97 protein-coding genes and 8 tRNA genes (1 of these 105 only partly in view) are annotated in these 101,011 nt (G+C 64.7%); 49 read left to right on the forward strand and 56 right to left on the reverse strand.

Going from position 1 to position 101,011, the window contains the following annotated elements; genetic code table 11:
• A protein-coding gene (locus KW843_RS23155) for a thioesterase family protein (protein WP_218297502.1) crosses the window boundary here: on the reverse strand, positions 1–482 show its 5' portion. Its footprint begins 4 nt before the window's first position; the window shows 482 of its 486 coding nt (coding positions 1–482); its start codon is at positions 480–482; the stop codon falls past the left edge of the window.
• Entirely contained in the window at positions 479–1,423 is a 945-nt protein-coding gene (locus KW843_RS23160; RefSeq protein WP_218297503.1) for a histone deacetylase, read from the reverse strand. Before KW843_RS23160 ends, KW843_RS23155 begins: the two co-directional genes overlap by 4 nt.
• A 199-nt stretch (positions 1,424–1,622) precedes the next feature.
• Between KW843_RS23160 and KW843_RS23165 the strand changes: the two genes are divergently transcribed.
• From KW843_RS23165 to KW843_RS23175, 3 genes are all read left to right on the forward strand, one after another.
• Positions 1,623–2,171: a phasin family protein gene (locus KW843_RS23165; protein ID WP_094290910.1), complete on the forward strand. Its 549-nt coding sequence runs from the start codon at positions 1,623–1,625 to the stop codon at positions 2,169–2,171.
• A 317-nt stretch (positions 2,172–2,488) separates the two neighbouring features.
• Positions 2,489–3,541: an extracellular solute-binding protein gene (locus KW843_RS23170; RefSeq protein WP_218297504.1), complete on the forward strand. Its 1,053-nt coding sequence runs from the start codon at positions 2,489–2,491 to the stop codon at positions 3,539–3,541.
• Between the two features lie 132 nt (positions 3,542–3,673).
• Positions 3,674–4,432, forward strand: a complete 759-nt coding sequence (locus KW843_RS23175; protein WP_218297505.1) for a 3-hydroxyacyl-CoA dehydrogenase — start codon at positions 3,674–3,676, stop codon at positions 4,430–4,432.
• Positions 4,433–4,597: 165 nt separating this feature from the next.
• Here the strand turns inward: KW843_RS23175 and KW843_RS23180 are convergent, their stop codons facing one another.
• A complete protein-coding gene (locus tag KW843_RS23180) occupies positions 4,598–5,257 on the reverse strand; it encodes a GNAT family N-acetyltransferase (RefSeq protein WP_218297506.1) in 660 nt (219 codons plus the stop codon).
• 75 nt (positions 5,258–5,332) lie between these two features.
• Between KW843_RS23180 and KW843_RS23185 the strand changes: the two genes are divergently transcribed.
• The gene (locus KW843_RS23185) at positions 5,333–6,211 is read left to right on the forward strand and encodes a LysR family transcriptional regulator (RefSeq protein ID WP_218297507.1); all 879 of its coding nucleotides are present in this window, start codon (positions 5,333–5,335) and stop codon (positions 6,209–6,211) included.
• Positions 6,212–6,416: 205 nt separating this feature from the next.
• Here KW843_RS23185 and KW843_RS23190 read toward each other — a convergent pair.
• The 11 genes from KW843_RS23190 to folC form a co-directional block, all read right to left on the reverse strand.
• Positions 6,417–6,493: transfer RNA gene (locus KW843_RS23190), tRNA-Asp, on the reverse strand.
• Positions 6,494–6,545: 52 nt separating this feature from the next.
• Positions 6,546–6,621 (reverse strand) — tRNA-Glu (locus KW843_RS23195).
• 30 nt (positions 6,622–6,651) lie between these two features.
• A tRNA-Ala gene (locus KW843_RS23200) sits at positions 6,652–6,727 on the reverse strand.
• Between the two features lie 64 nt (positions 6,728–6,791).
• Positions 6,792–6,868, reverse strand: a tRNA-Asp gene (locus KW843_RS23205).
• 52 nt (positions 6,869–6,920) lie between these two features.
• A tRNA-Glu gene (locus KW843_RS23210) sits at positions 6,921–6,996 on the reverse strand.
• 30 nt (positions 6,997–7,026) lie between these two features.
• Positions 7,027–7,102: transfer RNA gene (locus tag KW843_RS23215), tRNA-Ala, on the reverse strand.
• Between the two features lie 65 nt (positions 7,103–7,167).
• Positions 7,168–8,595: a glutamate--tRNA ligase gene (gene gltX, locus KW843_RS23220; protein ID WP_218297508.1), complete on the reverse strand. Its 1,428-nt coding sequence runs from the start codon at positions 8,593–8,595 to the stop codon at positions 7,168–7,170.
• A 128-nt stretch (positions 8,596–8,723) separates the two neighbouring features.
• On the reverse strand, positions 8,724–10,229 hold the full coding sequence (gene purF, locus KW843_RS23225) for an amidophosphoribosyltransferase (protein ID WP_218297509.1): 1,506 nt from the start codon (positions 10,227–10,229) through the stop codon (positions 8,724–8,726).
• 78 nt (positions 10,230–10,307) lie between these two features.
• Positions 10,308–10,796 (reverse strand): CvpA family protein, encoded by a 489-nt coding sequence (locus KW843_RS23230; RefSeq protein ID WP_218297510.1) that lies wholly within the window; start codon positions 10,794–10,796, stop codon positions 10,308–10,310.
• 24 nt (positions 10,797–10,820) lie between these two features.
• A complete protein-coding gene (locus KW843_RS23235; RefSeq protein WP_218297511.1) occupies positions 10,821–11,648 on the reverse strand; it encodes an SPOR domain-containing protein in 828 nt (275 codons plus the stop codon).
• 22 nt (positions 11,649–11,670) lie between these two features.
• Complete coding sequence (gene folC, locus KW843_RS23240) at positions 11,671–12,996, reverse strand: bifunctional tetrahydrofolate synthase/dihydrofolate synthase (protein WP_218297512.1); 1,326 nt, start codon at positions 12,994–12,996, stop codon at positions 11,671–11,673.
• Between the two features lie 48 nt (positions 12,997–13,044).
• Between folC and KW843_RS23245 the strand changes: the two genes are divergently transcribed.
• The 4 genes from KW843_RS23245 (at position 13,045) to argG (ending at position 16,065) form a co-directional block, all read left to right on the forward strand.
• Complete coding sequence (locus tag KW843_RS23245) at positions 13,045–13,431, forward strand: arsenate reductase (RefSeq protein WP_218297513.1); 387 nt, start codon at positions 13,045–13,047, stop codon at positions 13,429–13,431.
• A gap of 134 nt (positions 13,432–13,565) precedes the next feature.
• Positions 13,566–14,219, forward strand: coding sequence for a glycine zipper 2TM domain-containing protein (locus KW843_RS23250; RefSeq protein WP_218297514.1), 654 nt, complete (start codon positions 13,566–13,568; stop codon positions 14,217–14,219).
• A 151-nt stretch (positions 14,220–14,370) separates the two neighbouring features.
• Positions 14,371–14,688: a pyrimidine/purine nucleoside phosphorylase gene (locus KW843_RS23255; RefSeq protein ID WP_218297515.1), complete on the forward strand. Its 318-nt coding sequence runs from the start codon at positions 14,371–14,373 to the stop codon at positions 14,686–14,688.
• Positions 14,689–14,727: 39 nt separating this feature from the next.
• Positions 14,728–16,065 (forward strand): argininosuccinate synthase, encoded by a 1,338-nt coding sequence (gene argG / locus KW843_RS23260; protein ID WP_218297516.1) that lies wholly within the window; start codon positions 14,728–14,730, stop codon positions 16,063–16,065.
• A gap of 196 nt (positions 16,066–16,261) precedes the next feature.
• Here the strand turns inward: argG and murB are convergent, their stop codons facing one another.
• On the reverse strand, positions 16,262–17,335 hold the full coding sequence (murB, locus tag KW843_RS23265) for a UDP-N-acetylmuramate dehydrogenase (RefSeq protein ID WP_218297517.1): 1,074 nt from the start codon (positions 17,333–17,335) through the stop codon (positions 16,262–16,264).
• Between the two features lie 73 nt (positions 17,336–17,408).
• Between murB and KW843_RS23270 the strand changes: the two genes are divergently transcribed.
• The 3 genes from KW843_RS23270 (at position 17,409) to KW843_RS23280 (ending at position 19,723) form a co-directional block, all read left to right on the forward strand.
• Complete coding sequence (locus KW843_RS23270; RefSeq protein ID WP_218297518.1) at positions 17,409–17,894, forward strand: YajQ family cyclic di-GMP-binding protein; 486 nt, start codon at positions 17,409–17,411, stop codon at positions 17,892–17,894.
• A 142-nt stretch (positions 17,895–18,036) separates the two neighbouring features.
• A complete protein-coding gene (locus KW843_RS23275) occupies positions 18,037–18,684 on the forward strand; it encodes a TIGR02281 family clan AA aspartic protease (protein ID WP_218297519.1) in 648 nt (215 codons plus the stop codon).
• 19 nt (positions 18,685–18,703) lie between these two features.
• Positions 18,704–19,723 (forward strand): HD-GYP domain-containing protein, encoded by a 1,020-nt coding sequence (locus KW843_RS23280; RefSeq protein WP_218297520.1) that lies wholly within the window; start codon positions 18,704–18,706, stop codon positions 19,721–19,723.
• Between the two features lie 88 nt (positions 19,724–19,811).
• Here KW843_RS23280 and plsY read toward each other — a convergent pair whose 3' ends face one another.
• From plsY to KW843_RS23295, 3 genes are all read right to left on the reverse strand, one after another.
• Entirely contained in the window at positions 19,812–20,474 is a 663-nt protein-coding gene (gene plsY / locus KW843_RS23285; protein ID WP_218297521.1) for a glycerol-3-phosphate 1-O-acyltransferase PlsY, read from the reverse strand.
• A gap of 78 nt (positions 20,475–20,552) precedes the next feature.
• Positions 20,553–21,044, reverse strand: coding sequence for an aminoacyl-tRNA deacylase (locus KW843_RS23290; protein ID WP_218297522.1), 492 nt, complete (start codon positions 21,042–21,044; stop codon positions 20,553–20,555).
• A gap of 54 nt (positions 21,045–21,098) precedes the next feature.
• Positions 21,099–22,058, reverse strand: coding sequence for a LysR family transcriptional regulator (locus KW843_RS23295; protein ID WP_218297523.1), 960 nt, complete (start codon positions 22,056–22,058; stop codon positions 21,099–21,101).
• 178 nt (positions 22,059–22,236) lie between these two features.
• On the opposite strand from KW843_RS23295, the gene KW843_RS23300 reads away from it, so the two are divergent.
• Together KW843_RS23300 and KW843_RS23305 are read left to right on the forward strand one after the other, a co-directional pair.
• Entirely contained in the window at positions 22,237–23,223 is a 987-nt protein-coding gene (locus tag KW843_RS23300) for a tripartite tricarboxylate transporter substrate binding protein (protein ID WP_218297524.1), read from the forward strand.
• Positions 23,224–23,244: 21 nt separating this feature from the next.
• Positions 23,245–24,675, forward strand: a complete 1,431-nt coding sequence (locus KW843_RS23305; RefSeq protein WP_218297525.1) for a M20 family metallopeptidase — start codon at positions 23,245–23,247, stop codon at positions 24,673–24,675.
• Between the two features lie 141 nt (positions 24,676–24,816).
• Here the strand turns inward: KW843_RS23305 and KW843_RS23310 are convergent, their stop codons facing one another.
• Entirely contained in the window at positions 24,817–25,878 is a 1,062-nt protein-coding gene (locus tag KW843_RS23310; protein WP_218297526.1) for an aldo/keto reductase, read from the reverse strand.
• 340 nt (positions 25,879–26,218) lie between these two features.
• Between KW843_RS23310 and KW843_RS23315 the strand changes: the two genes are divergently transcribed.
• The 6 genes from KW843_RS23315 to KW843_RS23340 all read left to right on the forward strand — a co-directional run bounded on the left by KW843_RS23315 (position 26,219) and on the right by KW843_RS23340 (position 32,952).
• Entirely contained in the window at positions 26,219–27,127 is a 909-nt protein-coding gene (locus KW843_RS23315; protein ID WP_218297527.1) for an alpha/beta fold hydrolase, read from the forward strand.
• A gap of 202 nt (positions 27,128–27,329) precedes the next feature.
• A protein-coding gene (prfB, locus tag KW843_RS23320) for a peptide chain release factor 2 (RefSeq protein ID WP_218297528.1) occupies positions 27,330–28,434 on the forward strand; the annotation gives its coding sequence in 2 pieces (ribosomal slippage) (positions 27,330–27,410 and positions 27,412–28,434; 1,104 coding nt in all).
• On the forward strand, positions 28,434–29,108 hold the full coding sequence (locus KW843_RS23325; RefSeq protein WP_218297529.1) for an HAD family phosphatase: 675 nt from the start codon (positions 28,434–28,436) through the stop codon (positions 29,106–29,108). Before prfB ends, KW843_RS23325 begins: the two co-directional genes overlap by 1 nt.
• Entirely contained in the window at positions 29,092–31,833 is a 2,742-nt protein-coding gene (gene pepN, locus KW843_RS23330) for an aminopeptidase N (RefSeq protein WP_218297530.1), read from the forward strand. The genes KW843_RS23325 and pepN overlap by 17 nt, the downstream gene beginning before the upstream one ends.
• Positions 31,834–31,856: 23 nt before the next feature.
• Positions 31,857–32,864: a class 1 fructose-bisphosphatase gene (locus tag KW843_RS23335; protein ID WP_218297531.1), complete on the forward strand. Its 1,008-nt coding sequence runs from the start codon at positions 31,857–31,859 to the stop codon at positions 32,862–32,864.
• A gap of 12 nt (positions 32,865–32,876) precedes the next feature.
• Positions 32,877–32,952, forward strand: a tRNA-Thr gene (locus KW843_RS23340).
• Positions 32,953–33,053: 101 nt separating this feature from the next.
• Here the strand turns inward: KW843_RS23340 and KW843_RS23345 are convergent.
• From KW843_RS23345 to nirB, 5 genes are all read right to left on the reverse strand, one after another.
• Positions 33,054–34,808, reverse strand: coding sequence for a bifunctional protein-serine/threonine kinase/phosphatase (locus KW843_RS23345; protein ID WP_218297532.1), 1,755 nt, complete (start codon positions 34,806–34,808; stop codon positions 33,054–33,056).
• A gap of 144 nt (positions 34,809–34,952) precedes the next feature.
• Positions 34,953–35,765: a formate/nitrite transporter family protein gene (locus KW843_RS23350; protein ID WP_218297533.1), complete on the reverse strand. Its 813-nt coding sequence runs from the start codon at positions 35,763–35,765 to the stop codon at positions 34,953–34,955.
• Between the two features lie 390 nt (positions 35,766–36,155).
• Entirely contained in the window at positions 36,156–37,466 is a 1,311-nt protein-coding gene (locus KW843_RS23355) for a nitrate regulatory protein (RefSeq protein ID WP_218297534.1), read from the reverse strand.
• A 165-nt stretch (positions 37,467–37,631) separates the two neighbouring features.
• The gene (gene nirD / locus KW843_RS23360; protein WP_218297535.1) at positions 37,632–37,991 is read right to left on the reverse strand and encodes a nitrite reductase small subunit NirD; all 360 of its coding nucleotides are present in this window, start codon (positions 37,989–37,991) and stop codon (positions 37,632–37,634) included.
• A 20-nt stretch (positions 37,992–38,011) separates the two neighbouring features.
• Complete coding sequence (nirB, locus tag KW843_RS23365; protein ID WP_218297536.1) at positions 38,012–40,546, reverse strand: nitrite reductase large subunit NirB; 2,535 nt, start codon at positions 40,544–40,546, stop codon at positions 38,012–38,014.
• Between the two features lie 620 nt (positions 40,547–41,166).
• Between nirB and KW843_RS23370 the strand changes: the two genes are divergently transcribed.
• Positions 41,167–41,370, forward strand: a complete 204-nt coding sequence (locus KW843_RS23370) for a hypothetical protein (RefSeq protein WP_218297537.1) — start codon at positions 41,167–41,169, stop codon at positions 41,368–41,370.
• A 180-nt stretch (positions 41,371–41,550) separates the two neighbouring features.
• Here KW843_RS23370 and KW843_RS23375 read toward each other — a convergent pair whose 3' ends face one another.
• The 10 genes from KW843_RS23375 to thrS all read right to left on the reverse strand — a co-directional run bounded on the left by KW843_RS23375 (position 41,551) and on the right by thrS (position 50,195).
• Positions 41,551–41,850: a single-stranded DNA-binding protein gene (locus tag KW843_RS23375; protein ID WP_218297538.1), complete on the reverse strand. Its 300-nt coding sequence runs from the start codon at positions 41,848–41,850 to the stop codon at positions 41,551–41,553.
• A 245-nt stretch (positions 41,851–42,095) separates the two neighbouring features.
• Positions 42,096–42,172 (reverse strand) — tRNA-Pro (locus KW843_RS23380).
• 30 nt (positions 42,173–42,202) lie between these two features.
• Positions 42,203–42,637 (reverse strand): MerR family transcriptional regulator, encoded by a 435-nt coding sequence (locus tag KW843_RS23385; protein WP_218297539.1) that lies wholly within the window; start codon positions 42,635–42,637, stop codon positions 42,203–42,205.
• Between the two features lie 97 nt (positions 42,638–42,734).
• Positions 42,735–43,061, reverse strand: coding sequence for an integration host factor subunit alpha (locus KW843_RS23390; protein WP_218297540.1), 327 nt, complete (start codon positions 43,059–43,061; stop codon positions 42,735–42,737).
• Between the two features lie 23 nt (positions 43,062–43,084).
• Positions 43,085–45,532, reverse strand: coding sequence for a phenylalanine--tRNA ligase subunit beta (pheT, locus tag KW843_RS23395; RefSeq protein ID WP_218297541.1), 2,448 nt, complete (start codon positions 45,530–45,532; stop codon positions 43,085–43,087).
• A 128-nt stretch (positions 45,533–45,660) separates the two neighbouring features.
• A complete protein-coding gene (pheS, locus tag KW843_RS23400) occupies positions 45,661–46,713 on the reverse strand; it encodes a phenylalanine--tRNA ligase subunit alpha (RefSeq protein WP_218297542.1) in 1,053 nt (350 codons plus the stop codon).
• Between the two features lie 101 nt (positions 46,714–46,814).
• Positions 46,815–47,174, reverse strand: a complete 360-nt coding sequence (rplT, locus tag KW843_RS23405) for a 50S ribosomal protein L20 (RefSeq protein WP_005795139.1) — start codon at positions 47,172–47,174, stop codon at positions 46,815–46,817.
• 24 nt (positions 47,175–47,198) lie between these two features.
• A complete protein-coding gene (gene rpmI, locus KW843_RS23410) occupies positions 47,199–47,402 on the reverse strand; it encodes a 50S ribosomal protein L35 (protein ID WP_056645539.1) in 204 nt (67 codons plus the stop codon).
• A 184-nt stretch (positions 47,403–47,586) separates the two neighbouring features.
• A complete protein-coding gene (gene infC / locus KW843_RS23415) occupies positions 47,587–48,195 on the reverse strand; it encodes a translation initiation factor IF-3 (protein WP_370627732.1) in 609 nt (202 codons plus the stop codon).
• 80 nt (positions 48,196–48,275) lie between these two features.
• Complete coding sequence (gene thrS / locus KW843_RS23420; RefSeq protein WP_218297543.1) at positions 48,276–50,195, reverse strand: threonine--tRNA ligase; 1,920 nt, start codon at positions 50,193–50,195, stop codon at positions 48,276–48,278.
• 579 nt (positions 50,196–50,774) lie between these two features.
• Here thrS and KW843_RS23425 point away from each other — a divergent pair.
• The 3 genes from KW843_RS23425 (at position 50,775) to KW843_RS23435 (ending at position 52,731) form a co-directional block, all read left to right on the forward strand.
• Positions 50,775–51,710: a glycosyltransferase family 2 protein gene (locus tag KW843_RS23425; protein ID WP_218297544.1), complete on the forward strand. Its 936-nt coding sequence runs from the start codon at positions 50,775–50,777 to the stop codon at positions 51,708–51,710.
• Between the two features lie 167 nt (positions 51,711–51,877).
• Entirely contained in the window at positions 51,878–52,270 is a 393-nt protein-coding gene (locus KW843_RS23430) for a GtrA family protein (RefSeq protein WP_218297545.1), read from the forward strand.
• Between the two features lie 38 nt (positions 52,271–52,308).
• Positions 52,309–52,731: a hypothetical protein gene (locus tag KW843_RS23435; RefSeq protein ID WP_218297546.1), complete on the forward strand. Its 423-nt coding sequence runs from the start codon at positions 52,309–52,311 to the stop codon at positions 52,729–52,731.
• Between the two features lie 183 nt (positions 52,732–52,914).
• Here KW843_RS23435 and aceA read toward each other — a convergent pair whose 3' ends face one another.
• A complete protein-coding gene (gene aceA, locus KW843_RS23440) occupies positions 52,915–54,246 on the reverse strand; it encodes an isocitrate lyase (RefSeq protein ID WP_055402695.1) in 1,332 nt (443 codons plus the stop codon).
• On the opposite strand from aceA, the gene KW843_RS23445 reads away from it, so the two are divergent.
• Positions 54,245–54,502 carry a hypothetical protein gene (locus tag KW843_RS23445; RefSeq protein ID WP_218297547.1) on the forward strand — a complete coding sequence of 86 codons (258 nt, stop codon included), beginning with the start codon at positions 54,245–54,247 and terminating at the stop codon, positions 54,500–54,502. The two genes, aceA and KW843_RS23445, sit on opposite strands and share 2 nt — an antisense overlap.
• Here KW843_RS23445 and KW843_RS23450 read toward each other — a convergent pair whose 3' ends face one another.
• Positions 54,503–54,925: a gamma-glutamylcyclotransferase gene (locus KW843_RS23450; protein WP_218297548.1), complete on the reverse strand. Its 423-nt coding sequence runs from the start codon at positions 54,923–54,925 to the stop codon at positions 54,503–54,505.
• Positions 54,926–54,962: 37 nt separating this feature from the next.
• Between KW843_RS23450 and KW843_RS23455 the strand changes: the two genes are divergently transcribed.
• Positions 54,963–55,916, forward strand: a complete 954-nt coding sequence (locus tag KW843_RS23455; RefSeq protein ID WP_218297549.1) for a DMT family transporter — start codon at positions 54,963–54,965, stop codon at positions 55,914–55,916.
• Positions 55,917–55,948: 32 nt separating this feature from the next.
• Here the strand turns inward: KW843_RS23455 and rraA are convergent, their stop codons facing one another.
• Positions 55,949–56,464 (reverse strand): ribonuclease E activity regulator RraA, encoded by a 516-nt coding sequence (gene rraA, locus KW843_RS23460; RefSeq protein ID WP_218297550.1) that lies wholly within the window; start codon positions 56,462–56,464, stop codon positions 55,949–55,951.
• A 368-nt stretch (positions 56,465–56,832) separates the two neighbouring features.
• On the opposite strand from rraA, the gene KW843_RS23465 reads away from it, so the two are divergent.
• The 9 genes from KW843_RS23465 to hemP all read left to right on the forward strand — a co-directional run bounded on the left by KW843_RS23465 (position 56,833) and on the right by hemP (position 64,769).
• A complete protein-coding gene (locus KW843_RS23465; protein ID WP_055402700.1) occupies positions 56,833–57,153 on the forward strand; it encodes an SWIB/MDM2 domain-containing protein in 321 nt (106 codons plus the stop codon).
• Positions 57,154–57,474: 321 nt separating this feature from the next.
• A complete protein-coding gene (locus tag KW843_RS23470; RefSeq protein ID WP_255594913.1) occupies positions 57,475–59,625 on the forward strand; it encodes a TonB-dependent siderophore receptor in 2,151 nt (716 codons plus the stop codon).
• A 105-nt stretch (positions 59,626–59,730) separates the two neighbouring features.
• The gene (locus tag KW843_RS23475; RefSeq protein ID WP_218297551.1) at positions 59,731–60,423 is read left to right on the forward strand and encodes a Fe2+-dependent dioxygenase; all 693 of its coding nucleotides are present in this window, start codon (positions 59,731–59,733) and stop codon (positions 60,421–60,423) included.
• A gap of 75 nt (positions 60,424–60,498) precedes the next feature.
• Entirely contained in the window at positions 60,499–61,626 is a 1,128-nt protein-coding gene (locus KW843_RS23480; RefSeq protein ID WP_218297552.1) for an alpha-hydroxy acid oxidase, read from the forward strand.
• A gap of 114 nt (positions 61,627–61,740) precedes the next feature.
• Complete coding sequence (locus KW843_RS23485; RefSeq protein WP_218297553.1) at positions 61,741–62,013, forward strand: bacterioferritin-associated ferredoxin; 273 nt, start codon at positions 61,741–61,743, stop codon at positions 62,011–62,013.
• A gap of 98 nt (positions 62,014–62,111) precedes the next feature.
• Positions 62,112–62,801: an energy transducer TonB gene (locus KW843_RS23490; protein ID WP_218297554.1), complete on the forward strand. Its 690-nt coding sequence runs from the start codon at positions 62,112–62,114 to the stop codon at positions 62,799–62,801.
• Between the two features lie 39 nt (positions 62,802–62,840).
• On the forward strand, positions 62,841–63,560 hold the full coding sequence (locus tag KW843_RS23495; protein WP_218297555.1) for a MotA/TolQ/ExbB proton channel family protein: 720 nt from the start codon (positions 62,841–62,843) through the stop codon (positions 63,558–63,560).
• Between the two features lie 3 nt (positions 63,561–63,563).
• Positions 63,564–63,974, forward strand: a complete 411-nt coding sequence (locus KW843_RS23500) for a biopolymer transporter ExbD (protein ID WP_218297556.1) — start codon at positions 63,564–63,566, stop codon at positions 63,972–63,974.
• Between the two features lie 567 nt (positions 63,975–64,541).
• Positions 64,542–64,769: a hemin uptake protein HemP gene (gene hemP, locus KW843_RS23505; RefSeq protein WP_218297557.1), complete on the forward strand. Its 228-nt coding sequence runs from the start codon at positions 64,542–64,544 to the stop codon at positions 64,767–64,769.
• A 251-nt stretch (positions 64,770–65,020) separates the two neighbouring features.
• On the opposite strand, the gene KW843_RS23510 is transcribed toward hemP, so the two are convergent.
• A complete protein-coding gene (locus KW843_RS23510) occupies positions 65,021–65,428 on the reverse strand; it encodes a heme-binding protein (RefSeq protein ID WP_218297558.1) in 408 nt (135 codons plus the stop codon).
• 223 nt (positions 65,429–65,651) lie between these two features.
• Between KW843_RS23510 and KW843_RS23515 the strand changes: the two genes are divergently transcribed.
• Positions 65,652–66,347, forward strand: a complete 696-nt coding sequence (locus KW843_RS23515; RefSeq protein ID WP_010458089.1) for a Bax inhibitor-1/YccA family protein — start codon at positions 65,652–65,654, stop codon at positions 66,345–66,347.
• 120 nt (positions 66,348–66,467) lie between these two features.
• Positions 66,468–66,845 carry a hypothetical protein gene (locus tag KW843_RS23520; protein WP_218297559.1) on the forward strand — a complete coding sequence of 126 codons (378 nt, stop codon included), beginning with the start codon at positions 66,468–66,470 and terminating at the stop codon, positions 66,843–66,845.
• Positions 66,846–66,916: 71 nt separating this feature from the next.
• Here the strand turns inward: KW843_RS23520 and rlmD are convergent, their stop codons facing one another.
• The 3 genes from rlmD to KW843_RS23535 all read right to left on the reverse strand — a co-directional run bounded on the left by rlmD (position 66,917) and on the right by KW843_RS23535 (position 69,359).
• Positions 66,917–68,380, reverse strand: a complete 1,464-nt coding sequence (gene rlmD, locus KW843_RS23525; RefSeq protein ID WP_218297560.1) for a 23S rRNA (uracil(1939)-C(5))-methyltransferase RlmD — start codon at positions 68,378–68,380, stop codon at positions 66,917–66,919.
• 68 nt (positions 68,381–68,448) lie between these two features.
• A complete protein-coding gene (locus KW843_RS23530; protein ID WP_218297561.1) occupies positions 68,449–68,769 on the reverse strand; it encodes a hypothetical protein in 321 nt (106 codons plus the stop codon).
• Positions 68,770–68,885: 116 nt separating this feature from the next.
• The gene (locus tag KW843_RS23535) at positions 68,886–69,359 is read right to left on the reverse strand and encodes an Lrp/AsnC ligand binding domain-containing protein (RefSeq protein ID WP_218297562.1); all 474 of its coding nucleotides are present in this window, start codon (positions 69,357–69,359) and stop codon (positions 68,886–68,888) included.
• 144 nt (positions 69,360–69,503) lie between these two features.
• On the opposite strand from KW843_RS23535, the gene putA reads away from it, so the two are divergent.
• On the forward strand, positions 69,504–73,268 hold the full coding sequence (putA, locus tag KW843_RS23540; protein WP_218297563.1) for a trifunctional transcriptional regulator/proline dehydrogenase/L-glutamate gamma-semialdehyde dehydrogenase: 3,765 nt from the start codon (positions 69,504–69,506) through the stop codon (positions 73,266–73,268).
• Between the two features lie 61 nt (positions 73,269–73,329).
• On the opposite strand, the gene KW843_RS23545 is transcribed toward putA, so the two are convergent.
• The gene (locus KW843_RS23545; protein WP_255594900.1) at positions 73,330–74,052 is read right to left on the reverse strand and encodes a 2'-5' RNA ligase family protein; all 723 of its coding nucleotides are present in this window, start codon (positions 74,050–74,052) and stop codon (positions 73,330–73,332) included.
• Between the two features lie 235 nt (positions 74,053–74,287).
• On the opposite strand from KW843_RS23545, the gene KW843_RS23550 reads away from it, so the two are divergent.
• The 6 genes from KW843_RS23550 to KW843_RS23575 all read left to right on the forward strand — a co-directional run bounded on the left by KW843_RS23550 (position 74,288) and on the right by KW843_RS23575 (position 79,234).
• Positions 74,288–75,175: a hypothetical protein gene (locus tag KW843_RS23550; protein ID WP_218297564.1), complete on the forward strand. Its 888-nt coding sequence runs from the start codon at positions 74,288–74,290 to the stop codon at positions 75,173–75,175.
• Positions 75,176–75,676: 501 nt separating this feature from the next.
• Positions 75,677–75,955: a hypothetical protein gene (locus KW843_RS23555; protein ID WP_218297565.1), complete on the forward strand. Its 279-nt coding sequence runs from the start codon at positions 75,677–75,679 to the stop codon at positions 75,953–75,955.
• Positions 75,956–76,422: 467 nt separating this feature from the next.
• Positions 76,423–76,599 (forward strand): hypothetical protein, encoded by a 177-nt coding sequence (locus tag KW843_RS23560; protein ID WP_218297566.1) that lies wholly within the window; start codon positions 76,423–76,425, stop codon positions 76,597–76,599.
• 103 nt (positions 76,600–76,702) lie between these two features.
• A complete protein-coding gene (gene aztA, locus KW843_RS23565) occupies positions 76,703–77,449 on the forward strand; it encodes a zinc ABC transporter ATP-binding protein AztA (protein WP_218297567.1) in 747 nt (248 codons plus the stop codon).
• The gene (locus KW843_RS23570) at positions 77,446–78,318 is read left to right on the forward strand and encodes a metal ABC transporter permease (protein ID WP_218297568.1); all 873 of its coding nucleotides are present in this window, start codon (positions 77,446–77,448) and stop codon (positions 78,316–78,318) included. The genes aztA and KW843_RS23570 overlap by 4 nt, the downstream gene beginning before the upstream one ends.
• Position 78,319: 1 nt before the next feature.
• On the forward strand, positions 78,320–79,234 hold the full coding sequence (locus tag KW843_RS23575; protein WP_218297569.1) for a metal ABC transporter substrate-binding protein: 915 nt from the start codon (positions 78,320–78,322) through the stop codon (positions 79,232–79,234).
• A 174-nt stretch (positions 79,235–79,408) separates the two neighbouring features.
• Here the strand turns inward: KW843_RS23575 and KW843_RS23580 are convergent, their stop codons facing one another.
• Complete coding sequence (locus tag KW843_RS23580; protein WP_218297570.1) at positions 79,409–80,311, reverse strand: LysR family transcriptional regulator; 903 nt, start codon at positions 80,309–80,311, stop codon at positions 79,409–79,411.
• Between the two features lie 130 nt (positions 80,312–80,441).
• Here KW843_RS23580 and KW843_RS23585 point away from each other — a divergent pair, with 130 nt between their 5' ends.
• Together KW843_RS23585 and KW843_RS23590 are read left to right on the forward strand one after the other, a co-directional pair.
• Positions 80,442–81,305: a pirin family protein gene (locus KW843_RS23585; protein ID WP_218297571.1), complete on the forward strand. Its 864-nt coding sequence runs from the start codon at positions 80,442–80,444 to the stop codon at positions 81,303–81,305.
• 140 nt (positions 81,306–81,445) lie between these two features.
• The gene (locus tag KW843_RS23590; RefSeq protein WP_218297572.1) at positions 81,446–82,135 is read left to right on the forward strand and encodes a hydrolase; all 690 of its coding nucleotides are present in this window, start codon (positions 81,446–81,448) and stop codon (positions 82,133–82,135) included.
• 116 nt (positions 82,136–82,251) lie between these two features.
• Here the strand turns inward: KW843_RS23590 and KW843_RS23595 are convergent, their stop codons facing one another.
• The 5 genes from KW843_RS23595 to KW843_RS23615 form a co-directional block, all read right to left on the reverse strand.
• Entirely contained in the window at positions 82,252–83,016 is a 765-nt protein-coding gene (locus tag KW843_RS23595) for an SDR family oxidoreductase (protein ID WP_218297601.1), read from the reverse strand.
• A 385-nt stretch (positions 83,017–83,401) separates the two neighbouring features.
• Positions 83,402–83,773 (reverse strand): hypothetical protein, encoded by a 372-nt coding sequence (locus KW843_RS23600; RefSeq protein WP_218297573.1) that lies wholly within the window; start codon positions 83,771–83,773, stop codon positions 83,402–83,404.
• 136 nt (positions 83,774–83,909) lie between these two features.
• Positions 83,910–84,353, reverse strand: a complete 444-nt coding sequence (locus KW843_RS23605; RefSeq protein ID WP_218297574.1) for a DNA-binding transcriptional regulator — start codon at positions 84,351–84,353, stop codon at positions 83,910–83,912.
• A 314-nt stretch (positions 84,354–84,667) separates the two neighbouring features.
• The gene (locus tag KW843_RS23610) at positions 84,668–85,870 is read right to left on the reverse strand and encodes a serine hydrolase (RefSeq protein WP_218297575.1); all 1,203 of its coding nucleotides are present in this window, start codon (positions 85,868–85,870) and stop codon (positions 84,668–84,670) included.
• On the reverse strand, positions 85,867–86,913 hold the full coding sequence (locus KW843_RS23615; RefSeq protein WP_218297576.1) for a dienelactone hydrolase family protein: 1,047 nt from the start codon (positions 86,911–86,913) through the stop codon (positions 85,867–85,869). The genes KW843_RS23610 and KW843_RS23615 overlap by 4 nt, the downstream gene beginning before the upstream one ends.
• Before the next feature lie 89 nt (positions 86,914–87,002).
• On the opposite strand from KW843_RS23615, the gene KW843_RS23620 reads away from it, so the two are divergent.
• Positions 87,003–87,377, forward strand: coding sequence for a helix-turn-helix domain-containing protein (locus KW843_RS23620; protein ID WP_218297577.1), 375 nt, complete (start codon positions 87,003–87,005; stop codon positions 87,375–87,377).
• Here KW843_RS23620 and KW843_RS23625 read toward each other — a convergent pair.
• The 4 genes from KW843_RS23625 to KW843_RS23640 form a co-directional block, all read right to left on the reverse strand.
• Positions 87,374–87,853, reverse strand: a complete 480-nt coding sequence (locus KW843_RS23625) for a hypothetical protein (protein ID WP_255594901.1) — start codon at positions 87,851–87,853, stop codon at positions 87,374–87,376. The genes KW843_RS23620 and KW843_RS23625 overlap by 4 nt on opposite strands.
• Positions 87,850–88,605: a hypothetical protein gene (locus KW843_RS23630; RefSeq protein WP_255594902.1), complete on the reverse strand. Its 756-nt coding sequence runs from the start codon at positions 88,603–88,605 to the stop codon at positions 87,850–87,852. The genes KW843_RS23625 and KW843_RS23630 overlap by 4 nt, the downstream gene beginning before the upstream one ends.
• A gap of 1 nt (position 88,606) precedes the next feature.
• On the reverse strand, positions 88,607–88,996 hold the full coding sequence (locus tag KW843_RS23635) for a type I restriction endonuclease subunit M (protein WP_255594903.1): 390 nt from the start codon (positions 88,994–88,996) through the stop codon (positions 88,607–88,609).
• A gap of 156 nt (positions 88,997–89,152) precedes the next feature.
• Positions 89,153–89,839 carry a hypothetical protein gene (locus tag KW843_RS23640; protein ID WP_218297578.1) on the reverse strand — a complete coding sequence of 229 codons (687 nt, stop codon included), beginning with the start codon at positions 89,837–89,839 and terminating at the stop codon, positions 89,153–89,155.
• A gap of 504 nt (positions 89,840–90,343) precedes the next feature.
• Here KW843_RS23640 and KW843_RS23645 point away from each other — a divergent pair.
• Positions 90,344–92,107: an AAA family ATPase gene (locus tag KW843_RS23645; RefSeq protein WP_218297579.1), complete on the forward strand. Its 1,764-nt coding sequence runs from the start codon at positions 90,344–90,346 to the stop codon at positions 92,105–92,107.
• Here KW843_RS23645 and KW843_RS23650 read toward each other — a convergent pair.
• Both KW843_RS23650 and KW843_RS23655 read right to left on the reverse strand, forming a co-directional pair.
• Positions 92,097–93,593, reverse strand: coding sequence for an McrC family protein (locus KW843_RS23650; RefSeq protein ID WP_218297580.1), 1,497 nt, complete (start codon positions 93,591–93,593; stop codon positions 92,097–92,099). The genes KW843_RS23645 and KW843_RS23650 overlap by 11 nt on opposite strands.
• Positions 93,590–94,690, reverse strand: coding sequence for a DNA methyltransferase (locus tag KW843_RS23655; RefSeq protein ID WP_218297581.1), 1,101 nt, complete (start codon positions 94,688–94,690; stop codon positions 93,590–93,592). Before KW843_RS23655 ends, KW843_RS23650 begins: the two co-directional genes overlap by 4 nt.
• A gap of 855 nt (positions 94,691–95,545) precedes the next feature.
• Between KW843_RS23655 and KW843_RS23660 the strand changes: the two genes are divergently transcribed.
• Positions 95,546–96,547, forward strand: coding sequence for a site-specific integrase (locus tag KW843_RS23660; protein WP_218297582.1), 1,002 nt, complete (start codon positions 95,546–95,548; stop codon positions 96,545–96,547).
• Between the two features lie 302 nt (positions 96,548–96,849).
• A complete protein-coding gene (locus KW843_RS23665; protein WP_218297583.1) occupies positions 96,850–99,807 on the forward strand; it encodes an NACHT domain-containing NTPase in 2,958 nt (985 codons plus the stop codon).
• 281 nt (positions 99,808–100,088) lie between these two features.
• Here the strand turns inward: KW843_RS23665 and KW843_RS23670 are convergent, their stop codons facing one another.
• Both KW843_RS23670 and KW843_RS27035 read right to left on the reverse strand, forming a co-directional pair.
• A complete protein-coding gene (locus tag KW843_RS23670) occupies positions 100,089–100,832 on the reverse strand; it encodes a hypothetical protein (RefSeq protein ID WP_218297584.1) in 744 nt (247 codons plus the stop codon).
• A gap of 70 nt (positions 100,833–100,902) precedes the next feature.
• A partial coding sequence (locus KW843_RS27035; RefSeq protein ID WP_370628535.1) for an IS3 family transposase occupies positions 100,903–101,011 on the reverse strand: 109 nt, incomplete at its 5' end.

Here is a 101,011-nt window from a genome sequence, read left to right on the forward strand (position 1 = left end):
CCGGCCACCACCAGCTCTTGCAGGACCTTGCGCAGGGCCTCTGGCACCGGCACGGGCCGGCGGGTCTCGCGGTCCACATACACATGGATGAAATGGCCGGCCGCAGCGGTCAACGGCTCGCCCTGCGCAAACAGGCCCACCTCATACCGCACGCTGGAGCCGCCCAGCCGTGCCACGCGAATGCCGGCCTCGATCGTCTGCGGGAAGGCCAGTGGCGCGAAGTAGTTGCACTGGGTTTCAATGACCAGGCCTATGGTCTCGCCCGCATGGATATCGAGCACGCCTTGGTCGATCAGGTGGGCATTCACCGCCGTGTCGAACCAGCTGTAGTACACGACGTTGTTCACATGGCCGTACACGTCGTTGTCCGCCCAGCGCGTGGTGATGGGGCGAAAGGCCCGGTAGGCGCTGCGCGGCTGCGGGGACGGGCGGGCGGCCGGCGCGGGCGCAGCGGCAGGGGTGGTGCTGGCGGCAGAAGTCATGGCCGCACATTCTGCCAGCGCTGGTGGTACTGCCAGGCCACGCGCCAGGTGTTCAGCTGCGCCAGCACCGTGTCTTCCAGATTGCGGCCATAGCCCCCCGCCATCGCGAAAGCCAGGGGAATGCGGCGCTGCCACGCCCAGTCGAACACGCGCCGGTCGCGCGCCTCCAGGCCATCGTGCGTCACGGCCAGCCGCCCCAGGCGGTCTCCTTCATGCGGATCGGCACCGGCCAGATAGAAAACGAGCTGGGGCGCGAACCGCTGCTCCAGGGTCTCGAGCGCCTGCTCCAGGGCTTGCAGGTAGTCGGGGTCGGCGCAGCCGTCGGGCAGCTCGACATCCAGGTCGCCGGGCTCCTTGCGGAACGGAAAATTGCGCGCCCCGTGCAGTGACAGCGTGAACACGCTGTGGTCGCCCCGGAAGATGTGCGCCGTGCCGTTGCCCTGGTGCACGTCGAGGTCGATCACCGCCACCCGCAGCGGGCGGGCCACACGCCCCGCACCCTCCGTGCGCGCCCATTCCACCTGCATGAGCCGCGCGGCCACCGCCACGTCATTGAACACGCAAAAGCCGCTGCCCTTGTCCGCATATGCATGGTGCGTGCCCCCTGCGAGGTTGCCCGCAATGCCCTCGCGCAGCGCCACGCGGGCGGCGGCCACCGTCGCGCCCACGGACCGCCGTGCGCGCTCGGCCATGGCCTCGCTCCAGGGGAAGCCGATCTCGCGCTGGGCGGGAGGTGCCAGCGTGCCGTCGGCAATCGCATCGACGTACTCCGGCGTGTGGGCCAGCGCGAGCTCGCTGTCCGACGCGGGCATGGCCACCTGCAGCGACACGCCGGGCAGGTGCTGCGTGATGCGGTCGCGCAGCAGCCGGTACTTGGCCATCGGGAACCGGTGGCCCTCGGGAAGCGGCAGCACGAAATGGTCTGCGTAATAGGCATGCATGACGCGATTGTGGCAAGCGGCGGATTTCTGGGGCGCCGTCCCTAATTTGCTGCAGCGCAACAAAAACCCCTTGCAATACCACGCCAAGTGCCTAAAATTCATCCCATGCTGCACTGCAACATGACTCACCAGGTCAGGGCCAGCGCAGATGTCCGCGAACCACCTTGGCCCCCGGGCCCCATTTTTTAGGAGATATGACATGACGCTGACCGCTGAACAAATCCTGGCCTCGCACAAAGCCAACATCGAAACCCTGTTCGGTCTGACCACCAAGGCCTTCGAAGGCGTGGAAAAGCTGGTCGAACTGAACGTGACCGCTTCGCGCGCTGCCCTGTCGGAAGCCGCCAACCACACCCAGGCCGTCCTGGGCGTGAAGGACGCGCAAGAGCTGCTGGCCCTGCAAGCCGGCCTGTTCCAGCCACTGGCTGAGAAGACCGCCGCCTACAGCCGCCACCTGTACGACATCGCTTCGGGCACCGGCGCTGAATTCGGCAAGGCTTTCGAGAGCCAGGCCACCGACGCGCAAAAGGCATTCACCAACCTGGTGGACAGCGCCGCCAAGAACGCTCCCGCCGGTTCCGAAACCGCCGTGGCCGTGATGAAGAGCGCCGTCTCTGCCGCCAACAACGCTTTTGAATCGGTGCAGAAGGCCGTCAAGCAAGCGTCCGACGTGGCCGAAGCCAACTTCAACGCCGTGGCCAGCACCGCTGCCAACGCCGCCAAGACCGCTGCACCCCGCAAGCGCTAATGAGCCATCTGCGGTCTGGAGTGCAACCTCTAGGCCGCGTTCAGGGAATACCCTGATAATTCAACCACGCGCTGCGGAAGCCCTCCACGGCGCACCAGTTGTCTCCTTGGATCCTCTCGAAACCCCCGTTTCAGGGATCCTTTTAAAGCCCGGTTCATGACCGGGCTTTTTTTTGCCTGTGTCCTGGCGACACCCTTCCGGCGCTTGCGCTGCGTCAGGAATCCCCTCTGAATTCCTTGGCGCGCCCCAGACATTTATTAAGAATAATTCGCGTTTGTTTTATCATCGCCAGAGTTACAACCTTGAAAGACGCATCCATGTCGAAGACTGTGAAAGCCTTGTTGAGCGCGTGCACGCTGGCCGTTGCCGCCGGCGCCGTTTCCGCCCAGGACCAGGTGGTGAATCTCTACTCGGCCCGCCACTACTCCACCGACGAAGCGCTGTACAGCGGATTCACCAAGGCCACGGGCATCAAGATCAACCGCGTGGATGCGGACGACGCCGGCATCCTGGCACGCCTGAAGGCCGAAGGCACGGCATCGCCGGCGGACGTGATCCTGCTGGTGGATGCCGCCCGCCTCTACAAGGGAGAAGTCGACGGCCTGTTCCAGCCCATCCAGTCCAAGGTGCTCAGCGACGCCATTCCCGCCAATCTGCGCAGCGCGCCAGCGGCAGACGGGGGCATTTCCTGGTTCGGACTGTCCACGCGCGCACGCGTGATCGTCTACAGCAAGATCAAGGTGCAGAAGTCGGACGTCGACACCTATGAGGAGCTCGGCGACCCCAAGAACAAGGGCAAGCTGTGCATCCGCTCCGGCTCGCATCCCTACAACCTGAGCCTCTTCGGCGCCGTGACCGAACATCTGGGCGAACAGAAGGCGGAGGCCTGGCTCAAGGGCATGGTGGCCAACTTGGCGCGCCCTCCCAAGGGCGGGGACACCGACCAGATCAAGGCCGTGGCCGCGGGCGAATGCGATATCGCCGTCACCAACAGCTACTACCTCGCGCGCATGATGCGCTCGACCAAGCCCGAGGACGTGGCCGTGGTCAACAAGGTCGGCGTGGTGTTCCCCAACCAGGATTCCTGGGGCACGCACCTGAACATTGCTGGCGGCGCGGTGGCCAAGCACTCCAAGAACCAGGCCAACGCCATCAAGTTCCTCGAGTACCTTGTCAGCCCTGAAGCGCAGAACTACTTTGCCAACGGCAACAACGAATGGCCCGCCGCCAAGGGCGTCAGCATCGACAACCCCGCGCTCAAGGCCATGACCGGCGGTGCGCCCTTCAAGAGCGAGACCATTCCGATCAGCGCGGTGGGCGCCAACACGACCAAGGTGCAGCAGATGCTGGACCGCGTGGGCTTCCAGTAACCCGCCCGTGCGGCCCCGCGGCGCGGGGTTTGCGCCAGGCCCGGCCTCGCCGGGCTTTTTTTCGCCTGTCGGAAACCAGGCGGATGCGCCATAATTGACGTTTACGTTAACGTCACTCACTGGAGACAGAACATGGACATCAAAGGCAAGGTTTTCATCGTGACCGGCGGCGCGTCCGGCCTGGGCGAAGGCACGGCGCGCATGCTGGCCGCCCAGGGCGGCAAGGTGGTCATTGCCGACATGCAGGCGGAAAAAGGCGAGGCCGTGGCCAAGGACATTGGCGGTGCCTTCGTGAAGTGCGATGTGAGCAGCGAGGCCGACGGCCAGGCCGTGGTGGCGAAGGCCGTTTCGATGGGCAAGCTGATGGGCCTGGTGAACTGCGCGGGCATCGCACCCGCGGAAAAGACGGTCGGCAAGAACGGTGCGCACGCGCTGGCCGTCTTCAGCAAGACCGTCACCGTGAACCTGATCGGCAGCTTCAACATGATCCGCCTGGCCGCCGAGGCGATGTGCAAGAACGACCCCGAGCCCACGGGCGAGCGCGGCGCGCTGATCTCCACCGCCAGCGTGGCCGCCTACGACGGCCAGATCGGCCAGGCGGCCTATTCGGCCTCCAAGGGCGGCGTGGTTGGCATGACCCTGCCCATCGCGCGCGACCTGGCCCGCAACGGCATCCGCAACATGACGATTGCGCCCGGCATCTTCGGCACGCCCATGCTCTTTGGCATGCCCCAGGAGGTGCAGGATGCGCTCGCGGCCGGAGTGCCCTTCCCCAGCCGCCTGGGAACGCCGCAGGACTATGCCAAGCTCGTGCAGCACATTTTCGAAAACGACATGCTCAACGGCGAAGTGATCCGCCTGGACGGCGCGATCCGGCTCGCACCCCGCTGATGCTATTCAATTTATAGCATCCAGCGCTTATTGTGAAAGCGCTGGGGCCATTTTTCCCATAACTCCTGAGCCCTGGGCTTGTCCGGGGCTGTTTCATGGAAGAACCAGGGCGGAGGCCGGGCGCTTCCCCCAGGCGCCATGGGGCGCGGCGGTGCGTCCGCCAGCCTAGGCCGCGTGCCGCTGCGGCGCCGGGCGCGGCGGCTGCGCGGCGGGCAGCACCGAATCCCCTGCACCCAGCGGCCGCTGCATCAAAACGGTGTCCAGCCAGCGGCCTTTCTTGAAGCCCACGGAGCGCAGTGCGCCAATGCGCTCGAACCCCATGCGGGCATGCAATGCCATCGAGCCGGCGTTGTCATCGCCCTGCCCCACCACCGCGAGCATCTGGCGCCACGGCCCCGCCTCGCAATGCCGGATGAGTTCGCCCAGCAGCGCAGCCCCGAGGCCTCTCCCTGAAAGATCGGGCGCCACGTACACCGAGTCCTCCACCGTGTGGCGGTAGGCCACCCGGGCCCGGTGCGGCACGGCGTAGGCAAACCCGGCCACCATGCCGTCCAGTTCCGCCACCAGATAGGGCAGGCCGGCAGCCACCACGGCAGCGCGCCGTGCGCGCAGTTCATCAACCGTCGGAGGTATTTCCTCGAAAGAAGCCAGCCCGTGCAGCACGTGGTGGGCGTACAGCGCCTGGATGGCGGGCAGGTCGTTCTCGCTGGCGCCGCGCACCACGGGTGCGGAGCGCCCGGCGGCGGCTGCTGCGCGAGTCCGGTTCGGTGGCGCTGGCGGGGTGGATTTCAAGATGGGCAGGGGAATGGTCGTCGAGGTGTGCATGACCGACAGTGTGGCAAGCTTCCATGCATAAAAGAAGCTTTCTCAAGTTATGCAAAGTATGAGAAATTCTTTGCCATGGAACGCATCAATCTCGACCAGCTTCACGGCTTTGCCACCGCCCTTGAACTCGGCAGCTTCTCTGCCGCGGCGCAGCGCCTGGACCTCACCCAACCGGCCGTGAGCCTGCAGGTGCGCCAGCTCGAAAAGCGCCTGGGCACGCCTTTGATCGAGCGCGTCGGCCGGGTGCTGCGCCCCACGGCGGCGGGTGCCGAGTTGCTGGCCCATGTGGGCCGCATCGATGCGGTGGTGGCCGAGGCCCTGGAGGCCGTCTCCCGCCATGCCGACAGTGCCACCGGTCGCGTACGCCTGGGCACCGGCGCGACGGCCTGCATCTACCTGCTGCCACCGGTGCTGCGGTCGCTGCGGCAGTGCTTTCCCGGCCTCGACATCACCGTGCGCACCGGCAACACGGCCGACATTGTCCAGGCGGTGGAGGACAACACGCTGGACCTGGGACTGGTCACGCTGCCCGCCAGCGGGCGCATGCTGGAGGTGTCACCCCTGCTGGACGACTCGTTCGTCGCGATCGCCCCGCGAGGCACCGCGCTGCCGGCGCGGATTGGCGCCAAGGAACTGGCGCGGCATCCCGTGCTGCTGTACGAGCCCGGCGGCCACACCCGCCGGATCGCCGATGCCTGGTTCGCCCGGGCGGGGGTGGCACTGCAGCCGGCCATGTCGCTGGGCAGCGTGGAGGCGATCAAGGAGCTGGTCGCGGCCGGCCTGGGCTGCGCCGTGCTGCCGGGCATGGCCGTACGGGACGGGCACCAGGGCAGCCTCGAAGTACGGCCGCTGTCGCCACCCCTGCGCCGCACATTGGCCGTCGTCATGCGCCGGGACAAGCGCCTGCACCGGGGCCTGCGCGAAACCGTGGCGGCCCTGCAGTCACTGGGATGAGGGAAAAGCAGGAGCCCGCCGCCATGCCGTCAATGCAGAAGTCGGCGGCGGTGATTTCCTGCCGCCGGAGCACAAGACCGATATCCGCCATGAAACCCACAAAGCAAATGGAAATGGGCAAAGAAAAACGGACTGCAGCAATCAATACTGCAGTCCGTTTATTTGGACCACGGCACAACCAGCGACGGGCTGTGCCATGTGAATCTGGCGGAGTGGACGGGACTCGAACCCGCGACCCCCGGCGTGACAGGCCGGTATTCTAACCAACTGAACTACCACTCCTGGCAGGCAGCTTTCGCTTGCATTTCATCAACACAAGCCAAGCGCTACAACTTGGCGACCCTACGGGGATTCGAACCCCGGTACTCACCGTGAAAGGGTGATGTCCTAGGCCTCTAGACGATAGGGTCAAAACCTTGGAACTAACCGACAACAAACCTTGGTGGAGGTAAACGGGATCGAACCGATGACCTCTTGCATGCCATGCAAGCGCTCTCCCAGCTGAGCTATACCCCCACGATTCTCTGGATGACACCAAAGAAAAACCCTTGCATATCAAAGACCTGCAAGGGTTTTTGACTGGCGGAGTGGACGGGACTCGAACCCGCGACCCCCGGCGTGACAGGCCGGTATTCTAACCAACTGAACTACCACTCCTGGCAGGCAGCTTTTCGCTTGCATCTCTCAATACAAGCCAAGCGCTACAACTTGGCGACCCTACGGGGATTCGAACCCCGGTACTCACCGTGAAAGGGTGATGTCCTAGGCCTCTAGACGATAGGGTCAAAACCTTGGAACTAACCGACAACAAACTTTGGTGGAGGTAAACGGGATCGAACCGATGACCTCTTGCATGCCATGCAAGCGCTCTCCCAGCTGAGCTATACCCCCACTGAATGACTCGAAACACACTGTGTTTGTTGTCATCATCTGAGCCTTGAATTATAGACAGATTTTTAGCGGTTTCGCAAACGCGCTACAACTTTTTCACGTCCGACCAATTCCAGCACGGCATCGACCGACGGGGTGTGGGCCGTGCCCACGGTCAGAACCCGCGCAGGCATGGCCAGTTGCGGCATTTTCAGTCCCTGGCTGGCAAGCACCTGCTTGAATGCAGCGCTGATGGAAGCCTTGTCCCATTCGCAGGCGGCCAGCGCATCGGCCAGCGCATCGAGCGCCGGGGCAATGGCTTCGGTGACGTGCTGTGCGCGCTCGGCATCCACCGGGGTCACGTCACCGTAAAACACCTGGGCCCAGTTGGCGAGCGCCACCGTCGTGTCGCACCGGTCCTTGAACAGCGCGCAGATCCGCGCGAGCCGGCCGTCGGCCAGTGCCTGGGCCGCAATACCGCGCTGCTGCAACTGCGGCGCCACCAGCGCGGCCAGCGCATCGTCGGCCATGGCCTTCAGGTGCTGGGCGTTCACCCAGCGCAGCTTGGCCTCGTCGAACTGGGCTGCGCTGCGGCCCAGGTGGTCCAGGTTGAACCATTCCAGGAACTGCGCGCGGCTGAATATCTCGTCGTCGCCGTGGCTCCAGCCCAGGCGCGCCAGGTAGTTGACCATGGCGTCGGGCAGGTAGCCCTCATCGCGGTACTGCGTGACGGGCTTGGCGCCATTGCGCTTGCTCATCTTCTCGCCCTGCTCGTTCAGCACGGTGGGCAGGTGGGCATACACCGGCGGTTCCTTGCCCAGGGCGCGGAAGATGTTGATCTGGCGCGGCGTGTTGTTCACATGGTCGTCGCCACGGATCACGTGGGTGATCTCCATGTCGATATCGTCCACCACGACGCAGAAGTTATAGGTAGGCGTGCCGTCGGGGCGCGCAATCACCAGGTCGTCGAGCTCGTCGTTGCTGATCTCGATGCGGCCCTTGACCTTGTCGTCCCATGCCACCACGCCGCCTTGCGGGTTCTTGAAGCGCAGCACGGGCTGGACGCCTTGCGGCACGGGCGGCAGGGTCTTGCCGGCCTCGGGGCGCCAGGTGCCGTCATACCGGGGTTTTTCCTTGGCGGCCATCTGCTTCTCGCGCAAGGCATCCAGCTCGGCCACGCTCATGTAGCAGGAGTACACATGGCCCGCCGCCTGCAGGTCGGCCAGCACCGCCTTGTAGCGGTCCATGCGCTGCATCTGATAGAACGGCCCCTCGTCGTGGTCCAGGCCCAGCCAGCGCATGCCCTCGATGATCACATCCACGGCGGCCTGGCTGGAACGCTCGAGGTCGGTGTCTTCAATGCGCAGGATGAAATCCCCGCCCGTCGCCCGCGCGAAGGCCCAGGGATAAAGGGCCGAACGGATGTTGCCCAGGTGGATGAAGCCCGTCGGTGACGGGGCGAAGCGGGTGCGCACGCGGGCCGTGCTGGAAGCAATGGTGGATGTTTCAGTCATGTCAATAAGTTCTGGCCCCTCTCGGGGCCAGTATCAAGATTCAGTCCGTCCGAAGGCAGGGGCGCCAGGCCGCGCCCCTGCCTCGGTACCCGGCAATTCAGGGCAGGGCACGAGGCGCCCTCCCCCCGTCACGCCTCCTGCGCGTTCGGAAGCGCCAGGCGGGAAGTATCCTCCTCGCCCTCTTCCGTGCCCACGCGCCCCTCGTTCAGGCGGGCGATGTCGGCGGCGGTGATATCCCCCGTGACGTACACGCCGTCAAAGCACGATGCATCAAACCCCACGATGGACGCATTGAGCGAGCCCACGGCCTTCTTCATGCCATCCACATCCTGGTAGATCAGCGCATCGCAGCCGATGGCCTGGCGGATCTCTTCGACCGTGCGGCCGTGTGCCACGAGCTCGCTGCTGGTGGGCATGTCGATGCCGTACACGTTCGGGTAGCGCACCGGCGGGGCGGCGCTGGCCAGGTACACCTTGCGGGCGCCAGCGTCGCGCGCCATCTGCACGATTTCGCGGCTGGTGGTGCCGCGCACGATGGAATCATCCACCAGCAGCACATTGCGGCCCTTGAACTCGCTGGCGATCACATTGAGCTTCTGGCGCACGGACTTCTTGCGCACGCCCTGCCCCGGCATGATGAAGGTGCGGCCGACGTAGCGGTTCTTGACGAAACCTTCACGGTACGGAATACCCAAAAGGTGCGCCAGCTGTGTGGCGCTCGGACGGCTCGACTCGGGGATCGGGATGATCACGTCGATCTCATTGGGCGGCACGGTGGACACCACGCGCTTGGCCAGCGCTTCGCCGAGGTTCAGGCGGGCCTGGTAGACCGAAATCCCGTCGAGCACCGAGTCGGGACGCGCGAGGTACACGAACTCGAAGATGCACGGATTGAGCTGCGGGTTTTCCGCGCACTGGCTGGCATGCACCTTGCCATCGAGCGTGATGAAGATCGCCTCGCCAGGATCGATGTTGCGCTCGAACACATGCGAGGTGCCCTCCAGCGCCACCGACTCGCTGCCCACCATCACGGTGCCATCCTGGCTGCGCCCCATGGCCAGCGGGCGGATGCCATGCGGGTCACGAAAGGCCAGCAGGCCATGGCCGGCGATCAGCGCGATCACGGCGTAGGAGCCCTTGATGCGCTTGTGCACGGCTCGCACCGCCGTGAAGACGTCCTCGGGCTGCAGCGGCACGCCGCGGGTCGACCGCTCCAGCTCATGCGCGAACACGTTCAGCAGGACCTCGGAGTCGCTTTCGGTGTTCGTGTGCCGGTGGTCGGTCAGGAACAGTTCCGTGCGCAGCTCGCGGGCATTGGTCAGGTTGCCGTTGTGCACCAGCACGATGCCAAAGGGGGCGTTGACGTAGAACGGCTGGGCTTCTTCCTCGCTGTAGGCGTTGCCTGCGGTCGGATAGCGCACCTGGCCCAGGCCCACATTGCCCGGCAGCGCCCGCATGTTGCGGGTGCGAAACACATCGCGCACCATGCCCTTGGCCTTGTGCATGAAGAATTTGCGGCCCTGCTGGGTCACGATGCCCGCTGCGTCCTGGCCGCGGTGCTGCAGGAGCAGCAATGCGTCATAGATCAGCTGATTGACGGGCGCTGGACTGACGACGCCGACGATTCCACACATAGTTGTATTCCATCCGTTTGCGGGAACAGCCCCGCGGCAACCTCGCAGCAGCAGCTTCTGGCCACTGCCGCATCGATATCAAGAAGGCAGATGCCTTCCAAATTCTTCCGGCAACGCCGGTTTCAAGCCCTTGAGCACTTCGGCAAGCAACGGTGCCCCCTGCGACTCCTGCCACCACGGCGCTTCTCGCAGGGGCGTGAGTCCGGCCACCACGGCCACCGCCAGCAGCAGCATCGCCCCCCGCAGCACTCCGAAAACGGCCCCCAGCGTGCGATCCGCCGGACGCAGGCCGATGGAGTCCACCAGCTTCTTGATCAGCCAGGTCACGAACCCGCAGGCAAATACCGACGCGACAAACACCACCACGAAACCCGCCGCATAGCGCAGGGAGCCCGCCGATTCGCCCATGGGCAGCACCGCCGCCATGTCCTCGGCAAACCACTGCGCCACGAAGAACGACACCACCCACCCCAGCAGGGACAGCACCTCGAACACCAGACCGCGCCAGGCGCCAATCAGCATCGATACCAGCAGCACCACCACGAAAATCCAGTCCAGGGCAGCCACGGATACGCTCAGCCTGGGCGCGCCTTACAGCGACAGCACGGACGCGGACAGGTCCAGCGCCTTGATCCGGGCTGCCGCCTTGTCGGCTTCGGCACGGTCGGCGAACGGCCCCACGCGAACCCGCGTGCGTTTTCCGTCCTTGGTATCCACCACCTGGGTATAGGTTTTCATGCCGGCGCGCTCCACCTTGGTGCGCGCTTCGCGGGCCTTGTCCGCGTCCGCGAAGGCACCGACCTGCACGATGAACCGGTTTTCATCGGCCTTGGCGGCAGCATCCGCGGATTCCGCCGGGCGGCCTTCCAGCAAGGCACGGGCGCGCGCAGCGTCGTCCGGACGCGGTACTGCGGGCTTGTGTTCAGGCACGGGTTTGGGCTCAGGCCTGGGTTCGGGCTTTGCTTCCGGCTTGGCAGGCGTGACCGCCGCGGCCGGCCTGGATGCCGCGGGGCGCGACCCCTGCACCAGTTCCTCGCCCTCCGTCAGGCCATTGCCGGCCACGTTGCCACGTGCGGGGGGGGCCGGACGCTGGGCAGGCGCCTCCGCAGCCGTGGGTGTCGCAGGCCTGGGCGCTGGCGCTTCGGCCACGGGCCCGGGCACCACCAGGGGAGCGACCTTGTTGCGGTCCGGAATTTCGATGGGAATGTCCACCGGAATCGGGCGGGGCTGCGTGTCGAACAGCATCGGAAATCCGATCACCCCGATCAGCACCAGGACGGCCGCGCCGATCAGCCGGTGGCGGGCACGCCGGCGCATCACTTCGATGCTCTCGGCCTGCGGGGTGCGCGGACGCTTGGACGGCTTTTCGGCCTGAGGTTGCTCACTGTGACCGGGCCACCGAAACTTGAAAAATGCCATGGAGTAACGACTCGTGCGGACCTTATGCGCCCAGATGTTTGGCGTGCAGGCGAGGTGTTCCATTGATCAGCACACCGCCCACCGTGTAAAACGAGCCAAAGACCACGATTCTATCAGCGGGGTCCGCCGCGGCGACTGCCGCCTGCAGGGCATCCATGGGGTCCGGGTGCAAGGTCGAGGTGACGTCGCGGCGCCCGCCCGCCACCATCTGCACGGCATTCCATTTCTGCTGCAGCACGGCGGCCGTCTCGGCCCGGGGCGTGGGCAGATTGGTGAAGTACCAGCGGTCGATCAGCGGCCCTACCTTGGCCAGCATGGGGGCCAGGTCCTTGTCGGCCATGGCCCCGAAGACCGCGTGGGTCGTGGGAAAGAAGCCCATGGCGTCCAGATTGGCCGTGAGCGCGGCCACGGAGTGCGGGTTGTGCGCCACGTCCAGCACCAGCGTGGGCTGGCCAGGCACGATCTGGAACCGTCCCGGCAACTCCACCATGGCCAGGCCATTGCGCACCGCCTGGGCCGTCACCGGCAGGCGTTCGCGCAGGGCTTCCAGCGCGGCCAGCACGCCCGATGCATTGATCAGCTGGTTCGCGCCACGCAGCGATGGATAGGCCAGCCCCGCGTAGCGGCGGCCCCGGCCGGCCCAGTTCCACTGCAGCTTGTCACCCGAGAAATTGAAATCCTTGCCGAACCGCCACAGATCAGCCCCGATTTCGAGGGCGTGGTCGGCGATGCTCTGCGGCGCCATCGGGTCGCTCACGATCACCGGGCGCCCCGTGCGCATGATGCCGGCCTTTTCCCGGCCGATGCTCTCGCGGTCCGGCCCCAGGAACTCGGTGTGGTCGATGTCGATGCTGGTGATGACGGCGCAGTCGGCATCAATGATGTTGGTGGCATCCAGCCGCCCCCCGAGGCCCACTTCGAGGATGGCCACATCCAGCCGGGAATGGCTCATCAGGCGCAGGATGGCCAGCGTGGTGAACTCGAAGTAAGTAAGGGAGACTTCATCGCCATTTTGGGTCCTGGCGCTTTCCACAGCTTCGAAATGTGCTATCAGGTCCGAAGCAGGAATGATCTCGCCATGCACACGGCACCGCTCCTCGAAATGCACGAGGTGGGGCGATGTGTACACCCCCGTGCGGTAGCCCGCCTGCAGGGCCACGGCTTCCAGCATGGCGCAGGTGGAGCCTTTTCCATTGGTGCCCGCCACGGTGACCACGGGGCAGTCGAACCGCAAGGCCATCCGGCGCGCCACTTCACGGACGCGGTCCAGGCCCATCTCGATATTGCGGGGGTGAAGCTGTTCGCAGTGGCGAAGCCAGCCTTCCAGGGTGTGGATTTTGGTATGCATACAGGGCGGGATTGTCGCCCAGGCCGCAATTGGCGGATGATGCGCGGCATGACAACCTCACACATCACCGTCTACGGCATTCCCAACTGCGACACCGTCAAGAAATCCCGCGCCTGGTTCACGGAACAGGGGCTGGACTACGCGTTCCATGATTTCAAGAAACAGGGCGTTCCCGCCGCCCGCCTCCCCGGCTGGATGTTGGCCGTCGGCTGGGAGAAGCTGGTCAATCGCCAGGGAACCACCTGGCGCAAGCTGGACTCGAACGTCCAGGCAGCCGTGCAAGGCGAAGACAGCGCCAGTGCCCTGATGCAGGCCCAGCCTAGCGTGATCAAGCGCCCGGTGGTCGAGTGGCAGCAGGGCGGCAAGACCCACATCTCGGTGGGTTTTGCCCCCGATCAGTGGCAAACCTGGATGGAACGGCCTGCGGCCGCGTGAATCAAGCGCACAGACCGGGGAAATTGCACAAATCTTTACGCAGATTTACGGCGACCAGGCCCTGGATTGACCTTGCCGGCCTAAACTTTTCCACAGTCTGGTGCGTTATGTACCGACCCGAAAGGAGTTTCTCCATGAAAAAGATCGTCATTTTTTCCGCCATGGCGGCCATCGCCACCATGGCCAGCGCGCAGGAGCAGGGCCGCGTGCTCTCCGCCACCCCCGTCGTGCAGCAGGTCGCCACGCCGCAGCAGGTGTGCGGCAATGAAACGGTGTACAGCGGCAACCGCACCAGCGGCGCTGGCGCCGTGATGGGCGCCATTGCCGGTGGCGCCGCCGGCAATGCCATAGGCAAAGGCAGCGGCCGTGCCGCCGCCACCGCCATCGGCGTGCTGGGCGGTGCCGTGCTGGGCAACCAGATCGAAGGCGGACAGCCCCAGTACCAGAACGTGCAGCGTTGCACCACCGAGACGTACTACGAAAATCGCACGGTCGGCTACGACGTGGTCTATGAGTACGCCGGGCGCCAGTACACCACCCGCACCCAGACGGATCCGGGCCGCTGGATTCCCTTGAGCGTGCAGCCCGCGGGCCAGACCTACTCCACGCAGCCCGACCCGTACGCTTCGCAAGGCGTGTACAGCCAGCCTGGCGTGGTGACCTCCACCTATCCCGCGCAACCGGTGTACCAGCAGCCCACCTATGTGACGCCGCCCGTCACCGTGATCGAATACGGCTACGACAGCCGCCCGTACTACCCGCACCACCGCAATCCCTACTGGCGCTGAGCCCCTGGCGCCAGCCATCGCAAAGAGCCCTTCGGGGCTCTTTTGCTTGGGCGATCTGCGGGCGGAGGGTTTTTAGTGGGGCCCCGCCGGCCAGGCCGCCGCCCCCCTGCCCTAAAATCGGGGGTTTCCTCCAACCTTATCCAGCGCACCCATGACCACCGAAAAAATCGACGGCGTGTCCGTCACCACCCAGGCCAATGTGTACTTTGACGGCAAGTGCGTGAGCCACGGCATCACCTTCCCCGATGGCACGAAGAAGTCGGTGGGCGTGGTGCTGCCCGCGACACTCACCTTCAACACCGGCGCGCCGGAAATCATGGAATGCGTGGCGGGCTCGTGCGAGTACAAGCTGGCGGGCACCGACAACTGGGTGAAGTCCTCCGCTGGCGAGAAGTTCAGCGTGCCAGGCAACTCCAAGTTCGACATCCGCGTGACCGAGGCCTACCACTACATCTGCCATTTCGGCTGAACCGGCATTTCCATCGACAAGAACAACGGACGACCGCACATGGCCACCATTCTCCAAAACCTGCCCCTGGGGCAAAAAGTCGGCATCGCCTTCTCGGGCGGCCTGGACACCAGCGCAGCCCTGCACTGGATGAAGCTCAAGGGCGCCGTGCCCTACGCCTACACCGCCAACCTGGGCCAGCCCGACGAACCCGACTACGACGCCATCCCCCGCAAGGCGATGGAGTACGGCGCCGAGAAGGCCCGCCTGGTCGACTGCCGCACGCAGCTGGCCCACGAAGGCATCGCCGCGCTGCAGGCCGGCGCCTTCCACATCTCCACCGGTGGCCTGACCTACTTCAACACCACGCCGCTGGGCCGTGCCGTGACTGGCACCATGCTCGTGGCGGCGATGAAGGAAGACGACGTCAACATCTGGGGCGACGGCTCGACCTTCAAGGGCAACGACATCGAGCGCTTCTACCGCTACGGCCTGCTCACCAACCCCTCGCTCAAGATCTACAAGCCCTGGCTGGACCAGCTGTTCATCGACGAGCTGGGCGGCCGCGCCGAGATGTCGGCGTTCATGACCCAGGCCGGATTCGGCTACAAGATGAGCGCCGAGAAGGCCTACAGCACCGACAGCAACATGCTGGGCGCCACGCACGAGGCCAAGGACCTGGAGTTCCTGTCCAGCGGCATCCGCATCGTGAACCCCATCATGGGTGTGGCGTTCTGGAAGGACGAAGTGACCGTCAAAGCCGAGGAAGTCTCGGTGCGCTTTGAAGAAGGCCAGCCCGTGGCCCTCAACGGCGTGGAGTTCAACGACCCGGTGGAACTGATCCTCGAAGCCAACCGCATCGGCGGGCGCCACGGCCTGGGCATGAGCGACCAGATCGAGAACCGCATCATCGAAGCCAAGAGCCGCGGCATCTACGAGGCCCCGGGCCTGGCGCTGCTGCACATCGCCTACGAGCGCCTGGTGACCGGCATCCACAACGAAGACACCATCGAGCAGTACCGCATGAACGGCCTGAAGCTGGGCCGCCTGCTGTACCAGGGCCGCTGGTTCGACCCGCAGGCCATCATGCTGCGCGAGACCGCCCAGCGCTGGGTGGCGCGCGCCGTGACCGGCACCGTGACGCTGGAGCTGCGCCGTGGCAACGACTATTCGCTGCTCAACACCGAATCGCCCAACCTGACCTACGCACCCGAGCGCCTGTCGATGGAAAAGGTGGAAGACGCGCCGTTCAGCCCGCTGGACCGCATCGGCCAGCTGACCATGCGCAACCTGGACATCTCGGACACCCGCGACAAGCTGGGCGTGTACTCGCGCGCCGGCCTGCTGTCGCTGGGTGGCAATGCGGCACTGGCGCAGCTGGAAAACGACCGCAAGTGATGCTGGCAAGGGCGCGGGCGGCCGGGAGCACGCCCGCCTCCGCGCCCTGCCAAACAGGCACAAAAACATGCCCTGCCGCTGGACAGGCAAGCGCGAGATGCTATAAAATAAATAGCAAAACCACCGATCAGGTGGCTTTTTTTATGCGGCTCCGGCTGCCGGTGTTCTGGCGGGCTCCGGGTGCCTGTGCAGAAGGCTATACCACCACGGGCTCGGGCTCCAGCCGGATGCCGAAGCGCTCATACACGCTGGTCTGGATGGCCTTGGCCAGGGTCATCACCTCGCCGCCGGTCACGCTGTCGGCACCCCGTCCCCGGTTGACCAGCACGAGGGCCTGCTTTTCATACACGCCGGCCTTGCCGATGGACTTGCCCTTCCAGCCGCAGGCATCGATCAGCCAGCCCGCGGCCAGCTTGATGCTGCCGTCGGGCATGGGGTAGTGCACGATGCGCGGCTCGCGCGCGATGATGTCGGCGCACTGGTCCGGCGACACCGTGGGGTTCTTGAAGAAACTGCCCGCATTGCCCACCACGGCCGGATCGGGCAGCTTGGCGCGGCGGATGTCGCAGACCCAGCCGAAGATCTGCCGCGCCGTGGGATGCTCCACGCCCTCTTCCATGCGGCGGCGCTCCAGGTCGAGGTAGCCCAGCACCGGTTTCCAGGGCTTGGGCAGGCGAAACCGCACATGGGTGATCACTGCCCGGCCCTCCAGGCCCATGCCGCGCGGCAACCCGCCCGCATACAGCGCCTCCGACGGCGCATGCTTGAACACCGAATCCCGGTAGCCAAAGCCGCACTGGGCGGCGTCCAGCGTGAACGACCGGCCCGTGGCCAGGTCCATCGCGTCCAGCGACTCGAAGCGGTCCTGCAGTTCCACGCCATACGCGCCGATGTTCTGCACGGGTGCAGCCCCCACGGTGCCCGGGATCAGCGCCAGATTCTCCAGGCCCGCATAGCCCTGCTCCAGCGTCCAGGCCACGCAGTCGTGCCAGACCTCGCCCGCGCCCGCCTCCACGATCCAGGCCTTGGGCGTGTTCTCCACCAGGCGCAGGCCCTTGATCTCCATCTTGAGCACGACGGGTTTCACATCGCCCGTCAGGATGATGTTGCTGCCGCCGCCCAGGACGAATTTGGGCGCCGCGGCCAGATCGGAATCGTTCAGCACGGCCAGCACATCGGCCGCCGAGCGCACGCGCACCAGGGTTTGGGCACGCGCAGCGATGCCAAAGGTGTTCCAGGGCTGCAAAGGGGCGTTTTTCTCGACTACCATTGGCCCGATTGTCGCACCGGGCCCTTCCGGCCCCCTGCGAATTGCACCGTTTCCCCTGAGATTGAGAGCCACCATGCCATCTTTTGACACCGTCTGCGAAGCCAACCTCGTCGAAGTGAAAAACGCGGTCGAGAACACCGCCAAGGAAATCGCCACCCGCTTCGACTTCAAGGGCACTTCGGCCAGCATCGAGATCAAGGACAAGGACATCACGCTGATCGGCGACGCCGACTTCCAGCTCACCCAGATCGAGGACGTGCTGCGCAACAAGCTCACCAAGCGCAACGTCGATGTGCGCTTTCTCGACCTGGGCGATGTCCAGAAAATGGGTGGCGACAAGGTCAAGCAGGTCATCAAGGTGCGCAACGGCATCGAAAGCGAGCTGGCCAAGAAGATCCAGAAGCTGCTCAAGGAGAGCAAGCTCAAGGTGCAGGGCGCCATCCAGGAAGACAAGGTGCGCGTGACCGGCGCCAAGCGCGACGACCTGCAGGCGGCCATGGCGCTCATCCGCAAGGACGTGACCGACGTGCCCCTGTCCTTCGACAACTTCCGCGACTGAGATGGAGCACCCCCTGAGTCGCTTCGCGCCTTCCCCCTCCAGGGGGACGACGCCCTCGCTGCGGGGCGGCCCTGGCTTGGCGTCCCTCACCTGGGCCGCGCCAGTTCCGAGGTACGGGGGAGGCGCACAGCGCCATCGACGAATGACGATCCACTCCTTTGCTCTGGCCGCGCTGGTTGCTCTGTGCTTGGCCCCGTCCTGGGCTCATGCGCAGGCGGTGGCGCTGGCGGGCATGCTGGGCAGCAAGGCCTTGCTGGTGGTGGATGCCAACCCACCCAAGGCGGTGGGTGCTGGGGATGAGTACCAGGGCGTCAAGGTCATTACCGTCACCAAAGAAGAAGCCACCATCGAAGTCAATGGCACGCGCCGCACCCTGCGGCTGGGCGAGGCCCCCGTGAGCGTGGGCAGCCGGGGAGGCAGCGGCAAGCGCATTGTGCTGATGGCCGACAGCCGCGGGCATTTCGTCAACAGCGGCACGATCAACGGCCGCGTGATGCAGTACATGGTCGACACGGGCGCCTCCACCGTGGCCATCGGGCGGCCCGACGCGGAGCGGATGGGCCTGAACTACCAGAGCGGCCAGCCCGTGCGCATGAGCACCGCCAACGGGGTGGCACAAGGGTGGCGCATGAAGCTCGACTCGGTGCGCATCGGCGACGTCGAGGTGTTCGGGGTCGAAGCCGTCATCACCTCGCAGGCCATGCCCTACGTGCTGCTGGGCAACAGCTTCCTGACCGAGTTCCAGATGACCCGCATCAACGACCAGATGGTGCTGGAAAAGCGCAACTGAGCCCCCGACGCGCACCGCCATGTCCGTCCACCATCACGCCGGCCACCACCACGCCGAAGGCGAATACGAGGACCTGCTGAGCCTGTGGGCGGACCTGGAGTCCGCGCTGTCGGTGCTGCTGTCCCGCCCGCTGCAGGTGCAGGACTTCGCCGCCAAGGTGCGCCAGTTCGATGGCTGGCTGCAAGACCTGGTGGCACACGATATCGACGCCGCGCTGTACCTGATGTTCCAGCTGGCCTCCACCTCCACCGTGGGCTACAGCGCCTCCCACGCCCTGGTGTGCGGCACGCTGTGCCACATCATGGCCCATGAGCTGGAACTGCCCGCGCGCGAGCGCGACAGCCTGGTGCGCGCGGCCTTGACCATGAACATCGGCATGACCGCCCTGCAGGACGAACTGGCCGAGCAGCGCGAGCGCCCCACCACGGCCCAGCAGGAGGCCATCAAGAGCCACCCGCTGGAAAGCCAGGCGCTGCTGGAGCGCCTGTTCATCAATGACGCGCTCTGGCTGGACGTGGTCGGGCAGCACCACGCCAGCATTGCCGACCGTGTTCCGCTGGCCCAGCAAGAGCCCGAAGACCGCCTCACCCGCGTCCTGAGCACCATTGACCGCTACGCGGCCATGATCAGCCCGCGCAAGTCGCGCGCAGGCCGCAGCGCGACCGATTCGGTGCGCGCCCTCGTGGGCCAGGAAGTGGACCAGCGCGATGAAGTGAGCTACACCCTGGTGCGCTCCATCGGGCTGTGCCCGCCAGGCACCTTCGTGAAGCTCGACAACGGCGAGACGGCCATCGTGCTGCGCCGCAGCGAAAAGGCCAACCACCCTTTGGTGGCAAGCCTGCTGGACCGCAGCGGCCACCACCACGCCCAGCCCAGCCTGTACCAGACAGCCAGTGGAAAACCCCGCATCCAGTCCGCGCTGGCCCGCTCCGCCGTGGGGCTGGAGCTCAACCACCGCACCATGGTGCGCCTGGGACTGTATGCGGCACAGCACAGCGCGGGGCTGCGGGGACTCATCACCGGGCCAGGGTCGCTCTGATCCCGATGAAAAAACCGGGTGGGGCCATGCAAAAAAAAGGCGGCTCCCGGCCGCCTTGGTGCCCGGCAGCGGCCAGCGCCGCCCGGCCTCAGCGCTTGCCGGGTGCCGCCTCGGCTCCCGGCTTGGCCTTCTTGCTGCCCAGGCGCGACTCCTTGCCTTCGATGAGCCGCTGGATGTTCTCCTTGTGGCGCCATGCCAGCAGCACGCCCATCACGACGATGGACGCGGCAATCGTGCCTTCGGCGTACCACACCACGCCATCCACCAGCAGGTAGTACACCGGAGCGAATGCCGCGGCCACCAGCGAGGCAAGCGACGAATATCGGAAGAAGAAGGCGATGATGAGCCAGGTGACGGCCGTGGCCAGCCCCAGCCAGACGCTGATGCCCAGCAGCACGCCCAGCGCCGTGGCCACGCCCTTGCCGCCCTGGAAGCGGAAGAAAACCGGCCACAGGTGGCCCAGGAAGGCGGCCAGACCCACCATGGCCACGGTGCCGTCCTCCAGCCCGTAGGGGCGGCCGAACCACATCACCAGCGCCACGGGCAGCCAGCCCTTCAGGGCGTCGAGCAGCAGCGTCACGATGGCCGCGGCCTTGCTGCCCGACCGCAGCACATTGGTCGCCCCCGGATTCTTGCTGCCATAGGTGCGCGGGTCGCTCAGTCCCATCACGCGCGTCACGATGACGGCGAAAGAGAGCGAGCCCAGCAGGTAGGCGGCCACGGCGGCGAGAACGGGATAGACGGCGGTCAAAGCAACTCCTCGGTAATCGGATGGTTCAGCCCTTGGAGGCTGTTCAATGGCTATTCATGGGCTGTTTTTCCCGGCGGCCTATTCTGCCAGCGCGCAATGCACGGGCTTCGCCCCCAGCAGCTGTACACACACCTGCGGGTCCAGCTGCACCAGAAAGCCCCTGCGCCCGCCGTTGATGGCGATGCGGGGCAAGGCGAGGATGGTCTCCTCGATGTACACCGGCATGGCGCGCCGTGTGCCGAACGGCGAAGTGCCACCCACCAGGTAGCCACTCTGGCGGTTGGCCACCTCGGGGGCACAGGGCTCCACCGACTTGGCGCCGATCTGGCGTGCGAGGTTCTTGGTGGAGACCTTGCGGTTGCCGTGCATCAGCACCAGCAGCGGCTTGGCATCCTGGTCCTGCATGACCAGCGTCTTGACCACGGTGAAGGGGTCGAGCCCCAGCACCTCGGCGCTGTGCAATGCGCCTCCGTGCTCCAGGTAGTCATAGGGGTGTTCGGTGAAAGCCACCTTGTTGGCCTTGAGCAACTGGGTGGCTTGGGTCTCGGAAACGTGTTCTTTCTTGGCCATGGTGCGGTGTGCGTAGGAAGCGAATGGTATCCAGTTGTGAACGCCCCTCGGCGGTCAGGGTGCGGCGGGCCGCATGGCCACCGCGGTCCTGCGCCGCCCCACCTTGCGCTTGCCGTACTGCTCGATGGCCGCCACCAGCGCCTGCGTGAACTGCAGCACCAGGGCCGACGGGACCCGCCCCTCGGCCGCCAGCACCTGCAGGCGCCGCTGCTGCAGCTGTGTTTCATCGAACGGCCTGGCCGCCAGCAGCCCGGCCTCCACCCAGCGCGCAGCCGTCAGATAGCTGGCCAGGGCCACGTCCTGGCCGCTGAGCAGCGGCAGCAGCGCCGAGGAAAAATTGCTCTCCACGGCAGGCACGTAGCGCAGGCCCTGCACCGCGCAGCTCAGGTCAAACAGCTGCCGCCCGGTGATGCTGCTGGCCCCCAGCAGCAGCGGGTAGCGCACCACATCGGCCACCGACACGCTGCGCTGGCGCGCGAGCGGGTGCTGCGCCGGCATGATGGCGTAGATCGGTGCAATGGCCGAGTGCAGCAGCTGCAGCCCCTTCTCGGGAGCGACGCTGTATTTCAGCGCCAGGTCGACCTCGCCGCGCAGCGCCAGGGCCGACACCTCGTGCGGCACGGCCACCTGCAACTGCAGCTGCACCTGCGGGTGCGCCTGCCGGAAGGCCGACATCACCAGGGGCATGAAGGTGGCGGCGAAGCCCTCGGTGCAGGCCACGCGCACGCGCACCGCGCCTTGGGCCGACAGCCCCCGCAACTGCGCCATGAGCTCCACGGACTGCACGTCATGGGCGTTGGCATGCGCCAGCAGGCGGGTGCCCGCCTCGGTCAAGGCCATGCCGCGCGCCTGGCGCTCGAACAGCACCACCCCCAGGCTGTCCTCCAGCTTGCCAAGCTGGCGGCTCACGGCGGACGCGGCCACATGCAGACGCTGCGCCGCCTGGTTGACGGAGCCGGTGCGCGCCACTTCCAGAAAGTAGCGCAGGGGCAGGCTGAGCAGTGAAACGGGCATGGTGGGGCAATGAACAAAAAGAGAATGGTCAATTGCCAAATCTCTATCCATGGCAATGGTAAACCGGCGCCCATCTTGCATGGTTTAAGGCTCCAATTCACCCATGGCCGTGTGCCACAGCGGTGCCGCCTTCAAGGTGGCACCGCCTGCGCCACGGGCCCCACCTTCCGGAGTCCGCATGAAACGCCTTGTTCAAGCCTCTTTGCTGTCCGCCGCCCTGTCCTGCGCCGCCAGCCTCTCCCATGCCCAGGCGGCGCCCGCCGATGCGTGGCCCCAGCGCCCGGTGCGCATGGTCGTGCCCTTTCCGCCCGGCGGCGGCACGGATGCCGTGGCCCGCGCACTGGGCCAGAAGCTGTCGGTGCGCCTGGGCAAGCCCGTGGTCATCGACAACAAGCCAGGGGCCTCCACCATCATCGGGACCGAGGCCGTGGTGCGGGCAGACCCCGACGGCTACACGCTGCTGGTGTCTGGCTCCACCAGCTACACGGTGAACCCGGCCCTGCGCAGCAAGCTGCCCTACGACCCCGCCAGGGACCTGGTGCCCGTGGCCACCGTGGCCCGCGCGCCCCTGGTGCTGGTGGTCAGCGCCACCGCGCCCTACAAGGACCTGAACGCGCTGATCGCCGCCGCCAAGGCCGCGCCCAAGGGCATTCACTACGCCACGTTCGGTTCCGGCTCGGGCCCGCACCTGGCGGGGGCGCTGCTGGAGCAGGCCGCGGGCATCAAGCTGCAGGACGTGCCCTACCGGGGCAGCAGCCAGTCGCTGATGGCCCTCATCGGCGGGGAAATCCAGCTCGGCATCGACACCGTGGCCGCCGCCGCGCCGCAGGTGAAGGCCGGCAAGCTGCGCGCGCTGGCGATTGCGGGCAAATCGCGCTCGAGCATGCTGCCCGGCGTGCCCACGGTGGAAGAACTGAAGCTGCCCGATGCGGTGTTCGACGCCTGGTATGCCATTGCCGCACCCGCCAGGACACCGGCGGCCATCATCAGGAAGCTGGTGGCTGACGTGGAGGCCGTGACCCGCGACAGCGGCATGCAGGAGCAGATGCGCGCCCAGGGCATGGAACCCGTGCACCTGGGGCCCGCGGCCACGCGCGCCGTGATCGACGACGAGATTGGCCGCTACCGTGCGCTGGCCCACCGCGCGCAGATCGTGGTGGAGTGAAGCTGACAAAAGGAGAACACGATGAACCGAGAGCAACTGATCCAGAACGTCCAGCGCTACTTCGACGACGGCCGCTTTGCCGGCGACCTGCGCCGCCGCGTGGCCTGGCGCACCGAGAGCGACACCGGCAAGGTGCCGCCTGAACTGCGCACCTACCTCACCGACGAAATGGTGCCGTGGCTTGCGCCCCTGGGCTTCGAATGCCAGGTGCTGGACAATCCCTCGCCCCTGGGCGGGCCCTTCCTCATCGCCCGGCGCGTGGAAGACCCGGCCCTGCCGACCGTGCTGACCTACGGGCACGGCGACGTGGTCAATGGCCAGGAGAGCAACTGGCGCGAAGGCCTCTCGCCCTGGGAACTGACCATCGAGGGCGAGCGCTGGTATGGCCGTGGCACCGCCGACAACAAGGGCCAGCACACGGTGAGCCTGGCGGCCCTGGCCCACGCCATCGAGGCGCGCGGCGGCCGGCTGGGCTACAACGTGACCTTGATCATGGAGATGGGCGAAGAGGCCGGCTCGCCCGGCCTGGGCGCGTTCTGCGAGCAGCACAGCGACGCGCTGAAGGCCGACCTGTTCGTCGCCAGCGACGGCCCGCGCGTGAATGCGGGCCACCCCACCCTCTTCCTGGGCTCGCGCGGCGCGATCAACTTCTCGCTCACCGTGCGCAGCCGCGACAAGGCCTATCACTCGGGCAACTGGGGTGGCGTGCTGGCCAATCCGGCCACCGTGCTCACGCACGCGCTGGCCACGCTCGTCGATGCCAAAGGCCGCATCCTCGTCAAGGGCCTGCTGCCGCCCGCGGTGCCCGGCAAGCTGCGCACCGCCCTCAAGGATGTGGTGATCGGCGCAGGCGCCGACGACCCCGCGCTCACGCCCGGCTGGGGCGAGCCGGGCCTCACGCCGGCCGAGCAGTTGGTGGGCTGGAACACGCTCGAAGTGCTGGCCCTGGGCGCGGGCTCTCCCCAGCGCCCGGTCAATGCCATTCCGTCCGGTGCGGTGGCGCACTGCCAGCTGCGCTTCGTGGTGGGCACCGACTGGCGCAACGTCGAGCGCACGCTGCGCGAACACCTGGACGCCCGTGGCTTCACCGACGTGGCCATCGGCATGGGCATGGTGTGCGGCGCCACGCGGCTGGACCTGCACAACCCCTGGGTGGACTGGACGCTGGCATCGCTGCAGGCCAGCGCGGGCCAGCGCGCCACGCTGCTGCCCAACCTGGCGGGCTCGCTGCCCAACGACATCTTCGCCGACCAGCTGGGCCTGCCCACGTTGTGGGTGCCGCATTCGTACCCGGCCTGTGCCCAGCACGCGCCCAACGAGCATCTGCTGGCCTCCGTGGCGCGCGAAGGGCTGGCGGTGATGGCGGGCTTGTTCTGGGACCTGGGCGAGGCCCAAGGCGTGCCGTGGAAAGCCGGCGCGCTGAGCACACCAGAAGCCCCGGCGACGGCGTGAGCTACTGGCCGCGACCCATTGCGCGTGGCCTGAAAAACTGGCGCGGCCCCAGGCGAGAGACACCAGGCAAGGGCCGCCCCGCAGCGAGGGTGTCGTCCCCCTTCAAGGGGGAAGGCGCCGCAGGCGACTCAGGGGGAGCCCTTACAGTGCCGGGTCGCGCACTTCCCAGCGGATCGCGTCGATCGCCTGCAGCACCTCGGGCGGCAGCTGGGTGCCCCAGGCGTTCAGGTCTTCGTCGAGCTGCGCCACCGACGTGACGCCGATGATCGTGCTGGCCACCTGCCACTTGGTGTAGCAGAACGCCAGCGCCATCTGGGTGGGCGTGAGGCCGTTGTCGCGGGCCAGCTGGTTGTATCGGCGCGCGGCGGCCAGCGCCTCGGGGCGACCCCAGCGCTGCTTGCGCACGGATTCGTACGTGGCGATGCGCGCACCCTGCGGGGCACCCGGGCCGGTGAGGCCGCTGCCGTCGTACTTGCCCGTCAGCAGGCCAAAGCCCAGGGGCGAATACGCCAGCAGCCCGACATTCAAGCGATGGCAGGTTTCATCCAGGCCGTTTTCCCAGGTCCGGTTGATCAGGCAATACGGGTTCTGCACCGTGGCCACGCGCGGCAGGCCGTGCTGCTCGGCCAGGCGCACGAACTCGTGCACGCCATAGGGTGTTTCGTTCGACAGGCCGATGTGGCGCACCTTGCCGGCCTTGACCAGGCCCGCCAGCGCGTCGAGCTGCTCGCGGATGGGGTTCTGCGACGTTTCCTTGGCCGGGTCGTAGTACAGGTTGCCAAAGGCAGGCACGTGGCGCTCGGGCCAGTGGATCTGATAGAGATCGATCACGTCGGTCTGCAGGCGGCGCAGGCTGCCCTCGCACGACGCCACGATGTCGGCGGCGGCCATGCCCTTGCCTTCGCGCACCCAGGGCATCCCGCGCGAAGGACCCGCCACCTTGGTGGCCACCACCAGCTTCTGGCGCGCGCCGGGGTTCCGGGCAAACCAGTTGCCGATGATGGTTTCGGTGGCGCCAAAGGTCTCGGCCCTGGCGGGCACCGAGTACATCTCGGCCGTGTCGATGAAGTTCACGCCACGGTCGAGCGAGCGCGCCAGGATGGCGTGCGAATCGGCTTCACCCACCTGCTCGCCAAAGGTCATGGTGCCCAGACAGATGGGAGTGACCTGCAGATCGCTGGTGCCGAGTTGGATTTTTTGCATGGGAAGAAGGAGTACGGGCAAACGAAGGACTGCGCAGAATAATGGATTTCGCCGTGCTCTGCAGGCCGCCTCGCCATGCCCGAAGGCCCCTGCCCCGCCATCCCGCGCGAGCTGGCTGCCGCCCTTGCCGGCGGGGCGATCGAGGGCTCCGACCACAACACGTCCATCGGCAAGGACCGTCCGGGTCCACCCGCAAGTCCACCGCATCGCCGCTGAGCCACCAGCCGCGCAGGCGACACCGAGGGCGGCAGGCATCCGGCCGCCCCATTACCATCCGGGGGCACCCGCAGGCCCTGGGCTTTGCGGGACTTTCCTGCCGCCCCACTTCGCGCCGCCGCCCATGTACACCCCGCTCAAGCCCTCCCGCAGCAGCACGCTGCCCCTGCGCCACCTGAACTACCACGTCCGCCACTGGGGCCCCGAGGACAGCGCGCTGCCCACCCTCGTCCTGCTGCACGGCTGGATGGACGTGAGCGCGTCCTACCAGTTCACGGTGGACGCGCTGCGGCAGGAGCGCCGCATCATCGCGCCCGACTGGCGCGGCTTCGGCCTGACCTCCGCCGCCCAGGCCGACCACTACTTCTTTGCCGACTACCTGGCCGACCTGGACCTGCTGCTGGACCACTGCGCGCCCGGCGAAGCCATCGACCTCGTGGGCCACAGCATGGGCGGCAACATCGCCATGATGTACGCGGGCGTGCGGCCCGAGCGCATCCGCCGCCTCGTCAACCTGGAGGGCTTCGGCATGCCCGCCTCGCGGCCCGAGCAGGCGCCCAGGCGCTATGCGCAGTGGATCGACGAGCTCAAGCAGTTGCGCAGCGGCGAGCTGGCCCTCAAGACCTACGACAGCCAGGACGGCGTGGCCCGCCGCCTCATGAAGACCAACCCGCGCCTGTCCGAAGACAAGGCCCGGTGGCTGGCCGGCCACTGGGCCCGGCCCAACGCGCAGGGCCAGTGGGAAATCCTGGGCGACCCGGCCCACAAGATCACCAGCGCGCAGCTCTACCGGCTGGACGAGGCGCTCGCGCTGTACGGCCGCATCTCCGCGCCCGTGCTGGCCGTGGAGGCCAGCGACGACAGCCTGGGCCAGTGGTGGAAAGGCAAGTACAGCCTGGAGGAATACCACCAGCGCCTGACCCATGTGCGCGACGTGCGCACCGCCGTCGTGCAGGACGCCGGGCACATGCTGCACCACGACCAGCCCGGGCAGGTGGCGCAGCTCATCGAGCATTTTCTCGCCCCCTCCTGAGCAGCCTTCAAGCAAAAATGGCCTCCAGCGCTTATCCATCAAGCGCTGGCAGCTATCATTTTTGAAAGACCCGGCATCCGATGGCGCCACCACGGGCCAAGGCGGCCCGGGCGGGCGGCCCGCCTGGGGGCTTTGCCGGGGCGCGGTGCCGTCCCATGAGAAAATCGCTGGTTTATTCCACAGAACACACAGGACAAGAATCATGGACGCAGAACGCATCAACCTCATCGGCACCACCCTCGGCGACCTGGCCCTGCGCACGCAAGAGTTACGGAGGTATCTTTGACTTCGATGCCAAATTCGAACGCCTGCGCACGGTAAACGCGTCGCTGGAAGACCCTTCGGTCTGGAACGATCCCAAGAAGGCCCAGGAGCTGGGCAAGGAACAGAAGTCGCTGAACTCCGTCGTGCTCACGCTCGACAAGCTCACGCGCGAGCTGGCCGACAACACCGAGCTCTATGAAATGAGCAAGGAAGAAGGCGACGAACCCGGCCTCCTGACCATCGAGGCCGAGACGGCCAAGCTGCGCCCGCTCATCGAAGAGCTGGAGTTCCGCCGCATGTTCAGCAACGAGGCCGACCCGCTCAACTGCTTTGTGGACATCCAGGCCGGCGCCGGCGGCACCGAGGCCTGCGACTGGGCCAGCATGCTGCTGCGCCAGTACCTCAAGTACGCCGAGCGCAAGGGCTTCAAGACCACCGTCGAGGAAGAAACCCCGGGCGACGTGGCGGGCATCAAGAGCGCCACGATCAAGGTCGAGGGCGAATACGCCTACGGCCTGCTGCGCACCGAAACCGGCGTGCACCGACTGGTGCGCAAGAGCCCGTTCGACTCGTCGGGCGGCCGCCACACCAGCTTCGCCAGCCTGTTCGTCTACCCCGAGATCGATGACTCGATCCAGATCGACATCAATCCGGCCGACGTGCGCACCGACACCTACCGCGCCTCCGGCGCGGGTGGGCAGCACATCAACAAGACCGACTCGGCCGTGCGCCTCACGCACATCCCCACCGGGATCGTGGTGCAGTGCCAGGACGGCCGCAGCCAGCACGGCAACCGCGACATCGCGTGGCAGCGACTGCGCTCGCGCCTGTACGACCACGAGATGCGCAAGCGCCAGGAAGAACAGCAAAAGCTCGAGGACACCAAGACCGACGTGGGCTGGGGCCACCAGATCCGCAGCTACGTGCTGGACAACAGCCGCATCAAGGACCTGCGCACCAACGTCGAGATCTCGGCCACGCAGAAGGTGCTGGACGGCGATCTGGACGCGTTCATCGAAGCCAGCCTGAAGCAGGGCGTGTGATGCACGCCGAGGCCATCATCTTCGACATGGACGGCACCATGATCGACTCCATGCCCTGGCACGCCAAGGCCTGGGTCGAATTCACCCGGCGCCGCGGCATGGACATCGACGTGCCCGATCTCATGGCGCGCACCACGGGCCGCAACGGCACCGAGTGCATCCGCGAGTTGCTGGGCCGCGATGTGCCGCAGGATGAGGCCGACGCGCTCACCCGCGAGAAGGAAGACATCTACCGCGAGCTGTTCGGGCCCCGCTTCACCGAAGTGGCGGGCTTTCGCCGCTTTGCCGCGCAGCTCGGCGAACGCGGCCTGAAAGTGGCCGTGGGCACCGCCGGCGATATCCACAACGTGCAGTTCGCGATGACACGCCTGGGCCTGGAGCCCGCGCCCCTGGCCATCGTGCGCGGCGACGAAGGCCTGCCCGGCAAACCCCAGCCCGCGATCTTCCTGGAGGCGGCGCGCCGCATCGGCGCCAGCCCCGCACACTGCATCGTCTTCGAGGATGCGCCTTTCGGCATCGAAGCCGCGCGCCGCGCGGGCATGCGCGCCGTGGCGATCTGCAGCACGCACAGCGCGCAGGAACTGGCCGGGCCCCATGTGCTGGCCGCCGTGCGCGACTACACCGAACTCATGAACACCGACTTTCTGGAGAGCCTCCATGTTGCAACTGCATAAAGCCGACGGAAGCGGAGAAGGCGCCGGCCCGGCCGTCGCCATCCGCCGCGAGGACTACACCGCGCCTGCCTACTGGATCGACAGCGTCGAGCTCACGTTCGACCTGGACCCCGCCAAGACCCGCGTGCTCAACCGCATGCTGCTGCGCCGCAACCCCGAGGTGGCCGAGCAGCCGCTCAAGCTCGACGGCGAGGACCTGAACCTGGCGCGCGTGCTGGTCAACGGCCAGGGCACCTCGTTCAAGATGGAGGGCTCGCGCCTGGTGCTGGAGAACCTGCCCACGGGCACGGACGCCTTCGCGCTCGAGATCTTCACCACCTGCTGCCCCGCCAAGAACACGCACCTGATGGGCCTGTACGTGAGCCAGGGCACGTTCTTCACGCAGTGCGAGGCCGAGGGCTTTCGCCGCATCACCTACTTCCTGGACCGCCCGGACGTGATGGCCAGCTACACCGTCACCCTGCGCGCCGACAAGGCCCAGTACCCGGTGCTGCTGTCCAACGGCAACCTGGTGGACAGCGGCGACCTGGAGGACGGCCGCCACTTCGCCAAGTGGGTGGACCCGCACAGGAAGCCCTGCTACCTGTTCGCCCTGGTGGCGGGCAAGCTGGTGGCCCGCGAGCAGAAGATCAAGAGCCGTTCGGGCACCGAGCACCTGCTGCAGGTGTACGTGCGCCCCGGCGACCTGGGCAAGACCGAACACGCCATGAATTCGCTGATGTACAGCGTGGCCTGGGACGAAGCCCGCTTCGGCCTGCCGCTGGACCTGGAGCGCTTCATGATCGTCGCCACCAGCGACTTCAACATGGGCGCCATGGAGAACAAGGGCCTGAACATCTTCAACACGAAGTACGTTCTGGCCAGCGAGGCCACGGCCACCGACACCGACTTCGCCAACATCGAAAGCGTGGTGGGCCACGAATACTTCCACAACTGGACCGGCAACCGCGTGACCTGCCGCGACTGGTTCCAGCTGAGCCTGAAGGAAGGCCTGACCGTCTTTCGCGACCAGGAATTCAGCCAGGACCTGGCGGGCAGCCCCTCGGCCCGCGCCGTCAAGCGCATCGAGGACGTGCGCGTGCTGCGCACCGCCCAGTTCCCCGAGGACGCGGGCCCCATGGCCCACCCGGTGCGCCCCGACAGCTACGTCGAGATCAACAACTTCTACACCGTCACCATCTACGAAAAGGGTGCCGAGGTGGTGCGCATGATGCACACCCTGGTGGGCCGCGACGGCTTCGCCAGGGGCATGAAGCTGTACTTCGAGCGCCACGACGGCCAGGCCGTGACCTGCGACGACTTCGCCCAGGCCATCGCCGATGCCAACCCCACGAGCGACCTGGCACGCCTGCTGCCCCAGTTCAAGCGCTGGTACAGCCAGGCAGGCACGCCGCGCGTGCGGGCCACGGGCCGCTACGACGCCGCCACGCGCTGCTATGCGCTCACGCTGACGCAAAGCTGCGCCCCCACGCCCGGCCAGCCCGCCAAGGAACCCTTCGTCATCCCCGTGGAGCTGGGCCTGCTCAGCGACAGCGGCGCCCCCCTGCCCCTTCACCTGGCGGGCGAAGGCGCCGCGCAGGCAGCCTCGCGCGTGGTGGTGCTGACCGAAGCCTCGCAGACGCTGACCTTCACGGACCTGGACAGAGAACCCGTGCCCTCGCTGCTGCGCAACTTCAGTGCGCCCGTGGTGCTGGACATCGACTACACCGATGCCCAGCTGCTCACCTTGCTGGCGCACGATGCCGACGCCTTCAACCGCTGGGAAGCGGGCCAGCGCCTGGCACTGCGCATTGCTATCAATGCAATAGCTGACAGCGCACAACAGGCAAGCGCTGGGGGCCATTTTGACCACAAGATCCTGCCGGCCGCGTTTGTGGAAGCGATGCGCGCGGTGCTGCGCAACCCCCTGCTGGATGCAGCCTTCAAGGAACTCGTGCTCACCCTGCCGTCCGAGACCTACATCGCCGAGCAGCTCGATGTGGTGGACCCGCAGCGCATCCACGCCGTGCGCGAAGCCATGCGCGAACAGCTGGCCCTGTCGCTGCAGGCGGACTGGGAGTCGGCCTGGGAGCAGAACCAGGACACCGGCGGCTACAGCCCCGATCCTGTCTCTTCGGGCCGCCGCGCGCTCAGCGGGCTGGCGCTGCACATGCTGTGCATCGCCGCCCAGAAGACGGGCGATGTGGTCTGGCCCGGCAAGGCCTACCAGCGCTTCAAGGTGGCCAGCAACATGACGGACCGCTTCAACGCACTGACCGCCCTGGTGGCCAGCGGCAGTGAACTGGCGGCCCCTGCCCTGGCACGCTTCCATGCGCTGTTCAAGGACGAACCCCTGGTCATCGACAAGTGGTTCGCGCTGCAGGCCGGCGCGCCGGACCGTGGCGGCAACGTGCTGCCCGCCGTGCGCCAGCTCATGCAGCACCCTGACTTCAGCCTGAAGAACCCGAACCGCGCGCGCAGCGTGATCTTCAGCTACTGCAGCGCCAACCCCGGCGCCTTCCACCGCGCAGACGCGGCGGGCTACGTGTTCTGGAGCGACCGCGTGATCGAGCTGGACGCCATCAATCCCCAGGTGGCCGCACGCCTGGCCCGGGCCCTGGACCGCTGGAAGAAACTCGCAGACCCCTGGCGCACCTCCGCGCGCGAAGCCATCGCCCGTGTTGCCGCCAGGCCCGCGCTGTCCAACGACGTGCGCGAGGTCGTGACCCGTGCACTCGCCGAATAAACCACGACCAAGAAAAGACTGACATGGCAAAAAGCATCAGCCTGACCCGCTACCTCGTTGAACAGCAACGGGTGGACGGCCTCATCCCCTCGCAACTGCGCCTGCTGCTGGAAGTGGTGGCCCGCGCCTGCAAGAGCATCAGCCACGCCGTGAACAAGGGCGCGCTGGGCGGCGTGCTGGGCACGGCCAGCAGCGAGAATGTGCAGGGCGAGATCCAGAAGAAGCTCGACATCATCGCCAACGAGGTGCTGATCGAGGCCAACGAATGGGGCGGCCACCTCGCGGCCATGGCCTCGGAGGAAATGGACGGCATCTACCTGGTGCCCAACCGCTATCCGCAAGGCGAATACCTGCTGCTGTTCGACCCCCTGGACGGCTCCAGCAACATCGACGTGAACGTGAGCATCGGGACCATCTTCAGCGTGCTGAAAAAGCCCGATGGCGACCGTGGCGTGGAGGAAGGCGACTTCCTGCAGCCCGGCACCCAGCAAGTGGCTGCGGGGTATTGCATCTATGGCCCGCAGACCACGCTCGTGCTCACCGTGGGCGACGGCGTCGCCATGTTCACGCTCGACCGCGAACAGGGCTCGTTCGTGCTCACCGAGGAGAACGTGCGCATTCCCGAGGACACCAAGGAATTCGCCATCAACATGAGCAACATGCGGCACTGGGACACGCCCGTGAAGCGCTACATCGACGAGTGCCTGCAGGGCAAGGACGGCCCGCGCGGCAAGGACTTCAACATGCGCTGGATCGCCAGCATGGTGGCGGATGTGCACCGCATCCTCACCCGCGGGGGCGTCTTCATGTACCCTTGGGACAAGCGCGAACCCAACAAACCCGGCAAGCTGCGCCTGATGTACGAGGCCAACCCCATGGGCTGGCTGGTGGAGCAGGCCGGCGGCGCCGCCACCAACGGCAAGCAGCGCATCCTGGACATCCAGCCCACCCAGCTGCACGAGCGCGTCAGCGTGATCCTGGGATCAAAAAATGAGGTGGAGCGCGTGACAGCCTACCATTCCACGCTATAATCTGAGGCTTACGCCGGTGTAGCTCAGTCGGTAGAGCAGCTCATTCGTAATGAGAAGGTCGGGTGTTCGATTCATCTCTCCGGCACCAAGTCAGCAAAGAAAGCCCCGCTATTGGATAAATGGCGGGGCTTTCTTTTTTGCGCATGCCGGGAGGGCCTGCTGCCCGGCAGCATCGCCCTTTCTGGCCGCTCAGCGCCCAAAAACACGCAACCCGGCCAGCAAGAGCACGGCCAGCGCCAGCACCAGCGTGGCGGTCTGCCAGAAAACGACCGGATTGCGCTCCACCAGCGGTGCCGCCCTGCGGCGCCGGAACCGCAGCCCTGGGGACTGCAGGTCGTGGATGAACTCCGACACCGCCTCCTGGCGCCTGGCCGGATCGGGGTGCAAGGCCTTCTGCAGCACGGCATCCAGCCAATCCGGCAGGTCGGCCCGCAAGTGGCGGACCGGCACGTACCGCAGCCGTTTCACATCACCCGCCGAGCGGATGCGCACCACCTGCAGGCCATACGGCAACTGCCCGGACAGCATCTGGTACGTGAGCACCGCCAGCGAGAACAGGTCGGAACGCGCGCTGCCCCCCATGCCCGCAAAATACTCCGGCGCGGTGTACTGCAAGGTGCCGGCAATGGATGAGCCCATGTCCAGGCCGTGCGCTTCCTCGGCCAGGCCAGCGACCAGCGTGGAGCCGAAGTCGATGATCCGGGCGGTTCCCGTGCGGTCAATCATCACGTTCTCCGGCCGCAGGTCCTGGTGCAGCATCTCCTTGCCATGGAAGGCCTGCAGTCCCTTCGCCACTTGCGCCACCAGGCTGCGCACCGCGTCGAGATCCGGGCGGGGATGGTCGATCATCCACTGCGCCAGGGTCTGGCCCTCCACGAATTCCATGGCCACGTAGACATGCTGGCGCGGCCGGTCGCTGGTGTGCGGCCGGAGCACATGGGGGCTATGGATACGCCGCGCCACCCACTCTTCCAGCAGGAAGCTGTTGAGATAGCCGGCGTCATCGCGCAACGCCGTCGATGGAGTCTTCAGCACCACCTGCTGCCCCGTCGCGTCGTCCACCGCGAGGTGCACGTGGCTGCGCGCGCTCGCGTGCAGTTCGCGCACCACGGTGTAGCCTTCGAAACGCATCCTGGGCGACAGCGGCGGCGCGAACGCGAGGCCTTCGCGCAGCGCATGCAGGCGGTGGGCTTCAGGATCGGGCAGCGCATCGATGCGCAGGATCTGCACGGTCATGTCGTCGTCGGCGCCGTGGGCCTGCGCACCCTCCACGATATCTTGCGCGGCCTGATCGAAGTCCCCGGGAAACCGTGCCAGCGCCGCATGCACTGCGGCTGCATCGAAATGCGTGTACGCACCGTCGGTGGCCAGCACGTAGAGGGCCCCCACATCGGCCGGCAGGCAGCAATAGTCGATCTCGACGTGGGCACTCGTGCCAAGCGCGCGGCCCAGGAACGATTCGGCCGACGACAGGTGGACACGGTGGTCCTGCGTCAGCTGCTCGAGCGACTGCCCGTGAAGGCGATAGATGCGCGCATCCCCCACATGCAGCACATGGACATCGCGGCCTTTCAGGATCAGCGCGCTGAAGGTGGTCACATAGCCGCGGTCCTTGTCGAAACGCGCGTGGCTGCGCATGGTCTGCGCATGCAGCCACGCATTGGTGGCACTCAGAACGCGCTGGGCCGAGCGGCGCACCGACCAGGCGTCGGAGGTGGCGTAGTAGTCGTCCAGGAAACTGCGCACCGAGGCCGCGCTGGCCTCCTGACTGACCGTGCTGGACCCTATGCCATCGGCCAGGGCGACGACGATCCCCTTGGAGCCGCGCAGCGGCTCGCCGGGCAACATGGCACCATGGAAGTCCTGGTTGACGCCCTTGCGCCCCGCCCGCGAGTGCTGGCCCAGCGTGACGCGCAGCCCGCCCGGATCCGTGCCGTGGCCCATCAGCGGTCCATGGCGCTGCACGCCACCGCCAGCCCACGCAACCGGCGCGGCCCACCCGCCAGCCGCCGCGCGGGGGCCGCCCCGCCGCGCTGGCGGCGTCCCCATGCCCGCAGCGCGCAGCGGCGAGGTCGCTCAGGGAGAAGCTCAGACATGGTGGCGCTTGGGCGCGGTCTTGTAGTGCGTGGAATACAGCGTGGCACCGACGAAGGTCAGGCCTCCGACCAGATTGCCGAGCACCGTGGGAAGCTCGTTCCAGATCAGATAGTCCATCAGCGTGAACTTGCCGCCCAGCATCAGGCCGGTGGGAAACAGGAACATGTTGACGATGGAATGCTCGAAACCCATGTAGAAGAAGATCATGACCGGCATCCACATGCCAATGGCCTTGCCCGAGACCGTGGTGGACATCATCGCGGCGACCACGCCGGTGGAGACCATCCAGTTGCACATCACGGCACGCACGAACAGCGTGAGCATGCCGGCAGCGCCATGGGCGGCATAGCCCACCGTGCGGCCCTCGCCGATGTGGCCGAGCTTCTCGCCGACGGCATTGGGCGCCTCGCTGAAGCCGAAGGTGAAGATGATGGCCATGAACACCGCCACCGTCAGTGCGCCCGCGAAGTTGCCCACGAACACCAGGCCCCAGTTGCGCAGCACGCCCGCCCAGGTGGCGCCTGGGCGCTTGTCGAACACCGCCAGCGGTGCGAGCGTGAACACGCCCGTCAGCAGGTCGAAACCCATCAGGTACAGCATGATGAAGCCCACGGGGAACAGCATGGCGCCGACCAGCGGGTTGCCGGTGTTGACCGTGACGGTCACGGCAAACGCGGCCGCCAGCGCCAGGATGGCGCCGGCCATGTAGGAGCGGATCAGCGTGTCGCGGGTGGACATCAGGAGCTTGGATTCACCGGAGTCGACCATCTTGGTCACGAACTCGGCAGGGGCAAGGTAGGCCATTGAATTTCCTTTGGGACGGGAGACTATTGACAGCGTCCCGGACGGCGGGCCGGCGGAACGCGCAAGGAGGAAAAAAGAAAACGGCGTCCGCTGCGCCGTCCTCCAGTCATCTGGAGGAGACGCAAGGGACGCCGTTATCCTTGGATGCGCGATTCCTTTGCCCGCGGAAGACCACGGACGGTGGGTTGGCAAGCCGCCTTTAGCCGACAACCACTTCTCTCCATGCAAGTTCCATACCCCTGATGGAATGGTGCATCGGAGCGTGGCCCGTCCCTCTCTGGCGCATGCGCGGCGACCATCGCAAGAAATGAGCCTCCACTCGGTGCGGCACCGGCACCACAGTGGGTCACCAGTGCCTGCCCGCCCCGTTGCGGGGCACCGCGACGCTATCTATGAGGACTTGGCGCCTGACAGCGCAGACTGCGCAAAGGCGAGATCGGGCAGGGACAGCGTGGCCTCCGCCACCTCGAGCAGCCGGCGGTTCTGGTCCATCGAGGTTTTCTGCAACACGCGGAAGGCGACTTCCTCGTTCATGCCCAGGCGGGCCATCAGCACCCCCTTGGCGCGCTCGATCACCTTGCGTTCGTTCAGCGTGCGGCGCGCCGCCTCCAGCTCGGCCTCCATGCTGGCCATGCGCGCCGACTGGGCCTGCAGCAGTTCCAGCAGCGAAGCCGATTCGGCCCCGTGCGTGCCGGCCGCCGCCTCCGGCACGGACGTGGGTGCAATCGCGATGTCGAAGAACCGGTCCACCGCGTGCGTGCGCTGCGGCGGGTTGTCGCGCAGGCCGCGCAGCAGGCCCCTGGAGTCCTGCAGGTCCTGCTGCGCTTCGAGGATGCGAGCCTCGCAGTCCTCGCGCAGACGCTGGACCAGTTCGACCTGCAGTTGCCACAGCGCGTTGATGCGCTCCGTGCACACGTCGAACCAGGCGTCGCTCAGGTTGCTGTCCAGGGCGGCGCCGGGGCGCACCACGCACAGCGTGCGCCGCAGCCGCTCCAGCTGGGCCATGCCGGGGGCAAGCTGCTGCTGCTCCCAGCGTCCACGCAGGGCCGGATCGGCAAACTCGGAAAACACGCGCAGGCTGCGCTCCTGCGCGTCGATGAGGTGCAGCACCCGCTGCTGGTGCGCGTCGCTGCCCTGGCCAGAGGCATAGAGCAGCGCGCCCATGGCGCGCTCCTGGCCCGCCTCTTCCTGCGCCTGCACCAGGTGCAGCAAAGCCACCAGCTGGCGCGATACGCTGGGCAGCCCCGCCGCATCGGCCACATGGAAGACCAGCTCGATCAGACCCGCGATCAGGTGGCTGAACGCAGCGATCGAGTCGTGTGCGGTCATCGCCTGCTTGTCAATCTGGCTGCGCAGCGCGGGCAGAGAATCAAGCCCCAGGAGGGCCCACGCCATGAGCGACAAGGCCTTGGCCGTCGCGCCCTGTTCGGGTTCCACATGCTGGGCAAATTCCTGGCGCAGTCGCGCCTCCAGTGGCAGCACCTCCTGGATGATCCGGCTGCGCATGTCGGCAAAACGCTGGGCATTGGACGCCAGGTAGGCGCCCGATGCGCCGCGCTCGCGCTGCAGACCTTCTATCAGCTGGCCGATCGTGTCCACCAGAACGGCCCGGCTGGCGAGGTGGCGCACCGCGTCGATCTCCAGCTGGCGCGAGCGCAGCACAAGGGTCGAAACGGTCAGGGACGCGGCCTGGTCGGGCATGCGGGAACTCCAGAAAATCGATACGAGGGAATGCTAACCCCAGAACCTGCCGCGCGCCCGCCAAGCCTCCAGGGGCCTGCGCGGAACGCGATGCAATGCACTTCCGCACAACCCGGCCCGAAGAGTTGCCGGGACACGGCCTCAAGAGACCTCAAGGGCAGGCCCTCAGGCCACTGCAATGCTGATGCGCCCACCCTCGGCGCGCACGCCGTGCGCCCGCACCGAATGCTCGGGCGCCTCCAGGCATTCGCCCGTGCGCAGGTCGAAATGGTTCTTGTACAGCGGCGAGGCGACGACGACGCGCTCGCCCAGGTTGCCGATCAGCCCGCGCGAGAGCACGCTGGCGCCCGACTTCGGGTCCACGTTGTCGATGGCGAAGAACTGGTCGCTGCCGGTGCGGAACACCGCCACATGGCGGTTGGCCACCAGGGCGCAGACGCCGGTGCTGGGCAGGATGTCGTCGACCGCGCAGATGTCGGTCCAGGCAAGGGGGTCGGTGCTGCTGTTCATGGGGAGTGCGCTCATGGTGTCCTCGTCCTTCTTCTTCAAGCGGCCTGGTGGATGGGGATGACCTTGGCGCCGCGCTCCTCCGCGCGGGCCGGGCGGATCTGGCCGCGCTCCTCGACGAAGAGCACGTTCTCGTCGGCCTTGTCGCTGTTCACGAACGAGCGGAAGCGCTTGCGCGTCTCGGGGTCGGTCACGGCGGTCTTCCATTCGCACTGGTAGGTATCGACCACGTTCTGCATCTGCGATTCGAGCTCGGCGCACAGGCCCAGGCTGTCCTTTTGCAAGACATCCTTGAGGTAGTCGAGGCCACCTTCGAGGTTCTCGCGCCAGGTGCTGGTGCGCTGCAGCCGGTCGGCCGTGCGCACGTAGAACATCAGCACCCGGTCGATCATGCGCACCAGGTCTTCCTTGGACAGGTCGGACGCGAACAGCTCGGCATGGCGCGGTTTCATGCCGCCGTTGCCGCAGATGTAGAGGTTCCAGCCCTTTTCGGTGGCGATGATGCCGATGTCCTTGCCCTGCGCCTCGGCGCATTCGCGCGTGCAGCCCGAGACGCCGAACTTGATCTTGTGCGGAGCACGCAGGCCCTTGTAGCGGTTCTCCAGCTCCACGGCCAGGCCCACGCTGTCGCCCACGCCATAGCGGCACCAGGTCGAGCCCACGCAGCTTTTGACCGTGCGCAGGGACTTGCCGTAGGCATGGCCGGACTCGAACCCGGCGGTGATCAGCTCCTCCCAGATCAGGGGCAGCTGTTCCAGGCGCGCACCGAACATATCCACCCGCGCACCGCCGGTGACCTTGGTGTACAGGCCGTACTTCTTGGCCACCTGGCCCACGGCGATCAGGCCGTCGGGCGTGACCTCGCCACCGGGCATGCGCGGCACCACCGAGTAGGTGCCGTCCTTCTGGATGTTGCCCAGGTAGTAGTCATTGCTGTCCTGCAGGCCGGCCAGCTCCTTCTTGAGCACGAACTCGTTCCAGCACGAGGCGAATACGCTGGCCGCCACGGGCTTGCAGATGTCGCAGCCCATGCCCTTGCCGTGCTGGGCCAGCAGTTCGCCGAAGCTCCTGATGTTGCCCACGCGCACCAGGTGGTAGATCTCCTGGCGCGAGTACGCGAAGTGCTCGCAGATGTGGTTGTTCACGGCCATGCCGCGGCGCGCCATCTCGGCTTTCATGACCTGGGTGACCAGGGGCACGCAGCCGCCGCAGGTGGCACCGGCCTTGGTGCAGGCCTTCATCTCTGCGATGGTGCAGGCGCCATTGCCCACGGCTTCGCAGATGCCGGCCTTGGTGACGTTGTTGCACGAGCAGATCTGTGCCGTGTCGGGCAGGGCATCCACGCCCAGGCCGGGTTTGGCCTTGCCATCGCTGGACGGGAAGATCAGGAACTCGGGGTCCTCGGGCAGCGTGATGCCGTTCAGGGCCATCTGCAGCAGCGTGCCGTATTCGGTGGCGTCGCCGATCAGCACGGCGCCCAGCAGTTGCTTGCCGTCTTCGCTGATGACGATCTTCTTGTAGACCTGGCGGCGCTCGTCCACATACTGGCAGGTGCGGCTGTGGGGCGTTTTCGCATGGGCGTCGCCGATGCTGGCCACGTCCACGCCCATGAGCTTGAGCTTGGTGCTCATGTCGGCGCCGACGAAGGCAGCGTCTGTCTCACCCGCGATGTGGCGGGCCGCCACGCGCGCCATGTCGTAGCCGGGTGCCACCAGGCCGAAGGTCTGCTCGTTCCACGAGGCGCATTCGCCGATGGCATACACGTCATGGTCACTGGTGCGGCAGGCGCTGTCGATGGCCACGCCACCGCGCGGGCCGACGGCCAGCAGGCTCTGGCGCGCCAGCTCGTCGCGCGGGCGGATGCCGGCGGAGAAGACGATCATGTCCGTCTCCAGCCAGGTCCCGTCGGCAAACACCATCCGGTGGCGCGCACGGGCGCCATTGGTGATCTCCTGAGTGTTGCGGCCGGTGTGCACCTGCACGCCCAGCTCCTCGATCTTGGCGCGCAGCACGCGGCCACCGCCCTTGTCCACCTGCACGGCCATCAGCCGGGGGGCGAACTCGACCACATGGGTTTCGAGGCCCATGTCGCGCAGCGCCTTGGCGCATTCCAGACCCAGCAGGCCGCCGCCCACGACCACGCCGGTCTTGGACTTGGCGCCCGAGGCCTGCATGGCCTCCAGGTCCTCGATGGTGCGGTAGACGAAGCAGTGGTCACGGTCGCGCCCCGGCACCTGGGGCACGAAGGGGTTGGAGCCGGTGGCCAGCACCAGCTTGTCGTAGTGCAGCACCTCGCCGTCGACCGTGGTCACGGTGCGAATGCGGCGGTCCACCGATGCGGCCCGCGCCGCCAGGCGCAGGGTGAAGCCGGTGCGCTCGAAGAAGCCGGGCTCGACCAGGGAGAGTTGCTCGGCCGTGGTGCCGCTGAAGAAGGCGGAGAGGTGCACCCGGTCGTAGGCGGGGCGTGGCTCCTCGCACAGCACGGTGACCTCGACGCCGGTCATGCCGGTCTCGGCCAGGCTTTCGAGGAACTTGTGGCCGACCATGCCGTGGCCAATGAGAACGATTTTCATGCTAGTGATCCTGCAATGGACCGGGCCGCCCGGAGGGCAAGTGCAGGGATGCTGTGCATCGGCAGCCCCGAGGGAGGCAACCAGTGCACCTCACCCTCCGCAACGGCACGGGTGTGGATTGGAACGACCCCACGAGAGGCTCATAGCCTCGCTCGTCCGGGGGTTCCGCCATCATTAGCGGAGGGTGTTGGTCGGTCCGACGGCAGCTTCACCGGCAGACATGCAACGGTAGATCGCAATATCCATGCCGCCCTTTCAGCCCCTGCGGCCACATAGCGCTCGCCAGGAGCGGGCAAGCGGGTTGGCATCAGCGACCCGGCCGGCACGGAGTCGCATCAATGCGGTGCAAACCATCACCAAATCAGGGCATCGCCTCAGGTTGGGACAAATTGCCGCAGGCAGACCGCGTCGGAATGCCCCAGGGACAGCCAGGAGTTCTGGTACCTGGAACGCGTGCCGTGTGCTGGTTTGTTGCCATTCTTTCTTTTTCAAACGTGCCCGCCTCATGCAGACTGAGACGATGCAGTCCGGCCGGTCAGGACACCTGTTCAGTGCTCCTGAAAGGATGGCCAGCCAGGGCAGGAATCCCAGAGCTTTTTTCCTATATGAGGACTACCAACATGAGCGTGGAACGCAGAGGCAGCGCGGACAGGCGCAGCGGAAAGGACCGCCGGCAAGTGGAAAAAGGGCCGCCCACCAACTATGAACGCAGGCGCACGGTCGAAGCGCGGCAACCCGAGCTGACGGAACTGCACCTGAGCGAAGAAGAACTCAAGGCACTGGGATTCGCGCAGGACCAGCCAGCACCCCAAAAACCAACCTGATCGCTGCGACCTGGCAGCAGCCACGTTTTCAATGCTGTTTCGTGCGCGGCAGGGTATCCGTCGCAAGCACCGCCCAGGCAGGCGGCCGGACTCGCCCACCCTCTCCTCTTGCACCGCCCGCTGGCACGTCACGCCGCGGCGAGCGCGAGCCGCAGAATCAGTTTTGCATCGCCTTGTTTTTTATTCGCCGTGCAGCGTGAGCAGGCGGTGCGCGACCATGTCCAGCGCGGGCCGCGTGTTTCCCTGCTTGTCCGTCCAGACTCTTGGCGTGATGCTTCCCGCCAGCGCCACAGAGTCTCCATCGCGCAGGGCGTGCATGGAGGCGCAGACCCCTGCCTCAAATGCAATCACGTTGACGAACAGCGTCTCGCCATCCGCCGTGCTTGCTCGCACCTTGGAGACGGTAAAAGGCTTCCCGGCCTTGTCAGTACGCCGCTCGGCCTCGCCATACAGCCTGCCGGCCACCAGTCCATCGATCATGAGAGTCCTTTGCGGGGCGAGCCGCTACTTTGGTTTTGGCGGGTGCAACCGCAACACGGGCTGACCACATGTCAGCACTACCTCGACAGGGAGCCTGCTGATCAGCGGGGGCTCGGTATCGCCACCATGCCTGCACAGCACGCAGCAGCAAGCCGCCTTTCATTTCACCCCAGGCCGTGTTGCATGTTTTTCCGCGACCAAGCAAAAAAGCCCAGAACCTTTCGGTTCTGGGCTTTTGCTAACAATGGTCGGCGTGGCGGGATTCGAACTCGCGACCCCTTGCACCCCATGCAAGTGCGCTACCAGGCTGCGCTACACGCCGACAAGACTTAGATTATATGCAGAAAAAAGGTCAACCCAGAGAAAGTAGCGCCCGAATTTCAAATAATTCTTTGCGCACCGCATTGGAGTCCAGCGTGATGCCCATCGCATCGATGGAAAGATCGCGTGCACTGTCCACCAGCATGCTGGGCATCTCTGAGTCAAACCCGTTCATCGCGCCATCGGCCCCTGCCTCATCGCGGGCGGGATGCGCAAGCTCCTGCAGGCGATTGCGCGCGCCACTGATGGTGAACCCCTGGTCATACAGCAGATCCCGGATGCGGCGGATCATGAGCACTTCATGATGCTGGTAGTAGCGCCGGTTGCCACGCCGCTTCATGGGGCGCAGTTGAGTGAACTCCTGCTCCCAGTAACGCAATACATGGGGCTTGACGCCACAAAGCTCCGCGACCTCACCAATCGTGAAGTAGCGCTTGGCGGGGATCGAAGGAAGGGGGGTGCCCATGGGTGGTGGATTCAAACCGGTCAGCCAGCTAGCGTACTGCAGACGCGCACAGACCGCCAGTCATCGGCAACATTCTGGTCACAAAAACGGCACAAATTCACGATCCGGCAGCCGTCTGGATCTGTTCCTTGAGTTTGCTGCTGGCGTGAAACGTCACCACGCGGCGTGCCTTGATCGGAATGGCCTCGCCCGTGCGCGGGTTGCGCCCGGGCCGTGGTGCCTTGGTGCGAATCTGGAAGTTGCCGAAACCCGACAACTTCACATCCTTGCCCTCCACCAGGCTCTGCGAGATCAGGTCGAAGAATGCGTCGATCATGTCCTTGGACTCGCGCTTGTTCAAGCCAATCTGGTCAAACAGCAGATCGGCCAGTTGTGCCTTGGTCAGCGCTGGCGTTTCCAGGCTTTCGACGGCGAATTCGATCATGGCGTCAGCTCCCTTGAACATCATCAGACACGCAGCCGTGCGCCCATGCGCTGGGCCAATTGCCCCACCACCGCTTGAACAGCGGCATCGATCTCGGCCTCGGTGAGCGTCGCCTCGTCGCTGCCCAGAGTCAGGCGCACCGCCAGGCTCTTCTCCCCGGGAGCCAGGCCACCGGCGGGTGCCTCTTCGCCCGCACGCAGCGCCTTGGGCCGGTAAACGTCGAACAGCACGGCCGAACGCAGCATTGCGCCGGGCACCGCTTGCTGGACCGCCGCCATGACCTCGGCATGGGTGACCCGCTCAGCGACCACCACCGCCAGATCACGTTCGACGGACTGGTGCTTGGCCACGGACTTGAATTGGGGCACTGCACGCTGCAATACGGCATCCAGTTCGAGTTCAAACATCACCGGCGCTTGCGGGAGCTCCCACGATTGGCGCCACTGCGGGTGCAGCTCGCCCACGAAACCCACGGCCCGCCCGTTGAGGAGCACCCGCGCGCAACGGCCGGGGTGCATCGCAGGATGGACGGCCGGCTCGAACGTGGCTTGCAGCGGCGCCAGCAAGGCCTCGAGATCGCCCTTCACATCGAAGAAGTCGATCGACTGCTCCTTGCGGCCCCACTGGAGCGCATCGTTGGGTCCATAAGCCAGACCGGCCACGCGCATGGGCTGGTGAAAGCCTTCCACCGTAGTGTCGGTGTTGGCCACGCTGGCATCCCGCAGGAACACACGGCCCAGCTCGAACACGCGCACGCGCTCGGCGCGGCGATCCAGGTTGAACTTGAGCACCTGCAGCAGAGAGCCCAGCAGGCTCGAGCGCATCACGCTCATCTGGCTGGCGATGGGGTTGAGCAGCTTGATGGGCTGCGCGTTGGCCGCCAGCTCCCGCTCCCAGCGCTCTTCCACGAAGCTGAAGTTGATGGTTTCCTGGTAGCCCAGGCCCGCCAGCGTACGGCGCACGGCGAACGGGCTGCGCGTGGCCTCGGCCGGCAGCTTGGGGGTGATGGGGGCCAGCGGCGGCGTCGTGGGCAGGTTGTTGTAACCCACCATGCGCGCAACCTCTTCGATCAAGTCTTCTTCGATGGTGATGTCGAAGCGGTAGGCCGGTGGCGCCACGGTGAGGGTGCCCTCGCCTTCCGCGAACGGCAGGCCCAGGCGCCTGAACACGTCGGCGCACTGCACCTGCGTGAGCGGCATGCCGATGACCTTGGCCGCGCGCGCCACGCGCAGCGTGACGGGCTGGGGCACGGGCAGGTTCACGCGCTGGTCGTCCATCGGGCCGCAGGCCGTCTCGGGCGTGCCGCAGATGTCGATCACCAGCTGGGTGATGCGCTCAATGTGCTCCACCGTCAGCGCAGGGTCCACGCCGCGCTCGAAGCGGTGGCCCGCATCGGTCGAGAAGTTGTAGCGGCGCGAACGCCCGGCCACTGCCTTGGGCCACCAGAAGGCAGCCTCGATGTAGATGTGCTTGGTGTCGTCCGAGACGGCGGTGGCGTCCCCGCCCATGATGCCGGCGAGCGACTCGACCTGCTGGCTGTCGGCGATCACGCCGACCTTTTCGTCGACGGTGATGGTGTTGCCGTTGAGCAGCTTGAGCGACTCGCCCGCCTTGCCCCAGCGCACATCCAGCCCGCCATGGATCTTGTCCAGGTCGAAGATGTGCGAGGGACGGCCCAGCTCGAACATCACGTAGTTGGAGATGTCCACCAGCGGCGACACTCCACGCTGGCCGCAGCGCGCCAGGCGGTCCAGCATCCACTGCGGCGTGGTGGCGCGCGTGTTCACGTTGCGCACCACGCGGCCGCTGAAACGGCCGCACAGGTCAGGGGCACTGATCTTCACGGCCAGGGTGTCCGGGACTTTGGAGGCCACTGCCGGGAAGGCCGGCTGCGAGAGGGGCACGCCGGTCAGCGCGGAGACTTCGCGGGCGATGCCGTACACGCTCAGGCAGTGCGCCAGGTTGGGCGTGAGCTTGAGCGTGAACAGCGTGTCGTCCAGGTTCAGGTGCTCGCGGATGTCCTGGCCCACGGGCGCGGAGGCATCAAGTTCGAGCAGGCCGCCGTGGTCTTCCGACAGCTTGAGCTCGCGCGCCGAGCACAGCATGCCCTGGCTTTCCACACCGCGCAGCTTGCCGACCTTGATCAGGAAGGGCTTGCCGTCGTCGCCCGGCGGCAGCTCGGCGCCCACCAGGGCGCAGGGCACCTTGATGCCCACGCGCGCATTGGGTGCGCCGCACACGATGTTGAGCAGGGCGCCCTGCCCCACGTCCACCTGGCACACGCGCAGGCGGTCGGCATCGGGATGCTGCACGGCTTCCTTGATCTCGCCCACGACGATCTTCGCGAACGGCGGCGCCACGGGGCGCAGCTCCTCCACCTCCAGGCCGGCCATGGTCAGCGTCTCGGCCAGCTCGGCGGTCGAAAGGGGTGGGTTGCAGAACTCACGCAACCAGGATTCAGGGAATTGCATAGTCGAACTCTTGTACGGGGTCGTATACGGAAATTACCCTGCGCGGTCTCTCGGGACACATGCGCCAGGGTGAAAACGGCTGGGCGGACCGCCGGGCTGCCCGAATGGCAGCCGTCCGGCCCTGCTGGTTACTGGAACTGCGACAGAAAACGGATGTCGCCGTCAAAAAACAGGCGCAGGTCGTTCACGCCATAGCGCAGCATGGTCAGGCGGTCGGGGCCCATGCCGAAGGCAAAGCCGATGTATTTTTCGGGGTCCAGACCCATGTTGCGCACCACGTTCGGGTGCACCTGGCCGGAGCCGGCCACTTCGAGCCAGCGGCCGGCGAGCGGGCCGGTCTGGAACTGGATGTCGATCTCGGCGCTGGGCTCGGTGAAGGGGAAGAAGCTCGGGCGAAAGCGCAGCACCAGGTCGTCGCTTTCAAAGAAGGTGCGGCAGAACGCGGTGAAGATGACCTTCAAGTCCTTGAAGCTCACGTTCTCACCAATCCACAGGCCTTCGCACTGGTGGAACATGGGCGAGTGCGTGGCGTCGCTGTCCACACGGTAAGTGCGGCCCGGCGCGATGACGCGGATCTCGGGCATGGGCTGGCCGGCGTCGAGCAGCGCGCGGTGCTTCTTCACATGCTGCACCGCGTGGCGGATCTGCATGGGGCTGGTGTGGGTGCGCAGCAGGTTGGGCGCCTCGGGGGTGCCGCCTTCCACGTAGAAGGTGTCGTGCATGGAACGCGCGGGGTGGTCTTCCGGCGTGTTCAGTGCGGTGAAGTTGAACCAGTCGGTCTCGATCTCGGGGCCCTGGGCCACGTCGAAACCCATGGAGCCGAAGATGCCCTCGATGCGCTCGAGCGTGAGCGACACGGGGTGCAGGCCGCCCTGCCCGCGCTGGCGCCCTGGCAGGCTTACGTCCAGGGCCTCTGCCTTGAGCTGGACCTGCAGTTCCGCATCGGCCAATGCCTGGCGGCGCGCGGTGAGCGCGGCCTCGATGGCCTGCTTGGCGACGTTGATGGCGGCGCCGCGGGACTTCTTCTCATCCACCGACAGCTGCGCCATGCCCTTCATGAGCTCGGTCACGCGACCCGACTTGCCCAGGAACTGCGCCTTGGCATTTTCCAGATCAGCAGGGGTGGCGCTTTGGGCAAACAGTTGCGTCGCGCTCTCGACCAGGGAATCCAACTCGTTCATATCGACTCTTGAAAATGAACAAGGGCTAGCGCCTTTTCAAGCCCTAGCCCTTGCTGTTATTGCGCAAGCAGCTATCAAAAAGATAGCAGCTCATCGTGAACTCAAGCAGCCAGCTTGGCCTTGACTTGCTCCACGATGCTGCCAAAGGCAGCCTTGTCGTGCACTGCGAGGTCGGCCAGCATCTTGCGGTCGATCTCGATGGATGCCTTCTTCAGGCCGTTGGCGAACTGGCTGTAGGTCAGGCCCAGTTCACGGGCAGCGGCGTTGATACGGGCGATCCACAGCTGGCGGAACACGCGCTTCTTGGTGCGGCGGTCACGGTAGGCATATTGCCCAGCCTTCATTACCGCCTGTTTGGCGATGCGGAAGACGTTACCGCGGCGACCACGGAAGCCCTTGGCGAGGGCGAGAACTTTCTTGTGACGGGCACGGGCCGTTACACCACGTTTGACGCGAGGCATGTGAGTACTCCTTGTTCGTCGTTATTAAAGGCCAGCACCGGGCAGCATTTGTGCGATAGAGCCCATGTTGGTCTCATGCACAGCAACTGCACCACGCAGGTGGCGCTTGTTCTTGGTGGTCTTCTTGGTCAAGATGTGACGCTTGAAGGCTTGACCGCGCTTGACGGTGCCACCGGGACGAACGCGGAAACGTTTTTTCGCGCTGCTCTTGGTCTTCATTTTGGGCATGTGAATGCTCCTTTTCGTTGTGCTCGTGAGGCGTTTGCAAACCGATCTGCAAACTTGTTGGCCCCGAGCCACTTTTTCAGCCGGTATTCACCGGCTGTGCGGCAGTGCCTTCGCACTGCCTATCGCCGGAAGTGTCCCTTGCGGGCCACCTCTGGCAAATCTCTGTCTCTTCTGCGCGGGCCGCTCAGGCCGCACTGCCCGAAGGCGTGCTTTCAGCGGCTGCCGGCTTGGCTGCAGCAGGCTTCTTCTTGCCCGGCGCGATCATCATGATCATCTGGCGGCCTTCCAGCTTGGGAAACTGCTCGATGATGATGGAATCGGCCAGCTCATCGCGAATGCGGTTGAGCAGCGCCAGACCCAGTTCCTGGTGGGTGATTTCACGGCCGCGGAAACGCAGCGTGATCTTGCACTTGTCACCATCGGCCAGGAAGCGGCGGATGTTGCGCATCTTGATGTTGTAGTCGCCATCGTCCGTGCCCGGACGGAATTTGACTTCCTTGATCTCGATCACCGTCTGCTTGGCCTTCGCCTCCGCAGCGCGCTTTTGCTCCTGGTACTTGAACTTGCCGTAGTCCATCAGGCGGCACACCGGTGGGTTCGCTGTGGCAGCGATTTCCACCAGATCCACATCCAGCTCGCCTGCCATGCGCAGGGCTTCCATGAGGCTGACCACGCCCAAAGGCTCATTCTCTGGCCCGGACAGACGGACTTCCGGGGCCATGATTTCACGGTTCAGGCGGTGCTTGCGCTCTTCACGGTGGCGACGATCACGAAATTCAGTAGCGATGGCTATCTTCCTTCAATCAAAATACTACAAAAAATGTAGCTACAACCGCACAGCTGGCATGCGACAAAGCACGTTTTGAATCAAACTCAGGCTTTGGTGGCGATGTCCTGGGCGATCAGCTCAGCGAACGCTTCGATGGACATCACTCCGAGGTCACGATTGCCCCGGCCGCGTACTGCAACGGCGCCTGCGGCCTTTTCCTTGTCGCCCGCGACGAGGATGTATGGCAGCTTTTGCAACGAATGCTCACGTATTTTATACGTAATCTTCTCATTGCGCAGATCGACCGCCACCCTAAGGTCTTGATTCGGCAGCGCTTTTTGCAGCTTTGCAGCAATTTCGCGACAGTAATCGGCCTGCGCATCGGTGATGTTGAGCACCGAAACCTGCACGGGCGCAAGCCACACCGGGAATGCGCCCGCATAGTGCTCGATCAGCATTCCGATGAAGCGCTCCATGCTGCCCACCGTGGCGCGGTGCAGCATCAACGGGCGCTTGCGGCTGCCGTCTTCGGCCACGTATTCCGCATCCAGGCGCTCGGGCAGGTTGGGGTCGATCTGCATCGTGCCGCACTGCCATTGCCGGCCCAGCGCGTCCTTGAGCGTGTACTCGATCTTGGGCCCATAGAACGCGCCCTCGCCTTCGGCGATCTCGAACTCGCAGCCCGAATGGCGCAGGCCATCCATCAGTGCCTTCTCGGCGCGGTCCCACGATTCATCGGTACCGATGCGCGCCTCGGGCCGTGTGGCCACCTTGTAGATGATGTCGGTGAAGCCGAAGTCCTTGTAGACCTTCTGCACCAGCGCCGTGTAGTTGGCGCACTCTTCCAGCACCTGTTCTTCGGTGCAGAAGATGTGGCCGTCGTCCTGCGTGAAGCCGCGCACGCGCATGATGCCGTGCAGGCCGCCCGTGGGCTCGTTGCGGTGGCAGGCACCGAACTCACCGTAGCGCAGCGGCAGGTCGCGGTAGCTCTTGATGCCCTGCTTGTAGATCAGGATGTGGCCGGGGCAGTTCATCGGCTTGAGCGCGTACTCGCGCTTTTCCGATTCGGTGGTGAACATGTTGTCGCGGTACTTGTCCCAGTGGCCCGTTTTCTCCCACAGGCTCTTGTCCAGGATCTGCGGCCCCTTGACCTCCTGGTAGCCGTTGTTGCGGTACACGCGGCGCATGTACTGCTCCACCTCCTGCCACAGCGCCCAGCCCTTGGGGTGCCAGAACACCGTGCCCGGCGAATGCTCGTCCATGTGGAACAGGTCCAGTTCGCGGCCAAGCTTGCGGTGGTCGCGCTTCTCGGCCTCTTCCAGCATCGTGAGGTATTGCTGCAGCTCCTCCTTGGAGGTCCAGGCCGTGCCATAGATGCGCTGCAGCATCTCGTTGCGGTGGTCGCCGCGCCAGTAGGCGCCTGCCACCTTCATGAGCTTGAAGAACTTGAGCTTGCCCGTGCTGGGCACGTGGGGGCCACGGCACAGGTCTTCGAAATTGCCTTCGCGGTACAGGCTCACATCTTCATTGCTGGGGATGCTGGCAATGATCTCGGCCTTGTAGTGCTCCCCCAGGCCCTTGAAGTAGGCCACGGCTTCGTCGCGCGGCAGCACGCGCCGCACCACGGGTTCGTCCTTGGCGGCCAGCTCGGCCATGCGCTTTTCGATGGCCACCAGGTCTTCAGGCGTGAAAGGACGCTTGTACGCGAAGTCGTAGAAGAAGCCGTTTTCGATCACCGGGCCGATGGTCACCTGCGCCTCGGGGAACAATTCCTTGACGGCATAGGCCAGCAAGTGGGCCGTGGAGTGGCGGATGACTTCCAGCCCATCGGCATCCTTGGCCGTCACGATCGCCAGCGGGCTGTCGACCGTGATCTGGTAGCTGGTGTCCACCACCTTGTCGCCAATCTTGCCGGCCAGGGCGGCTTTGGCCAGGCCAGAACCAATGGATGCGGCCACTTCGGCCACCGTGACCGGACCCGGGAATTCGCGCTGCGAGCCGTCGGGAAGCGTGATGTGAATCATGGGATAACTCTTTCTTTTCGATCAGTGCAATGGGTGCGGGCACGCGCCAGGCCCAAAAACAAAAAAGCGCGGAACGGGTCCGCGCTTTCTGGAGGAGGTGTGCAATCTCGTGCAGGCGCGAACAGCCAGCCTCAACGGCCGGTCAACATCTCCGATGTAGTTCGCGGTGTCATAACCAGATTGCCTTTCTCGCTCTTGTGCAGTGAATTTGCCTTCATTTTACCCCTGCCGCCCTGGATCCTCCATTTGTGCCGGCGTTTACCCGGGGTTCAATGGTTTTTGCGCCACACAGTTGCGTTGCAAACACACGCCACCGCTCTCGCAAACACCGCGTGATGCCTGGCGGCTCGCCAAAATGTGAGACAGTAATGCGCGCGAGCGCAGGCAGCACTCGAAACGACAGCGATACCACGCCCAGATACCTGGCGAAGATGCCCCTGTGTGTATTGGCGCGTGACTTGACTTGCCTGCAAGGGCCGCCAGTGCTCTTGCCAGGACATGACCGCGCGCTCAGCCCGTGCAACGCACGTCCGCCCTGCAGACCAGCCGCCACGGGCCCATTGGCTTATGAGAACGTTTATGCACCCAGAGATTTCCGTCGTCATCCCGGTCTACTGCGAAGAAAAGGGAATCCACGTCACGCTGCACGAAGTGGATAGATTCCTCAGCGCGACAGCATCCTCCTGGGAAATCGTGGTGGTGGATGACGGGTCTCGCGATGACACCTGGGGCCAGCTCAGCGCCATCTCCCAGAAAATTCCGCAGTTGAGGGCCCTGAAGCTGAGCCGCAACTTTGGAAAGGAGGCCGCTGTCTCCGCGGGAATGGAAGCCGCCAGGGGCAAGGCGGTTGTCATCATGGATGGAGACATGCAGCACCCCCCTTCCCTGCTGCCCCAGATGATCGAAACATGGCGCAGCGGCACGGTCGACATCGTGGAGGCCGTCAAATCGAACAGGGGCGACGAAACCCGCCTGTCTGCGGCACGCGCCAAGCTCTTCTACTTCATATTGAGGGTGTTCTCGGGCCACGACCTCAAGGGTGCCTCAGACTACAAACTGCTGGACCGGCGGGTTGTCGACGCCTATCTCACCATGAAGGAGCGCAACGTTTTCTTCAGGGGCATGGTGAGCTGGATGGGCTTCCGCTCGATCCAGATTCCCTTCGAAGTGGAACCGCGGGTCGCTGGAGACTCCGGCTGGTCCGTCTTCGGATTGATCCGCCTTGCGGCCGTGGCAGTCACCAGTTTCAGCTCCTTCCCCCTGCACCTGATCACGATTTTCGGCGCGGTATTTCTGTGTTTCTCTGTGCTCCTGGGCATGCACACCGTTTACATGAAATTGAGTGGAATGGCGGTTGACGGATTCACCACGGTCATACTGCTGCTGCTGATCATCGGCAGTTTTCTGATGATGGGCCTGGGAATCATTGGCGAATACCTGGCACGCATCTATGACGAAGTGAAGTACCGCCCGCGATACATCGTTTCCACGGAACTGCCCAAGGACGGGCCTTGACCCGATACGCACCGGTGCCGCCAGGGCGGCGCCACCGTGCCTGGCACGGGAACACCATCCATGGCATGCCAGCAGACGGCCGGTGAAAGCAAACCTTTGTGGCAACAGCCCTTCCGCCACCGCCTGCCGCAAGCCCACACTCACAATTACGGATACCCGCCACTGCCATGCCAAAGCTATCAAAGCTCCTTCGCTACGGCGTCGTGGGCGTTATCGGGGCGGTGTCGCACATGTCCACGCTCTTCCTCCTGGTGGAATTCGATTTCGCGGGCCCTGTCGTCGCCACCACCGCCGGGTTTCTGGTGGCGCTGCTGATCTCCTACGCAATGAACAGGATATGGACGTTCGGCTTCACCGGAAGCTATTGGGCATCGCTCGTCAAGTACTGCATCGTCTCGGTGATCGGACTGGGCCTGAACATCCTCATCATCAAGCTGTTCACGGACTATCTGGGCCTGTGGTACGGATGGGGAGCCTTCTTCGCCGTGGGCGCCGTCGCACTCAACAATTTTGTTCTGAACAACGCCTGGACCTTCACCCAGAAAGCCCCGTCCCGTTGATGCCACACGGCAGATAGCTGTCTGCCAAGAACATCCACATGGAAACCGAAGACATGCCGACAGCACCCCCTCCATCTGCCGACAGATCGCCGAGTCATTGGATTGCACTGCTCTTCATTGCGCTGCTGGGCGCGATCCAGATCTATTTTTACGACATCACGTTCCACGGCCCGGATCAGATCAGGGACATGGAAATTGCACGGAAGCTGATCCACAACGGCGAATGGCCCTTGCGCGGCCCTCCACTTTTTGGAGAACGCCTGAGCCTGCCCCCCGGGTTTTACTATCTGCTCGCGGCCCCCTTGCTGATCCGGGACAGCGAAGTTTCCGTATTCATCGCCTTCGGCATCCTCTTCGCGTTGTCGGTGTGGTACCTGTGGAGGAACATCAGCGCCTGTTTCGGCCCGCGGTGTGCGCTTGCCTACGCCGTGCTGGCATTCCCGGTCTGTTCATCGCTGTAGCTGCGCCGTGACAGCGGTAGTGCCCACCTTCACCCCGCAGAGCGGGCACCTCGCTGCGGGGCCCGCCAGCTTGCCATTCGAGGAGCGGTGGAAGCTGCGGCGAAACCCCATGAAAAAAGCCACCCCGCAGGGTGGCTTTCTTGTCTTGCTGTCTCCCCATCCCCCTGTGCGGGGGACGCCGGATCAGTGGAACTGCTCTTCTTCGGTCGAACCCGTCAGGGCCTTCACGGAGGACGAGCCACCCTGGATCACCGTGGTCACGTCGTCGAAGTAGCCTGCGCCCACTTCCTGCTGGTGCGACACGAAGGTGTAGCCCTTTTCGCGTGCTGCGAATTCTGGCTCTTGCACCATTTCGGTGTAGTGCTTCATGCCTTCGCCCTGGGCGTATGCATGGGCGAACTGGAAGGTGTTGAACCAGTTGATGTGGATGCCGGCCAGCGTGATGAACTGGTACTTGTAGCCCAGTGCCGACAGGTCTTCCTGGAACGAAGCGATCTGCTTGTCGTTGAGGTTCTTCTTCCAGTTGAACGATGGCGAGCAGTTGTACGACAGCAGCTTGCCGGGGCAGGCGGCGTGCACGGCCTGGGCGAATTCACGGGCGAAGCCGATGTCCGGCACGCCGGTTTCGCACCACACCAAGTCGGCGTAGGGGGCGTAGGCCACGCCACGGCTGATGGCTTGCTCCAGGCCGTTCTTGACGCGGTAGAAGCCTTCTTGCGTGCGCTCACCAGTCAGGAAAGGCTTGTCGTTGGCGTCGTGGTCGGACGTGATCAGGTTGGCGGCTTCGGCGTCGGTGCGGGCCAGCACGATGGTGGACACGCCCATCACGTCGGCCGCGAAGCGTGCGGAAATCAGCTTCTCGCAGGCTTCCTGCGTGGGCACCAGCACCTTGCCACCCATGTGGCCGCACTTCTTCACGGCCGCCAGCTGGTCTTCGAAGTGAACGCCTGCGGCGCCCGACTGGATCATGTTCTTCATGAGTTCGAAGGCATTCAGCACGCCGCCGAAACCGGCTTCCGCATCGGCCACGATGGGCAGGAAGTAGTCGATGAATTCCTTGTCGCCGGGGTTGATGCCACGGCCCCACTGGATTTCGTCGGCACGCTTGAAGGTGTTGTTGATGCGGCGGACCATGGTCGGCACCGAGTCATATGCGTACAGCGACTGGTCGGGGTACATCGTTTCGCTGGTGTTGCCGTCGGCGGCCACTTGCCAGCCCGACAGGTACACGGCTTCGAGGCCTGCCTTGGCCTGCTGCATGGCCTGGCCGGCGGAGATGGCGCCAAACGCGTTCACGTAGCCCTTCTTGGCGCCGCCGTTGATCTTGTCCCACAGCTTTTCAGCACCGCGCTTGGCCAGCGTGTGCTCGATGGGCAGCGAGCCGCGCAGGCGCACCACGTCAGCGGCGGAGTAGCCGCGCTTCACACCCTTCCAGCGGGGGTTGGTCGCCCAGTCTTTTTCCAGGGCGGCAATTTGCTGTTCGCGGCTCAGTTGTTCGTTGAGGGATTGGGGCATGAGATCACTCCAGGGGTTGGTTGAAAACGCCGGGCTGCTGCGTGCTGCCCTTGGGAACAACTTTAAGTCTTCTATAAGACTTGCGCAAGCTCTTATGTCTTATAGAAGAGATAAATTTTCTTCTTTCAAAACAACAGCTTACACACAACATTTCTCAATACAGAAATTGATTTCTCATATCGAGAAAAATTGCGGCAATGCAGCATCTATCGCATTCCAAATCATGAAATCCAATTTCCGCATTGCAAAAGATTGATCAGGAATCGGCTGGCGGCTGCAAAGCCTGCAGCCAATCCCCCCCGGCGATGCGCTGGGCGGACTCCACGTACCTCGGGTTGACCTCATAGACCAGGCAGGAAACGCTGCGTCCCTCGACCTCGACCACGATGTCGCGCTTGGCATATTCGTCGCTCGGATTGGCGCCCAGGTCCTCGATCTCGTCCAGAACGGATTCCAGCGCCGGCGCGATGGCATAGACCTCCCCGGTCACCGACCGCCCTCCACCCAGCGTCATGCCGGGATACCCCCCGAGGTGATAGAGGCTGCCCGCCATCCGGGCCATCCCGATGAACCTTGGCGCCGGCCGCAGGCGGTTGATGTCGTTGGTGCCGCCGCGTCGCAGCGTTCCATAGACAAAGACATGGCGTGCAGGGGGGGCGGGCACGGATTCGTCGGGCATGATGCGCACTCTTTTTCGTTGAACGATCACCAGTCTAGTGAACACCACGCCCAGCCGCCCCTTCGCCTACGTGTGCCTGGCCCTCAGCATGGCGCTGGTCGGCAGCTATGTGGCACTGTCCAAGCCCCTGGCGACGGCACTGCCCGTGTTCCTGCTCGCATGGCTGCGCTTTGGCATTGGCGGCGTGGCGATGCTGCACTGGCTCAGAAAGCCTGTGGAGGAACCCCCGCTCACACGGCAAACCCGGCGGCTGCTGTTTCTGCAATCGTTTCTGGGCAACTTCCTGTTCACCGTCTGCATGCTGTACGGCGTGAGCCTGACCAACGCCGTCTCGGCCGGCGTGACCCTGGCCGCGATACCCGCTGCGGTGGCCGTGATGGGCTGGGTCTTCCTGCGCGAGAAGGTCGCGCCGCGCACCTGGGCGGCCGTGGCCTGCGCAGTGGCCGGCATTGTCTTGTTTTCGCTATCAAAACAAGAGCATTCAGCGCATATTGCACAAACGCCAGATGCCCAAAACATGCAAGATCTGGCATGGCTGGGCTCCTTGCTTCTGGTGGGTGCCGTGGTGTGCGAGGCCGCCTATACGGTGATCGGAAAGAAGCTCACGGGTAGCCTCGGGCCCAAGCGCATCACCTCGCTCATCAACCTGTGGGGCTTCGTGCTGTCCACCCCCTTCGGCCTGTATGCGGCCTGGCAATTCGACTTTGCCGCCGTGGGCTGGGGCACGTGGACGCTGCTGGTGTTCTACGCGCTGGCCGCCTGCGTGTGGACGGTCTGGCTGTGGATGACCGGCCTCAAGGCCGTCCCGGCGGCGCAGGGGGGCGTTTTTTCGGTGATGCTGCCTGTCAGCGCGGCCCTCGTGGGCGTGCTGGTGCTCGGCGAATCGCTCACAGGCCTGCAATGGGCGGCATTTGCCATTGCCCTGGCCAGCGTGCTGATGGCCACCCTGCCCTCACGCGCTGCCTTGCGCGTGGGCCGGCGTGCCAGCTGACGCGCTGCCCACGGCCTGCGGCCTCCCCCCGTTCATGCAGCCAGGGGCCCCGCGCTGACCACGATGCCGTCTGCGTCGGCATACAGCCAGTCGCCCGGCCGCACCCAGACGCCCTGGATCTGCACCGCGACGTCGCGCTGCCCTTCGCCCCGCCGCTCGGTGGGCAGCGGCATCAGCGCCAATGCGCGGATGCCCACGGCGGCCGCATTGAGCTCGGCCAGATCGCGCACGCAGCCATCGACCACCAGGCCCGCCCAGCCATTGCGTGCCGCGGCGGCGGCCAGGTTGCCGCCCACCAGCGCCCGGCGCAGCGAGGCCCCGCCGTCCACCACCAGCACGCGGCCCTCTCCAGGCGACTCCACCGCGGCCTTCACGTGAGTGTTGTCCTCGTGGCACTTGACGGTGCTGACCGCGCCCGCGAACGCAGCCACACCGCCAAAGCTCTGGAAGACCGGGGGCAGCACACGAAAGGCCCCGCCCAGGTCCCCCTTGTGCACATCGCAGAAATCGCAGGTGCTGAATGTGTTGACAGGAAGTGCAGCGGTCATTTTCAAAGGCCTTTCAAGCAGGAAAAGAAGGAAAGAGACGGGACGGGGGACCTGCCGCCAGCGGTCCGTTTCCAGCTGCGGGCGGGCCACCGGCGCCGTGGTGCGTCCGGCATTGTCATACAGACCTCCCGGACGCCATCCAGGCATGCGCTGCCATAGGGAAAACGCGTGCACACGCACCGCTTTGTCAAGGCAGGAGCGCCGCGCACGCGACTTATTGGCCCGCACGCGGCGCCACGGCTACAAATCGAGGCAAAAAAAGCCGTTTCTCCCTTGGAAACGCGTTTTTTTCCCAGTAGCATCAGCCTGCCAGTGGGACAGCCTAGTTTTCGCTGGTGAAAATTTACTTCCAACAAGGAAAACCCAACATGGCAACTGCAAAAAAAGCTCCGGCAAAAACAGCCCCCGCAGCCAAGACGGCTGCTGCCCCCGCCAAGAAGCGCACCCCCAACGCTGCCTTCATGAAGGCGCTCACGCCCAGCCCCGCGCTGGCCGCCGTGGTGGGCTCGGCACCGCTGCCGCGCACGGAGATCATCAGCAAGCTGTGGGTCTACATCAAGGCCAACAACCTGCAGGACGCCACCAACAAGCGCAACATCAATGCCGACGCCAAGCTCAAGGAATTGTTCGGCAAGCCCCAGGTGTCGATGTTTGAACTCGCCGGCCTCATTGGCAAGCACGTCAAGTAAGCGCTTCGCGCCCCCCGAAAAAGCCGGCTCTGCCGGCTTTTTTTCGTCCGTACCCAGGCAAAGTGTGGCGTGTAAACATCAATGCAAATGAGAATGACCCTCATTCGATGTAACATAAAGATGCACGAAGAAGCATGACTTTGTGACGTATTTCTCACAAGCGTCATTGCATCCGGCTCGTTTGCGGCGCACATCGGGCGCCGACCTGCACATCCCCCATCGACGGAGTCCATCTTGGCAAAATCACGCGCTCAGCGCCGCAGCACCGCGCTGCGTCACACCGCATCCCCTGTTTCCACCGCCACCGGCGCATCGTCCGACATGGCCCTGCTGCCCCTGGGCGCCCTGATGCTGGCCGCCTCCATGGGCGCCATGGCCCAGTCCGGCACACCGGAAGCCACCATGTCCACCGTGACGGTGCAGGAAGCGGCCGAAGTGCAAGGCAAGGACACCCTGCTGCTCAAGAAGACCACCGTCGGCAAGGGCAACCAGGACATCAAGGACATCCCCCAGTCCGTGACGGTGTTCACCGAAAAGCTCATGAACGACCGCAACCAGGACGACTTCCGCGAGGTGCTGCGCACCACGGCGGGCGTGACCTTCCAGTCGGGCGAAACGGGTGAAGAAGACGTGCGCATGCGCGGCTTCTCGCTGGGCCTGGCCGGTGACATCTATGTGGACGGCATGAAGGACGCTCCACTGATCGAGCGCGACACGTTCAACAACGACCGCATCGAAGTCCTCAAGGGCTCGGCCTCCATGCTGTTCGGCAAGGGCTCGACCGGCGGCATCGTCAACCAGGTCAACAAGTACCCGCTGCTGATCGACCAGCACGAAGCCAGCTACACCTTCGGCACCGGCCAGTTCCACCGCGCCACGGGCGACTTCAACTGGAAGACCGGCGAAAACGCGGCCTTCCGCCTGAACGCCATGGTGCAGGAGTACGACAACTACGGCGCCAAGCAGGACAAGCGCGGCATTGCGCCCACCTTCGCCTGGGGCATCGGCACGCGCGATGAATTCTCGATCGGCCTGTACTACCTCGAATCCAAGGGCCGTCCGCTGTACAACCACCCCTGGCGCGTGGTCGACGGCAAGATCAACACGCCGCTCGAAGCCCGCAACTACTACGGCCTGGCCAGCGACCACAACGACACCTCGTCGCAGTACGTCACGCTGGGCCACATCCACCGCTTCGACGACAACGGCGAGCTGACCACGCGCCTGCGCTACGGCAAATACGAGCGCGACCTGCTGGCCAGCACCATCGGCTTTCAGAACGGCAGCATCACGCTGGGCCAGATCAATGGCAGCACCGTGCTGACCCGTGGCTCCAAGGGCCGCCTGGGCGAGAGCGAAGTGCTGCAGGTGCAAAGCGACTACAACAACACCTTCAACTGGGGCGGCCGCAAGCACGCGGTGCTGGCCGGCGTCGACTACTACGACGACGATGCCAAGCGCAACCAGAACTACGCCAACACCACGCCGCGCCCCAACACCACCGTGGGCTCGCCCAACGATGGCGCCTGGGTGGCCGACGGCCGCGCACCGGTGCAGTGGAACACCTTCACCTCGCGCAACCTGGGCCTGTACTTCCAGGACACGGTCGCGATCAACGACACCCTGAAGCTGGTGGGCGGCCTGCGCTACGACAACTTCAGGGCTTCCTACAAGAACGCCACCGGCGCGCTGAGCAACTCCCGCTCCGACAGCCTGGTCAGCCCCCGCGTGGGCCTGCTGTTCCAGCCCACCGAGCTGACCTCGTACTACGTGTCGTACGGCACCTCGTACAACACCTCGGGCGACACCTACCAGTTCGGCAACCCCGGTGCCGGCACGGCGCGCACGGCCAACACCGACCCTGAAAAGAGCCGCAACTTCGAGATCGGCAGCAAGTTCGAGCTGTTCGAGCGCCGTGCCCTGCTGGGTGTGGCCGCGTTCTACAGCCAGAAGTACAACGAGCGCAACACCGACCCCGACACCGCAGCCCAGCAAGAGCTGCTGTCCGGCAAGCGCCATGCCACCGGCATGGAATTCAACCTCGCCGGCCGCCTGACGCCCCAGTGGGAACTGTTCGCCAATCACACCTGGATCCCCTCGGCCAAGATCGACCACAGCAATGTGGTGGTGCCCGCCAACGGCGGTGGTGCCCAGGCGCAGGGCGACCGCCCAGGCCTCACGCCCAAGCACAGCGGCAGCGTGTGGACGACCTACGCCGTCACCTCCAAGGTGCGCGTGGGCGCGGGCGTGACCTACCGCGGCAAGCAAAACCCCGAAGGCTCGCGTGCCGTGTACGCCAGCGGCTTCGCGGTGATGGACGCCATGGTCGAATACGCGTTCGACGACAAGACCACGCTGAAGCTCAACGTCAACAACCTGTTCGACCGCACCTATGCGGACGGCCTGTACCGCGGCTTCTACACGCCGGGCACGGCGCGTTCCGTGCAGCTGTCGCTCAAGACGCGCTTCTGACGCGCATGCGATGCGCCTGTGGTGCGTTGCTGACGCACTGAAAGCGCCGATGTTTTGACGAAACGACACCGCCCCTTCATTGGGGCGGAGTCACAATCAGGCCCCATGTTCCTGCACATCAAAGACGTACTGACGGCCGAAGAGGTCGCCCTGTTCCGGCAAAAGCTCTGGGCGGCCGACACCCCCTGGGTGGATGGCGCCCGCAGCGCGGGCAGCCAGGCCGTGCACCAGAAGAACAACCTGCAACTCGCGCAGGGCAGCGAGCTGTCGGCCCAGCTGCAAGGCATCGTCAAGGCCGCGCTGGCCCGCAATGCGCTGTTCTTCTCGGCCGCCCTGCCCCGGCGCATCTACAACCCGCTGTTCAACAACTACGGCGACGGCGCCAACTTCTATGGCCGCCATGTGGACAGCGCCGTCATGCACTCCAAGGCAGACAGCTGCTGGGTGCGCAGCGACCTGTCGTGCACGCTGTTCCTGACCCCGCCGGACGAATACGACGGCGGCGAACTGGTCGCCACCGAAGCCTGGGGCGAAAAACGCATCAAGCTGCCGGCCGGCGACATGATCCTGTACCCCAGCAGCACCGTGCACCAGGTGTCGCCCGTCACCCGCGGCCACCGCATCAGCAGCTTCTTCTGGGTGGAAAGCATGGTGCGCGGACTGGAGCAGCGCCAGCTCTTGTTCGACATGGACATGGCCCTGCTGCGGCTGCGCCAGAGCGTGGGTGAAACGGATCCTTCGGTCATCGCCCTGTCGGGCACGTACCACAACCTGCTGCGCATGTGGGCCGACGTGTGAGCGCCGCCCCTTTCGCTCCTTTATTGATAGCATCTTGCGCGCTCTGAAAAAGCGCCAGGTGCTTTTTTCATTGCCATGACCCACGTCCCCGCACGCCAACAGCTTCCTCCGGGCATCGTCAGCCTGGCCGACCACGAGCAGCAGGCCCGGCGGCACCTGGACGACAACGCCTGGGCGTACTTCAGTGGCGGCGCGGCCGATGAGATCAGCCTGCGCAGCAACCGCAGCGCATGGGACGCCCTGCCCCTGTGGCCCCGCGTGCTGCGTCCGCTGGCGGGCGGGCACACCCGCGTCCAGCTGCTGGGCCGCACGCTGGCACACCCCATCCTGCTGGCACCCGTCGCCTTTCAGCGCCTGGCCCACGCCGACGGCGAGTTGGCGATGGCCTACGCGGCTGCGGCCCTGGGCGCGGGGGTGGTGCTGAGCACCCAGGCGAGCGTGTCGCTGGAGAGCATTGCCCAGGCCGTACTGCCCGACCCCGGCCGCGGTCCGCTGTGGTTTCAGCTGTACCTGCAGCCAGACCGTGGCTTGACCCGCGCACTGGCACAGCGCGCCGAGGCCGCAGGGTTCGAAGCCCTGGTGCTGACCGTGGACGCGCCCGCCAGCGGCGCACGCGACCGCGAGCGCCGCACAGGCTTTCGCCTGCCGCCCGGCATCGGCCCCGTCAATCTGGCCGGCATGCAGGCGCCGCCCACCCCACCCCTCGGCGCGGACCAGAGCGCGCTGTTCGACGGGCTGCTGCACCACGCCCCCACGTGGGACGACGTGGCGTGGCTGCAGTCCGTGACCCGGCTGCCCGTGCTGCTCAAAGGCGTGCTGCACCCGGCGGATGCGCGCCAGGCCGTGGCGGCCGGCGTTGCGGGCGTCATCGTGTCCAACCACGGCGGGCGCACGCTGGACACCGCCCCGGCCACGGCCACCGCCCTGCCGCGCGTGGTGCAGGCCGTGGGCGGCGCACTGCCGGTGCTGGTGGATGGCGGCATCCGGCGCGGCACCGACGTGCTCAAAGCGATGGCGCTGGGGGCATCCGCCGTGCTGGTGGGGCGCCCGGCCGTCTGGGGGCTGGCCAATGCGGGGGCCACCGGCGTCGCCCACGTGCTGCGCCTGCTGCGCGACGAGCTCGAGATCGCCATGGCGCTCACCGGCTGCGCCACGCTGGCAGACGCCACGCCAGCCTTGCTCACCGCAGACAGCCCCGGCTGAGGCGGCGCCTTTGCGCCGGTTTCTCCCTCATGGCAGAAATGGCTTATTGCAAATGCGATAGATTCTTATTTATAATGGCGACACCTTCAACAGCCAGCCACACTGCCTGCCGCCATGATCGTCTGTGTTTGCCGCCGGATTTCCGACCGTGAGATTGCCCGCCACGCACGTGCGGGCATGAGCTTTGACGAAATCCAGTTCGAGCTGGGCGTGGCCACCCAATGCGGATGCTGCGAAAGCTGTGCCCGCGACGTGGTGGCACAGTGCAGCGCATCGAATCCGGTGGCGGCCCTGCACAATGAGGCAGCGCCGCAAACGATCCAGCTTGCCAGCTCCATCCTGGAAAGCAAGTCATGGAACTCCTCTCAACGCTCGCTGGCAGCCTGATCCTCGTCGCAGGCTCGGCCTGGTGGATCTTTCGCAAATAATCAAGGTCTTTTAGGGCGCTAGCGCTTGATCCACAAGCGCTAGCTGCTATCATTTTTATGTCTCACCCAGATCGTTTTGCCACCCCCGGGGGGTTCAGCCGCAACACCGTGATCGTGGGCTCCGTCGTCGCACTGCATGTTGCGGGCCTCTGGGCCCTGCAGTCGGGCCTGCTGCGCCGCGCGGCCGAAGTCATCGTGCCGGCGGAATTGCTGACGGAATTCATCGCACCACCCGCGCCCCCCAAGGTCACGCCACCGCCTCCCGCGCCGCCACCCCCTCCCAAGCCGGCCCCGAAGGCCGCCCCGCGCCCCGCACCCATGCCGGTGGCCATCGCGGACCCCACGCCCGCCCCCAATGCCCCCACGGGCATCACCACCCCGCAGCCGCCGGCACCGCCCATCGAGGCGCCCATGGCCCCGCCCGCACCGGCGCCAGCCCCTCCAGCGCCCCCCGCGCCGCCCAAGATCGAACTGCCATCCAGCGACGCCGCCTACCTGAACAACCCCAAACCCAGCTACCCGGCCATCAGCAAGCGCATGGGCGAGCAGGGCAAGGTGGTGCTGCGGGTGCTGATCGGCACCGACGGCCTGCCCCAGAAGGTCGAAATCAACAAGTCCAGCGGCTTCGACCGGCTGGACCGACAGGCCCAGGAAGCCGTCATGCGCTGGCGCTTCGTGCCCGGCAAACGCAACGGCGTGCCCGAGACCATGTGGAACCTGGTCCCTGTCAACTTCGTTCTCGAATAACCAAATCACCGCAAATCACCGCTTTAGGGAGTTTTTCTCATGGAATCGCAATTCGGCATCGCCAACGTCTGGATCCAGGGTGACTTCGTCACCCGCGCCGTCGCCATCCTGCTGCTGGCCATGTCGCTGGCCTCGTGGATCGTCATCCTCATCAAGGCGCTGGACATCATCAAGTTCAAGAAGCACGCCCGCACCGCGCAGGACTTCTGGCACAGCGAGGACTTCGCCGCCGGCCTGACCAAGCTGGGCACGGACCCTACCAACCCCTTCCGCCACCTGGCGCTGGAAGGCCGTGAAGCCACCGCCCACCACCGCAACACCAAGGCCCACCTGCACGACACGCTGGACGTGAGCGACTGGGTCACCCGCTGCCTGCGCAACTGCATCGACGAGTTCACCTCGCGCCTGCAGTCGGGCCTGGCCATCCTGGCCTCGGTCGGCTCCACCGCCCCCTTCATCGGCCTGTTCGGCACCGTCTGGGGCATCTACCACGCGCTGCTGGCCATCGGCACCTCGGGCCAGTCCACCATCGACAAGGTGGCCGGCCCCATCGGCGAAGCGCTGATCATGACCGCCCTGGGCCTGGCCGTGGCCATCCCCGCCGTGCTGGGCTACAACGCCCTCGTGCGCGGCAACAAGTCCATCCTGGGCGGCCTCAACAGCTTCGCCCACGACCTGCACGCCTACTTCGTCACCGGCGCCCGCGTGAGCGCGGCGGGCGAACAGGGCAAGGTGCTGCCCATGAAGAAAGGCGGCTGAGCCATGGCTTTCGGAACGCAAGACGATGCCGATGACGTGATGAACGAGATCAACATGACGCCGCTGGTGGACGTCATGCTGGTGCTGCTCATCATCTTCATCATCACCGTGCCCGTCATGAAGCACTCGGTGAACGTGGACCTGCCACGCGCCACGAACCAGCCCGAGAACATCAAGCCCGAGACGGTGCGCCTGTCGGTATCGGCCGACGGCAAGTACTACTGGAACGAGTCGCAGGTCACGGAGGAAGAACTCTTCCCGCGCCTGCAGGTCGAGGCGGCCAAGGAGCCGCAGCCCGATCTGCACATCCGCGGCGACAAGGAAGTGCGCTACGAGCGCGTGGCCCAGGCCATGGCCGCCGCGCAACGCGCTGGCGTGCGCAAGATCGGTTTCGTGACCGACCCCGCGCCCTGACGGCAGTCAATCAGTCAGACAATCCGCCAGCGTCCTGCGCGCCAAAAACCCGCCCGGCCCGGCCGCTGCACCATTGGCTGCAGAGGACGCACCGGGTTTGTTCGTCTTTGGGTCGTTTTTCCTGCCCAGCCCGATGTCGGCGGGGGGATGTGAAATTCTTCCGTCGCCCAGTGACCCGCTCGGGCGCCGAGAACGCCCTGGCTTCCTTCATCCTCTGAAGCGGCTCGCCCGGCGGTGGATAGGCGGGTCCCTGCAGAGAGCCCACCGTGGTCTCTGCCAAGACTGACCCACAGCGGCGCCGCATCCGGGATCAGTTCACACCTGGGCGGTTCCCGTCGGAGCGGGGTGACACCCGCCGCCCGAGACGTGACCGTTTCCGTTTCCCCCCGGCTGCTTGACCTACTTTCCCGCTTGAGGCTGCGTAAATCGGCGCCAAAACCAGCGTCGCACCATTCGAAATCAAATGTCTCACCCAGAAGAACAAAAAGAAACACTCCTGTCGCTTGACTTGTAATTGCGAATCGTTATCATTAGCAAAACGCACTGCAACGCACCAGGAACAACCTCATGCAAGCCACATTGACCGCCGCTTCGATCCTGCGCCCCGCCTCCGCCAGCAAGGGGGTTTCGCACGCCGACGGACTGGCCAGCCAACGCACCGAGCCCAGCACCCCTACCGCCGCCGTGGACAGCAGCTCCCTGCTGCAAGGCCAGAAGGCCGTGGCCATCAGCCACAACGGATCGGTGTACCGCCTGCAGGCAACCAAGCTGGGCAAGCTGATCCTGACCAAGTAGTCCCTGGCAGCGGCTCCAAGTTTCATCGTGGGGCGACTCCCGGGCTTGCTACAAGCTCGAAAGGGTCGTTTTTGCCAGCCAACGGGTTCGCCCGCGTAGCCAGGCTTTTTTTGCGGTCCCATCCCCGCCCCAGATTTCTCCATCACGCCATGAAAAAACCGGCCTCGCAGGCCGGTTTTTTCATTGGGGGGCACAGGACCTGAAAGCTCTTCAGTCCCCTGCCCCCTGCGGGCCCACGCCCTGGAATCCCATCAAAGCCCCAGAGCGGCGATGCCGGCGCGCGCCACCTGCGCGTCCTCGGTGGACTTCACACCGCTCACCCCCACGGCGCCAAGGCACTGGCCGTCCTTGAGGATCGGCACGCCGCCTTCCAGCAGGCCGTCGATGGCGGGCGCGCTCAGGAAGGCCGTGCGGCCGCCGTTGACGATGTCCTCGTACACCTTGCTCTCGCGGCGCCCCAGGGCGGCCGTGCGGGCCTTGGACGGGGCGATGTGGGACGACACCGCGGCGGCGCCATCCAGGCGCTGCAGCCACAGCAGGTGGCCGCCATCGTCCACGATGGCGATGGTCACGGCCCACTGGTTCTTGAGCGCCTCGGCTTCGGCGGCAGCGGCAATGGCCTTCACGTCGGCCAGTTCGAGTTCATGCTTGGTTTTCATTGGTATACCCGCAAAGGAGAAGAATGCCGGGCCGCGAGAGTCCGCGCCGGCGGGGGAAAGACGGCAAGCATAGCGGCATACGCCCACCCCCTCACCCCCATGCAGGGTGAAAGAACCCTTACCAAAAGTAGGTGACCGGACGCGGATATTGGAAGGCCTCCAGCCGCCACCACCTAGAATTTGCACTGTCTGCGTCGTGCAGGCCAACAAGGAGAGACACAAGATGAATGACCAAGTCACCACCCTGGGGCACTCTGCGGGCTATGGCATCTCGCAGGAGGAGCGCCACAAGGTGCTTCGCAATACCTACTGGCTGCTCGCGCTGAGCATGATCCCCACGGTGCTGGGCGCATGGGTCGGCGTCGCCACCGGCATCACCCAGTCGCTGCGCGGCGGCGTGGGCCTGATCGTGTTCCTGGGCGGCGCGTTCGCCTTCATGTTCGCGATCGAAAAGACCAAGCGTTCGGCAGCCGGCGTGCCCGTGCTGCTGGCCTTCACGTTCTTCATGGGCCTCATGCTCTCACGCCTCATCGGCATGGTGCTGGGCTTCAAGAACGGCACCGACCTCATCATGACGGCCTTCGCCGGCACCGCGGGCGTGTTCTTCGTGATGGCCAGCCTGGCCAGCGTGATCAAGCGCGACCTCTCGGGCATGGGCAAGTGGCTGATGGTGGGCGCGCTGGTGCTCATGGTGGGTGCCGTCATCAACGTGTTTGTCGGCTCCTCGGTCGGCATGATGGCGATCTCGGTCGCTGCCATCGGCATCTTCAGCGCCTACATGCTGTATGACTTGAAGCAGATCCTGGACGGCGGCGAAACCAACTACATCAGCGCCACGCTGGCCCTGTACCTGGACATCTTCAACGTGTTCCAGAGCCTGCTCGCGCTGCTGGGCATCATGGGCGGCGAGCGCGACTGACCCCGTGGCGCGCTCCCGGGCGCCACCTCAAGGCAAAAAGGCTCCTTCGGGAGCCTTTTTCTTGCGCTTCGCACCGCCAAGCCCTCAATAGCGCGGCCGGCGTGCCGATAATGCAAGCACATGTATCGCAAAACCCGCTCCACCGCACTGCGCATGCTGGCCCTGTGCAGCATCCTGCTGCTGGCCGCCTGCAACAAGATCCCTGGCCTGGGCCCGGATCCAAGGATCGTCCAGCGCGAGGAAGAAGCCAAGGCCATCGGCGGCGCCTGCCGCCACGCGCTGCGCGGGCTGGAAGACTGCTACACCCTGAACCCCAAGGCCGCCAAGGCCTCGGTGTTCGCCGGGTGGAAGGACATGGACGCCTACATGCGTGAAAACAAGCTGGAAGGCACGCCTTCGGTGCTCGGCAAGGTGGTCGAGAAACCCGAGCGCGCCGAACGCTCCGGCGATATCGAGACCGAGCCCCGCGACGCGGCTTCGAACCGCAACCGCAGCTAGGGCTAGCGGGCCGCTCTCCCCCCGTGCGCGGCCAGGCCGGCGCACACCGGCTGCGGCGGCCCTTTCTCCCCTCAGGCGCGGTCGAACACCGCCATGCTTTCCACGTGCGCCGTGTGCGGGAACATGTTCACCATGCCGGCCGCCGTGCAGCGGTAGCCCGCCAGATGCACCAGCAACCCGGCATCGCGGGCGAGCGTGGCGGGATTGCAGCTGACATAGACGATGCGTTTGGGCGGGGTCCAGCCTTCGGCCCCGGCGGGCAGCGGGCCCGCGCCCTCGGCGCCGATGCGCGCCTGCTCGATGTCGGCGAGCGCCTTGGCCAGCGCGAACGCGCCTTCGCGGGGCGGATCGACCAGCCACTTGTCAGCCGCGCCGTCGGCCACCAGCATCTCCGGGGTCATCTCGAACAGGTTGCGCGCTACAAAATCAGTAGCTGCCAGCGCTTTATGGTCCTGCGCTGCAGCCTGATTCAATGCATAGTTCTCGCGCGAGCGGGCCACCAGGGCCTCGCTGCCCTCGATGCCCAGCACCTCGCGCGCCTGCGTGGCCAGCGGTAGCGTGAAGTTGCCCAGGCCGCAGAACCAGTCGATCACGCGCTCGTGGGGCTGCACGTCCAGCAGGCGCAGCGCGCGGGAGACGAGTACGCGGTTGATGTGCGGGTTCACCTGCGTGAAGTCGGTCGGCTTGAACGGCATGGTGATGCCGAAATCCGGCAGCGCATAGGAAAGCTGCTCGCCGCCCTCCTCGAGCAGCTTCACCGTGTCCGGGCCCTTGGGCTGCAGCCACCATTGCACGCCGTGCCCGGCGGCGAAGGCGCGCAGCCGGGCGATGTCGCCGGCGCTCAGCGGCTCCAGGTGGCGCAGCACCAGGGCCGTCACGCTGTCGCCGCAGGCCAGCTCGATCTGCGGGCAGGTGTCGCGCGCATCCATGTCGGCGATCAGGGCCCGCAGGGGCATCAGCATGGCGTCTACATGGGGCGGCAACACGGGGCACTGCTGCATGTCCGCCACGTAGCGGCTCTTGCGTTCATGAAAGCCGATCAGCACCTGGCCCTTCTTGATCACATGGCGCACCGACAGCCGCGCACGGTAGCGGTAACCCCAGGCGGGGCCTTCGATGGGGCGCAGCACGGTGCCGGCCTTGACCTTGCCCAGGTGCCACAGGTTGTCTTCCAGCACCCGCTGCTTGACGGCCACCTGGGCGCCCACGTGCAGGTGCTGCATCTTGCAGCCGCCGCAGGCTCCGGCATGCAGGCCAAAGTGCGGGCAGCCGGGGCGCACGCGCTGCGACGATTCGCGGTGGATCGCCGTCAGGCTGGCCTGCTCCCAGTTGTTCTTCTTGCGGTGGGTGTTGGCGGTGACCAGCTCGAACGGCAGGGCACCGTCGATGAAGATGACCTTGCCGTCGGGCTTGCGGGCGACGCCCTGGGCATCCAGGTCCATGGACTGGACCTGCAGCCAGCCCTCGGGCAGATCGCCGTGGGAATCCTGCGCGGTGGGTTCAAACGAGGGGGATAGTTCTTTCGGTTCGCTCATCCCCCGATTGTCTCAGGCCCGGGCCGGTGCCTGCCCGGGGATCGCCGCAGCCTGCCGGCTCGGTCAGGTCAGCCGCGGTCCGCGCGCGCGGGGCGGCCGCCGACGGATCCCATGGATCCCGTGGCGCCCTGCGCCGACGCCAGGGGCAGCTTGTTGACGGTGAGGTCGCAGTTGTAATTGTCCGGCGTGAACACCAGCGTGGCGCCCGGCGCCACCAGCGGCAGGGTCTGGTGGATCTGGTAGGACATGTCCACCGGCGGTTCGGGCGCGCGGTACACGATGTCCTTGTCGGGGCCGTAGACCACGTAGCACGAAGCCGCGGCCGACTGGCTGAAAAGGGCGCCCAGCAGCGCGGCGGCAGCGGCAGTGGCGTATGGGAAGCGGGTCATGGTTCTTCTCCTCGATCTGGCATGTCTGCCTGGGATTATGGAGGCTTTGGCGTGCCGAGCCAATGCAGCCGTGGCTCCATGGCAGCGGCGCGCACCGCCGGGCCCCGCGCGCCCCTTCAACGCAGGTGCAGGTGGTTGGTGTGCTTGACCTCTTCCATCACCGCATAGGTGCGTGTCTCGCGCACCCCGGGCAGTTGCCACAGGACCGCGCCTGCGAACACGCGGTAGGCGTTCATGTCGGCCGAGCGCGTCTTGAGCAGGTAGTCGAACCCCCCTGCCACCATGTGGCACTCCATGATCTCGGGATGCACCTGCACCGCCGCCTTGAACTGGTCGAACACATTCGGCGTGGTGCGGTCGAGCAGCACCTCCACGAACACCAGCATGCCCGCCCCCAGCTTCAGCGGGTTGAGCCGCGCCTCGTAGCCCAGGATGAAGCCGTCGCGCGTGAGGCGCTGTACGCGCGCCAGCACCGCGGTGGGCGACAGCGCGACGGCGTCCGCCAGCTTGAGATTGGCAATGCGCCCATCTTCCTGCAGGATTGACAAAATCTTGCGGTCAATACGGTCCAGATCGGTTTCCATCGTCATTTTGGATAGTGATTTATTCTGACAGACCGCCTATTTTCGACCATTTATTCATCCACAGACCAAGGATCATCGCATCCAGCCGCCCCCGGCAGGCCCTGGGGGCCCAACCCACCAATACCCCTGATACCCACCGAAAGACACGCCATGACGCAGCCCACCGGCGCCCTGCCCTCTTCCACCAGCCCCGCCGGCTTTGCCCCGCGCTCGCCCCTGGCCAGCCCGTTGCGCGCCGCCATCACCGCGGCCTACCGGCGCCCCGAGCCCGAGGCCCTGGCCCCGCTGCTGGCGCAGGCCCGTTTGCCGCAGGCGATGGCGCAAGCGGCCGGGCAGCTGGCGCTGCGCATTGCGGGCGCCCTGCGCAGCCGCAAGAGCGCCGGGGGCCGCGCGGGCATCGTGCAGGGATTGCTGCAGGAGTTCGCGCTGTCGTCGCAAGAAGGCGTGGCGCTGATGTGCCTGGCCGAGGCGCTCCTGCGCATCCCCGACAAGGCCACGCGCGATGCATTGATCCGCGACAAGATCAGCAACGGCCAGTGGGAACCCCACCTGGGCAAGAGCCCTTCGCTGTTTGTGAATGCGGCCACCTGGGGCCTGCTCATCACGGGCAAGCTGGTGGCCACGCACAGCGAAGGCAGCCTGGGCGCATCGCTCGGCCGCCTGATCAGCAAGGGCGGAGAGCCGCTCATCCGCAAGGGCGTGGACATGGCCATGCGCATGATGGGCGAGCAGTTCGTGACCGGCGAGACCATTGGCGAAGCCCTGGCCAACGCCCGCCAGATGGAAGGCGAGGGCTTCCGCTATTCCTACGACATGCTGGGCGAGGCCGCGCTGACCAGCGAGGACGCCCAGCGCTACTACGCGTCGTACGAGCAGGCCATCCACGCCATCGGCAAGGCATCCGCCGGGCGCGGCATCTATGAAGGCCCCGGCATCTCGATCAAGCTGTCGGCCCTGCACCCGCGCTACAGCCGCGCGCAGTTCGCCCGTGTGATGGACGAGCTGTACCCGCTGGTGCTGCGCCTGACCGAGCTCGCGCGCAGCTATGACATCGGCATCAACATCGATGCCGAGGAGGCCGACCGGCTGGAGCTGTCGCTGGACCTGCTCGAACGCCTGTGCCACGAGCCTTCACTGGCCGGCTGGAACGGCATCGGCTTCGTGATCCAGGCCTACCAGAAGCGCTGCCCCTTCGTCATCGACTACGTGGTGGACCTGGCGCGCCGCACGCAGCGCCGACTGATGGTGCGCCTGGTCAAGGGTGCCTACTGGGACAGCGAGATCAAGCGCGCCCAGGTCGACGGGCTGGACGACTACCCCGTGTACACCCGCAAGGTGCACACCGACATCTCGTACATCGCCTGCGCAAGGAAATTGCTGGCCGCGCCCGAGGCCATCTACCCGCAGTTCGCCACGCACAACGCGGAAACACTCGCCACCATCTACCACCTGGCGGGCCACAACTACTATGCCGGCCAGTACGAATTCCAGTGCCTGCACGGCATGGGCGAGCCCCTGTACGAGCAGGTGGTGGGCGCCGTCACCGCCGGCAAGCTGGGTCGGCCCTGCCGCATCTACGCCCCCGTCGGCACGCACGAGACCCTGCTGGCGTACCTGGTGCGCCGACTGCTGGAAAACGGCGCCAACACCTCGTTCGTGAACCGCATCGCCGACGAGACCATCGCGCTGGAGGACCTGGTGAAGAGCCCCGTCGAGGTGGTGGACCAGCAGGCCGCCGCAGAAGGCGGCGCAGGCCTGCCCCACCCGCGCATCGCCACGCCACGCGGCCTGTACGGCCCGCACCGCGCCAACTCGCGCGGGCTCGACCTGTCGAACGAGAACACCCTCGCGCAACTGGACGCGATCCTGCAGGCCACCGCCAGCCAGGGCTGGACCGCCGGCCCCTTGCTCGGCGCCGACGCCGCGCCGGGCGCGCCGATGCCCGTGCGCAACCCCGCGGACCACCGCGACGTGGTGGGCCAGGTGCAGGAGGCCACGGCCGCCGACGTGGATGCGGCCCTGCAACACGCCCTGCGGGCGGCCCCCTTGTGGGCCGCGACGCCCCCGGCCGAGCGCGCCGCCACGCTCGACCGTGCCGCGGGCCTGCTGGAGGACCGCATGCAGCCCCTGCTGGGTCTGCTGATGCGCGAAGCAGGCAAGAGCTGCAGCAACGCGGTCGCCGAGGTGCGCGAGGCGGTGGACTTCCTGCGCTACTACGCCGCGCAGGTCGAATCCACCTTCGACAACACCACCCACCTTCCGCTGGGCCCCGTGGCCTGCATCAGCCCCTGGAACTTCCCGCTCGCCATCTTCATGGGTCAGGTGGCCGCAGCCCTGGCCGCCGGCAACCCCGTGCTGGCCAAGCCGGCCGAACAGACCCCGCTGATCGCCGCCGAGGCCGTGCGCGTTCTGTGGCAGGCGGGTGTGCCGCGCGGCGTGGTGCAGCTGCTGCCCGGCCAGGGCGAGACCGTGGGCGCCCGGCTGATCGGCGACCCGCGTGTGATGGGCGTCATGTTCACCGGTTCGACCGACGTGGCGCGCATCCTGCAACGCGCCATCGCAGGCCGCCTGGATGCCGCCGGCCGCCCCATCCCCCTGATCGCCGAGACGGGCGGGCAGAACGCGATGATCGTGGACTCGTCGGCGCTGGTGGAGCAGGTGGTGGCCGACGCGGTCTCCTCCGCGTTCGACAGCGCCGGCCAGCGCTGCTCGGCCCTGCGCGTGCTGTGCGTGCAGGAGGACGCCGCCGACCGCGTGGTGGAAATGCTCAAGGGCGCCATGGGTGAACTGCGCATGGGCAACCCGGGCGCGCTGCAGGTCGACGTGGGCCCGGTCATCGACGCCGAGGCCCAGGCAGGCATCACCGCGCACATCGATGCGCTCAAGGCCAGGGGCCATCGCGTGTTCCAGCAGTGCCGCTGCAGCGCCGATGAAACGGCCCAGGGCACCTTCGTGCCGCCCACGCTGATTGAACTCCACGGCATCCAGGAACTGCAGCGCGAGGTCTTTGGGCCCGTGCTGCACCTGGTGCGCTATGCCCGCAACGACCTGGACCAGTTGCTCGACCAGATCAACGCCACCGGCTACGGCCTCACGCAGGGCGTGCACACCCGCATCGACGAAACCATCGCCCGCGTGGTGAGCCGCGCCCATGCGGGCAACGTCTACGTGAACCGCAACATGGTGGGCGCCGTGGTGGGCGTGCAGCCGTTTGGTGGCGAGGGCCTGTCGGGCACGGGCCCGAAGGCGGGCGGGCCGCTGTACCTGCTGCGCCTGCTGTCGCGGCGCCCGGCCGATGCGCTGGCACGCACCTTCGCCGCGGCGGACCGCACGGCGCCACCCGACGTGGCAGCGCGCGAACCCTGGCTGGCGCCCCTGCACGCACTGGAGCAGTGGGCACACACGCAGGGCCGCCCCGCGCTGGCGGACACCTGCCGTGCGTTCGCCTCCGCCACCCAGAGCGGCACGGCGCGCACCCTGCCCGGCCCCACGGGTGAGCGCAACGTCTACACCCTGGCCCCCCGCGCCCGCGTGCTGTGCCTGGCCCAGGCCGAAGGCGACCTGCTCACGCAGACCGCGGCCGTGCTGGCCTCGGGCGGCAAGGCCCTGTGGCCTTCCACCCAGGCGGGCTTGCGTGCACAGCTTGCCCCGGCCGTCCAGGCCAGCATCGCGGTGGCGGATCAGGTGCTGGACGACGGCCGCATCGAACTGTCCGCCGTGCTGCACCATGGCGATGCGGCTTCGCTGCACGCGGTGTGCGAGGCGCTGGCCCGCCGTCCCGGCCCCATCGTGGGCGTGACCGCATTGCCCCCAGGCGCCACCGACGTGCCGCTGGAGCGCCTGCTGATCGAGCGCGCACTGAGCGTGAACACCGCTGCCGCGGGCGGCAACGCGAGCCTGATGACGATTGGCTGAGGTGGCCGTGCCCGCAGGATCTGAATAAAAACTGCCCCCACGGCTTATCCTTCAAGCGCTGTCAGCTACTTTTTTTATAGCGATTGATCTGAACACCCCGCGGCGGCAGATCTTCGCCGGCCGGCGCGGATTGCCGGCCCTGCTCCGCCTGAAAAAAGGCCGGCTGGTCCAGGCCCCAGCGCCCCAGCACCTGGTAGGGCCCGGGCGAGCCGCGGCGGTTGTAGAGCAGCTGGAAGGCATCCACCCTCCAGTCAAGAGGCTCCACGCCGTGTTCCTCCACGGCAGAAGGGCCGTAGAGCAGCGTCATGTGCGGCGTGAACGATGGCTCGGCGCGCGCTGGCGCAGGGCCTGGCACGCACGCCCGCAGGGCTTGGCGCAGCGCCTGGTGCAGCGCCACCATGCCCGCCACGCCGGTTTCGCTGCCGCACAGGACCAGGGGCCGCCTGGACTGGCGCCCCTGAAAGCTCAGGCAGCGGTCCAGCCGCAGCGAAAACGCCGGTGCGCGAACTTGCGCGGCGGCCGCACACGCCCACCAGACCTTGCGGGGGCTGAACTCGGCATCCCATCCGAGCGAGGCCAGCGTCACATGCAACCGCTCGGTGCGCACCCTGTGGCCCTCCTCCACCTGGCGGGCGGCCGTCTCCTGGTCGCACAGCCGGACAGCGCGGGCGGCCACGGCGCCATCCGCCAGCACGGCGAAAAAGAGGTGGTGGTCATGGCGCCGCGCGGCTGGAGACAAGGGCAGGTTCTCCATCCCCGGCAGCCACCGCAGGCCGTCAGACATCCCGTTGGCTCCTGAAAAAAGGTGGCGTCCCCACGGCATACCGCTCCTTGCGGACAAGGGTGGCACCGGTACGGACTCGCCCACCGCAGCCCACTGGCCAAAAAGTACAGTTTTTACGCCTCTTACCGGAGGATTGCCAAGGACGAACTGGGAGACCATCGGAGCAAGGCCCAAAGAACCCTCGCCGGCCCAGTGCCACGCCATGGATCGCCCGCCCCACCGAAGGAGTCGCAAGATGTTCGATATTTCACAAGCCACCAACATGCTGACGTCCCTGGGCGTCTCCAGCACCCTGGCGGCCAAGGCGGCCGAACGCACAGCCCAAAAGCATGCGGACGCCGATCCCCTCACCTTCCTGAAAGAGTTGAAGACCACGCTGGAAGAACTGTCCGCGGAAGGCTCCCAGGGCAAGACGGCGGGGACGGCGGCGACACCCACCACGGTGTCGGAGACCCAGCCCTATCAACCAACCGCCGCCCTGTACAACAAGGACTCCGGGGCCACCACACAGGCCTCGGCCAAGGCCCCCTTCAGCAACCTGGAGGAATTCCGCGAGTGGGAAGACGGCCTGGGCGACACCTTCGCAGCAGACTATGAGCCACCAGACTATGTCAAGGTTCTTTCTCTATCACTTTCTGCGGGAGATGAGCGCACCGTCAGCCGCTACATGTTCTTCAAGAACCATCCCGAGTTTGCCGCTGACTACGAAGCCATCCGCAGCGGCAAGTTGTCCAAGTTCCCCACGGACGGTTCCACACTGGTGAAAAGCGACCTGTCGACGATGACCAAGGAGACGGCCACTTTCTACAAGAAGAACCCCGCCCAACTGCTTGCGGCAGAGGGCTTCAATATGGATCCAACGCTCGTCAAGATGCGCATGGACGGAAAGATTGACGCTCCAGAGGGCGTCCAAGTATCCGAATGGCTCATGGACAACAAATGGACCAAGGACGGGGTTGTTTCCCAGAACAATCGCGTGGTTCTTGCCCGATCCGACTACATCGGCCTGGATGGCAAGGGCGCCGGCACCTATCGTCTGGGCAAGTACGATACGGTGACGGGGAACATTATCGATACCGACGGGCGGGCCTACGATCCGCTCACCGGTGAAGTCCAGGCATAGAAACCCACGGACACCTTCCACCAACATTGAGCCACGCGGCGACATTTCCCGCATGCGGGCACCACGGACGCTTCTTTCAGCGCTGCATTGACAGCATGCCTCGATGTCCCGCGCATCCTGCAGGGCGACGCCCAATTCCGGCAAGGCGCTGGCGGGCCTGATCTTCTGCGTGGGCATGCGCCATCGGGCGAGATTCTCCGGCGTGTTGGGCAGCGTCCTTGCGATCGGGCTACAGCCCGCAATGCCCTTGAGCGGCGGCCCCGCGAAAACCGCAGGCCTCGTCGCGGGCCTGCCTTGATGGCCGCAACACGCGTTCAGTTTCTCTGGCGGGGTGGGTGAAGGAGCGTGACGCAGGCGCGGTCCGCATGCGGTTCTGACCCGCAGCTTGGCGCCTTCGCTACGCCTTTCTCCTACATCGCACCGGGAACCCATGGCAACACCCGGGCCCGCATGGGAAGATAGCCTGAGCACCACCGGACAGAAATAGGAAACCGAGTCGCCATGAGTATCGTCGTCTACTGGCAAGAACAGCCCGGGGTGCCTGGGATGGAGATTTTTGACTCCGGAAAACTCCAGGCCGCGCTGGCTCTGTGCGAGATCAAACGCAAGGAAGGAAAGCGCCATGTGTGCATCTCGAGCGAACTGGCGGAGAGCGTGGGGCATGCCGGTGTGAATACGGTGGCAGATCGGCGGCTGCCAGATGGCTCGCCCTACGATTGGACGAAGTCCCACCGTGGCGCGGGCCCCCAAAATCCTGGAGGCAAGACCGGCGGGCAGTGAAATCCCGCTAAGAGGAAGCTTCTGCCCTGGCCACCCGGTGTGCAGCCGCGTCGCCGCACTGCCGCCCGCCAGCCCAAGCGACCCACTGGATGATTTTTCAACGTACCCAAGGGGCTGCCATGATCAATCCCATCCCCGCAAAACCCCAGACGCACGAGCCCGAAGCTCCGGAGAGGCCGAATCCTGTGCCGAGCGAGTCCGAGCCGGAAAGCCGCCCCGTCCCCGCCTCGGTGCCAGAGAAGCCCTGCGAGGTGAAGCCCGCGTATCCCGAGCCGGAGATTCCCGGCCAGTAGCGCGGGCTGGACGCCCGCGCGGGCGCCTCCATCGGCAGCACGCAACACAACGCCTGCGTGGCCTGGATCGGCCCGTGATTCCTGTACGCCCCACCCGCCCAGGCGAGCACCCCGTATCCAGCGTTCCAGACCCTCTTATTGCAATTGATAATTCATTTGCAATAATATGAACCCATGGAACACCGCCACCATCCCTACTTTCATCGCAAGGCCTGGGAGCGCACGCACCCGATTCGTGCCTGCCGGATCTCCATGGGCGGCATGGTGACGCAAGGCCTGGCCGCGCAGCGCCACGGTATGGTTTTGCAGGGGCGCTGCGCCGACTGCGCGGCCGAAGCGGCGGGCGCATGAGGGGTGTCGCAAGCCTGCTGATGGCCGGCGCCTGGAAACGGGTCGTGGGTGCGCTGGCGCTGATCGCGCTGCTGTGGCTCGCCGTGGCCTGGGCCATCTCCTGATGACAGCCCTCCCCCAACACGCGGCGATCCGCCTGCGCAACCTGACCGTGGCCTACCGCGGCCACCCGGCCGTGCACCACCTGTCGGGCGACTTCGCACCGGGTTCGCTCACCGCCATCGTCGGGCCGAACGGCGCGGGCAAGACCACCTTGCTGGCGGCCATCATGGGGCGCGTCTCGCCGGTCGAAGGGGAGGTGCAGCGCGCCGCCGGCCGCATCGCCTGGCTGCCGCAGCAGGTCGAGATCGACCGCAGCTTTCCGATCCGCGTGTTCGATCTGGTCGCGCTGGGCCACTGGTCGCGCGTCGGAAGCCTGCGCGGACTCGACGCGCCGCAGCGCGAGGCCGTGCACCACGCGCTCGATGCGGTTGGCCTGGCCGGCTTCGAACGCCGCGGGATCGCCGAACTGTCCGCAGGCCAATTCCAGCGCGTGCTGTTCGCGCGCGTGCTGCTGCAGGATGCGCCGGTGATCCTGCTCGATGAGCCCTTCAACGCCATCGATGCGCGCACCACCGCCGACCTGCTCGCCGTGGTGGCCCGCTGGCACGCCGAGTCTCGCACCGTCATCGCGGTGCTGCACGATCTGGAACAGGTGCGCCGGCATTTCGACCGAACGCTGTTGATGGCGCGGCGCTGCGTGGCCTGGGGACCGACAGCAGAGGTGCTGCACGCCGAGCACCTGTTCCGCGCCCGGCAGATGGCCGAGGCCTGGGACGACGATGCGGCGTTGTGCGAGGAAGCCGCGTGACGCTGGCATCCCTGCTCCTCCAGCCGTTCTCCGAGTACGGCTTCATGCGCCGCGCGCTGGTCGCGACGCTAGCCCTGAGCCTCGGCAGCGCGCCGATGGGCACGCTGCTGGTGCTGCGACGCATGAGCCTGGTGGGCGATGCCATGGGCCACGCGCTGCTGCCGGGGGCCGCGCTGGGGTTTCTGATCGCCGGCTTCTCGCTGCCGGCCATGAGCCTGGGCGGTTTCTTCGCGGCGCTCGCGGTCGCGCTCGCAGCGGGCTTCGTGACGCGGACCACGTCGCAGCGCGAGGACGCGAGTTTCGCGGCCTTCTACCTCATCGCGCTTGCGCTGGGCGTGCTGATGGTCTCGACGCACGGCAGCAGCGTCGATCTGATGCACCTGCTGTTCGGCACCATCCTGGCCGTGGACGATGCGGCGCTGCTGCTCATCGCCAACGTCGCCAGCGTGACGCTGGCCGTCCTGGCCGTGATCTATCGGCCGCTGGTGGTGGAGTGCCTGGACCCTGGATTTCTTCGCAATGTCGGCGGCCGCGGCACGCTGGTGCACGCCGTCTTCCTGGTGCTGACCGTGGCGAACCTCGTGGCGGGCTTCCAGGCCCTGGGCACACTGATGGCCGTCGGTCTGATGATGCTGCCCGCCACGGCGGCACGCTTCTGGGCGGCGGAAGTCTGGAGCCTGGCGCTGGTGGCGGCCGTCATCGCGGCGCTCTCGGGCTTCATCGGCTTGCTGCTGTCGTACCACGCACAGTGGCCGTCGGGCCCGGCCATCGTGCTGGTCGCGGGCATCGCCTATCTGCTCTCCGTCGCCGCGGGCCCCCGCGACGGCCTTCTCTGGCGCCACCGGCGCCGTCCACACCGCAAGGCCTGACATGACTCTCTCCCGCCGATCTTCCGTCGCGGCGCTGCTGCTGGCACTGGCTGCCTCTCCCGCGTTGGCGCAATCCGAACGGCCGCTGCGGGTCGTGGCCAGCTTTTCCATCCTGGCGGACATCGTTCGCGAAGTCGGCGGCGATGCCGTCGACGTCGTCGCCCTGGTCGGCCCCGATGCCGATGCGCACGTGTTCCAGCCCAGCCCGGCGGACGCCCGCCACCTGGCCCGCGCCGACCTGGTCGTGGTCAACGGCCTGGGGTTCGAAGGCTGGATCGACCGCCTGGTGCGGGCCTCGGGCTATCGCGGCAAAGTGGTGATAGCGAGCCAGGGCGTGAAGCTGCGCAAGGATGGGCACGGCCACGGGGGCAAGCCGGGCCACGGCAGCGACCCGCACGCCTGGCAGGACCTCGCGAACGCTGAGCGCTACGTTGCGAATGTGCGCGACGCGCTGGGCGGCCTGCGGCCCGCTTCTGCGGGCGTGTTCGCGCAGCGCGCGGCGCGCTACACCGAGCAGATCCGGGCGCTCGACCGCGAGGTGCGTGCGCAGCTCGCGGCCGTGCCGCGCCCCAAGCGCCGGGTGATCACCTCGCACGATGCCTTCGGCTACTTCGGTGCGGCCTATGGCGTCGACTTCCTGTCGCCGCAGGGCGTGAGCACCGACGGCGAGGCTTCGGCCGCCGATGTGGCGAAGCTGATCGACCAGATCCGCCGGCAGGACGTGCGCGCGGTGTTTGTCGAGAACATCACCGATCCGCGCCTGGTGGAGCGCATCGCGAAGGAAGGCGGCGCGGTGCTGGGCGGCAGGCTGTACTCCGACGCGCTCTCGGCGCCCGGCACCGAGGCCGACACCTACCTCAAGCTCTTCGCGCACAACGCCAAGGCGCTGGCTTCCGGCCTGGCGGGGACGCGGTGACCGACGGATTGGCAGCCCACCCCGCGGCCTCGGGGCGCGCACCAGACTCCGTCTGTTCCGGCGTTGCCCATGGGCGTACCGCGAACGCGCGGTGCATGAGTTCTTCATCCCGTTGACGGTGACCGGCTGCGCGGCAATGCGGCGGCTTGCCCTTCCAGCACAGCCCCTGGCAGCTCAGTCCTCGTCCAGCGCCTGAAACCGGTCCGCCAGGAAATCCACCAGCGCCCGCACCGCCGGCAGCAGCCCGCGCCGCGAGGCGAACACCGCGTGGATGATCTCGCGGCGCGGCGCCCAGCCGGGGATCACGTGGATCAGCTGGCCGTGCTCGATCTGCTCGCGCACCATCATGGAGGGCAGCTGCACCACGCCCACGCCTGCGATGGCGGCGGCCCGCAGCGCCAGCATCCCGCGTGTGATCAGGCGCGGCCGGTGGCGAATGGCCGCCCGGGCATCCTCGGGGCCGACAAGGTTCCACACATGCTCATGCTGCGGCAGGCCCAGGTCCATGCTCGGCAGGCCCGCCAGGTCGGCGGGTGTTTTTGGTATGCCATTGGACAGCAGGCGCGGACATGCCACCAGGCATTGCCCGCGCTCCGCAAGCACGCGCATCACCAGGTCGCTGTCCTCGATCGGCGGCGGACGCACGCGGATGGCCACGTCGATTCCCTCGCCCACCACGTCCACGCGCCGATTGGTTTCCTCCAGATGGATCTCCACGCGCGGATGCGCCACCATGAAAGCCGCCACCATGTCGGCGATGCGCGCATCGAGCAGCGCCACCGGGCAGGTCATGCGCACGATGCCCCGTGGTTCGGCATGCGCCAGCGCAATGGCTTCGTCGGCGGCCTCGGCCTCCACCAGCATCGCCTTGCAATGGCCATAGTAGGTCTGGCCGGTCTCGGTGACGGCAAAACGCCGGGTGGACCGCTGGATCAGGCGCGTCCCCAGGCGCTCTTCCAGCAGCGCGATGCGCCGGCTCAGCTTGGACTTGGGCATGCCCAGCGCGCGACCGGCCGGCGCGAAGCCGCCGTGGTCCACCACCTGCACGTAGTAGTAAAGATCGTTCAGGTCTTTCATCAGGGACAGGCCTTATCGTTCCTTAAATAGAACTCTGATGGCAAATATTGCCAACTACCAGGATCATCGTTCAAACCATATTCTCTATCCATCGGCCAAGATCTTTGTCTGGCGACGCAAGGAGATGCAAATGAAGAAAGTTCTCGGTGTCTACAGCGCTCCCCGTCCACACTGGGTGGGCGATGGTTTCCCTGTCCGCTCGCTGTTTGGCTATGACGGCCTGGGCCAGCACCTGAGCCCGTTCCTGCTGCTCGATCATGCGGCGCCGACGCCCTTCGGGCCAGCCGTGCGCCCTCGCGGCGTCGGCCAGCATCCGCACCGAGGCTTCGAGACCGTGACCATCGTCTACCAGGGTGAACTGGAGCACAAGGACTCCACCGGTGCGGGCGGCCTGATCGGCCCTGGTGACGTGCAGTGGATGACCGCCGGCGGCGGCATCCTGCACGAGGAATTCCACTCGCGCGCCTTCACCGAACGCGGGGGCACCATCGAGATGGTGCAGCTCTGGGTCAACCTGCCCGCGAAGGACAAGATGGCCGCGCCGGGCTACCAGACCCTGGTGGATGCGCAGATTCCAACCGTGGACCTGCCCGAGGGCGCGGGCCGGGTGCGGGTGATTGCCGGCGAGTTCGACGGGCATCGCGGCCCGGCGCGCACCTTCACGGCGATGAACGTGTGGGACATCCGCATCGGCCAGGGCAGCGTGGGCCGCTTCGACGCGAAGGACGGCCATACGCTGGCACTGGTCGTGCTGCACGGCACGGTGCTGGTGAACGGGACCATCGCGCGGGAATGGCAACTGGTGCACCTCGACCGTACCGGCAGCGGCGTGGAGATCGAGGCCCACAGCGATGCGACCGTGCTGTGGCTGTCGGGCGAGCCGATCGACGAGCCCGTGGTGGGCTACGGCCCGTTCGTGATGAACAGCGAGGCCGAGATCCGCCAGGCCATGGCCGACTTCAACAGCGGCCGCTTCGGCCTGATGACGGCCTGAGCACACGAGGCTTTCCAGAAGGAAGGCCTCCCCTCTTTTCCCTTCGGCGCGGTGTTGGCTTTCCGGACTTGCTGGCCGGAGGGACACGGCTGCGTCCCATCCGCCCATCCCGGGCAATTTGCAAACTCCAGGAGATGACCATGAACACCCCCAACACCATCGCCAACTTCAGCGGCGCACGACCGATCATCGACCCTGACAACGCGGCGATGCTCCTGATCGACCACCAGAGCGGCCTGTTCCAGACCATCAAGGACATGCCCTTCACCGAGGTACGCAGCAACGCGACGACGCTGGCCAAGGTGGCGACGCTGGCCAAGATGCCGGTCATCACCACGGCCTCGGTGCCACAGGGTCCGAACGGCCCGCTGATCCCCGAAATCCACAAATACGCCCCGCACGCGCAGTATGTGGCGCGCAAGGGCGAGATCAACGCCTGGGACAACCCCGAGTTCGTCGCCGCCGTGAAGGCCACGGGGCGCAGGCAGCTCATCATCGCCGGCACCATCACCAGCGTGTGCATGGCCTTTCCGAGCATCGCGGCGGTGCATGAGGGCTACCAGGTGTTCGCCGTCATCGATGCCTCGGGCACCTACTCGAAGATGGCCCAGGAGATCACGCTGGCGCGCATCGTGCAGGCCGGGGTGGTGCCGATGGACACGGCCGCCGTGTGTTCTGAGGTGCAAAAGACCTGGAACCGCGACGATGCGCTGCAATGGGCCGAGGCCTACAGCGCCGTGTTCCCGCCCTACCAGCTGCTGATTGAAAGCCATGCCATGGCGCAGGAAGTGGCAAAGAGCCACGAGCCACTGGATTCGCAGCGTTCCTGAATCAGGGGCGGAACACGCCGTGGGGGTGAGCGCTCCACTTCAGCAGCAGGTGTAGCAACGGTTGCCCCCGCCAGAGCCATGCATTGCACGTCCGCAGGCATCGCCCTGAATGGATCTCACCCTCGCCCGACAAACGGCATCCTGGTGGCCATCACCGTGTGAAACAGCACGTTCGCCTCCAGAGGCAGGCTGGCCATGTACAGCACCGACTGCGCCACGATGTCGGCATCCATCAAGGGTTCGATGGCGATTTCCCCATTGGCCTGCGGCACCCCCTTGGCCATGCGCGACGCCAAGTCCGTCATGGCATTGCCAATGTCGATCTGGCCTACCGCGACGTTGTATGCGCGCCCGTCAAGTGCCGCAGTTTTCGTCAGACCCATCACGGCATGTTTTGTCGCGGTGTAGGCGGCCGAGTTGGGCCGGGGCGCGTGTGCAGAAATCGAGCCATTGTTGATGATGCGCCCGCCCTGCGGGGTCTGATCGCGCATGGTCCGAAAGGCCTGCTGCAGGCAATAAAACATGCCGTTCAGGTTCACATCCACCACGTCGCGCCACTGCTGCGGTGTCCAGTCCAAGAAGGAGCCGGATGGATTGCCTCGTCCCGCATTGTTGAACAGCAAGTCCACGCGCCCGAAGCGGGCGACGGCCTGTGCAAAGAGGCTTTCCACGGCGGCGGGGTCGCACACATCGGTGGGTACACACAGCATGCGGGCTCCCGCGCCAAAGCTTGCCTGGGCCTGCGCAGCCACTTCTTCCAGGAGTGCGGCGCGGCGCCCTGCCAGCACGACGCAATAGCCGTTGCCCGCCAGGGCGAGTGCAACAGCCTTGCCAATACCGGAACCGGCGCCCGTGACCACGGCAACTTTTTCAGCGTTCATTCTTGGTGTCCATTCAATTTCGGGAAGACTGGCGGGCAAGCGCGCCATGCAGAAAGTCTAGCGGCACCGCGCCGAGGATGTCGGGTCGAAACGGGATCTCCTTGCGCTGGCTTGGCTGGCGGCTCTTCTCACGCAGTTGCGGCACCGCCCTCGGGATTTTTTTGCCGTGTGTGCTCCCGCAGGGTTGCCTTCAACGCCTTCTTCGCCACGTCAACGTGGGCGACAGGGGGCACCTTCCACAAGTTCAACAGATCGTCGTCGAGGGTCCGCTCTGGTTGCACAACGTTTGGGTGGGATGCCGAGGGACGCCGCAGGTCTCATCACGCGCCAAGGGGTTCGGCACTGCTGCCGCTCGTCAAAGAGCTGGGAGACGGAAGCGCCCCCCTCACGGGGCAGGCGCAGGGGCCGTGGAGCCTTCGGGAAGGCCTTCGCGCCAGACCTTCACGCTGGGGAACTCGCGGGTGCAGCCAGTGCACACCAACCTCTCCGCGTAGCGCATTGCTCCGGCAGCATCCCGCGCGACGACGCGCCGGTAGCTGGTTGCGCCGCAAAAGCTGCAGCGGTTGGTGGAGGTTTGCTTTTGGGGCTGCATGGAGAGGAATTTGTACATCGACTTCAGGGACGCACCGGCCAGCCCGTTGGCCGGGTGCCGGTACAGCTTCTGCGAAAAAAAGGGGGCATGCAGTGTGCCGATGATAGATGCGGACGGCCCGGCCGGTGCGCCGCGCAGGCAGTTGGCGGGAGGGTCATTGGGCATTCCCCGGCGGCACCGCGCGAAAAACCTCCCGATCGGCAGCCAGAGAGAGCGACGCAAGCCCAGGCTTTCAACCTCTGCCCGGGCGCCTGCGGATGATGGGCTTTGACCGTTCGCATCCAGACGGCGCAGAGCGCCTTCAATCCAGTGCGAGCGCTGCCAGCGCCTTGCGCGGCCCCATCTCGCGCACCTCGTCAATCCAAGCCAATTGCGCCGCACGCGGGGTGACGCCGCGCGTCTCCCATTTGTAGACCGACAGCGAAGAAACGCCCAGCAAGATGGCCAGTTGCGCCTGCGTGATGCCCAGCGCCGTGCGCATCTGGCGGAGCACATCGGGCTGGAATTCGCCGTGCGGCTTCGCGGATACGCGCTCTGCAGACGCAGCCTCCCGCTCCGCCGCTTTGGGGACATACCGCCGGGTGGCCTTGAGCTGAGACGCCAGCGCTTTGACCTCGCGCTTGAGCACCGCGATCTCGGACCGGTGGCTGGTGACTGCCTTGCGCATGCCCTGTAGTTCGGGTCTAAGCTCCTTGCGGGCCATGCGGATCACCTCGGCGTGAAAGGCACTGGAAAAAGTACTCATGGCGGGGATCGTATGTGAAAGCCCCTCCCGGTGATGGGAAGAGGCTATGCACTCCGGTGGGCCCCAGTCTGCGCATGCAGCAGGCATCCTGTATGCGGACGGACCGCAACCAGAATGCCTCCCAGAAGAACTGGCGATGGTCCGAAGGACGCCAGTTCACTCCCACTCAATCGTCAACGACTTTTTTCCGGTGGACAGCCTTGGATGCCGTTGCTTCTGATTGGTCATTGATCTGAAGGCCGAAAAATCGCCGATACCGTCACCAGTACCGTCATGGAAATTCACAACAAATAGTGTGATTGCACCATCGTCCATCAAAGGTCAACACCTTGCTGTGCAGTATAACGTGCGACCTGGCCCCACTCTCGCGCAAGCTCATACACCTCGGGAATCCACGCCTCTCTGCTGGAGAACACCACCACCATTCGGTCGTTGCCGTAGTTCCAGCCGATACGCTGACCACCCCAGCCAGTGGCCCATGCGGTGCCCGGTGCCGTCGTGTTTTCCGTCCATACCAGGTAGCCGTAGCCGCCGAACATCCGGCCATGCTTGCGGGCTGCTGGGTTGCGGTCGTTGCCGATCTGCTTGGCCATCGCGGCCTTCACGAAGTCTCCAAAGCATTCCGACTTCTTGGACGACTCTTTGACCCATGCCGCGAACCGCATCCAGTCTTCCATGCGCAGCCGCATGCCGGAGTCCCCCAGCCCATTCTTGGCGCGGTCTTGTGAGTACAGCCCCGGATGCGCTGCCCCCATGGGATTGAGCACCTGTTCTTGAATCCACTGGCTCAGTGGCATGCCGGTTGCGCGGCTCACCATGAGGCCTAGCGTCATGGGGTCTGTGGATTTGTACGCGAATGCCTCGCCGGGCTTGTACTCTGAGAACGCGCCGCGCGCAGCCTTGGAGATGCGATCCGTCGCAATCAACTCTGCGAGGTTCAACAGGCCCTGGTTCCAGTCCTTGGTCTGCTCTGGCGTCCAGATGGTGCTATCGCCGTTCTGCTCTGCCGCCCCCGATGCCATGCGCAGCAGATCGTGCACCGTGGCATTTCCTAGTGCCTTGCCCTGCAGTTCCGGCAGCACGTCACCGGCCTTGGACTGCAGCGTGAGCTTGCCTGCGCATATGGCTTGACCCACCGCCATGGCCGTGACCGTCTTGCCCATGGACATGCCGAAAAACAGAGACTCGGAATCGGCCGGGGCGTTGAACGCGGAGTACACGACGGTGTTGCCGTCCATCAGCGCGAAGGCTTTGGCGGGCCGTTGGCCGACCAGGGTACGGGCGCGGTCCACGAGGGCCCTTTCTCCGGCCGACGGTGCACGGGTGTTGAGCGTGCTCGGGTTCGGGCTGGGTTGCGTGATCTGGAACCAACGCGGTCCGGTCTTGGCTAGCAGCCATTCGTCGGGGGCTGCGGCACCGCCATCGGCCACTGGAGTGACTTGCGCCATGGCCTGAGCGCAGAAAGTCAGGGCCGCAGCCGCCAGCAGCCGCAAGGAGTGTTTGGTGGTGCGCTTCATTGGATGCCTTTCAGAAATGCCAGAACGTCTTTCACGGCTTGCTCGCGCGCCTTATCGTTGCTCTCCACCGTGATCCAAGAGGTCTGCTTGCACGTCGGCATGTAGGCGTTCCACTCCTTGTCGTCGGTGAACGTCTTCCCCGATGCCTTGTCGTGCGCTGGCCCCCAACTGCTGCGATCATTGGCTCCGTAGGGCATGCGCACGTCCATGGAGCAGAGATTGAAGTTGCCCTCGTTGTATTTCTTCCAGGGCTGGTTGAGCCGGTCGAAGACATGTGTTGCCCCGGCATAGACCTTGTAGCTGACCGGATGGCCTGCCGCCGCGTACTCGTCGGCCAACTCCATGCAGGGCTTGGCCGGGGTCATGTCGTCTTTCTCACCCAGCACCATCAAGATCGGAGCCGGTAGTTTGCTGTGCTGATCCACCCGGTAGCGCATGTTGCAACCGGGATAGACCGCGACGCCACCAGCCCACTTCACATTGGCGGGAAGCACATGCTGCTGATAGGTCGGCCATGCGGCATCCAGCAAGGCTTGCCCGCCGCGCGACCAGCCCATGTGGAAGATGCGGTTGCGGTCGATCTGCGGGTGGGTTGCCAGTAGCTTGAGCGCATACAGTGCGTCCGTGGTGTTCGCCATGGTGTTCCAGGTCAACTGTTTGGTGGGGCCTGTCACGCGGTCTTCGCCACGCGGCTTGAAGCTGTCCACGACGAACACGGCATAGCCTGCATTGTTCAGTGCTTTGGCCCATACATCGAAGTACACGCCGCTGACACCCTCGCTGCCGTGAGAGAACACCACTGCTGGCACCTTGCCGTCCGAACGCTGGGTCGGCATCAGCAGATCGCCGTAGACCGTGACCTCGGGACCCAACCGGCCACGGATCAGGGCCCAGCGGTGATCGGGCGTGGAAGAACTGAACTCGATGCGGCCGGTTTGAGCGCCGCTGAGGTCGGCAAGCGGCGCTGCAGTCGCCAAATTCGCACTCAGCGCGCATGTCATAGCAAGCCAGCCTTGCACGGTTCTGTTCAGTATGGTTCTCATCCCCGTTCCCCCTTTTGAATCTGGAAGTTTCTCACAATGAAGAATTTACTCTGTCGTATTTAAGTCGTCATTGAGGCATTTTCACCTCAATGGAATCCACACCAACCACTGCCAAGAAGAAGGTCGCTGCCGACCGTCATCCCTTGGCCGTGGCGTTCGGTGAATACCTCAAAACCGTGCGCAAGGACAGCGATAAATCGCAGGCTGAACTGGCCTTCGATGCGTCCATGGATCGGACTTACATTTCGCTTTTGGAACGTGGCTTGTCGGCACCTACGCTGCTGGTGCTGGATTCGCTGGCGAAGTCACTCGGCATGACCATGACCGACTTGATGGCTGGCTTCGAGGCGCAACTACCAAAGAACCTTCGCCGCACGTCTGTGAAGCGCCGGATCAATGAGGCGTCGTTGGCCAAGACGGGGGCAGACCGGCCACAGGGAACGCGGCGATCTCCATTGCGCTAGCCATCTAGTCCACCAGCCAGCCAAGTGACGCTCATGGCGCCCACCAGCTTGGGGTCGAATCGAGCGCCAAGCACCAGACACGCCGATTCATCCATGGCGTCCCGGACCATAGTGAAGACCTCGGCGCAATGGGTAAGTTGAAAGCCCTTGCCGTACCCACTGCACACAACCACAGCAACTTCCACCTTGTGGCTCGGCATCAGTGTCAATGCGTCGCGGCAAGCATCCAGAACTTTGTCAGCGTCATGGTTCGTCACAGTAAAGCTCACAGGCGAGTGACCGCAGAGATTCAGCGTGCCGCGCAAATCTTCCAGGTCGATCTGCAATAGGGAGCCTTCTTCCGTTGCCGCCAGCAGCGCCACCACCGTCTGTTGAACCCTATCGGCTTGGGTTGATGCCACAGGCAGTGGCCAAGGTGACAACGCCATGCCACCGATGATCTTGAAGACCTGGCGTCGCATCAAGGTGCGCTTCATGCTGCCACCCTCAGTTGCAACCGCACTGCCGCCAGCAATCGGACTTCTTCGGTATTCCACTCCGCAGCCTCGTACAGCCAATGCACCGGCTTGCGCTTGCCATCTTCCGAGGGCTTGGGCCAATTCGGTGGGGCTCTCCGACTGCCGGGGCCGGTCACTGGCAAGCGCAGCCGCGCGTTGAAGGTCGCAAAACTGGGCTCGCTGGCACTGGGGTCGAGCAAGAGAATGGTGTCCGGCGAATGCACTTTGCCGACAGCAACACCTTCAACACCAACTGCTAGTGCCCAGTGCTTGGTTCTGTTGTGTTTGACCGATGCAAATGCCAGCGCTACCAGATCGCCGCCGCGCATCAGCCATTCAAGGGCGTGACCGTCGGCGTTGTCTTGGACGCAGTACTTGGCTGTCAATGCCAGCGGCAGGTTCAGACCATCCATCAACTCCACCCACTCTTCGGGGTGAACACCAGCAAAATATGTGTGCTGAAACGCCTGCCAGACTAGCGCGGAGACGCCTGATTTTCTGTGGCTCATCTCGTGCAGGGCGGACGGTTTTGCGAGATCGTAGATCGCCAGAATCATCGCTGCAATATGCACCCCGCAGGCGCCGTCTAGGTCAGATTGCTGCATGAAAAACCGCACCGGCTCTTGGCGTTTGGTCTGCACGGTCAGCACGTGTCCGGTTTGGATGCCGGGGTACACGCGCTGAAACCGATAGGACATCGCCGGACGATTCAATGAAACCGTCTTGGGCATTTCAATAATCCGAAGGGCGCAGCAGTGTGGTCACACTGCAATCGGCTTCCGTGATGATCCAGAGGGTGGGCAATGACGACCGCTTGTCGGTCGGTGTTTCAGCCAGCCGCGCAGCGTCCACCAGCCGATAGCAACTCAGAATTCGCAGGCGTCGCGTGACGGCAAACTCGTTCTCGGTGCGGTCTTCTTCGCACAGATCGCCCCAGTCACCATGCACGTGGCGGCTGATCAGTGCGACAGCGCTGAAGCCGGTTTCTTGAAGCAACTCCAAAGCTCCGGGCGTGGCCACGATCTGGCCCAGCGGGAACCGGGCGGTGTTGGAATAGATGATCGTTGGGGTGGTCGGTGCAGGAGCCGCTGCATTGGTTGTGGACGTGGGTGCTGTGGTCATGGAAATCTCCTTGGGTGGGGAACGAAACAAAACGGTGAAAACAAACAGGCGTGCGTAGACCTCCGCAAACAGGTACCGGATAGAAAACGCGGGTGAGAGAAATCAGTTCGGCCGCAGAAAGCAGCCGACGAGAGACGAGACCTCAGCGAGAGGCCATTAACGAAACTGCGCTTGGCAAAGCGCGGCCAGCAGATCAGAGTTCGAGGCATAGGGCTGCTCGATCCAATCAGCAAATTGGTCGGTGGCAGACAGCCATCCGCTCAGGAGCGACGGCATCGCACCATCGGCACCGATGCCATCGAGAAAGCCCCAGGTGTGCAACCGGCGCGATGCCACGGCGTCTCGTACAGTGTCCACCGGCATCTCGCACAACAGTGCCAGCACGTTGCAGCCGTGAGTGGCGTCACGCATTGGGATGACCGGCAAGATCGTCCGGCCAAAGCGCTTAACGCAGTGGGACCACAGCAGCCATCGGCACTCGAATGGCGTGAGGTTCAGCAGCCGCGCCAGCGTGTCCAGATTCGTACCGATGCATGACTCCGCTGGCGGTGGTGATGGCTCAAAGGCAGCCAGCCGATTTGCTAGCTCTATCGGGTCCGCTGGGGATAACAAGGCAACTGGACAACAGTCACCGTCCACCATCAAAAATGCAGGCAGATCACCATCGAATATGGGCTGCCTTGGGTAACCAAGTTCAGGCCAGCACAGTTGCTCTAGGTCACGGCATTCCCGCGCCAAGTCTGGTCCGTTCAGCCACTGGGGAAGCAACGTTCCCATCCGGTGCAGCAATCGGCCCATATGGTTACACCGGAAGGCAGCATTGCAGGTGGCGTCATGGGTCATGGGTTTCCTCCAGGCGCAAGCAGGCCTAGCCGCCTTGAACAGCTGGTCGCCAAGGAACTACGACGGCGTGGAAAAATTGCTTGGACCTCGGCCGAGCAGAGCATTCAGCCGGGACTGCAAATACAGCATGGCGGGGCGAGAGAATCATCGTGAAAGAAGCCATTGAACGGCTCAAAAGCACGGCAACCGCTCCCAATTCTCTTTATAAAAAAATGTACTGATTTTTCTTAATTATATATCAAATTCTATATAATTGATCAATATATGAGCAATTCAACGCAAAACGCGCCAAATTTGCGATAAATCAGTCCGAAGAGCGTTGACTTCGCGCTCAATCCGTGCATTCAACCCTATTGGCTAAGTTAAATCGCACTTGAATTGCTCAAATATTAAGCGATTCTCAATTTGAACGAACTACCGCGCATCGGTGTGTCGAAGGAGCTAGCGGATACCCATCGGCCACTAGAATCATCCCTCATACAACGAGTTCACGAGGGACATGTCTTGGCGTACATCTCCGCAGGCCAATTGGCCGAATCAGTCGTAAAACTAGAGCCGTTCCATGCGTTCTTCGGGGTGACGTTCCTCTCGATGAAAAAGACTGGCGTGGGGCTTGCCACTCCGGAGGTACCAGGCAGCGCTACCACGCCAGACACACCGAGGGCTGGCACGGTCTGGGGTGGGGCCCAAGAAGGCCAGTTGCTTCGCGACTATTTTTCTCCAGCGGGTGGCTCGACCGAGAAGCCTTTTTGCGTCCCCTTCGGTCTCAAGGACGACGATTCTTGGTACTGGAAAAACTCGAAGTACAGCGGCGGCACGCTTCAGCGAGCGCGGACGTCCGACAATTTCCGCAAAGCTCTGGAGCGCGTAACGCCAAAGGAATGGGCGTTCACGGCTGACTACCTGGATAAGCTCGAGGAACTGCTGCCGGCTGCGCCGGGGGGTGCCAAGCTCCGCATCCCGACGTTTGATTTGGCAGCATGGCTTTATCGTGTCGAGGACTTGCCGAACTCGCTCGACGCCGTCGAAGCTAAGTTCCGGGCTGAGTTCAACATCAATGATGACGAGTACGCTCGCCTTTTCGACGCGACTCGTCCGGTGGAGTCTGAGTACTTCTCACCGGACCGCATCACCGAAGAAGAGTTAGCACTGCTAATTCGTGGCGTGCCACCCGGCCCATCAATGCTGGGGCGGACGGAAGCGGACCTCTTGCAGCACCTGGAACAGCATGTCACCCAGGTTGAGAAGCTTACCTTGCCTCCCGGCTTTGTGCATGCGTTCTACGGGGCGTTGGTTGCACAGCGCTTTGTCGTCCTAGCCGGCCGCCCAGGTACCGGCAAAACGGCCTTTGTGCGTGCATTCACCAAGGGCTTGAACACCTTCTTTGCGAACGCTGTTTCGCTTGTTGAGGTCAGCGTCGGTAGCGACTTCTCAGAGGCTGACGTACTCGGCTACGAGAAGATTTCCGGTGGGCTGGCCGCAACAGAGCTTAGCCGCAAGCTGTTCCTGTCAGGGCGACCGCGAGACTTTTACGTGGTGCTACTGGACGAGATGAACCTCGGTCAGGTCGACCACTATCTTGCGCGTTTGCTGCCTGCTATTGAGAGTGACGCGAAGGTTGAGCTTCCCGGACACGGTTCGCCCAGCCAGTTCCCGCCCGACGCATTTGTGATCGGGACCGTCAACTCCTTCCTTGAGGAGTCCACTCGTGCGCCCCTCAGCAGCCCAGTCAAGCGACGCGCGAACATCATCGAAATGCCGAATGCACTTGGGGGCCTGGTGGCGGCCGATGACCGCGTCAAGTTCGACCAAGCCTGCGTTCACATGTTGGAGCAAACCAAGGCTCGGGTTGATGGACGCGCTCAAGGGGGCCTTGGTAGTGTTCTTGATGGATTCCGCGCTCAGCGCTTGACGGCGGCCTTGTCCGCCGGTTCCGACGTGCGCTCGGCAGCATTCCGCGACCTGCTGTGGGGAATCTGCAAAGCGTGCGCAGCGAGCGATTCCACCTCCTTGACCTTTGGCGTTGTTCAGGACGTTCTCGACTACGTGGCAATGTCCGGCAGGCCGTGGCGTACGGCCTTGAGCGAGCAGCTTGCCCAGAAGGTCGTTCCACAGCTCAGCGGGCCGAGTACGGTCGGCGAAGAGCTCCTCGCCTTTACCTCATCGGCTGATGCGGGCAGCGGAAACTTTGCTGCGGCGATGGCCGCGCTCGAGGCGCTCTTACGTACTAAAGACCTTGGAACCGGCCACGTCTTGTTCAGATACTGAGCGACTTTATGGCCTCTCGCACGTACTCGTGGACGGACGTCGCACCGCCGGCCTCCGCGAAGTGATCGGCTCGAATGGGCAGCTCCAGCAGCGAGTTGCCCTTGGCGGCAATCCGGCTCGCGGCCAGCGTTGGCCCCGGGAAAATGATGCCACCAGACTTCGCGGCGAAAGAGTTCAAGTAGCCCTGCATCTCAAACAAGTCGGGCTGTGTGGCCCGCGTTGCCTGCGCATCCAACTTGAACTTTGCGTCGAGCACGATCACACGCCCCGTAGCGGGGTGGACCAAAAGGATATCCGGGCGTTCGTCAGCAGGCCTACCTGCCGCATCGCGCCACGAGGAAAGGACATGCTTCGGTGGTTTGGTGTCGAAGAAGAGGCGCCACTCCTCAGAACGCATTGACCATCCCTGCGCGGATCGCTTCCGAAGGTCCCGGTCAGGCGATGAGTAGTCGAGACCTAGAGCGTTGCCAACCACATGCGCAACGAACGTTTGGTACACCTCCCAGACGTCTTTGACGTTTGCGCGAATCGACCTGGCGAAGTCCGTGCTGTCTGCAATGTCGGCACCGTATTCCGCGTGAAGATCACGCATCCGGCCGTACCGCTTGTCGCTGCGCTGCATGGTCGTCGGCAGCACAGTGGCCGGTTTGGCGTCGGGTCGTACGAGGAGGCCGCGAAACACGGGCAGTGCCCTCAGCACCTTCAAGAGCTCCGCGAACCCCTGAACCTCGGTCCGGACGGGCGACGCAACCACGGTCGCAAGGTCCAGGCACTGCGCTGCTAGCACTTGGAGGAACGCCGCAATCTGAACATGTTCGTCGAGCTGTGTCTGCCTCTCCCGGGTGTGCACAGCGACGCGAGAGGGCCAGTAGCTCACGCCACCGACCTGGATAGGTCCGCCCTCCGCACGTTCGAGGAGATGGTGCTTCTCGCGCAGCAGCCGGCTCGTTTGCGCGACGGACAGCCCTTGGCTGCGCAATGACACCTCGACGGTCCGCACGTGGGAAACGGCTGGGCGATGGTTGATGGACCGAACCAGGCGCTCAATCTCCGGCAGCCGGTCCCTGAGCCAGGCGTAGTGAATCTGTGGGAGCCGAACCTTGCGGATCGTCCCATTGGCGGCCATATAGGCGAACTGCCGCCTGTAGCCGAAGTACGAGTTTGCGCACACCTCAGCCATCGACCGGACCTCCTCCCATGTCGCTTTTGCCGTGCTCGTTCTGAAATCGAAGGTGTGCGTCGCGCCTGCTACCTGAACGCTCAGGCGATGGAACCCGACTTGGTTGGTCAGGTCCATACTCCACACTGCGAGTCTGGCCCCCTGATGCCAAGACACCGGCAGCTGGACGTCGTCGAGCTGGATTACGGGGCGGCTCGGAGCCATCACAGACCCCAGGACCGTCCCCTCGTAGACCTCGATGTCTCCGCCGCCAGGGACCAGCTCCAGCGCCGTCCCGGCCTGCTCGAGGCGTACCGCCAATGTCACGCAGCTTCCTTGACAGTCGCCAGCGAACCGAACTCCTTCTTGATGCGCTGCGCAGCGAAATCGGCGTACTCCGGCTTGAGCTCGATGCCGACCGCTTGGCGGCCGCTTGCCAAGGCACTGACCATGGTCGTCCCCGACCCTACGAACGGGTCGAGCGCAGTGCCACCCTCTGGGCATCCACATGCCAAGCAGCGGTCAACGAGTTCGCGCGGATACGGAGCGAAGTGGGAGCCGGGGTTCTCGGGTCTCGCGATGATTTTCCAGATGTCTTCCTCACCTTGGAGACCGTCTCGATTGAAGAAGTACTTCGGCCCTTTTGAGAAGACGAATATGTTTTCGTGCGTGCGCCATGGACGGTCGTGAGCGGTTGGCTCAGGCAAGGTTCCTGGGCGTTGCCAGATGACCGAGCTGCGAAGCGTCCAGCCGTCCTCTTGCAAGGCAAGAGCAACCCGCCAGGGGATGCCGATGAGTGATTTGCGTGGAAGGCCAAGGCCCGGGCCGTCAACAGCGCGCAGATGCTTGCGCATCATGTTGCGACCGTTGTGTTTTCCGTCAGTGCCGTGAGGCTTGCCCTTGGCCGAGTAGTACGTGTCCCCTAAATTCAGGAACAGCGTGCCATCGGCCGTGAGCGCATTCTTGACCTTGGCAAACACCTCGACCAGCGCATCCACGTACCCGTCGATGGTGGACTCGTGCCCAATCTGACCGTCGACCTCATAGTCACGCTGCCAGTAGTACGGCGGACTGGTCACGACGCAGTTGACGCTTTCGGCTGGCAGACTTGCCGCCGCAGCGTTCACGTCCGCATGCAGGATGCTCCAGCGGAGTTCGTCTCGCGTGATGCCGCCCAGCACCCGAATCTCAGGAGGCTCGCTAGCAACGACAGGAGCCTTGACCGCCGATGCCTGCTCCACCTCGGCAGCGATGGAGGAATCTCCACACATCCGCTTGACAGCACTCTCCGGCACACGGACCTGTCCCTGCGAACCGATGCGGAACGACTGCAGTTCTCCATTACGAATGAGGCGACGAACGGTGCTCAGTGAAATTTTGAGGTGAGCAGCAACTTCCTTCAGGGTGAGATTAACTTCAATCATGAGTATTCTTGTACGACGGCGTAAGGTGTTCAAATCTTTTCATTCGTTGTCATTATGCCGTAGGCGCAAGCCGTTTTTCCTCCATAGCACTCCACTGCTCCATAGCTGTTGCCAGCAGTCAGGCGGGCAATCGAATCCTGACCATCTGCCCATAGGGCGCCAGGACTTCTGCGGTATGCGCTTCGGCCTCGGCATCAGTCATCGGCACCTCGCTGGGGGCATGCGGCATAAAGGGCGCGTCGTACCGCTGTTGGCGCCGACCGAATCTTGACCCACCGGCTGAACTCTGGCCTTGGGACGGATGCCGGCAGCATGCGTGCTGGCTGTGGACAAGTGTAGAGCGCAGCCCCGTCCGGCCGAGGCTGCTGCGTAAGCGGACCGATGCCCGTCGAATGGCCGGTGATGATCGAAGTAGTCGCTCAGGGCACCGGCCGCGAACGACTCTGAACAACCTTCTGCTGTCGTTCGGCCTGCCACCGTGAACGATAGCAACCGGCCGACAGGATTCGCACCGATCACTTCTGCTCGTCAAGTAGGCATCTCAGTGGATCAGATAACCAAAATTTGGGGAAAATCTGCCCCGTGACTGGTAACCTGAGAAAATTCAACAAAACTTACCGCAACGGTGAGTTGCAGCCGGTCGCTTCGTTGTCTTGAATTCGCTACTCTCGACTTTTTTCTTGCCATGCCGTAGGGCGTGGGTAGCTTGAAAGGCCTGGAATCCTCGTAGTCGGGGCATTTTTTCAGAATTTCAGGTAGCGATAAGACACAGTTATCGACTGCCAGATGAGCACCAAAACGGCCCCATTCGCGGGCCGTTTTTATTGTTTTTCCAACCCGTCCATAGGACTCACCATGAAGAAAATTCGCACTCCGCAGGAGGGCGCTGGCGCAGCTTTGTCTGCTCGCAGCACCACCACATCCAACCGCAAGCCGCGAACGCAGCCAGAGGGCGTTCTGAGCGGTTTTTCGGCCACGGCCGAGCAGTTCATCGCAGCCAGCCAGTCGGCTGCTACCAAGCGCGCATACGCCTCTGATCTGAAGCATTTTTTCGCCAACGGCGGGAGCGTTCCAGCCAGTCCGACCGTTGTGGCCGAATACCTGGCGCGATGCGCGGAAAAATTGTCGGTTGCGACCTTGGAGCGCCGGGTGACCGCGATCCACAAAGCTCACCTCGAGAAAAATCTGGAATCCCCAGCCCGAAGCGAGACCGTGAAGCGCGTGATGCAGGGCATTCGCCGGACACTGGGCACCAAGCAACGGCAAGTTCAGCCGATGGTCAAAGATGATCTGTTGGCGGCGCTGGTGATGATCGACCAGCAGAAGATGTCCATCAAGGCCGCGCGTGATCGCGCCCTGCTGCTCGTGGGCTTTGCATCGGCCATGCGCAGGTCGGAGCTTGTGGCGGTGAAAGTTGAGCACCTGACCTACTTGACCAATGGCGCGGAGATATTCTTGCCATCTAGCAAGACCGATCAGGACGGTCACGGTCGGACAGTATTCATCCCACACGCCAATGGCGAGCGGTGCCCAGTGCGCGCCTTGATGCACTGGCTGGAGATTTCGGAAATCGATGAGGGGTTTGTGTTTCGTGCTGTCAGCCGCCATGACCGCGTTGCACGGCATGGTTTGTCAGCGCAATCGGTGGCGCTGATCGTAAAGGCTTCGGTAGAGCGCGTAGGTGGTGACGCGAAAAAGGTCAGCGGCCATAGCTTGAGGGCTGGCTATTGCACAAGCGCAGCGGAGAAGGGATTGCAGCCATGGCAGATACGAGAGCAGACAGGGCACAAGTCAGATGTGACATTGGCCAAGTACATCCGGCCAGTTGCACGCAGGAAAATTCCGAGCTTGCTGTGAAGGCTGCGATCTAACCGCATTGATCGTCTGCTCACAGCCCACAACAGTCTTTTGTCAGGCTACGGGGAATGACGGCTCAGCAGTACGGTCTCAGACAATTGCTTCTTCTATTCGAGCGAGCCCATTTACGGTAGGTGAAGTGCCCCGGCATCATCGTCCAACTGGCCGGTCGGAGGGCGCTACTGAAAATCATAAGTCGCCCAGCGCTGTGTCATGGCATCGGTTTATCGAAAGCCCTAGACTACGGCAAGATCACCACAACAACCCCTGCACCGTGCAGCGGATATGAACTAGGAAAATTCATGCAAGGGAAACTCTCGGAGCTCATTCGCAGCTATTCAACGCCATACAGTAAGCGCTTGACCCAATCGCCTTCGGATGCCCGCGAGTACACCGCGCTCGTGGACTTTCATATCAAAGTCGCGCTTACCCTGCTGGCGTGCTATAGCGGCCGCACCGCCGCTCCGATCAAGCTCGGTGGCACCCCGGGCGTCGGTGAGATGCTGAGCGGAATCAAGCTCGCCAGAAAATGGACCACTAACCAAGATCCTGTCATCGTCGGATGGTGCGAGTTTGCAGAAGGCTTTCTCAGTGAGTTTTCGAGAAACATCCACGACGGCAAGAGCTTCAAGACTATTCGCGATGAACTTTCGCATGGCAACCCGATTCCCGTCGAGGATGCGTCGGCTGTAGCGATTTGTGATGCGCTGCGGGAGTTCTCCGAAGTGATCGCGCAGCGCCTCGAGGCGCAGCTGGGCAAGTTCAGCTACGCGGCGAGCGCGACGTCCATTGTCGCATCCTGTGGCTCAGACCTGCAGGAGCTGTGCCCGGTCTGGGATGCCAACCTTGTGAAGGGTGTGATAGGCATCTATTCAAACTTCGATACCGACGGTGTCTACTACCTGTGCCCGGCTATTGGTTCCTATCGCAACCAGCGTCCGGAAAATACGCAAGCATTCCGGGAGCGCTTTCTTGGCAGGGATCCAATAACTAAGCATTTTGGCCAGTTCGTTTCTGAGATCACGCGAGACATCGCAGGCTTCTCCGAAGACCATTCGCCTCCGCCCTACGATTTCGGGGAAGCAGAGCACGCAGGAGTTGTCTTCGTCACTTGGACACAGGCCAGTAGTCAGGGCAATTTGCACAGGACTGACTCGTTTCGTCGTGGACTGGACAACCGTTATGAGTGGCGAGACATAGCTGCGAACACCTGGATTGGGTACTCCAACTTCCTGCGAAAGATTGCAAACTGGAGCGTTCTCGCACGGCGTGTGCGCCTCGAGCTTGAGGAGCAGGAGAAACGCAAACAGATCGCGGAGACCGGCAGCCTCGAGGCTGCGCCTGGCATGAAGATCGATCCTGTACTAATCGAGGAGACAGATTCACAGGAAACGTCGCCCGAGCCAATCAATATCCAGTCGCGCGTCGACGCGGCCTGCCTGCCATCAAAGAGTTTTACAACCGTGTTCTTTATTGTCGGCGATGCTGGCTTGGGAAAAACCGAGCATCTCTTGACCCTCGCTCGCGAGCGAGCCAGTGCGATTGAGGTCAACCCAGCTAGCAACGAGCCTCTCTACTTGTTCGTGAGCTCTACGGGACGGGCGCTCTCCAACCTAGATGACGCTATCAACACGTCGCTGAGCAATACCCGCATCCTCGATAGCCAAAGTGCCAAGGTTCTGTGCAGGAACGGCTTGCTTGTACTTATCGTCGATGGCTTTGACGAGCTACTTGGCAGCAGCGGCTACGACAACCCACTCGGCTCACTGGGAGGATGGTTCCATGATTTGCGCGGCCGCGGCGTGATGATTGCCTCCGCGCGATCAGCCTACTATATGACTCGCTATCGGCGCTCCCTGAGCGAGACGACCGATCTGAACGTGGAACACACGATAGCGAACATCCAGCCCTGGTCACGCAATAGCACCATCACCTTCCTCCAGAGCTATGGCGTCGAAAGTCACACCTTCTCAGACCTAGGTGAGCGCGATTGGCGCTTACTGGCTATTCCATTCTTTGCAAAGGCGTTCGCGACGTGGTGTGGCGGCCGGAGCCTCACGAGCGGAGCACCAGGTGGAATCTTCCAAGTAGTAGTCGAACAATACCTCGAGCGTGAGTCGAAGAAGATACTGAATCAAAACAACGTTCCCGTTCTCTCTACGCGCGAGCTTCAGGACCTGTTCAGCGAGTTCGCCGAGATGATGCATCTCGAAGGCAAGCGTGAATTGGATCAATCAGAGCTGGAGCTCTGCGCCTGTGCCGCTTTAGAAATCGATGATATTGAAAAGGACCGCCCGGGCCTGCGACGCAGGCTTACTTCGCTATGTGGCCTGTCGGCCGGGGAAATCGTTGCGGGCGACAGCAAGTTTGGGTTTTCTCACGAGGTGATCTCTGACTGTTTTCTTTCGCTGGCACTAAAGCGGCGGTGCGGGGCTGGGGTCGACAAGACCTATGCAGTCAACTTTTTCGTCAAGGGCGCAATCAATCCGGCTGTCATCGAATGGTTCACCGCTGGCGCTCCACAGGCTGCTCAGAGCGCGCTACAGGTGCTGTTGCCTGTCGAAAACACGTCGGCAAACTGGAGGCGAAATGTTGGTAACCTTTGGTCTGCGCTCCTTGATCAAGCAAAGGGCATGCCTCCGCATCTGTCTGCGTCAGAGCTTGTGTTTGGGAACGTCGAGGTAAGCAAGGGGCACGGCAGTCAGCTGATGATGCGCAACTCCAGTATCGACCAGCTCAAGATATCAAGTGGCGCGGCGACTGTGGACGTCAAAAACACGACTATCAATTACCTTGCAGTGGACGAAATCTCGACGCTCAGACTGCTGCGTAATGTCGCACCCGAATTGATTCAGAAGATCCAGTCGCCAGATTTTTACTGCGATACTACCCCGCATGTCCGCACTGCCCTAGTAGACGCTGGAGTTGTAGAGCGAGTAGAAAATGCCGCTACCGTGGAGTGGCTAGATATCGCCAATAGCCTCATCCACGCTTTGGTAAGCCGGCCGGATGCGCCGATCGTTGTCTTTTCTGATGACTTTGAGCCAGACGGCGGTAGGCTTGGGTGGGCGCTACGACTCGGATTGCAGAAATGGACCGCCTTCGTCAACAGACTCACGCAGTGCAATTTGGCGTTTTGGGAAACCATTAATAGCAAAGGGCGGCCCAAAATCCGTTTGATCTTCCTCGTTCCACCTGCAGAGATTGCGCGTCGTAACTTTAGCATTCCTGGGGTTACAGAATTCTGGGCCGGCGCCTGAACACAGACTAGGTGTCCAGCACCACGCCATTTCAGATGGCACTAAACAAAGTTTCTAGCCGCTGGTTACGGCCACCATGTAACCGAAGCCAACATATCGCCGTACTGGACGCTGCTGGACTTTGACCAGAAGAAGTGCCACCGAATGACCAACTTCGGCTGTTCGACATGCTGTTTGCCGCCACCAGAACGGCCAGCAAGCACACTTTTTTGCTAAATTGGCTCTGTGGTGCTGCGACGGCCGGAAAGCGCTCAAAAAAAACGATCCGGCCGATTGGCAGCTCAACGCAAACGACGGCGCTTTTGCTGCGGCTGCTCTGCTTGGCTGTTTGGCGGATCAAACGCTTCCGGCGGAAACATGCCGGTGTCGCGCAGCGCATCGCATGCCTGCTGCCACAACTCTTCCGGTTGCCACCATGCGGCCTGACGACTGCGCCAGAGCGCATGCACCTTGCGCGCATGCTCTGTGTGCTTGAACGCCTCCAGAGCGGCTTTGACGCCGTCCTGGCGGCACAAAGCAAGAAACGATTTTTCGGTCAGCGGGTCAAGTTCGGTGCCACCAGCCGATAGATCGGCAAAGTGGAACCGTGCGAAGCGGTTGGTCTGCTGCGAGAGCTTCCACAGGGGCAGGCCGCGCATCTTTTTGCCGCGCACTTCAACGCGGGCGATCTCTGGGCCGCCGAGCACTCGCGTCAACTGCTTGATCTTGTTGGACTTCAGCGGGTCGTCGTTGAAGCCCGACGAACCAGACTGAGCAATCGCCAAGATCGCGGCGTGAACAAGCTCTTGCTGCTTGTTGTAGGCGGCAGTCTGGTAGTCACTGCTGACGCTGCCAAAGTTGTAGCCCTCGATGAAGCCACCCTTGCCAACGCGCTTTGCCATCACGCTCATGCGCTGGCCGTTGTCGTAGCGCACCAGCATTCGGGTCAGTGCGGCATGGTAAATGTCGACCGCAAAGTGGATGACGTTCAACAGCGGGCGGCGCATCAACTCGTTGTACTCACGGCGACCGATGAGACCGCGCATCACGCGGTGGATTTGCTGCGCATCGCCGTCTGCGAACTTTGCGGGGTTGCATTGAATCGCCCCGGATTCCCTAGACACTTTTAAGCCGTTGGAAATGGCGTCTTTCGAACTCTACCGGTGAAGTATCTCCGGCAGTGCCGTGGCGTCGCTTAGGGTTGTAAAACATCTCGATGTAATTG

The organism is Acidovorax sp. sif1233, from assembly GCF_019218755.1.
Classification (GTDB): domain Bacteria; phylum Pseudomonadota; class Gammaproteobacteria; order Burkholderiales; family Burkholderiaceae_C; genus Acidovorax.

Excerpts from the sequence above, each read along its gene's own strand:
- KW843_RS23160 (WP_218297503.1), bottom strand. The coding sequence starts at position 1,423 with ATGCATGCCTATTACGCAGACCATTTCGTGCTGCCGCTTCCCGAGGGC.
- KW843_RS23165 (WP_094290910.1), top strand. The coding sequence starts at position 1,623 with ATGACGCTGACCGCTGAACAAATCCTGGCCTCGCACAAAGCCAACATC.
- KW843_RS23170 (WP_218297504.1), top strand. The coding sequence starts at position 2,489 with ATGTCGAAGACTGTGAAAGCCTTGTTGAGCGCGTGCACGCTGGCCGTT.
- KW843_RS23175 (WP_218297505.1), top strand. The coding sequence starts at position 3,674 with ATGGACATCAAAGGCAAGGTTTTCATCGTGACCGGCGGCGCGTCCGGC.
- KW843_RS23180 (WP_218297506.1), bottom strand. The coding sequence starts at position 5,257 with ATGCACACCTCGACGACCATTCCCCTGCCCATCTTGAAATCCACCCCG.
- KW843_RS23185 (WP_218297507.1), top strand. The coding sequence starts at position 5,333 with ATGGAACGCATCAATCTCGACCAGCTTCACGGCTTTGCCACCGCCCTT.
- gltX (WP_218297508.1), bottom strand. The coding sequence starts at position 8,595 with ATGACTGAAACATCCACCATTGCTTCCAGCACGGCCCGCGTGCGCACC.
- purF (WP_218297509.1), bottom strand. The coding sequence starts at position 10,229 with ATGTGTGGAATCGTCGGCGTCGTCAGTCCAGCGCCCGTCAATCAGCTG.
- KW843_RS23235 (WP_218297511.1), bottom strand. The coding sequence starts at position 11,648 with ATGGCATTTTTCAAGTTTCGGTGGCCCGGTCACAGTGAGCAACCTCAG.
- folC (WP_218297512.1), bottom strand. The coding sequence starts at position 12,996 with ATGCATACCAAAATCCACACCCTGGAAGGCTGGCTTCGCCACTGCGAA.
- KW843_RS23245 (WP_218297513.1), top strand. The coding sequence starts at position 13,045 with ATGACAACCTCACACATCACCGTCTACGGCATTCCCAACTGCGACACC.
- KW843_RS23250 (WP_218297514.1), top strand. The coding sequence starts at position 13,566 with ATGAAAAAGATCGTCATTTTTTCCGCCATGGCGGCCATCGCCACCATG.
- KW843_RS23255 (WP_218297515.1), top strand. The coding sequence starts at position 14,371 with ATGACCACCGAAAAAATCGACGGCGTGTCCGTCACCACCCAGGCCAAT.
- argG (WP_218297516.1), top strand. The coding sequence starts at position 14,728 with ATGGCCACCATTCTCCAAAACCTGCCCCTGGGGCAAAAAGTCGGCATC.
- murB (WP_218297517.1), bottom strand. The coding sequence starts at position 17,335 with ATGGTAGTCGAGAAAAACGCCCCTTTGCAGCCCTGGAACACCTTTGGC.
- KW843_RS23270 (WP_218297518.1), top strand. The coding sequence starts at position 17,409 with ATGCCATCTTTTGACACCGTCTGCGAAGCCAACCTCGTCGAAGTGAAA.
- KW843_RS23275 (WP_218297519.1), top strand. The coding sequence starts at position 18,037 with ATGACGATCCACTCCTTTGCTCTGGCCGCGCTGGTTGCTCTGTGCTTG.
- KW843_RS23280 (WP_218297520.1), top strand. The coding sequence starts at position 18,704 with ATGTCCGTCCACCATCACGCCGGCCACCACCACGCCGAAGGCGAATAC.
- KW843_RS23290 (WP_218297522.1), bottom strand. The coding sequence starts at position 21,044 with ATGGCCAAGAAAGAACACGTTTCCGAGACCCAAGCCACCCAGTTGCTC.
- KW843_RS23295 (WP_218297523.1), bottom strand. The coding sequence starts at position 22,058 with ATGCCCGTTTCACTGCTCAGCCTGCCCCTGCGCTACTTTCTGGAAGTG.
- KW843_RS23300 (WP_218297524.1), top strand. The coding sequence starts at position 22,237 with ATGAAACGCCTTGTTCAAGCCTCTTTGCTGTCCGCCGCCCTGTCCTGC.
- KW843_RS23305 (WP_218297525.1), top strand. The coding sequence starts at position 23,245 with ATGAACCGAGAGCAACTGATCCAGAACGTCCAGCGCTACTTCGACGAC.
- KW843_RS23310 (WP_218297526.1), bottom strand. The coding sequence starts at position 25,878 with ATGCAAAAAATCCAACTCGGCACCAGCGATCTGCAGGTCACTCCCATC.
- KW843_RS23315 (WP_218297527.1), top strand. The coding sequence starts at position 26,219 with ATGTACACCCCGCTCAAGCCCTCCCGCAGCAGCACGCTGCCCCTGCGC.
- KW843_RS23325 (WP_218297529.1), top strand. The coding sequence starts at position 28,434 with ATGCACGCCGAGGCCATCATCTTCGACATGGACGGCACCATGATCGAC.
- pepN (WP_218297530.1), top strand. The coding sequence starts at position 29,092 with ATGTTGCAACTGCATAAAGCCGACGGAAGCGGAGAAGGCGCCGGCCCG.
- KW843_RS23335 (WP_218297531.1), top strand. The coding sequence starts at position 31,857 with ATGGCAAAAAGCATCAGCCTGACCCGCTACCTCGTTGAACAGCAACGG.
- KW843_RS23345 (WP_218297532.1), bottom strand. The coding sequence starts at position 34,808 with ATGGGCCACGGCACGGATCCGGGCGGGCTGCGCGTCACGCTGGGCCAG.
- KW843_RS23350 (WP_218297533.1), bottom strand. The coding sequence starts at position 35,765 with ATGGCCTACCTTGCCCCTGCCGAGTTCGTGACCAAGATGGTCGACTCC.
- KW843_RS23355 (WP_218297534.1), bottom strand. The coding sequence starts at position 37,466 with ATGCCCGACCAGGCCGCGTCCCTGACCGTTTCGACCCTTGTGCTGCGC.
- nirD (WP_218297535.1), bottom strand. The coding sequence starts at position 37,991 with ATGAGCGCACTCCCCATGAACAGCAGCACCGACCCCCTTGCCTGGACC.
- nirB (WP_218297536.1), bottom strand. The coding sequence starts at position 40,546 with ATGAAAATCGTTCTCATTGGCCACGGCATGGTCGGCCACAAGTTCCTC.
- KW843_RS23370 (WP_218297537.1), top strand. The coding sequence starts at position 41,167 with ATGAGCGTGGAACGCAGAGGCAGCGCGGACAGGCGCAGCGGAAAGGAC.
- KW843_RS23375 (WP_218297538.1), bottom strand. The coding sequence starts at position 41,850 with ATGATCGATGGACTGGTGGCCGGCAGGCTGTATGGCGAGGCCGAGCGG.
- KW843_RS23385 (WP_218297539.1), bottom strand. The coding sequence starts at position 42,637 with ATGGGCACCCCCCTTCCTTCGATCCCCGCCAAGCGCTACTTCACGATT.
- KW843_RS23390 (WP_218297540.1), bottom strand. The coding sequence starts at position 43,061 with ATGATCGAATTCGCCGTCGAAAGCCTGGAAACGCCAGCGCTGACCAAG.
- pheT (WP_218297541.1), bottom strand. The coding sequence starts at position 45,532 with ATGCAATTCCCTGAATCCTGGTTGCGTGAGTTCTGCAACCCACCCCTT.
- pheS (WP_218297542.1), bottom strand. The coding sequence starts at position 46,713 with ATGAACGAGTTGGATTCCCTGGTCGAGAGCGCGACGCAACTGTTTGCC.
- rplT (WP_005795139.1), bottom strand. The coding sequence starts at position 47,174 with ATGCCTCGCGTCAAACGTGGTGTAACGGCCCGTGCCCGTCACAAGAAA.
- rpmI (WP_056645539.1), bottom strand. The coding sequence starts at position 47,402 with ATGCCCAAAATGAAGACCAAGAGCAGCGCGAAAAAACGTTTCCGCGTT.
- thrS (WP_218297543.1), bottom strand. The coding sequence starts at position 50,195 with ATGATTCACATCACGCTTCCCGACGGCTCGCAGCGCGAATTCCCGGGT.
- KW843_RS23425 (WP_218297544.1), top strand. The coding sequence starts at position 50,775 with ATGCACCCAGAGATTTCCGTCGTCATCCCGGTCTACTGCGAAGAAAAG.
- KW843_RS23430 (WP_218297545.1), top strand. The coding sequence starts at position 51,878 with ATGCCAAAGCTATCAAAGCTCCTTCGCTACGGCGTCGTGGGCGTTATC.
- KW843_RS23435 (WP_218297546.1), top strand. The coding sequence starts at position 52,309 with ATGGAAACCGAAGACATGCCGACAGCACCCCCTCCATCTGCCGACAGA.
- KW843_RS23445 (WP_218297547.1), top strand. The coding sequence starts at position 54,245 with ATGAGATCACTCCAGGGGTTGGTTGAAAACGCCGGGCTGCTGCGTGCT.
- aceA (WP_055402695.1), bottom strand. The coding sequence starts at position 54,246 with ATGCCCCAATCCCTCAACGAACAACTGAGCCGCGAACAGCAAATTGCC.
- KW843_RS23450 (WP_218297548.1), bottom strand. The coding sequence starts at position 54,925 with ATGCCCGACGAATCCGTGCCCGCCCCCCCTGCACGCCATGTCTTTGTC.
- rraA (WP_218297550.1), bottom strand. The coding sequence starts at position 56,464 with ATGACCGCTGCACTTCCTGTCAACACATTCAGCACCTGCGATTTCTGC.
- KW843_RS23465 (WP_055402700.1), top strand. The coding sequence starts at position 56,833 with ATGGCAACTGCAAAAAAAGCTCCGGCAAAAACAGCCCCCGCAGCCAAG.
- KW843_RS23470 (WP_255594913.1), top strand. The coding sequence starts at position 57,475 with ATGGCCCTGCTGCCCCTGGGCGCCCTGATGCTGGCCGCCTCCATGGGC.
- KW843_RS23475 (WP_218297551.1), top strand. The coding sequence starts at position 59,731 with ATGTTCCTGCACATCAAAGACGTACTGACGGCCGAAGAGGTCGCCCTG.
- KW843_RS23480 (WP_218297552.1), top strand. The coding sequence starts at position 60,499 with ATGACCCACGTCCCCGCACGCCAACAGCTTCCTCCGGGCATCGTCAGC.
- KW843_RS23485 (WP_218297553.1), top strand. The coding sequence starts at position 61,741 with ATGATCGTCTGTGTTTGCCGCCGGATTTCCGACCGTGAGATTGCCCGC.
- KW843_RS23490 (WP_218297554.1), top strand. The coding sequence starts at position 62,112 with ATGTCTCACCCAGATCGTTTTGCCACCCCCGGGGGGTTCAGCCGCAAC.
- KW843_RS23495 (WP_218297555.1), top strand. The coding sequence starts at position 62,841 with ATGGAATCGCAATTCGGCATCGCCAACGTCTGGATCCAGGGTGACTTC.
- KW843_RS23500 (WP_218297556.1), top strand. The coding sequence starts at position 63,564 with ATGGCTTTCGGAACGCAAGACGATGCCGATGACGTGATGAACGAGATC.
- hemP (WP_218297557.1), top strand. The coding sequence starts at position 64,542 with ATGCAAGCCACATTGACCGCCGCTTCGATCCTGCGCCCCGCCTCCGCC.
- KW843_RS23510 (WP_218297558.1), bottom strand. The coding sequence starts at position 65,428 with ATGAAAACCAAGCATGAACTCGAACTGGCCGACGTGAAGGCCATTGCC.
- KW843_RS23515 (WP_010458089.1), top strand. The coding sequence starts at position 65,652 with ATGAATGACCAAGTCACCACCCTGGGGCACTCTGCGGGCTATGGCATC.
- KW843_RS23520 (WP_218297559.1), top strand. The coding sequence starts at position 66,468 with ATGTATCGCAAAACCCGCTCCACCGCACTGCGCATGCTGGCCCTGTGC.
- rlmD (WP_218297560.1), bottom strand. The coding sequence starts at position 68,380 with ATGAGCGAACCGAAAGAACTATCCCCCTCGTTTGAACCCACCGCGCAG.
- KW843_RS23530 (WP_218297561.1), bottom strand. The coding sequence starts at position 68,769 with ATGACCCGCTTCCCATACGCCACTGCCGCTGCCGCCGCGCTGCTGGGC.
- KW843_RS23535 (WP_218297562.1), bottom strand. The coding sequence starts at position 69,359 with ATGACGATGGAAACCGATCTGGACCGTATTGACCGCAAGATTTTGTCA.
- putA (WP_218297563.1), top strand. The coding sequence starts at position 69,504 with ATGACGCAGCCCACCGGCGCCCTGCCCTCTTCCACCAGCCCCGCCGGC.
- KW843_RS23545 (WP_255594900.1), bottom strand. The coding sequence starts at position 74,052 with ATGTCTGACGGCCTGCGGTGGCTGCCGGGGATGGAGAACCTGCCCTTG.
- KW843_RS23550 (WP_218297564.1), top strand. The coding sequence starts at position 74,288 with ATGTTCGATATTTCACAAGCCACCAACATGCTGACGTCCCTGGGCGTC.
- KW843_RS23555 (WP_218297565.1), top strand. The coding sequence starts at position 75,677 with ATGAGTATCGTCGTCTACTGGCAAGAACAGCCCGGGGTGCCTGGGATG.
- KW843_RS23560 (WP_218297566.1), top strand. The coding sequence starts at position 76,423 with ATGGAACACCGCCACCATCCCTACTTTCATCGCAAGGCCTGGGAGCGC.
- aztA (WP_218297567.1), top strand. The coding sequence starts at position 76,703 with ATGACAGCCCTCCCCCAACACGCGGCGATCCGCCTGCGCAACCTGACC.
- KW843_RS23575 (WP_218297569.1), top strand. The coding sequence starts at position 78,320 with ATGACTCTCTCCCGCCGATCTTCCGTCGCGGCGCTGCTGCTGGCACTG.
- KW843_RS23580 (WP_218297570.1), bottom strand. The coding sequence starts at position 80,311 with ATGAAAGACCTGAACGATCTTTACTACTACGTGCAGGTGGTGGACCAC.
- KW843_RS23585 (WP_218297571.1), top strand. The coding sequence starts at position 80,442 with ATGAAGAAAGTTCTCGGTGTCTACAGCGCTCCCCGTCCACACTGGGTG.
- KW843_RS23590 (WP_218297572.1), top strand. The coding sequence starts at position 81,446 with ATGAACACCCCCAACACCATCGCCAACTTCAGCGGCGCACGACCGATC.
- KW843_RS23595 (WP_218297601.1), bottom strand. The coding sequence starts at position 83,016 with ATGAACGCTGAAAAAGTTGCCGTGGTCACGGGCGCCGGTTCCGGTATT.
- KW843_RS23600 (WP_218297573.1), bottom strand. The coding sequence starts at position 83,773 with ATGCCCAATGACCCTCCCGCCAACTGCCTGCGCGGCGCACCGGCCGGG.
- KW843_RS23605 (WP_218297574.1), bottom strand. The coding sequence starts at position 84,353 with ATGAGTACTTTTTCCAGTGCCTTTCACGCCGAGGTGATCCGCATGGCC.
- KW843_RS23610 (WP_218297575.1), bottom strand. The coding sequence starts at position 85,870 with ATGAAGCGCACCACCAAACACTCCTTGCGGCTGCTGGCGGCTGCGGCC.
- KW843_RS23615 (WP_218297576.1), bottom strand. The coding sequence starts at position 86,913 with ATGAGAACCATACTGAACAGAACCGTGCAAGGCTGGCTTGCTATGACA.
- KW843_RS23620 (WP_218297577.1), top strand. The coding sequence starts at position 87,003 with ATGGAATCCACACCAACCACTGCCAAGAAGAAGGTCGCTGCCGACCGT.
- KW843_RS23625 (WP_255594901.1), bottom strand. The coding sequence starts at position 87,853 with ATGAAGCGCACCTTGATGCGACGCCAGGTCTTCAAGATCATCGGTGGC.
- KW843_RS23630 (WP_255594902.1), bottom strand. The coding sequence starts at position 88,605 with ATGCCCAAGACGGTTTCATTGAATCGTCCGGCGATGTCCTATCGGTTT.
- KW843_RS23635 (WP_255594903.1), bottom strand. The coding sequence starts at position 88,996 with ATGACCACAGCACCCACGTCCACAACCAATGCAGCGGCTCCTGCACCG.
- KW843_RS23640 (WP_218297578.1), bottom strand. The coding sequence starts at position 89,839 with ATGACCCATGACGCCACCTGCAATGCTGCCTTCCGGTGTAACCATATG.
- KW843_RS23655 (WP_218297581.1), bottom strand. The coding sequence starts at position 94,690 with ATGATTGAAGTTAATCTCACCCTGAAGGAAGTTGCTGCTCACCTCAAA.
- KW843_RS23660 (WP_218297582.1), top strand. The coding sequence starts at position 95,546 with ATGAAGAAAATTCGCACTCCGCAGGAGGGCGCTGGCGCAGCTTTGTCT.
- KW843_RS23665 (WP_218297583.1), top strand. The coding sequence starts at position 96,850 with ATGCAAGGGAAACTCTCGGAGCTCATTCGCAGCTATTCAACGCCATAC.
- KW843_RS23670 (WP_218297584.1), bottom strand. The coding sequence starts at position 100,832 with ATGCGCGGTCTCATCGGTCGCCGTGAGTACAACGAGTTGATGCGCCGC.